General features: G+C 40.4%; 97 protein-coding genes, 4 pseudogenes, 1 riboswitch and 1 other annotated feature (2 of these 103 cut by a window edge). Of the genes and pseudogenes, 82 read left to right on the top strand and 19 right to left on the bottom strand.

What is annotated here, in order from left to right:
• Positions 1-1,096, top strand: partial view of an arabinose isomerase gene (locus NQ550_RS16300; RefSeq protein WP_025577588.1) — the 3' portion only. 323 nt of this gene lie to the left of the window's left edge; only the last 1,096 of its 1,419 coding nucleotides appear in the window; its start codon lies beyond the left edge, outside the window; the stop codon is at positions 1,094-1,096.
• A gap of 100 nt (positions 1,097-1,196) precedes the next feature.
• Here the strand turns inward: NQ550_RS16300 and NQ550_RS16295 are convergent, their stop codons facing one another.
• The gene (locus tag NQ550_RS16295; RefSeq protein ID WP_025577586.1) at positions 1,197-3,020 is read right to left on the bottom strand and encodes a sensor histidine kinase; all 1,824 of its coding nucleotides are present in this window, start codon (positions 3,018-3,020) and stop codon (positions 1,197-1,199) included.
• A gap of 17 nt (positions 3,021-3,037) precedes the next feature.
• Complete coding sequence (locus NQ550_RS16290; RefSeq protein ID WP_025577584.1) at positions 3,038-4,597, bottom strand: response regulator; 1,560 nt, start codon at positions 4,595-4,597, stop codon at positions 3,038-3,040.
• A gap of 236 nt (positions 4,598-4,833) precedes the next feature.
• Here NQ550_RS16290 and NQ550_RS16285 point away from each other — a divergent pair, with 236 nt between their 5' ends.
• From NQ550_RS16285 to NQ550_RS16210, 17 genes are all read left to right on the top strand, one after another.
• Positions 4,834-6,348, top strand: a complete 1,515-nt coding sequence (locus tag NQ550_RS16285; RefSeq protein ID WP_025577582.1) for a sugar ABC transporter ATP-binding protein — start codon at positions 4,834-4,836, stop codon at positions 6,346-6,348.
• A complete protein-coding gene (locus NQ550_RS16280; RefSeq protein WP_025577580.1) occupies positions 6,348-7,340 on the top strand; it encodes an ABC transporter permease in 993 nt (330 codons plus the stop codon). The genes NQ550_RS16285 and NQ550_RS16280 overlap by 1 nt, the downstream gene beginning before the upstream one ends.
• A gap of 3 nt (positions 7,341-7,343) precedes the next feature.
• Positions 7,344-8,342 carry an ABC transporter permease gene (locus NQ550_RS16275; RefSeq protein WP_025577579.1) on the top strand — a complete coding sequence of 333 codons (999 nt, stop codon included), beginning with the start codon at positions 7,344-7,346 and terminating at the stop codon, positions 8,340-8,342.
• A 136-nt stretch (positions 8,343-8,478) separates the two neighbouring features.
• Positions 8,479-9,507 carry a substrate-binding domain-containing protein gene (locus tag NQ550_RS16270; protein WP_025577577.1) on the top strand — a complete coding sequence of 343 codons (1,029 nt, stop codon included), beginning with the start codon at positions 8,479-8,481 and terminating at the stop codon, positions 9,505-9,507.
• A gap of 209 nt (positions 9,508-9,716) precedes the next feature.
• Entirely contained in the window at positions 9,717-10,700 is a 984-nt protein-coding gene (locus NQ550_RS16265) for an AraC family transcriptional regulator (protein WP_025577575.1), read from the top strand.
• 30 nt (positions 10,701-10,730) lie between these two features.
• Positions 10,731-11,954, top strand: a complete 1,224-nt coding sequence (locus tag NQ550_RS16260; protein ID WP_259838081.1) for a serine hydrolase domain-containing protein — start codon at positions 10,731-10,733, stop codon at positions 11,952-11,954.
• Between the two features lie 83 nt (positions 11,955-12,037).
• A complete protein-coding gene (locus NQ550_RS16255) occupies positions 12,038-12,682 on the top strand; it encodes a DUF624 domain-containing protein (RefSeq protein ID WP_025577570.1) in 645 nt (214 codons plus the stop codon).
• Between the two features lie 178 nt (positions 12,683-12,860).
• Positions 12,861-13,886: a LacI family DNA-binding transcriptional regulator gene (locus NQ550_RS16250; RefSeq protein WP_081703186.1), complete on the top strand. Its 1,026-nt coding sequence runs from the start codon at positions 12,861-12,863 to the stop codon at positions 13,884-13,886.
• Positions 13,887-14,062: 176 nt separating this feature from the next.
• On the top strand, positions 14,063-15,346 hold the full coding sequence (locus NQ550_RS16245) for an ABC transporter substrate-binding protein (protein WP_025577567.1): 1,284 nt from the start codon (positions 14,063-14,065) through the stop codon (positions 15,344-15,346).
• A 91-nt stretch (positions 15,347-15,437) separates the two neighbouring features.
• Positions 15,438-16,337, top strand: a complete 900-nt coding sequence (locus tag NQ550_RS16240) for a carbohydrate ABC transporter permease (protein ID WP_025577566.1) — start codon at positions 15,438-15,440, stop codon at positions 16,335-16,337.
• 12 nt (positions 16,338-16,349) lie between these two features.
• The gene (locus tag NQ550_RS16235; RefSeq protein ID WP_025577564.1) at positions 16,350-17,189 is read left to right on the top strand and encodes a carbohydrate ABC transporter permease; all 840 of its coding nucleotides are present in this window, start codon (positions 16,350-16,352) and stop codon (positions 17,187-17,189) included.
• A gap of 35 nt (positions 17,190-17,224) precedes the next feature.
• Positions 17,225-18,121: an aldo/keto reductase gene (locus tag NQ550_RS16230; RefSeq protein WP_025577562.1), complete on the top strand. Its 897-nt coding sequence runs from the start codon at positions 17,225-17,227 to the stop codon at positions 18,119-18,121.
• Between the two features lie 36 nt (positions 18,122-18,157).
• Complete coding sequence (locus NQ550_RS16225) at positions 18,158-19,249, top strand: Gfo/Idh/MocA family protein (RefSeq protein WP_025577560.1); 1,092 nt, start codon at positions 18,158-18,160, stop codon at positions 19,247-19,249.
• Positions 19,250-19,370: 121 nt separating this feature from the next.
• Entirely contained in the window at positions 19,371-20,333 is a 963-nt protein-coding gene (locus tag NQ550_RS16220) for a zeta toxin family protein (protein ID WP_242833531.1), read from the top strand.
• On the top strand, positions 20,320-22,020 hold the full coding sequence (locus NQ550_RS16215; RefSeq protein WP_025577556.1) for an alpha-amylase family glycosyl hydrolase: 1,701 nt from the start codon (positions 20,320-20,322) through the stop codon (positions 22,018-22,020). Before NQ550_RS16220 ends, NQ550_RS16215 begins: the two co-directional genes overlap by 14 nt.
• A 126-nt stretch (positions 22,021-22,146) precedes the next feature.
• Positions 22,147-22,215 carry a hypothetical protein gene (locus NQ550_RS22950; protein ID WP_326929118.1) on the top strand — a complete coding sequence of 23 codons (69 nt, stop codon included), beginning with the start codon at positions 22,147-22,149 and terminating at the stop codon, positions 22,213-22,215.
• A 145-nt stretch (positions 22,216-22,360) separates the two neighbouring features.
• On the top strand, positions 22,361-23,617 hold the full coding sequence (locus tag NQ550_RS16210) for a DNA polymerase Y family protein (protein WP_025577554.1): 1,257 nt from the start codon (positions 22,361-22,363) through the stop codon (positions 23,615-23,617).
• A gap of 68 nt (positions 23,618-23,685) precedes the next feature.
• On the opposite strand, the gene ilvN is transcribed toward NQ550_RS16210, so the two are convergent.
• Entirely contained in the window at positions 23,686-24,195 is a 510-nt protein-coding gene (gene ilvN, locus NQ550_RS16205) for an acetolactate synthase small subunit (protein ID WP_025577552.1), read from the bottom strand.
• A 17-nt stretch (positions 24,196-24,212) separates the two neighbouring features.
• Positions 24,213-25,931: a biosynthetic-type acetolactate synthase large subunit gene (gene ilvB / locus NQ550_RS16200; RefSeq protein WP_025577550.1), complete on the bottom strand. Its 1,719-nt coding sequence runs from the start codon at positions 25,929-25,931 to the stop codon at positions 24,213-24,215.
• A 343-nt stretch (positions 25,932-26,274) separates the two neighbouring features.
• Positions 26,275-26,544: a binding site (T-box leader), on the bottom strand.
• A 223-nt stretch (positions 26,545-26,767) separates the two neighbouring features.
• Here ilvB and NQ550_RS16195 point away from each other — a divergent pair.
• The 5 genes and pseudogenes from NQ550_RS16195 to NQ550_RS16175 all read left to right on the top strand — a co-directional run.
• Positions 26,768-27,646 (top strand): annotated as a pseudogene (locus NQ550_RS16195) (aspartate aminotransferase family protein); the annotation flags it as partial.
• Positions 27,647-27,878: 232 nt separating this feature from the next.
• Positions 27,879-28,499, top strand: coding sequence for a cytidylate kinase-like family protein (locus tag NQ550_RS16190; RefSeq protein ID WP_022380087.1), 621 nt, complete (start codon positions 27,879-27,881; stop codon positions 28,497-28,499).
• 3 nt (positions 28,500-28,502) lie between these two features.
• Positions 28,503-30,023 (top strand): APC family permease, encoded by a 1,521-nt coding sequence (locus tag NQ550_RS16185; protein ID WP_025577548.1) that lies wholly within the window; start codon positions 28,503-28,505, stop codon positions 30,021-30,023.
• A 111-nt stretch (positions 30,024-30,134) separates the two neighbouring features.
• A complete protein-coding gene (locus NQ550_RS16180; RefSeq protein WP_025577546.1) occupies positions 30,135-31,319 on the top strand; it encodes an iron-containing alcohol dehydrogenase in 1,185 nt (394 codons plus the stop codon).
• Between the two features lie 269 nt (positions 31,320-31,588).
• Positions 31,589-32,245 (top strand): ribonuclease H1 domain-containing protein, encoded by a 657-nt coding sequence (locus tag NQ550_RS16175; protein WP_022380084.1) that lies wholly within the window; start codon positions 31,589-31,591, stop codon positions 32,243-32,245.
• A 189-nt stretch (positions 32,246-32,434) separates the two neighbouring features.
• Here NQ550_RS16175 and NQ550_RS16170 read toward each other — a convergent pair whose 3' ends face one another.
• Complete coding sequence (locus NQ550_RS16170) at positions 32,435-33,526, bottom strand: PTS sugar transporter subunit IIC (protein WP_025577544.1); 1,092 nt, start codon at positions 33,524-33,526, stop codon at positions 32,435-32,437.
• 311 nt (positions 33,527-33,837) lie between these two features.
• Here NQ550_RS16170 and NQ550_RS16165 point away from each other — a divergent pair, with 311 nt between their 5' ends.
• Positions 33,838-34,509, top strand: coding sequence for a YczE/YyaS/YitT family protein (locus NQ550_RS16165; protein WP_259838066.1), 672 nt, complete (start codon positions 33,838-33,840; stop codon positions 34,507-34,509).
• Positions 34,510-34,588: 79 nt separating this feature from the next.
• Here the strand turns inward: NQ550_RS16165 and sdaAA are convergent, their stop codons facing one another.
• Entirely contained in the window at positions 34,589-35,458 is an 870-nt protein-coding gene (gene sdaAA / locus NQ550_RS16160) for an L-serine ammonia-lyase, iron-sulfur-dependent, subunit alpha (protein ID WP_022380082.1), read from the bottom strand.
• Between the two features lie 19 nt (positions 35,459-35,477).
• Positions 35,478-36,146, bottom strand: a complete 669-nt coding sequence (gene sdaAB, locus NQ550_RS16155; RefSeq protein WP_025577539.1) for an L-serine ammonia-lyase, iron-sulfur-dependent subunit beta — start codon at positions 36,144-36,146, stop codon at positions 35,478-35,480.
• A gap of 758 nt (positions 36,147-36,904) precedes the next feature.
• Between sdaAB and mgtE the strand changes: the two genes are divergently transcribed.
• The 11 genes from mgtE to NQ550_RS16100 all read left to right on the top strand — a co-directional run bounded on the left by mgtE (position 36,905) and on the right by NQ550_RS16100 (position 49,878).
• A complete protein-coding gene (gene mgtE / locus NQ550_RS16150; RefSeq protein ID WP_025577537.1) occupies positions 36,905-38,299 on the top strand; it encodes a magnesium transporter in 1,395 nt (464 codons plus the stop codon).
• Between the two features lie 485 nt (positions 38,300-38,784).
• A riboswitch (cyclic di-GMP riboswitch) is annotated at positions 38,785-38,860 on the top strand.
• A 92-nt stretch (positions 38,861-38,952) separates the two neighbouring features.
• On the top strand, positions 38,953-40,683 hold the full coding sequence (locus NQ550_RS16145) for a sensor domain-containing diguanylate cyclase (RefSeq protein ID WP_025577535.1): 1,731 nt from the start codon (positions 38,953-38,955) through the stop codon (positions 40,681-40,683).
• Positions 40,684-40,718: 35 nt separating this feature from the next.
• Positions 40,719-41,627, top strand: a complete 909-nt coding sequence (locus NQ550_RS16140; RefSeq protein WP_025577533.1) for a LysR family transcriptional regulator — start codon at positions 40,719-40,721, stop codon at positions 41,625-41,627.
• A gap of 499 nt (positions 41,628-42,126) precedes the next feature.
• A complete protein-coding gene (nikB, locus tag NQ550_RS16135; protein ID WP_008706768.1) occupies positions 42,127-43,071 on the top strand; it encodes a nickel ABC transporter permease in 945 nt (314 codons plus the stop codon).
• Positions 43,068-43,934 carry a nickel transporter permease gene (gene nikC / locus NQ550_RS16130; protein ID WP_025577531.1) on the top strand — a complete coding sequence of 289 codons (867 nt, stop codon included), beginning with the start codon at positions 43,068-43,070 and terminating at the stop codon, positions 43,932-43,934. The genes nikB and nikC overlap by 4 nt, the downstream gene beginning before the upstream one ends.
• Positions 43,935-43,968: 34 nt before the next feature.
• Positions 43,969-45,507: an ABC transporter substrate-binding protein gene (locus NQ550_RS16125; RefSeq protein ID WP_008706766.1), complete on the top strand. Its 1,539-nt coding sequence runs from the start codon at positions 43,969-43,971 to the stop codon at positions 45,505-45,507.
• Between the two features lie 100 nt (positions 45,508-45,607).
• Positions 45,608-46,402, top strand: coding sequence for an ABC transporter ATP-binding protein (locus NQ550_RS16120; protein ID WP_025577529.1), 795 nt, complete (start codon positions 45,608-45,610; stop codon positions 46,400-46,402).
• The gene (locus NQ550_RS16115; RefSeq protein ID WP_025577527.1) at positions 46,399-47,160 is read left to right on the top strand and encodes an ABC transporter ATP-binding protein; all 762 of its coding nucleotides are present in this window, start codon (positions 46,399-46,401) and stop codon (positions 47,158-47,160) included. Before NQ550_RS16120 ends, NQ550_RS16115 begins: the two co-directional genes overlap by 4 nt.
• A gap of 181 nt (positions 47,161-47,341) precedes the next feature.
• The gene (gene cbiM, locus NQ550_RS16110) at positions 47,342-48,346 is read left to right on the top strand and encodes a cobalt transporter CbiM (RefSeq protein ID WP_025577526.1); all 1,005 of its coding nucleotides are present in this window, start codon (positions 47,342-47,344) and stop codon (positions 48,344-48,346) included.
• Positions 48,347-48,349: 3 nt separating this feature from the next.
• The gene (locus tag NQ550_RS16105; RefSeq protein ID WP_025577524.1) at positions 48,350-49,174 is read left to right on the top strand and encodes an energy-coupling factor transporter transmembrane component T family protein; all 825 of its coding nucleotides are present in this window, start codon (positions 48,350-48,352) and stop codon (positions 49,172-49,174) included.
• A 32-nt stretch (positions 49,175-49,206) separates the two neighbouring features.
• The gene (locus tag NQ550_RS16100; RefSeq protein ID WP_025577521.1) at positions 49,207-49,878 is read left to right on the top strand and encodes an energy-coupling factor ABC transporter ATP-binding protein; all 672 of its coding nucleotides are present in this window, start codon (positions 49,207-49,209) and stop codon (positions 49,876-49,878) included.
• Positions 49,879-50,203: 325 nt separating this feature from the next.
• Here NQ550_RS16100 and NQ550_RS16095 read toward each other — a convergent pair whose 3' ends face one another.
• Positions 50,204-50,746, bottom strand: a complete 543-nt coding sequence (locus tag NQ550_RS16095; protein ID WP_025577519.1) for an LOG family protein — start codon at positions 50,744-50,746, stop codon at positions 50,204-50,206.
• A gap of 54 nt (positions 50,747-50,800) precedes the next feature.
• The gene (locus NQ550_RS16090) at positions 50,801-51,733 is read right to left on the bottom strand and encodes an AEC family transporter (protein ID WP_025577517.1); all 933 of its coding nucleotides are present in this window, start codon (positions 51,731-51,733) and stop codon (positions 50,801-50,803) included.
• A gap of 441 nt (positions 51,734-52,174) precedes the next feature.
• Here NQ550_RS16090 and NQ550_RS16085 point away from each other — a divergent pair, with 441 nt between their 5' ends.
• The 9 genes from NQ550_RS16085 to NQ550_RS16045 all read left to right on the top strand — a co-directional run bounded on the left by NQ550_RS16085 (position 52,175) and on the right by NQ550_RS16045 (position 63,996).
• Positions 52,175-53,452 (top strand): L-cysteine desulfidase family protein, encoded by a 1,278-nt coding sequence (locus NQ550_RS16085; RefSeq protein ID WP_025577516.1) that lies wholly within the window; start codon positions 52,175-52,177, stop codon positions 53,450-53,452.
• 435 nt (positions 53,453-53,887) lie between these two features.
• The gene (locus tag NQ550_RS16080; RefSeq protein ID WP_025577514.1) at positions 53,888-54,514 is read left to right on the top strand and encodes an alpha/beta hydrolase; all 627 of its coding nucleotides are present in this window, start codon (positions 53,888-53,890) and stop codon (positions 54,512-54,514) included.
• A gap of 1 nt (position 54,515) precedes the next feature.
• Positions 54,516-55,373, top strand: coding sequence for an EamA family transporter (locus tag NQ550_RS16075; RefSeq protein WP_025577512.1), 858 nt, complete (start codon positions 54,516-54,518; stop codon positions 55,371-55,373).
• Between the two features lie 78 nt (positions 55,374-55,451).
• Complete coding sequence (locus tag NQ550_RS16070) at positions 55,452-55,646, top strand: hypothetical protein (protein ID WP_025577511.1); 195 nt, start codon at positions 55,452-55,454, stop codon at positions 55,644-55,646.
• A gap of 262 nt (positions 55,647-55,908) precedes the next feature.
• Entirely contained in the window at positions 55,909-59,289 is a 3,381-nt protein-coding gene (locus tag NQ550_RS16065) for a bifunctional diguanylate cyclase/phosphodiesterase (protein WP_025577509.1), read from the top strand.
• 125 nt (positions 59,290-59,414) lie between these two features.
• Positions 59,415-60,401: an alpha/beta hydrolase gene (locus NQ550_RS16060; protein ID WP_025577507.1), complete on the top strand. Its 987-nt coding sequence runs from the start codon at positions 59,415-59,417 to the stop codon at positions 60,399-60,401.
• Positions 60,402-60,702: 301 nt separating this feature from the next.
• Positions 60,703-62,091, top strand: coding sequence for a condensation domain-containing protein (locus NQ550_RS16055; protein WP_008706732.1), 1,389 nt, complete (start codon positions 60,703-60,705; stop codon positions 62,089-62,091).
• A 26-nt stretch (positions 62,092-62,117) separates the two neighbouring features.
• Positions 62,118-62,348 (top strand): acyl carrier protein, encoded by a 231-nt coding sequence (locus NQ550_RS16050; protein ID WP_008706731.1) that lies wholly within the window; start codon positions 62,118-62,120, stop codon positions 62,346-62,348.
• A gap of 103 nt (positions 62,349-62,451) precedes the next feature.
• Positions 62,452-63,996, top strand: a complete 1,545-nt coding sequence (locus NQ550_RS16045) for an AMP-binding protein (protein ID WP_022381332.1) — start codon at positions 62,452-62,454, stop codon at positions 63,994-63,996.
• Positions 63,997-64,005: 9 nt separating this feature from the next.
• Here NQ550_RS16045 and NQ550_RS16040 read toward each other — a convergent pair whose 3' ends face one another.
• Positions 64,006-64,584: a TetR/AcrR family transcriptional regulator gene (locus NQ550_RS16040; RefSeq protein WP_022381333.1), complete on the bottom strand. Its 579-nt coding sequence runs from the start codon at positions 64,582-64,584 to the stop codon at positions 64,006-64,008.
• Between the two features lie 361 nt (positions 64,585-64,945).
• Here NQ550_RS16040 and NQ550_RS16035 point away from each other — a divergent pair, with 361 nt between their 5' ends.
• From NQ550_RS16035 to NQ550_RS16025, 3 genes are read left to right on the top strand one after another with little or no spacing between them, the layout of a single operon-like run.
• Positions 64,946-65,224, top strand: coding sequence for a helix-turn-helix domain-containing protein (locus NQ550_RS16035; RefSeq protein ID WP_008706728.1), 279 nt, complete (start codon positions 64,946-64,948; stop codon positions 65,222-65,224).
• Entirely contained in the window at positions 65,211-66,341 is a 1,131-nt protein-coding gene (locus tag NQ550_RS16030; RefSeq protein ID WP_022381334.1) for a type II toxin-antitoxin system HipA family toxin, read from the top strand. The genes NQ550_RS16035 and NQ550_RS16030 overlap by 14 nt, the downstream gene beginning before the upstream one ends.
• A gap of 43 nt (positions 66,342-66,384) precedes the next feature.
• The gene (locus tag NQ550_RS16025; protein ID WP_022381335.1) at positions 66,385-66,861 is read left to right on the top strand and encodes a GNAT family N-acetyltransferase; all 477 of its coding nucleotides are present in this window, start codon (positions 66,385-66,387) and stop codon (positions 66,859-66,861) included.
• A 160-nt stretch (positions 66,862-67,021) separates the two neighbouring features.
• Here NQ550_RS16025 and NQ550_RS16020 read toward each other — a convergent pair whose 3' ends face one another.
• Positions 67,022-67,606, bottom strand: a complete 585-nt coding sequence (locus NQ550_RS16020; RefSeq protein WP_022381336.1) for a cytidylate kinase-like family protein — start codon at positions 67,604-67,606, stop codon at positions 67,022-67,024.
• Positions 67,607-67,826: 220 nt separating this feature from the next.
• Here NQ550_RS16020 and NQ550_RS16015 point away from each other — a divergent pair.
• From NQ550_RS16015 to NQ550_RS16005, 3 genes and pseudogenes are all read left to right on the top strand, one after another.
• Positions 67,827-68,376 (top strand): annotated as a pseudogene (locus tag NQ550_RS16015) (4Fe-4S binding protein); the annotation flags it as partial.
• A gap of 333 nt (positions 68,377-68,709) precedes the next feature.
• Positions 68,710-69,219 (top strand): EAL domain-containing protein, encoded by a 510-nt coding sequence (locus NQ550_RS16010; RefSeq protein ID WP_326929117.1) that lies wholly within the window; start codon positions 68,710-68,712, stop codon positions 69,217-69,219.
• A 276-nt stretch (positions 69,220-69,495) separates the two neighbouring features.
• Positions 69,496-71,751, top strand: coding sequence for a glycoside hydrolase family 95 protein (locus NQ550_RS16005; protein WP_025580038.1), 2,256 nt, complete (start codon positions 69,496-69,498; stop codon positions 71,749-71,751).
• A gap of 78 nt (positions 71,752-71,829) precedes the next feature.
• Here NQ550_RS16005 and NQ550_RS16000 read toward each other — a convergent pair whose 3' ends face one another.
• The gene (locus tag NQ550_RS16000) at positions 71,830-73,008 is read right to left on the bottom strand and encodes a response regulator transcription factor (protein ID WP_025580036.1); all 1,179 of its coding nucleotides are present in this window, start codon (positions 73,006-73,008) and stop codon (positions 71,830-71,832) included.
• A 36-nt stretch (positions 73,009-73,044) separates the two neighbouring features.
• Entirely contained in the window at positions 73,045-74,829 is a 1,785-nt protein-coding gene (locus NQ550_RS15995; protein ID WP_025580034.1) for a cache domain-containing sensor histidine kinase, read from the bottom strand.
• Positions 74,830-75,141: 312 nt separating this feature from the next.
• On the opposite strand from NQ550_RS15995, the gene NQ550_RS15990 reads away from it, so the two are divergent.
• The 7 genes and pseudogenes from NQ550_RS15990 to NQ550_RS22940 all read left to right on the top strand — a co-directional run bounded on the left by NQ550_RS15990 (position 75,142) and on the right by NQ550_RS22940 (position 80,919).
• A complete protein-coding gene (locus tag NQ550_RS15990; RefSeq protein WP_025580033.1) occupies positions 75,142-76,488 on the top strand; it encodes a carbohydrate ABC transporter substrate-binding protein in 1,347 nt (448 codons plus the stop codon).
• A gap of 158 nt (positions 76,489-76,646) precedes the next feature.
• Entirely contained in the window at positions 76,647-77,528 is an 882-nt protein-coding gene (locus NQ550_RS15985) for a carbohydrate ABC transporter permease (protein WP_022380662.1), read from the top strand.
• 11 nt (positions 77,529-77,539) lie between these two features.
• Positions 77,540-78,367 (top strand): carbohydrate ABC transporter permease, encoded by an 828-nt coding sequence (locus NQ550_RS15980; protein ID WP_022380663.1) that lies wholly within the window; start codon positions 77,540-77,542, stop codon positions 78,365-78,367.
• 18 nt (positions 78,368-78,385) lie between these two features.
• The gene (locus NQ550_RS15975; protein ID WP_025580031.1) at positions 78,386-79,810 is read left to right on the top strand and encodes an alpha-L-fucosidase; all 1,425 of its coding nucleotides are present in this window, start codon (positions 78,386-78,388) and stop codon (positions 79,808-79,810) included.
• Between the two features lie 37 nt (positions 79,811-79,847).
• A pseudogene (locus tag NQ550_RS22630) lies at positions 79,848-79,946 on the top strand (LysR family transcriptional regulator); the annotation flags it as partial.
• Between the two features lie 558 nt (positions 79,947-80,504).
• The gene (locus NQ550_RS22945) at positions 80,505-80,612 is read left to right on the top strand and encodes a maltose acetyltransferase domain-containing protein (RefSeq protein WP_197724780.1); all 108 of its coding nucleotides are present in this window, start codon (positions 80,505-80,507) and stop codon (positions 80,610-80,612) included.
• A gap of 142 nt (positions 80,613-80,754) precedes the next feature.
• Positions 80,755-80,919: an LbetaH domain-containing protein gene (locus NQ550_RS22940; protein WP_330671059.1), complete on the top strand. Its 165-nt coding sequence runs from the start codon at positions 80,755-80,757 to the stop codon at positions 80,917-80,919.
• A gap of 183 nt (positions 80,920-81,102) precedes the next feature.
• Here the strand turns inward: NQ550_RS22940 and NQ550_RS15965 are convergent, their stop codons facing one another.
• On the bottom strand, positions 81,103-82,128 hold the full coding sequence (locus tag NQ550_RS15965; RefSeq protein ID WP_025580028.1) for a LacI family DNA-binding transcriptional regulator: 1,026 nt from the start codon (positions 82,126-82,128) through the stop codon (positions 81,103-81,105).
• Positions 82,129-82,346: 218 nt separating this feature from the next.
• On the opposite strand from NQ550_RS15965, the gene NQ550_RS15960 reads away from it, so the two are divergent.
• The 5 genes and pseudogenes from NQ550_RS15960 to NQ550_RS15940 all read left to right on the top strand — a co-directional run.
• On the top strand, positions 82,347-83,285 hold the full coding sequence (locus tag NQ550_RS15960; protein ID WP_008706704.1) for an ABC transporter permease: 939 nt from the start codon (positions 82,347-82,349) through the stop codon (positions 83,283-83,285).
• A gap of 12 nt (positions 83,286-83,297) precedes the next feature.
• A complete protein-coding gene (locus tag NQ550_RS15955) occupies positions 83,298-84,191 on the top strand; it encodes a carbohydrate ABC transporter permease (RefSeq protein WP_022380668.1) in 894 nt (297 codons plus the stop codon).
• A 19-nt stretch (positions 84,192-84,210) separates the two neighbouring features.
• Entirely contained in the window at positions 84,211-85,890 is a 1,680-nt protein-coding gene (locus NQ550_RS15950; RefSeq protein ID WP_008706701.1) for a type 2 periplasmic-binding domain-containing protein, read from the top strand.
• A gap of 31 nt (positions 85,891-85,921) precedes the next feature.
• A complete protein-coding gene (locus NQ550_RS15945; RefSeq protein ID WP_025580025.1) occupies positions 85,922-87,406 on the top strand; it encodes a glycoside hydrolase family 32 protein in 1,485 nt (494 codons plus the stop codon).
• An 11-nt stretch (positions 87,407-87,417) separates the two neighbouring features.
• Positions 87,418-87,681: pseudogene (locus tag NQ550_RS15940) on the top strand (PfkB family carbohydrate kinase); the annotation flags it as partial.
• 200 nt (positions 87,682-87,881) lie between these two features.
• Here NQ550_RS15940 and NQ550_RS15935 read toward each other — a convergent pair.
• Positions 87,882-90,224: a winged helix-turn-helix domain-containing protein gene (locus NQ550_RS15935; RefSeq protein ID WP_242833636.1), complete on the bottom strand. Its 2,343-nt coding sequence runs from the start codon at positions 90,222-90,224 to the stop codon at positions 87,882-87,884.
• Between the two features lie 36 nt (positions 90,225-90,260).
• Positions 90,261-90,398 carry a hypothetical protein gene (locus NQ550_RS15930; protein ID WP_242833635.1) on the bottom strand — a complete coding sequence of 46 codons (138 nt, stop codon included), beginning with the start codon at positions 90,396-90,398 and terminating at the stop codon, positions 90,261-90,263.
• Positions 90,399-90,686: 288 nt separating this feature from the next.
• Between NQ550_RS15930 and NQ550_RS15925 the strand changes: the two genes are divergently transcribed.
• From NQ550_RS15925 to NQ550_RS15910, 4 genes are all read left to right on the top strand, one after another.
• The gene (locus NQ550_RS15925; RefSeq protein ID WP_025580022.1) at positions 90,687-91,646 is read left to right on the top strand and encodes a hypothetical protein; all 960 of its coding nucleotides are present in this window, start codon (positions 90,687-90,689) and stop codon (positions 91,644-91,646) included.
• Positions 91,631-92,377 (top strand): hypothetical protein, encoded by a 747-nt coding sequence (locus NQ550_RS15920; RefSeq protein WP_008706691.1) that lies wholly within the window; start codon positions 91,631-91,633, stop codon positions 92,375-92,377. Before NQ550_RS15925 ends, NQ550_RS15920 begins: the two co-directional genes overlap by 16 nt.
• Before the next feature lie 203 nt (positions 92,378-92,580).
• Positions 92,581-93,675 carry an Ig-like domain-containing protein gene (locus tag NQ550_RS15915; RefSeq protein WP_049947374.1) on the top strand — a complete coding sequence of 365 codons (1,095 nt, stop codon included), beginning with the start codon at positions 92,581-92,583 and terminating at the stop codon, positions 93,673-93,675.
• A 165-nt stretch (positions 93,676-93,840) separates the two neighbouring features.
• Complete coding sequence (locus NQ550_RS15910) at positions 93,841-94,842, top strand: helix-turn-helix transcriptional regulator (protein WP_025580020.1); 1,002 nt, start codon at positions 93,841-93,843, stop codon at positions 94,840-94,842.
• A 275-nt stretch (positions 94,843-95,117) separates the two neighbouring features.
• On the opposite strand, the gene NQ550_RS15905 is transcribed toward NQ550_RS15910, so the two are convergent.
• The gene (locus NQ550_RS15905; protein WP_019160295.1) at positions 95,118-96,329 is read right to left on the bottom strand and encodes an IS110 family RNA-guided transposase; all 1,212 of its coding nucleotides are present in this window, start codon (positions 96,327-96,329) and stop codon (positions 95,118-95,120) included.
• 416 nt (positions 96,330-96,745) lie between these two features.
• Between NQ550_RS15905 and NQ550_RS15900 the strand changes: the two genes are divergently transcribed.
• The 16 genes from NQ550_RS15900 to NQ550_RS15825 all read left to right on the top strand — a co-directional run bounded on the left by NQ550_RS15900 (position 96,746) and on the right by NQ550_RS15825 (position 114,059).
• A complete protein-coding gene (locus NQ550_RS15900; protein WP_259838045.1) occupies positions 96,746-98,074 on the top strand; it encodes an IS200/IS605 family accessory protein TnpB-related protein in 1,329 nt (442 codons plus the stop codon).
• A 273-nt stretch (positions 98,075-98,347) separates the two neighbouring features.
• Positions 98,348-98,569 carry a hypothetical protein gene (locus tag NQ550_RS15895; RefSeq protein ID WP_025579122.1) on the top strand — a complete coding sequence of 74 codons (222 nt, stop codon included), beginning with the start codon at positions 98,348-98,350 and terminating at the stop codon, positions 98,567-98,569.
• Positions 98,570-98,597: 28 nt separating this feature from the next.
• Positions 98,598-99,113: a CarD family transcriptional regulator gene (locus NQ550_RS15890; protein ID WP_025579124.1), complete on the top strand. Its 516-nt coding sequence runs from the start codon at positions 98,598-98,600 to the stop codon at positions 99,111-99,113.
• Between the two features lie 238 nt (positions 99,114-99,351).
• A complete protein-coding gene (locus tag NQ550_RS15885) occupies positions 99,352-100,719 on the top strand; it encodes an MATE family efflux transporter (RefSeq protein WP_008706686.1) in 1,368 nt (455 codons plus the stop codon).
• A gap of 12 nt (positions 100,720-100,731) precedes the next feature.
• Positions 100,732-101,319 carry a cytidylate kinase-like family protein gene (locus NQ550_RS15880; RefSeq protein ID WP_025579125.1) on the top strand — a complete coding sequence of 196 codons (588 nt, stop codon included), beginning with the start codon at positions 100,732-100,734 and terminating at the stop codon, positions 101,317-101,319.
• A gap of 309 nt (positions 101,320-101,628) precedes the next feature.
• Positions 101,629-103,341 carry a glycogen synthase gene (locus tag NQ550_RS15875; protein ID WP_025579127.1) on the top strand — a complete coding sequence of 571 codons (1,713 nt, stop codon included), beginning with the start codon at positions 101,629-101,631 and terminating at the stop codon, positions 103,339-103,341.
• Between the two features lie 299 nt (positions 103,342-103,640).
• On the top strand, positions 103,641-104,282 hold the full coding sequence (locus NQ550_RS15870; protein WP_025579130.1) for a class I SAM-dependent methyltransferase: 642 nt from the start codon (positions 103,641-103,643) through the stop codon (positions 104,280-104,282).
• A 12-nt stretch (positions 104,283-104,294) separates the two neighbouring features.
• A complete protein-coding gene (locus NQ550_RS15865) occupies positions 104,295-105,077 on the top strand; it encodes an alpha/beta fold hydrolase (protein WP_025579132.1) in 783 nt (260 codons plus the stop codon).
• Positions 105,074-105,874 carry a class I SAM-dependent methyltransferase gene (locus NQ550_RS15860; RefSeq protein WP_025579133.1) on the top strand — a complete coding sequence of 267 codons (801 nt, stop codon included), beginning with the start codon at positions 105,074-105,076 and terminating at the stop codon, positions 105,872-105,874. Before NQ550_RS15865 ends, NQ550_RS15860 begins: the two co-directional genes overlap by 4 nt.
• A gap of 23 nt (positions 105,875-105,897) precedes the next feature.
• Positions 105,898-106,833 carry an acyl-CoA thioester hydrolase/BAAT C-terminal domain-containing protein gene (locus tag NQ550_RS15855; protein WP_025579134.1) on the top strand — a complete coding sequence of 312 codons (936 nt, stop codon included), beginning with the start codon at positions 105,898-105,900 and terminating at the stop codon, positions 106,831-106,833.
• A gap of 22 nt (positions 106,834-106,855) precedes the next feature.
• Positions 106,856-107,641, top strand: coding sequence for a hypothetical protein (locus NQ550_RS15850; protein ID WP_044996489.1), 786 nt, complete (start codon positions 106,856-106,858; stop codon positions 107,639-107,641).
• A 2-nt stretch (positions 107,642-107,643) separates the two neighbouring features.
• Positions 107,644-108,690, top strand: a complete 1,047-nt coding sequence (locus NQ550_RS15845) for a helix-turn-helix domain-containing protein (protein ID WP_025579137.1) — start codon at positions 107,644-107,646, stop codon at positions 108,688-108,690.
• Positions 108,691-108,796: 106 nt separating this feature from the next.
• Positions 108,797-109,558, top strand: a complete 762-nt coding sequence (locus NQ550_RS15840; protein ID WP_025579139.1) for a hypothetical protein — start codon at positions 108,797-108,799, stop codon at positions 109,556-109,558.
• Positions 109,559-109,728: 170 nt separating this feature from the next.
• Positions 109,729-110,358 (top strand): TetR/AcrR family transcriptional regulator, encoded by a 630-nt coding sequence (locus NQ550_RS15835; RefSeq protein WP_025579141.1) that lies wholly within the window; start codon positions 109,729-109,731, stop codon positions 110,356-110,358.
• Positions 110,359-110,563: 205 nt separating this feature from the next.
• Positions 110,564-112,318: an ABC transporter ATP-binding protein gene (locus NQ550_RS15830; protein ID WP_025579143.1), complete on the top strand. Its 1,755-nt coding sequence runs from the start codon at positions 110,564-110,566 to the stop codon at positions 112,316-112,318.
• A gap of 1 nt (position 112,319) precedes the next feature.
• Positions 112,320-114,059, top strand: coding sequence for an ABC transporter ATP-binding protein (locus tag NQ550_RS15825; RefSeq protein ID WP_025579144.1), 1,740 nt, complete (start codon positions 112,320-112,322; stop codon positions 114,057-114,059).
• Between the two features lie 62 nt (positions 114,060-114,121).
• On the opposite strand, the gene NQ550_RS15820 is transcribed toward NQ550_RS15825, so the two are convergent.
• Both NQ550_RS15820 and NQ550_RS15815 read right to left on the bottom strand, forming a co-directional pair.
• Positions 114,122-114,451, bottom strand: a complete 330-nt coding sequence (locus tag NQ550_RS15820; RefSeq protein ID WP_172680013.1) for a diguanylate cyclase domain-containing protein — start codon at positions 114,449-114,451, stop codon at positions 114,122-114,124.
• Positions 114,370-115,343 carry the 3' portion of a diguanylate cyclase domain-containing protein gene (locus NQ550_RS15815; protein ID WP_025579148.1) on the bottom strand. Its footprint extends 220 nt past the window's final position, so only the last 974 of its 1,194 coding nucleotides appear in the window; its start codon lies off the right edge, out of view — the gene reads right to left on this strand; the stop codon is at positions 114,370-114,372. Before NQ550_RS15815 ends, NQ550_RS15820 begins: the two co-directional genes overlap by 82 nt.

Genomic DNA, 115,343 nt, shown 5'->3' with positions numbered 1-115,343 from the left:
CTTGGATTATGACCACACTGATATTGCCTCCTGGTTAGGAGAGGGGTATGCATGCGGTGCAGTAGGCGAAGCTGTGGCAGACCTGGAGAGAGCAGGCAAGAGACACGCGGTGATCACAGGTGTTGTAGAAGGTGGAGATCCTGGAGTTCAGGCAGAGATCGAAGATTGGTGTAAGGCTGCTCAGGTAAGAAGAAGATTCCGTGATACTAATATCGCACAGATTGGAAGACCGTATCCGGGCATGATGGATCTCTATATTGATGAGACAAATCTGTACAACAGAATGTTCCTGTATACAAAACAGTTTGACTGGGAGAAAATGTGGGCTATTGCTGATGATATTACAGATGAAGATGCTATCCGTGCAAAAGCTCAGGAAATTCTGGATACCTTTGAGATCGAAGGCGGCGGAACAATTGAGAAAGTATGGGATATGGCGAAATATGTGGTAGCATTTGAAAAATGGGTAAAAGATGAGCATCTTGGAATGATCGCTTCCCATTATGATGGATTTGCACAGGGTAAAGCAGGAGTTCTGGACAGTATGCTGATCCCGGCATTTTCCATGCTGATCAAACAGGGTACAGCCTGCGCTGTAGAAGGGGATATGAAGGTTGCCATGGCAATGAGTATCTTAAAGACCATTTCAGGAACAGGACAGCTTTCTGAGATGTACTCCATTGACTTCAATGATGATATCTGTATTATCGGTCATTCCGGAAGTGGTGATGCTGATATCTCTGCTAAGAAGCCAACCATGAAGATCGTAAAAGTATTCCACGGTAAGACAGGTGGCGGATATCTGACACAGTTCTATCCATATACAGGTCCTGTTACTTATCTGGCAATCACACAGGATGCAGACGGACACTTCAGGTTTGTTGTCGCTGAAGGCGTAAATGAAGAAGGTAAAATCCTTTCTTTTGGTGACACAAATATGAGAACACGTTTCACCTGCGGTGCAAGAGAATTTGTAAACCGCTGGAGTGAAGCAGGCCCAACACATCATATGGCAGCTGCTACAGGAAGACATATTGAGACGATCCTTAAAGTTGCCAAGATATTCAACATACCGGTTGAAATTGTAACAAGATAAGAATGTAACAATATAAAAGGTAGAAATATAGGAAATCGAAATACTCCATAATTGACTTCTAAAATTACATATTCAAATCCAAAAAGGAATCCTGGATTTTTCAGGATTCCTTTTTGGCAGGTATTCGGATCTGTACTTCGGTTCCCTGACCAGAAATACTGGTATAGGACAGCCCATATTTCTGACCATACAGGATCTGAAGTCTGCGATGGGTATTGTAAATGGCAATATTTGTACCTCCCGAGGAACTCTGTCCTGTACCGGAAAGGATCGTCTGCAGCTTCTCAGGGGAGATACCCACACCATCATCTGAGATCAGAATGACAATGTCTGATTCTTCCAGCCATCCTGTCAGCACAATGGTGCCGGATTTAGATTCTTTTTCCAGTATTCCATGGAGAATCGCATTTTCTACAACAGGCTGCAGAGTCAGTTTTGGAATCTGGTACTCCATAAGTTCATCTGGGATGTCGGATATGAAATCAATGCTGTCATGATAACGCATATTCTGGAGAGTGATATAAATAGAAACATGTTCTTCCTCACACTCAATGGTGGATATACCCTTTTTACGGCTTAATGTCAGTTTATAAAATCTGGAGAGATTCTGTACTGCAGTGCTTACTTCATTAGTATGTCCCTGTAATGCCTGCCAGTTGATCATATCCATGGTGTTATACAGAAAATGTGGATTGATCTGTGCCTGCAGAGAATTAAATTCCGCGATTCTGAGATCCTCAGAGGCCTTTAGCTGTTTCTGGATCAGTTCGTTCATCTTGCGGGTCATATAATTATAGGTATCGATCAGATCACCAACCTCATCATGTTCCATGGGACTTTCCATTGGTACAGGTGGCCCCTGACGGACTTTCTTCATCTGCATGATTACAGAGGAAAGGCGGTTTGTGATGGAACGGGCTATAACGTTGGCGAGTATAATGGCAAAGATCAGGATTGCCAGGTAAATTGCCAGCAGCTGCATGATCAGCTGGTTACTTTGTGTGATGAGAGGCCTGGATGGAAGGATTGTTACCATATACCATTTAGGCTGCGTAATACTGTAAAAGCCTGCATAAACAGTTTCACCCAGTATATTCTGTTCAACAAAGTTATTGGAAGACATGAAAGAGTCTTCAATCGTATCATAATCAAGCCAGTAAATTCCTGAAAGTGAATCATCAGAAGAGGCTACGGCGCTGTTTCTGTCATTGATGATATAAGAAACACTGCCGGATAAAGCCAGATTATCCAGAAGTATTTTCTCAAAAGAAGAGCTGGAATAATAGAGTACAATGTAAGCATCATACACATTATTGTAATAATTAATGGAAAGCTTCCGGATATAGGCAAGATTACCATAATTTTTTCTTTCTTTTGTTCCAAGATAAAAAGACGGACAAAAAAGCTCAGCTACATGACTTCCCTGAAAGATACCATACCAGTAGGTTCCTTTTACCTGTGATACAGGAAAGAAAATATCCTGTGTATTCTCACTGGTAAACAGAATGTTTCCGGGGGCCGGAGACTGAAGATAGATACGTATGTCATTGACAGGGGAGTGGTCTGTAATAGCTGTGGCATTCTGAATAAAGTCTTTGGCGTCCTGTGTATATGTCAGTTCTTTCATAGAAGTGCTGACAGGATTATGAAAAATTGTTTTAAAAAAGGGAAGAGATGCAAGTTCATTATATGCATTTGTCACCTGGCTTACAGTTTCCTCAATAAGAGGAGCTGTTTTTGCTGAAATCTCCTGCTCTTTTCGTATTGTATTGGAAACTACCATATCATAGAGTTGATTGTAAAAGAATATAGCCACCAGTATGGCAGGAATCACAACAATAAGAGTCAGGGCGAGAGTAAATTTGGACTGAAGCTTCAGGTCACCGTACCATTCCCTGAGACCATGTTTTTTTACAGATGTCATAAATGGTTTCTCCTTTATCAGTTCAGTTTCTCTCTGTATTCAGAAGGAGAAAGTCCTGTATATTTTTTGAAACTTTTTCCGAAATAATTACCATCGCTGTATCCGACTCTGGAGGAAATATCGGCAATCTTATATCTGGGATCAGCCAGGAGATTCTTGGCTTTTTCCATTCTGTATTCAGTCAGATATTGATTCAGAGTCTGTCCGGTTTCATTCTTAAAGAAAGTACATACATAAGAAGCTGACAGGAAAACATGTGAACTGATATCCTTTACAGAGAGGGTTTCTCTGTTATAATTCTTACTTATATAGTCCTTTATCAGAAAAATAGTGGAATGCTCTGGTACAGAAGTCTGAAGCTCCTCAAAATAGAGATCTGTCTGCTTTATAAGTGTATTATGAAGTTCCTGATAGGTAAAACATTTTTCGAGAAAGGAAACCATACTGCTGGAAGTATAAGACAGTGCAGAAAGCTGTTGCTGTTTTCTTGCATTTTCCAGAGCAATAAAAAGCTTATAATAAAGATCCTTAGTCTGATCAGGAAGTACATTTGTGTTCTGGTCATAATGCTCCTGGAGCTTTGTTAGAAGTTCCTGGCATGTGCTATTATTCTGGGAGGTCAGTGCTTCAGAGAAAAGTCCATCTATAGCTGTGGGCATTGTTTCTGAAACTTTAAGTGGCAGAGCAGTTATCATTTCGGGAGTCAGATAGGAGTTCACAGGAAAGAAAAAACTGCTTTCCAACAGGATCACTGCAGAGGTATAAGCCTGATAAGCGTGGGAAATACCTGTAAAGCTCTCTCCTAAGGCAATGAAATGATCATCGTAGTTCTGAAACTGTTCGCATAAAAATTCTTTCATAGCATTAGAAAGTGTGGAAGAGACAGGACCGGTGGTAAAAATAAAATATACCAGATACTGCAGTTTCTTGGCTACAAATACACAGTCTGCGTGATAATGAGATAAAAGCAGATGGAATTTCTGATAAATCTTCTCAGGAGATGGTTCGATAAATTCCGGGACTGTATGGAGATGGATCACTGCACAGGTAATGTGGATACCAGGACCGCTGGGAAGGAGAAGTTCAGTGATTAAGTGCTGGATTTCAGTGGATGAGGTATCATTGCAGGGAGTGGTCAGAAGCTGTGCCAGATGTGAGGCAGTTTTCATGGACTGCAGGGCTTCACCGCGATGGGAACGGACTTTCTTTAAATAGCGTTCTCTTGCTTCAAGAACAGCCTCCCGGATCTCTGACGGGTTTAATGGTTTCTCAATATAACTGACAGCTTTTAATTTGATCGCTGCTTTCAGATAGTCCTTGTCTGAGTATCCGCTCATAAAGATAGGAATGGAGTCAGGAAGAATATTCTCAAGTTTTTCCAACATTGCGATACCTGTCATCCGTGGCATTCTTACATCACAGAGAATGATCTCAGGACGATATTTACGGGCAATTTCCAGTCCGTTTATTCCGTCATCAGCCTGAAGGACTTCTTCTATTCCAAGTGCTTTCCAGTCGATAGAGGAGATCACGCCGGTGCGGGTAAGCTCTTCATCATCTACAATAAGTAATTTCATGATTGTTCTCCGTTTTGATATTGTATTTTGGTATATATGTAACTGTTCTGTTGATGTTTACTGACATTCTATCATAAAACTGACGGGAATACGAGGGTATAATCAAAACTCTTTTGTGCATTATGAATGAGAAAAACAGGAAAATATTTTACCCTGATTCCAAATATTTTCCCATTACCAAATAAAAGTACCGATGGTATGATAAAGCTACATTAAGAAAGGGAGGAATCACAACCGTGTCTGAATATGTTCTTGAATTAAAAGGCATCACTAAGATTTTCCCGGGCGTGAAGGCATTAAACAATGTTCAGTTTCAGTTAAAACCCGGTGAAGTTCATGCACTGATGGGCGAAAATGGTGCAGGTAAATCTACCTTTATTAAGGTTATTACCGGTGTACATAAAGCAGAAGAGGGTGAGATGTATCTTTTTGGTGAGAAGGTAGACTTTAAGGGACCAAAGGATGCACAGGCAGCAGGGATTGCAGCCGTTTATCAGCATCCCACATCTTATCCACATCTGTCTGTAGCAGAAAATATTTTCATGGGTCATGAGATCATCAAACATAAGATGATACAGTGGAAAGCCATGAATGAGGAAGCTAACAAACTGCTGAAACAGTTAAATGCAGATTTTGATGCTACAGCTGAAATGGGAACCTTAAGTGTGGCACAGCAGCAGATGGTAGAGATTGCCAAGGCTCTTTCTACACATGCAAAGATCGTTATACTGGATGAGCCCACTGCATCACTGACAAGAAGAGAGTCCGAGGAGCTTTACAGGATCGTAGATCAGCTGAGAGAAGAGGGCGTTTCCATTATCTTTATTTCTCACAGATTTGAAGATATGTATCGTCTGGCTTCCAGAGTTACGGTATTCCGTGATTCTCAGTACATCGGAACGTATGATGTAGACGGAATTACAAATGCAGATCTGATCAAAGCTATGGTTGGACGTGAGATTAAGGATCTTTTCCCTAAACCTGAGGTAGAGATCGGAGAGGAAATGCTTCGTATAGAGGGACTTTCCAGAACCGGTTATTATAAAAATGTATCCTTTAATGTTCATGCAGGAGAGATCGTGGGACTTACCGGTCTGGTAGGTGCAGGACGTACAGAAGTAGTTGAGAGTGTCTGTGGAATCACAAGACCGGATGAAGGCAAGGTATATCTGGAAGGTCAGGAAATCCACATTAAACAGCCGTCAGATGCAATGGAAAAAGGAATTATCCTTCTGCCGGAGGACCGGCAGAAAGAGGGTCTGATCATGAGCTGGGGGCTTGGAAGAAATGTTACTCTTCCAACAATCAGTAAATATGCAAAGAACGGCTTAAATGATGAAAAGACAGAGAGAGATCTGGCAAAAAAGCTTCTGGAAGAAGTGGATACCAAGGCTGTGGATATTTTCCAGCCTGCAAGCTCACTTTCCGGTGGTAATCAGCAGAAGGTAGTTGTTGCCAAGGCTCTGAGTCAGGAGATGAAGGTCGTGATCATGGATGAGCCTACCAAGGGTGTTGATGTTGGTGCAAAAGCTGAGATTTATGCGATCATGGGAGATCTGGCAAAGAAAGGTTATGCGATTATTCTGATTTCTTCAGAAATGCCTGAGATCCTTGGAATGTCAGACAGGATCATTGTTATGTGCAATGGCCGCAAGACAGGAGAACTGGATAAAGAAGAGGCAACACAGGAAAGAATCCTTGAACTGGCTATGGAGAAAAGCCAGAATGCAGGAGAGGGGGCAGCTAAATAATGGAAAAGAAATCCATCATGAAGAAAATAACAGGTTCTCGTGAAGCGTTGCTGGCAGTGATACTGATTCTTCTGTGTCTGGTAGTCACAGCGATCAGTCCATCCTTCCTGACACCGAAGTCAATCATGGAGCTTCTGAAAAATAACGCAGTTACACTTGTTATGTCACTTGGTATGTTATGTGTTATGCTGGTTGGTGGTATTGATATTTCTATCATGTCAACTTTGGCACTGTCGGGAATGTCCGTTGGTATGTTATTGAAATACGGACATATTTCAAATACTTTCCTGGCATTTGTGATCGCCATTGCAATTGGTGCAGCCTGCGGAGCAGTTGTTGGTCTGGTGATCTCCAGAGCATCCGTACCTCCCATTATTGCAACTATGGGCTTTATGTATGTATTCCGTGCTATGGGATATCTGGTATCCCACGGTGGAGAATGGGCAGGTGCAGCAGCACTTGGAAACTTTAAAAATTTTGCAACATCCAAATTTCTGGGACTGAACTGTGTTATCTGGATCATTATTTTCTGTTATGTATTCTTCTTCTGGTTTATGAAATGGACAAGAACCGGACGTAAGATATATGCAGTAGGAAGTAATTCAAGCGCAGCTGAGGTTTCCGGTATCAATGCTAAAAATATTAACTTACTGGTTTACACGATCATGGGTATCCTTGCAGGTCTGGGCGGAGCTCTTCAGGTTTCTATCTATGCATCAGCCATGCCGGATATGCAGTACGGCGGTGAGATGGATGTTATCGCAGCCTGCGTGATCGGTGGTGTAAGCATGAGCGGTGGCCGCGGTACAGTAATGGGTGCTCTCTTAGGTTCCCTGATTCTGGCAACTATTGCCAAGGCACTTCCTCTGGTAGGAATCGGTGCACTGTGGCAGAATACGATCAAGGGTGTGCTGATCCTGGTGGTAGTTGTAGTGAATGTGGTATTACAGCGGATCGCTGACAGAAATGCATTAAAAGGAAGGGAGATGTAATTCATGGCTGGAAAATCTGGAAGAAGTATTAACAACGTGCCGGAAAGTCCGATCAAACATATGATATTCAGCTGGGAAGGCATCCTGGTAATCCTGTTTATCATGGTCAACATTTTCTGTAAAGGCTTTTCAGAATATTATAATTTAGAAAATCTGCTTCGTCAGATGCCGGTATATCTTGCTGAGGTATTTTTGATGATCCCTATGGCATATATCCTGGTACTGGGAGAGATTGATATTTCCGTAGGTGCAACCGTGTGTCTGTCTGCTACATTAAGCTGTATAATGTGTAATACAGGAGCACCATTTATTGTAGTAATTCTTACAGCACTGATCGTGGGAACTGTCTGCGGTGCAGTCAATGGTTTTATCCTTACACAGTTTGAGGAGCTGCCTCCAATGATCGTAACACTGGCAACACAGATTATTTTCCGTGGTATTGCCGAGATCGTACTGGGAAGTGGTGGAAGTATCTCAGCATCCAATACAGATGGCTTCCGTCTTATTGGTGGAAAAGTAGGAAAGGTGCCTTACATTCTGTTTCTGGTTCTGATTCTTGCAGTAATCTTTGCAGTGATCCTTGGAAAGTCCACTTTCGGACGCAGGGTATATGCAATTGGTACAAACCGCCTCACAGCATATTACTCAGGAATCCATGTAAAGAAGATTCGCTTTATTATCTACACAGTTATGGGAACCTTCTGTGGACTGTGCGCCCTGTTTCTGGTAGCATCATCCTATGGAGCTAACACTACCACAGGTAATGGATTTGAAATGGATGCTATTGCAATGGCAGTATTCGGAGGAATTTCTTCCACAGGTGGAAAAGGTAATCTGGCAGGCGGTCTGATTTCTGCATTTATCATCGTATGTCTGCGAGTTGGTCTTGGACAGAGAAACGTACATGCACAGGTAATCCTGCTTATCATCGGAGTACTTCTGATCTGTGCAGTAGCACTTCCAAATATCATTGAAAATATTAAGAGAGCAGTAAAAAAATAAAACAGTCAGGATCTGCAGAACGGATTCGGACAGAACTACTCAGTCAGTAGCTGCCCTTTGGGGTATGGAAAATAAGGGCAGTTGCAAATAAAAGCTATATAAGTTTAATCTAATTCATCCAAGGGAGGAAAAAAACATGAACAAAAAATTAGTAAGCGCAATTCTTTGTGGAGCAATGGTTCTCGCAGCAGCTACACCTGTAATGGCAGACGGTGGAGTAGCAGACGGCAAAAAAATCGCACTGGTTGGTAAATCAGCAGGTAATGCATTCTTTGAGATCGCAGCAAATTCTTTCAAAGAAACTGTAGAAGCAGAAGGCGGTTCTGTAGATGTTGTTTATCCGGAAGCTGCAACAGCTGATGCTCAGATCAAAGTTCTGGATAACCTGATCTCTCAGAAACCTGATGCAATTTGTATCTCTGCAAATGATGTTAATGCTCTTCAGGCTAAACTGGAAGAAGCTATGGACGCTGGAATTAAAGTATCCTCTTTTGACTCTGCACCAAATAAAGACAGCCGTCAGGTATTTGTAAACCAGGCTGGTACAAAACAGGTTGGACAGGCTCTTCTGGATGCAGTTCTTGATATCTCCGGCGGAGAAGGACAGTGGGCAGTTCTTTCTGCTACTTCCCAGGCTGCTAACCAGAATGCATGGATTGATGCAATGAAATCCATTATGGAAGGCGATGACAAATACAGCAAACTGGAACTTGTAGAGGTTGCTTATGGTGATGACGAACCTCAGAAATCCACAGATCAGACAGCAGCTCTTCTTGAGAAATATCCGGATCTGAAAGTTATCTGTGCACCTACAACAGTTGGTATTGCAGCAGCAGCTAAATATCTTCAGGATAATGGTTCCGCCTGCAAACTGACAGGACTTGGACTTCCTTCTGAAATGCAGGAGTACACAGGTGATGACGATGCTCATTCCTGCCCATACTTCTATCTGTGGGATATGCAGGGCCTTGGTAAACTCAGCGCATATGCAACAGCAGCTCTGATCAACGGCGACATCACAGGTGCACTGGATGAGACATTCACAGCTGGTGACCTTGGTGATTATACAATCACAGAAGCTGATGACGGTGGCACAGAGATCGTTCTTGGCGAGCCATTACAGTTCAACACAGAAAACATCGAAGAGATGGCTAAACTGTACTAATCAGATAACCTGATAAATTCCATAAAAATACAAAAGGGAACGGGGCATTAGCTCCGTTTCTTTTTGTGGTTGTATGAAAAAAATGAATCGTATATAATGAGGTTAGAGTGTGTTTGAAAAAAACTATGTTGTTCCTGACCTGATATCTGTGAATTGCAGTGAGGAACAGAATTTACAGATTATTGTGAAAGATACAGAAGGTGAAATTCATGCAGCAGGAATTATTAGATCATTTAAAGAAAATCACAGAGGAAGAGCAGAAAATCCTGGATGGAAGAGCAGAGGTGGATAAGGAGCTATACACCTCAGGCAGGGATTTCATTGTAGACAGCAGAAAGATGCTGAATGAGGGTAAGCTGATCACTGTGCGTACCCATACCCGGTTTGTTTATTTCCCTGCTCACAGACACAATTTTATTGAGGTGCTTTATGTATGCGAGGGCTCTGTCACCAATATTATAGACGGCAAGAAAGTAGTGGTTGGAAAGGGTGAGCTGCTGTTTCTTAATCAGTATACAAAACATGAGCTTCTGCCTGCGGGAGAGAGTGACATTGCTATTAATTTTATGATCCTTCCGGAATTTTTTGATGTGACTTATTCCATGGCAGGGCGAAATAATGTGCTGGCAGATTTTCTGGTAAATATTCTTCGCCAGGATGAGGAGAAGGGAGAGTATCTTTATTTCAGAGTGGCAGAGGTTCTGCAGATCCAGAATCTGTTGGAGAATATGATCTATTCTCTGGTGACAGGTAAGGGTGAGAATAACCGGATCAATCAGACAACTATGGGGCTGATTTTCCTGTATCTGGTGGATTCCGTACAGTATGTGGAAATGCGTGTGCCAAATCAGTACGAGAATATGATCTCTATGACAACCCTGGACTATATAGAACAGAAATACAAAACTGCAACTCTCACTGAGCTGTGTGAAACGCTTCATCTGCCCATGCATGTGCTAAGCAAGATGATCAAGAAAACCACAGGCTTTAATTTCAAGGAGTTGCTTCAGAGGAAACGTCTGAATAAATCCGTAGAGTTGATGTGTGACACAGATCTGGCCATCAGTGACATTATTGCAGCTGTGGGATACGAGAATAACAGTTATTTTCACCGGGTATTTAAGGAAAGATACCATATGACTCCCAGGGCATTCAGGGAGGAAAACAGGCAGCAGGCACAGGTAAGACTGTAGCGGAAGAAAAAATATTTGAATACAGGAAAAGTGAACGATAAAAAATCAGAAACGAGGTATTGTGACATGGATATAAAAGAGAAGATCAGTAAGGTAATGAAACAGGCAGTGGACCATTGTGAAGTGATGGGAGTGAATCTTCTGGTAGAAAAAGGAGGAGAAGAGCTCCTCTATTGTGAGGAGGGAATGGCTGACAGGGAAAATCGCAGATTAATTTCCAGAGATACCATATTCCGTCTCTATTCTCAGACAAAGCCGGTGACAGCAGCATGTGCTATGATTCTGATGGAAAGAGGACTTTTGGATCCGGGCGAGTTTGTATCCGAGTATCTGCCTTCCTATTCGGAATTAAAAACAGCAGATGTTCATGGAACCAGCCCTGCAAAGCAGCCTCTCAGGATCATTGACCTGCTGAATATGACATCAGGGCTGGTTTATCCGGATGATTGTACGGAGCCGGGAAAAGCAGCGGATAAGGTATTTGCAGAAGCCTGTGACCGTCTGGATACAGACAGACCTATGACTACCCGGGAACTGGCAGACAGACTGGCTCGGTGTCCACTGGCCTTTGAACCGGGAACCGGATGGAGATATGGAACCTCCGCAGATGTTCTGGGAGCTGTGATCGAAGTGATCTCAGGGAAAAAACTGTCGGAATTTATGCAGGATGAGCTCTTTGCTCCTCTGGAAATGAAGGACACTGCATTCTGGGTGCCGGCTGAAAAACAGGGACGTCTGGCAAAGGCTTATGAGACAGTCACAGCTGAGGATGGAAGTAAAAGCATGCAGCTTTATACAGGTAACAATCTGGCTGTGAGAAATGATATGGCAAAACCACCGGCATACGAGGCCGGCGGTGCAGGACTGGCGTCCACATTGGATGATTATATGAAATTTGTCAGAATGCTGAGAAATGGGGGAAGAGCAGGCAAGCGTGAGATCCTTAAGCCTGAAACTGTGCGCTATATGTGTAGTGGACAGCTCTTGCCTGTGAGACAGCAGGACTTTGACCAGTGGATCGGACTGGATGGTTTCAGCTATGGTAACCTGATGCGTGTCTGTAAAAATCCGTCACAGGCTGTTATGTTTGCCAGGGAAGGTGAATACGGCTGGGATGGATGGCTTGGCATGTATTTTGCAAATTTCCCAAAGGAAGACATGACCATTCTCATGGGTACGCAAAAAAAAGATGCAGGAACCTTTCCTCTGACCAGAAAACTGCGAAATGTAGTTATCAGTGAATATCTGGGGTGAATTTGCCTGTTTTGCAGGCATTACAGCTTGTCTAGTTATTTTAATATATGTTATACTATGAAAAAAGAGGAAAGGAGGAAAACATGAAACGATTTTTTGGGACAGATTCACCATCGTTTAGGTTTATGACAATATTGTTGGAACTTGCAGAAATCAATTTACTTTTTTTACTATGTTCTATTCCGATAGTAACTATTGGAGCTGCTTATTCAGCAATGCTGCATAGTCTATATGGAATGCATAAATATGGAGAAGGGTGTTTTTCTGTAAAGATGTTTTTTAGAGTATTTAGAAGAAGTTTGAAGCCCCTTATTCCGGCATGGTGTGTAATTGTAATATGCTATATATTATTGGGATGTAATATAAATTATATCATCAATAATACTCAAGGAATGATACGTTTTATTGGTTGTGGAGTTTATATAGTGCTGTTGCTGTTCGTATCAGGTATTATGCAGTATCTTTCAATTTTTGTGGCTCTTTCAGAAAAATGGAATCGGGATTTTCTTAAAAACAGCTTTTTGTTGACATTGGCAAAATTTCCTGTGGTTATTTTGACCTCATTATTGAGTATGTCTGTATTTATTGTAGCATTGTTTCCTGTATCTATGATGCTTAGATTACTTCCGCTGGTTATTTTATTTTGGATTGTGTGTCCTGCTTATGTTTGTGTGGGAATACATATGCGTGTATTGAAACCGCTGTTTCCGGAATTATTTGACTTTTGAGGTAACCGTTTACTTCAAAAATCAAAAGCAGCAGAAATATAAACAAAAATAAAATTATAAAAATGTATAATATGACGAAATAGTTATATTAATTGAGAAAAAAATAGAAAAATATTGACAATAAAAGGAAAGTGTGATAGCTTATTGATTAAGGAAAGGGCTTTCCTAAAGCGGAGGAATGAAAATGTCAGTAACGATTGAAGACATTGCAAATGAAGCAAAAGTTTCTATAGCTACAGTATCCAGAGTAATGAATGGTACAAAAACGGTAAGTCCCGAATTAAAAAAGCGAGTTCTTGATGCAATAGAGAGAAATCGCTTTAAACCAAATACCTTTGCGAAAGGGCTTGCTACTGATAAGTCCAATATTATTGGGGTAATAGTCAGTGACGTGTCTAATGCAGTAATTTCATCAACAATTAAGGGGATTAACAGTATTTGTCAGAAAAAAGGTTACACAGTTATGATCTGTGAATCGGATGGTGACAGTAAAAAGGAAAAAATGTTACTTGAAAGAATGCAGGAGCATAGGGCATCAGGGGTTTTACTGGCAGGGGTAAATATTGATAGCAGCCAGGTACAATGGATGTTGGAATTAGATTATCCCATTGTATTGTTTACACAAGAAGCAGCTGACAATAAGACTTTGATCAATACTGTAACTCATGATAATAAGAAAATAATTGCAGATGCAGTAGAATTTCTTATGGCAAATGGACATAAAAGAATTGCATATATCAGCGGACCACAAAACGATTATTCTTCAGGAGCACAAAGATTAAAGGCCTTTTATGAAATTACAAAGAACTTTAATCTGGACATACCAGACTCTTATGTTGTAGAGGGCGATTTTTCATATGAAAGTGGTATGAATGCGATGCAGCGTATTTATGAAGAGAGCTTGGTTCTTCCAACGGCTGTGCTTGCCTGTTGTGATATGACAGCAATTGGAGCTATTGCATGTATCAGAAAATTTGGTATGAAAGTTCCTGAAAGTCTTTCGGTAATGGGGATAGATGATACTGAGTTGGCTCAGTATGTAACTCCTTCGTTATCTACAATAAGGATTCCTTATTATGAAGAGGGAAGAAAAGCTGCAAGAGAACTGTTAATGCTGATTGAAGAAGAAAAACAGTCTACAGAGTCTCTGATTTATGTTCCGCATAAAATAATCAGAAGGTTTAGTGTTAAAAATATAGGATAAGACGATGAGCAAAGCAATATAAGCTGCTGCTTGAGAAAAAAACAGATCCTGTTTTATAACTAATTGGTTATGAAACAGGATATTTAAGAAACTATCGGGTAAGCGCTTTCCCAACATAAAACTAACCTTTTAAAAGGGGGAAGTATATAAAAACTATATATTAAGGAGGAAACAAAATGAAAAAAGCAACATTACACAAAGTTACTGCAATAGGAATGATTGCAGCACTGACAGCATCACAGTCAGCAGTTGTTTTTGCAGAAGAGGGAGATTCTTCTGACAAAATAACACTTACCTTTGCGTTTGACGAAGGTGTAGGTACTCCGACAGAAGAGGCTATCAAAGCATTCAATGAGAGTCAGGATGAAATTGAAGTCCAGTCATATCATCTTCCACAGGATGCTAATAATCTTCATGATGATTTTGTAAATAAGATGGTTGCCGGAGATACAAGTGTTGATCTTATGGCGCTTGATGTTGTGTATATTGCAGAATTTGCATCTGCCGGATGGATTGAAGCGTTAGATGATTTATATACAGAAGACGAACTTTCAGCATATTTGGATGGTACTGTGGAAGGTGCAAAATATGATGGAAAACTGTATGCAGCACCATGGTTTACGAATGCTTCTGCATTATTCTATCGTACAGATGTATTAGAGGATCTGGGAATTACAGAGGTTCCAACTACATACCAGGGTTGGATTGATGTATATGAGAAACTTGCAAAGGATTCTGGAATTGATTATGCATTCTGTTATCAGGGTGCACAGAGCGAAGCTATGGTTTGCAACTGGGTTGAATTTCTTGCATCTTTTGGAGCAAGCGTTTTAGATGAGGATGGAAAACCGGTTTGCGATTCAAAGGAAGCTGTTGAAGCAACACAGCTTATGGCAGATTATATTGGAAAGTATGCACCGGAAGGAACAACTACTTATACTGAAACAGAATCTCAGCAGGTTTTCCAGGAAGGTAAAGCTCTTACCTGCCGTACATGGTCTGGAACATGGAACACATTTAATGATCCTGAACAGTCTGATGTTGCAGGAAATGTTGGTATGACAATGCTGCCTGTATATAAAGAAGGTGATACTTCTCATAGCTGTCTTGGTGGACTTGATTTAGCTATTAACTCAAACATTGATGACAAACAGAAAGAGGCCGCAAAAACATTTATTAAATGGATGACATCTGAAGAGGAAGAAAAAGCTTTCTGCCTGAGCTCTTCTCAGCCACCTACAGTAAAAGATGTTTATACAGATGCAGATGTGCTTGAACAGATTCCGTTCTACAAAGACTTTTATTCAATTATTGAGAATGGAAAAGGACGTCCTTCCTCACCGGATTATTCATTATTATCTGATGCGATCCAGAGAAATGTTCATTCTGCATTAACAAAAGAAGAGTCTGCAGAAGATGCATTAAAGGCTCTTCAGAAAGAAGCTGAGCAACTTCAGTAATAAAAAGTTGAATTATAATTAGCTGGAAATTTACCGGATTCTGCAGTATAAAACTGCAGAATCCGATAAACAGAGATAGAGGAGAAAAATCTTGAGAACGAAAAAAATGAAATCGCAGATAAAAGAAGCAAAAACTGCCTGGGCGATGCTGACACCGGCACTTGTTGTTTTGGCACTTATCCAGGGATATCCTATACTGCGGACTTTTTGGCTGAGTTTTCATGAGATAAATCTGAAAAGGCCTCAGTCAGGATTTCCGTGGATAGGTATAAGTAATTATGCCAAAATTTTCACAGATAGCCGTGCTGGAGAAGATATTTTATTTACATTAGAATTTACTGTAGCTACAGTAGTTTTGGAATTAATAATTGGATTCGCGGCAGCGTTGGTTATGAACCGTGTATTTAAAGGCAGAGGGCTGGTTCGTGCAGCAATTCTGGTTCCGTGGGCAATACCGACTTCTGTATCTGCCATGATGTGGAAATTTATTTATAATGACCAATATGGAATGTTCAATGACATTTTATATAGACTGGGAATTATTGATGGCTATAAAGCGTGGTTGAGCACAACAAGTGGAAGCTTTATGGCTATGGTGATTACAGATGTCTGGAAAACAGCTCCATATATGGCACTTCTTTTACTTGCAGGACTTCAGGTTATTGATGAAGGATTGTATGAGGCAGCAAAAATCGATGGTGCAAATGTATTTCAGCGCTTTTTCAAGATTACACTTCCTATCGTAAAACCTTCCCTGCTGGTAGCATTGCTGTTCAGAACTCTGGATGCTTTTAGAGTATTTGACCTTGTAAGCGTATTGACCGGAGGTGCAAACGGTACTGAAAGTATTGCGATGTATGCATATAAACAGATTATGACATTCCTTGATTTTGGATATGGATCAGCACTTGCAATTTTAATTTTCTTAATTGTTTTTGGCATTAGTATGATTTATATGTGCTTCTTGAAAAAAGATTTAACAGCAGAATAGGGGATGAAAGTTATGAAGAAAAAAACACAGCGTACAGTAGGTTGGATCGCATTCTATTTATTTGTAATTATTTTTGTTATTTTGCTTCTGCTTCCATTTATCTGGCAATTTTTGACCTCAGTAAAACCTTTAAATGAAATTGCTGAAATGCCGGCAAAATGGATACCGAGTCATATTCATGGAGATTTTTATGTAAATGTATTTACAAAGCATCCGTTTGCAAGATATATGCTTAACAGCTTGATAGTGGCCACAACTGCAACACTCTTAAGCCTTCTGGTAGGAGCATCCGCTGCATATGCATTATCCAGACTTCATTTTAAGGGAAGAACAGTATTGTTAATGGTGATTCTTGGAGTATCTATGTTTCCTACTATTGCAACACTGTCTCCGTTATATTTGATTTTGAAAAATATGAATTTGTTAAATACATACAGAGGACTGATTCTGACTTATATTGGTTTTTCATTACCTATGGCTATTTGGCTGATGACTAATTTCTTCTCACAGATTGAGAGAGGATTTGAGGAAGCAGCAGCAATTGATGGTTGCAGCTATTTCCAGACATTTACTAAAATTATGCTGCCGTTAATCAAACCAGCTACATTTTCTGTTGGTTTGCTTGTGTTTATTAACTGCTGGAATGAGTATTTATATTCTCTGACATTTATGAGCAAGGATAATATGAGAACAGTCCCGGTAGGAATTGCTTTGTTCCCAAGTAATTATCAGCTTCCATGGGGAGACATGGCAGCAGCTTCTATTGTCTGCACATTACCGTTAATTGCTTTGGTGCTTATTTTCCAGAAAAATATTGTTGCCGGTTTAACAACTGGTGGTATGAAAGGTTAAATATATATATTATTGAAAAAGAGTGAGGGATAACTATGAAATATACAAGTTTAAATGAAAATTTGAAATTTAGTCGTATTATTGCAGGATGTATGCGTACTCTGGATGCAGGAATGGATGGTAATAAACTCAGAAATTTTGTGCATAATTGTATGGATATGGGAATTGATACTTTTGATCATGCACCTGTATATGGTGCAGGCGGATGTGAAAAGATTTTTGGTGATGAGGTTCTTAGAAAAGAGCCAGAACTTCGTTCTAAGATAAAAATTGTTACAAAAGCAGGAATCATTCTTCCGGGGCAGAAGGGAAATAAACATATTTTTTATGATTCTACGAAATCAAATCTTCTTGCAGAGATGGATGCTTCCCTTAATAGACTTGGAACAGATCATGTAGATTTATTACTGATTCATCGTCCGGATGTGCTTAGTAATCCGGAGGAAACTGCGGAAGCCCTTACTGAAATCGTAAAAGCAGGTAAGGCACTTAATGTTGGTGTTTCAAATTATGAACCTGCACAGTTTGAAGCTCTTCAGAAATATCTTCCATATAAGCTAGTTGCAAATCAGATGGAGTTTTCTGTTAAAGCTACCTACAATTTCTTTAATGGTGTAGTAGATAATGCGCAGATGAATAAAACAGCTCTTATGGCATGGTCACCGCTAGGTGGTGGTAGTGTGTTTAAAGGTGAAGATGAACAATCAGTACGTCTTCGTACAGTGCTTGAAACAATTGCGAAAGAACATCAGACTGATATTGATGTGGTAATGTATGCATTTGTATTAAAGCATCCGGCAGAAATTATGCCTATTACAGGAACAATGAATGTTGGCCGTGTAAAAAATGCTGTAGATGCGTTGGAATTAGATCTTACTTATGATGAATGGTATGCAATTTTGGCAGTATCCAGAGGATTTGATGTACCGTGATATGAACACTTAGAAGTTAGACAGAGGTGATTAGAAATGGGAAAAATCAGATATGGAGTGATTGGCTCAGGATGGCGTGCGGAGTTTTATATCCGTATTGCTAAAGCTGTACCGGATAAATTTGAGTTTACTGCTGTTTTAATAAGAGATAAAGAAAAAGGCAGAGCATTTAGCGAAAAATTCGGAGTTGCAGTTGTTAATTCACTGGATGAGCTTATGAAAGAGAATCCGGAGTTTGTGGTGTTGGCAATCAAACGTGGTTATGTAACAGATTATCTTCTGCAGTTATTTGAGAAAAACATACCGGTTCTTGCGGAAACTCCACCTGGAGAAAGTCAGGAAGATCTTCAGAAATTATGGAAGGCCTACGAAAAATATCAGCCAAGGATTCAGGTGGCTGAACAGTATTTTCTGCAGCCGTTATATGCATCCTGGCATAATGCGATTGAAAGAGGGCTGATTGGAAAAGTGGAGAATATTAATATTTCTTCGCTTCATGGATATCATGGGATTAGTATGATTAGATGGATGCTTGGAACAAAGGGTATTCCTTGTACTATATACGGGAAAAGATATGAGTTTTCAGTGACAGAAACATATGGCAGAGAAGGAATGGCTTTTGATGGAGATACTTTTATCTGTTCACGGGATCGTGTCACTTTGGAATTTGATAATGGACAGATAGCATTCTTTGATTTTTCTGATCCGGCCCAGTATCATTCCTTTATTCGTACAAGACAGCTGAACATTCAGGGAGAGAGAGGGGAGATTGATGATCTTACCATTCGATATCTTACTGAAGAAAATATTCCGGTAACGCAAGAGATTAATAGAATTGATCTTGGTGTTTACGGTAATCAGGAATGGTCTCATTTTGCAATTATGCTAGGAGAAGAATTTCTTTATAAGACACCTTTTGTAAATGCAAGACTGAATGATGATGAAATTGCAGTGGGAAGTCTTTTAATGGGAATGCATGAATATTTAAAAAATGGAAAAGAAATTTATTCTCTGGCAGATGCGCTGCAGGATATGTACCTTTGCCTGAAAATGGAAGAAGCAATGGCTGACGAATATAAACCGGTATATACGGAAAAACAGCCATGGAATTCTTTTCTGACAATGTAGATATGGGGGGAGACTATGACTACTGACAGTTGTAGTTTCCCCTTAATCAGTAATTTGTTTTTTACAGGAAGAGTTGGTTATAAGTAAAGTAATAGTATTTGAATGATAGGGAGAATGTGTAATGCATAATAAACTGTTAGAATTGAGTATGAATAATTTGGCAGATGAAGATGGGGATATTTTACATATTCCACATGGGGATATGCCAGGAGATAAAATAAATATTGAAAAATCTCACATAGAAAAGGCAAAAGTGATTTTTCCTGAATTAATAAAAAAAGTAAAAGAATGTGCAACAACAAATTCAAAAGTGGTAATAACAGTTTGTGGCGGTTCTGGTGTTGGAAAATCTGAGATCGCTTCATTACTTGCACATTATTTTGAGAATATGGGAGTTGGATGTTATACATTATCTGGGGACAATTATCCGCACAGAATTCCTGTATATAATGATGCAGAACGTTTGAGAATATTCAGGGAAAGTGCCATCAGAGGGATGATCACAGATGGTGAATATTCTTTTGAAAGATTTAATATTATCCATCAGTATCAGTTGGAAAATAAAGATTCTGAGCCAAAGAATATAGTTAAATATCCATGGTATGAAAGTTATATCAGAAATGGAGCTATGGGATTACAGGGATATTTGGGAACAGAAAAAGAAATTAATTTTTTTGAAATTCAGAATATCGTAAAAGAATTTAAAAGTGGAGCAGAAAAAATATGGCTGAAGCGTATGGGAAGAGAAGATACAGAACTTTGGTATGAAGAAGTGGATTTTTCAGAAAAGGATATCCTGATTATTGAATGGACACATGGAAACAGTAAAAATTATACAGGAGTGGATATACCTGTATTGTTGAATAGTACGCCGAAAGAAACGTTAGCTCACAGAAGAAGCAGAAACAGAGATGGAGCAGTAGATAGTCCGTTTACTACATTAGTGCTTGCGCTGGAACAGAAACTGTTGAGAAGGGATGCACATAAAGCTCAGATTATCCTTTCGAAAAATGGAGAAATACTGACATATGAAGAATATACAAAACTGATGGATGAGGAGGAAAGTTGTGATGAAAATCAGTAAAATGGATATGAGTCCAATGCTGAATGCTTATCCGGACAGTGTGGAAAATAATATAGAAGGAATGCTTGGATTTTTGCAGAAAGAAGAAGCACAGGATATTTTTGGAAGCTTTTATATTTTGCCAAGTATATTTAATACAGATTTAGACAGAGGATTCTCAATTATTGATTATAATCTTAATGAGATATACGCAACAGAGAACGACTTGGATAAGCTGAAAGAGTTAGGAATCAATTTGAAATTTGATTTTGTGTTGAATCATGCATCTGTTTTATCAAAGCAATTTCAGGACATTATCAAAAAGGGACAGGAGTCTGAATATAAGGACTTTTTTATTAACTGGAATAAATTCTGGGAAGGGAAGGGTGAAATGACAGAAGAGGGATATATTCAGCCATATCCGGAATTAATCCAGAAAATGTTTTTCAGAAAACCGGGATTGCCGATCCTGATGGTAAGAATGCCGAATGGGGAGAATGTTCCGTATTGGAATACTTTTTATCAGGAAGTAAGATATGATAAGGTTCAGGAACAGGATTTAATGCAGGCTCTTCAGCTTCAGTATCTTACAGCTCTGGAAATTGCAAAAATGGTAAATGATCAGCTCGAAAAGGGAGTTATTCCTGCTAATGTTGAATTAGGAAGATTTGAAAAGTATAAAAAACAGGTTGTGGAATATGTAGAATCACACAGAAAATATCTTGGACAAATGGATTTAAACATTAAATCTCCACTTGTGTGGGAATACTATGATGATACTTTGCGCACGTTGGCAGAATATGGAGCGAAAATAGTCCGTTTGGATGCGTTTGCATATGCACCGAAGGAACCTGGTGAAAAGAATTTCCTGAATGAGCCGGGAACATGGAATCTGCTGGAACGGATTCAGCAATTAGCTGATAAATATGAATTAACATTGCTTCCGGAAATCCATTCCAGTTATGAAGAAAAAACGTATGAAATTTTATCTCAAAAGGGGTATATGGCATATGATTTCTTCCTTCCTGGATTGATAATAGATGCATTTGAAGAACAGAGTGGAGAAATGCTTGAAAAGTGGGCACAGGAAATTCTGGACAAACAGATTAACGTTGTGAATATGCTTGGATGTCATGATGGAATACCTTTATTAGATCTGAAGGGCTTAATAAAAGATGAGCAGATACAAGGGCTGATTGATACTGTTGTTGGACGAGGCGGGTTTGTTAAAAACCTTCATGGACAGAAAAATGTGTACTATCAGGTAAATGCTACTTATTATAGTGCTCTGGGAGAAGATGACAGGAAAATGCTGATTGCAAGGGCGGTTCAGTTGTTTATGCCAGGAAAACCTCAGGTATGGTATCTTGATCTTTTTGCAGGAAAAAATGATTATGAAGCTGTCAGAAGAGCTGGGGCAGGTGGACATAAAGAAATTAACAGAACGAATCTTTCTATGGAAGATATAGAAGAAGCGTTAAAAAAAGATGTAGTAATGACACAATTGAAATTGCTCCGGTTCCGCAAAAATTTTCCGGCATTTGAAAAAATGAATAATATTAAGATTCAGGCTGTTGGAAGTACTATTTGCTTTACTTGGGAAAATGAAGGTTACATTGCAAGATTGAATGCGGATTTCCGTACATATAAATTTAAGGTAGAGGGAATTGAGCCACAGGGAGATACAGTTTTTAATTTGGAGAACTAATGACCAGAATGTGAAGACAAATGATTGTCTCTTTTGAGAGATACAGGCTCTGATTTTTGATCGTACACTTGCTTCCGGGATTACTTTTTCCCGGAAGCAGGTGTTTTTACTGGCTGTACAGTGGGAATGTATGTACATTCTGAACAGGAACAGAGTACAGGCTGTGCGCAGTTTTGCAGATTTACGGTAAAGTAACAGCGTTACATAAAATCATTCGGATGGTTTCGGCAATTAGTTGTTCTGCCCTTGCGTTTATGTTAAGATAAAAGCAAGTAGCGAAGCGGATTGCGAACATCTGCTTGACTTATAATTAAGCGGCAGGAGCTGAGGGGGCAGAACAGTGAAAAGTACGGAACGATTAATTTTTCATATTGATGTAAACAGTGCATTTCTTTCCTGGGAATCAGCCAGAAGGGTGAGCCAGGGGTTGCCGGATCTCAGAGAAATTCCTTCCTGTGTAGGAGGAGATCCAAAGAAACGGACAGGTATCGTGGTTGCCAAATCTATCCCTGCAAAAAAATACGGGATCCAGACCGGCGAGCCAGTAGCCATGGCTCTTCGGAAATGTCCCAATCTGGTGATCGTTCCCAGTGATTTTGAATTATACGATAAATGTTCCAGGGCATTTAAAGCAATCTGTGCTTCCTTTGCACCTGTGATGGAATCTTTTTCCATTGATGAGGTATTTCTGGATATGACAGGTACTTCTCTGATCTATCCTGACCCTGTAGCTGCTGCTCATGAGCTGAAAGGCAAGATTCACAGAGAGCTGGGATTTACGGTAAATGTAGGAATTTCTACCAATAAGCTTTTGGCAAAGATGGCATCAGATTTTCAAAAGCCGGACAGAGTACACACTCTGTTCCCGGATGAAATTCCAGAGAAAATGTGGCCTCTTCCTATCCGTAATCTGCTGTTTCTGGGAAAAGCTTCCGAGCAGAAGCTTCTGAATCAGGGGATCCGTACCATCGGTGATCTGGCAAGAGAAAGAGCATCCAATGTGCAGTACTGGCTTGGGGAAAAAACGGGACATCAGCTATGGCAATATGCCAGAGGTATTGATGATTCCCCTGTAAAAGCAGTGCCTGATGAGGCAAAAGGTTTCAGTGTGGAAACTACTTTTAACGATGATATTACTTCCATAGAGCAGGTGTTTCCCATACTTTTGGAGCAGTGTGATGTTCTGGCAACCAGAATGCGCAGAAAAGATAAGAAATGCAACTGTATTTCCGTGACTTTCCGTACTTTGGATTTCAGAAACCGTTCACACCAGACAAAGCTGGAAAATGCTACAGATCTTACAGATGAAATTTATATAAATGCTACAAGACTTTTTAAAGAATTCTGGAAAGGACAGCCGCTACGTCTGATTGGTATGGCACTGACAGGCCTTACAGACGGCACTTATGAACAGATGTCTCTGTTTGAAGATACAGAAAATAAAGAACGCCGCAGAAAGCTGGATGCAGCTATGGATGAGATTCGGATGAAATTTGGAAATGATAAGATCACCCGCGCCAGTATTATGAACAGCAATGCAAGGATTGGGCGAAAAGCGAAAGCACAGATGAAAAACGAAAAGACAGAAGAACAGTAAGTAAAGGGAGGACTGAGCATTAAGAATAATGCGACAATCCTCCCTTTATAAAAATTTCAGAAAAAGTTTCATCGTTCCATCATGCTGATGGATTCAATTCCTACACTTCCACCACGTACTACTTCGATTCTGTGGAATTCTTCCTTGATCAGTTTGACAACTGCATCATTCTTGGTGGCTGTCTGGACAAATTCCAGGAGTAGGCTGTCTTTGCCATAGTCAATGACTTTTGCCTTGAAGGTTTCTGCAATTTGAAACAGCTCTGCTTTATCTTCCCTGGAGCAGTTGAAAACCTTGATGTAGAGAATTTCTTTCATTCTGACAAATACATCTGTGAAGTCGATTACCTTGATAACCTCGATCATGCGGTTTAACTGTTTTTTGATCTGTTCAAAAGTTTCATCATCACTGACTGTTGCGATAGTCATTCGGGATACTGTAGGGTCTTCTGTTGTTCCTACTGTAAGACTGTCCAGGTTATAACATTTTCCGGAGAAAAGTCCGGAGATTTTGGACAGAACACCTACCTGGTTCTCAACATAGAGAGAAATCCATCTTTTTTTCATTCCTTTATCCATAATAATTTTCCTCCTGATCAACAGTCCATAATCATATCTTCCAGAGTTCCGCCTGGTTTGATCATAGGATAAACCATTTCCTCAGGGTCAATGATGAATTCAATTACTGTAGGTGCCTTTGTGTTCTTTTTTGCTTCCTCGAAGGCTGCTGCAATTTCCTCTTTCTTTGTGACACGGATTCCTTTTGCCCTGTAGCTCTCTGCAAGTCTGATGAAATCCGGTGTGTACTGTGGATATTCCATGCCTTCAGTGCGGCGGGAAAGTGCTCCTGCGCGCAGATTGGTCATAGCATAGCGTTTGCCGTAGAAAAGCTTCTGCCACTGGCGTACCATTCCAAGGTATTCATTGTTAAAGATGCACAGGATAACAGGAAGTTCTTCCAGAACTGCAGTTGCAAGCTCCTGAATGTTCATCTGCACACCGCCGTCACCGGAGATAACGATGACAGGTCTGGCGGGATTTCCGATTTTGGCTCCGATGCCGCCTGGAAGACCATAGCCCATTGTTCCCAGACCACCGGACATGATCATCTGTTTGCCCTCTGTGATTTCCGCATACTGGGAGACAAGCATCTGATGCTGTCCTACATCTGTTACGATAATACTGTTCTCAAACTGTTCGTTGATCTCTTTCAGGATATCCATCGGACTTAAAAGATCATTTGGACGCATTTTAAGCGGATGCTCTTCTTTCCAGTTTTTGATCAGGTTAAGCCACTTGTCCGTTGAACATTCCTGGACGTATTCGTTCATTTTGGTGATAGCCTCTTTTGCATCAGCAACAATGGGGATATCCACCTGAATGTTTCGGGAAATGGATGCTGTATCAATATCAATGTGGATAATCTGGGCATGTGGTGCAAATTCATGAAGTTTTCCGGTGATTCTGTCATTGAATCTGGTTCCGATGGAGAACAGCACATCGCAGTTGCTGACAGCCATATTTGCTGCATAGGCACCATGCATGCCGAGGTTTCCGATATAAAGCGGATGGTCAGTAGGAATGGAACCTTTGCCCATTACGGTTGTGACAACCGGAACTTTTGTCTTTTCCACTACTTCCCGGAAAATTTCATGGGCGCGGGAGATTACTACACCGCCGCCTGCCAGGAATAAGGGACGTTTTGCTTTATTTAAAAGTTTGATGGCACGTTTGAGCTGGCCGATGTGGACATCTGTGTTGGGCTTGTATCCGCGGATATTTACATTTTTAGGATATTCAGCGCTGCCGAGTTCTGCCATTACGTCCTTTGGAAGGTCGATAAGGACAGGTCCCGGACGGCCGGTGCGGGCAATGTAGAAGGCTTCTTTGATGATACGTCCCAGGTCTTCACGTCTGCGGACAGTAACGCCGTATTTGGTGATGCTTCTGGTGATTCCTACGATGTCTACTTCCTGAAATGCATCGTTGCCGATGAGGTGGCGGGCTACCTGGCCGGTGAAGCATACAAGAGGTACGCTGTCATAGTTGGCGGTTGCAAGTCCTGTTACAAGGTTGGTTGCTCCGGGACCGCTGGTTACCAGACATACGCCGACTTTGCCGGTGGTTCTGGCGTAGGCGTCGGCTTCGTGGACAAGGGCCTGTTCGTGACGGGGGAGGATGATTTTGACATCGTCCTGTTTGTAGAGTTCATCACTGATGTCGATGGTACAGGCTCCGGGGTAGCCGAAGAGGTATTCTACGCCTTCTTCTTTTAAGGCTTTGACTAAGAGTTTGTTGCCGGATATTTGTTTCATATTTTGGTAAACCTCCTTTGTGTATGTGTATAGGACGCTCAGAAATTTATTTGTTTGGTGTGCGGTTTCGGAGCCTAGTAGATCTAAGTGTCTGAAAATCTGCTAAAAGCGTTCAGAAAAATCTCAAACTCGCTGCGCTCAGACAGTGAGATTTTTCTGAACAACGCAGATTTCCAGGCACTAAGATCTACACGACTCCTGCAAATGCACACCAAACAAATAAATTTCTGAGCTGTGTATTGGCTGATACAGGGGCAGAATGGCGCTGCGCTGATTCTGCTGAGAACGCTGTAAAGCAGCTCCCACAATTCTGAATATAGTAAAAAACGCCCTGGGCTTGTTTGCCCAGGGCGAAAATGTTTCCGCGGTACCACCTGTATTCAGAGTCTGGCTCTGCACTTTGTCAGTACTGATATACTGTGTTCCTGTAACGTGGAACTGACGTTGAAGCCTACTTGGCATGTCTGTCTGGATCTATGGATCATCAGACTGGATATGCGGTTTGGTTCACTGCTCGGGGGCTACTTCCACAATTCGTTCACGAAAGCTCGCACCGACTGCTTTCTCTCTGTGCTTCCCGGGGTTGTGTACTCCTCCCTGTCATGGCATTTGGCTGATATAGGGATATTCATTGTCCGAATAGGGTGGACAAATGTTTTCTTGGGTTACATTATACATTTATAGAGAGGAAATTGTCAACCGGGTTTTGGATAATTGCTGTAAAATTTATGTTCCTGAATGAATTTTGGCTACGTTACTGAGAACGGAGTGAACAGTAATGTAATTGACAGATTTCTATATTGCTGATATAAAAAATAAATAATACAGATGTTTGGAAGGCTAACGAGGCAATGATCAAAATGGCCCGTAAATATGGTATTGAAAAGTATGGTCCAAACCGTTATCATATCGTAACTGCAAAGATGGGATTCCATGGAAGAACCTTTGGTGCCATGTCTGCAACAGGTCAGCCGGGTAATGGATGCCAGGTTGGATTCGGACCTATGACTTATGGTTTCTCCTATGCACCGTACAATGACCTTCAGGCTTTCAAGGATGCATGCACAGAGAACACAATTGCCATTATGGTTGAGCCTGTACAGGGCGAGGGTGGCGTACATCCTGCAACAATGGAATTCATGCAGGGACTTCGTAAATTCTGTGATGAGAACGATATGCTTCTTCTGATTGATGAAGTACAGACAGGATGGTGCAGAACAGGTGCTGTTATGTCCTATATGAATTATGGTATCAAACCGGATATCGTATCTATGGCAAAGGCTCTGGGCGGTGGAATGCCGATCGGTGCCATCTGTGCAACAGCAGAGGTTGCAAAAGCTTTCACAGCAGGTTCCCATGGAACTACATTCGGCGGACATCCGGTAAGCTGTGCAGCTGCACTGGCTGAGGTGAATGAGCTTCTGGACAGAGATTTGGCTGGAAATGCAAAGAAGGTTGGCGATTACTTTGCAGCTAAGCTTGAGAAGCTTCCTCATGTAAAAGAAGTAAGACATCAGGGACTTCTGGTAGGTGTGGAATTTGATGATACTATCGGCGGAGTGGATGTAAAACATGGTTGTCTTGACAGACATCTTCTGATCACAGCTATCGGAGCGCATATCATCCGTATGATTCCACCGCTTATTGTTACAGAAGAAGAGTGCGACAAAGCTGTAGCAATCATCGAAGATACAATTAAATCTCTGGAAAAATAAAAATCCGGCAACGGAGTGATACAGTAAGGACAAGGGCGTCACGAATTATATTCGTGCGCCCTTTTATGATATGATATCAGGGTCAAAAAATCAAAAAGTCGTTCGTGCCTTCACGATAAGACTTTTGAACTTGGGACCTGCCAAATATGAGAAAGTAGCGATTTACATAGCAAATCAGTGGATTTCGAATGTTTGAGAATCTGATAAAAATTTGAGTGTGAGAGGGAAGAGCATGAAACATCTGGTAATTACGATTGGCTGCGAATATGGAGCCAAGGGCAATGCCATCGGTAAGAAGATTGCACAGGATCTGGGGATTAAGTTTTATGATCGTGATCTTGTGGATGAGATTATCAAAGAGGTAGGCATCCCTACAGACATTATGGACAGAGTAGAGGAAGGCGGAACCATCGCAGGTAAAGGTGCACAGGGAGATGTGAGAGGTTCCTTTTCCAAATATGCGGATCTGACAGACCGCGCCATTCATGTACAGAAGCAGATTATCCGGAAGCTGGCTCAGAAAGAAGCCTGCGTGATCATAGGACGGTCTGCAGATTATATTCTGAAAGATACAGAAGGAATCCAGCTGGTGAGAGCATTTATTTATGCACCTAATGATGTTCGCGTCCACAACATTATGGAAAGCCATAATCTTTCGGAAAAGGATGCAAAGCTTCTGCTGGATGAGAAGGATAAACGTTATCATAAGAGACATCTGGCACTGACAGGAAGTAACCGCGGTGACAGACATAACAGGGATATTCTTATTAACAGTGATTTTCTGGGAATTCAGGGAACAGCAGAATATCTGGAAGATCTGATCGCAAAAAAATACGGAAAAAAGGAGGCCTGACCTATGGAACAAAAAACATCAGAATTTGACAAAGTACTTGGTGCATGGGACATACTTGTAATTGCATTTGGCGCCATGATCGGCTGGGGCTGGGTAGTTTCTTCCGGTAACTGGATTGAATCCGGTGGTGTGCTTGGTGCATCTATTGCATTTGCAATCGGTGGAATCATGATCTTCTTTGTAGGTCTGACTTACGCAGAGCTTACAGCAGCCATGCCTCAGTGTGGTGGTGAGCACGTATTCAGCTACAGGGCAATGGGTTCTACAGGTTCTTTTATCTGTACCTGGGCGATCATTCTTGGATATGTAAGTGTTGCCTGCTTTGAGGCATGTGCATTTCCCACAATCATCACTTATCTGTGGCCAGGGTTCCTGAAAGGATATCTCTATACAGTTGCAGGTTTTGATGTTTATGCATCCTGGCTGATCGTGGCAATTGTGATTGCTTTTCTTATTATGATAATCAACATTAATGGAGCAAAAACTGCAGCAGTTTTGCAGACTGTTCTTACCTGTATTATCGGCGGTGCCGGAATTATTCTGATCGTGGCTTCTGTGGTTACAGGAAGTGTGGATAACCTTCAGGGACAGATGTTTGTTGGAAACGGTACCGGTGAAGCAATGAAAAGTATTATTAAGGTTGCAGTTATCACTCCGTTTTTCTTTATTGGTTTTGATGTTATCCCACAGGCAGCAGAGGAGATTAATGTTCCGCTGAAAAAAATCGGTAAAATGATGATCCTCTCTGTTGTGCTGGCTGTTGTATTTTACGCACTGGTTATTCTTGCAGTAGGTTATATCCTGAATCCGGCAGAGATTATTGAGTCTCAGCAGGGAACAGGACTTGTAACAGCAGATGCCATGGCCAAGGCTTTCGGGACAAAGATTATGGCCAAGGTTATCATTGTAGGTGGAATGTGTGGTATTATTACATCATGGAACTCCTTCCTCCTTGGCGGTTCCCGTGCCATGTACTCTATGGCAGAATCCTACATGATTCCTCCGTTTTTTGCAAAGCTTCATCCGAAGCACAAAACTCCGGTTAATTCTCTGTATCTGATCGGTGCCCTGACTATGCTGGCTCCTTTTGCAGGAAGAACAATGATGGTCTGGATCTGTGATGCAGGTAACTTCGGATGCTGCCTTGCATACTGTATGGTCTCTGTCTCTTTCCTAATCCTTCGTAAAAAGGAACCGGATATGGCAAGACCTTACAAAGTAGGCCACTACAAATTTGTAGGTTTTATGGCAGTAGTCATGTCAGGGCTGATGCTTCTGGTTTACTGTATTCCGGGTTCCGGTGGAAGTCTGGTATTTCAGGAATGGCTTATGGTAGGTAGCTGGAGTTTACTTGGAGTTGTATTTTATGCGATCTGTAAACGTAAATATAAAGAAGACTTTGGTAAACTTATTGAACTGATCTCTGATGAGGATGCAGCAAGTCTTATGCCGGAGGCTGATGATGAAGAGCTTGATGTGGTAATCGATGCGGCTATTGACAGGGTGCTTTCCTCTATGGCATAACGCTATAAATGACATGACAATTATTTTGGGTAACAGAGTTTTGAATTTGTGCAGGGTAGGTGCCCTGCACATTGCAATATTGAAAAAATACAGGAAAAGAGGCAGAAATTAATGAATCCATTTGAATTTTTTATTCCTCAGAATATTACAGTCGGTGCAGGTACTCTGGCGAAGCTTCCGGAATGTGCCAAAAAGCTTGGAGGTTCTCATGCAATGCTGATCTCAGGACCAACTCTCCGGAAAATGGGAGTTGTGGATAAGGCGGCGGATTATCTGAAAGACGCCGGAATGGCAGTGGATATTTTTACAGATGTAGAAGCCAATCCGTCTGTCACCACAGTGGAAAAAGCGACAGAAGCGTATAAGGATTCCGGCGCAGATTTTATCGTTGCGCTGGGCGGTGGTTCTCCTATGGATGTGGCAAAAGCAGTGGGAGTTACGGCTAAATATGGCGGCAGTATTACAGAATATGAGGGGGCACATAAGGTTCCCGGAAAAATTGTTCCGCTGATCGCAATCCCGACTACTGCGGGAACCGGCTCAGAGGTTACGGCATTTTCTGTTATCACTGACCACAGCAGAGATTATAAGCTGACAGTATTCAGTTATGAACTTCTTCCTGCATATGCAATCCTGGATCCTGAGCTTCTCACTTCTGCTCCGGCATCTGTGGCAGCAGCCTGCGGAATCGATGCATTTATTCATGCGGAGGAGGCTTATGTTTCCACAGCAGCATCTCCTTTTTCTGACGCAATGGCAGAGAAAGCAATGGAGCTGATCGGTGGAAATATCCGCCGTTTTGTGGCAAGACGTACAGATCTGGAGGCAGCAGAAGCAATGCTTACAGGTTCTCTTTTTGCAGGAATCGCCTTTTCCTTTGCAAGACTTGGAAATGTCCATGCCATGAGTCATCCGGTAAGTGCTTTCTTTAATGTGGCACATGGAGTGGCAAATGCAGTTCTTCTCCCTGTGATTGCAGAATATAATGCGCTGGCAGATCATGGCAGATATCTGAAGATTTATAATTATATCAGTCCAATCCCTGCATATGAGGATGAATTCGAACCACTGATGCTGGTGGATGCCATCAGGGAATTAAACGAAGATATCGGAATCCCGGAAGACCTGATCACAGCCATCCGCCAGGCAAAGAAGGGAGAAGAGATTTCTGATGAGGAGATTGAAAGCAAGATTGATGCCATGGCAGATGATGCTATGAAGAGCGGGAATATTGCAGTAAATCCAAGATCCTCCAGAAAGCAGGATATTGTGAAACTGTATTATAAAGCTTTATAAGATAAAGAATAATGCAGTATTTTATGTGATTGCTACAGGTAGGATATTGATTAAAAATATCTGTTCTTATAAAAAACGTGCAGAAACATCGAAGTCGACAGATAACTTCAGGCTTGAAGGTTTATCTCGATTTCAAAATGTATCTGCACGTTATTTTTTTGAGAAATTTCCATTGTATAACTTGCCTGATAGAAAGAAAGATTATATAGTATTAACCAAAATATAGTAAAGTAATGTGAGTCAAAATATTGATTGTTCAGGAGGATTTTATGGCAAAGAAGAAAATATATGCAGTACGCAAGGGACATAAAACAGGACTTTTTGCTACATGGGCGGAGTGCCAGAAGGCAGTAAGCGGATATTCAGGAGCTGAGTTTCGGGGATTTACAGAGAAAGAGGAAGCATTGGCTTTTCTGAACATGGAGACAACAGGAAATGTATCCGGTGATAAAGCAAAAGAGGCGGCAGGAATCGTGGAAGTACCTGAAAATATGGTCATTGCTTATGTAGATGGAAGTTTCGAGAAAAGTATTGGCAGATATGCCTTTGGTTGTGTGATCCTTACACCGGACGGACAGGAAATCCGTAAATCCGGCAGCGGTAGTGATTCTGCAGGAGTCGCGATCCGAAATGTGGCAGGAGAGATGCTTGGTTCCATGACTGCAGTAAACTGGGCCATAGAAAACAAATATCCAGCTGTGGAAATCCGCTATGATTACGAAGGGGTAGAGAAATGGGTAACAGGTGTATGGAGAGCCAAAACACCTCTGACCAGCAAATATGCTGCTCATATGCAGGAAGCAGGAAAGAAAGTAAAGATTTCTTTTTGTAAAATAGCAGCTCATACGGGCAATCACTACAATGAAGAGGCAGATCAGCTGGCTAAGAGTGCATTGCTTAAAATGGATGAAGAAGTACGAATATAAAAATCTTATCACTGAAAGGCGATTTCCAAAGGGATGAAAAATTTATGTGGATGACAATTTGAGTGATCCTCAGGGAAATCAATATACGGAAGTGGAAAAATAAAAAGCAGCTGTGTTACCATTGAAACTGTTAGCTGAAATTTTTATCAAGTAACAGTTTCAATTGACAGGTAACGCAGCTGTTTTTGCTTATGAAAGTGTCATATCCCCGTCTTTCACCCATCCAAGCTTACGGATAAACATGTTGATGAGCGGACACAGGATTGCAGGCAGGATAAAGGAAATCAGCAAAAGTCCGGCCCAGTCCCAGCCTGTGACAGCTGTTTTTGTTCCTGCGGCAATATCATTCATCCATCCGGTGTAGACACCAATCTGTCCTACGAAACCGCAGGTACCCATACCGGAAGAAACCGGAGTACCGTTCATCTGAAGTTTGAACAGACAGGTTGCAAGAGGTCCGGTGATGGCAGAAGTAAGGATCGGTGCAATCCAGATGCGTGGATTTTTTACGATATTTCCCATCTGGAGCATGGATGTTCCGATTCCCTGAGAAACAAGTCCGCCCCATTTGTTCTCACGGAAGGACATTACTGCGAAACCTACCATCTGTGCGCAGCATCCTGCAACAGCAGCTCCTCCGGCAAGTCCGGTAAGGCCAAGCGCAGCACAGATGGCGGCAGATGAGATAGGAAGTGTCAGTGCAATACCCACGAATACAGAAACAAGGATTCCCATCAGGAACGGTTGCAGGTTGGTTGCCCACATAATAATATTTCCCACTTTCATTGCTGCACTTCCAAGTGCCGGAGCCCACCATGCGGACAGGGCAACACCTACACCGATCGTGACAAGTGGAGTGACCAGAATATCAATTTTGGTTTCCTTAGATACTGCTTTTCCGATTTCGGAAGCGAAGATGGCAACAAATAATACAGCCAGTGGTCCGCCTGCACCGCCTAATGCGTTAGATGCAAAGCCAACAGTGATCAGTGAGAACAACACCAACGGCGGACAATGCAGCGCATAGCCGATGGCGACAGCCATGGCAGGACCGCTCATGGCAGATGCCAGAGAGCCTACGGTATACTGTGTGTCGTTTACAGTTGCCACAGCAGTGGTCAGAAATGAAATATGAAACTGTGTTCCAAGTGTGTTGATGATCGTGCCAATCAGCAGGGAGCAGAAAAGACCCTGCGCCATGGCACCAAGGGCATCGATTCCATAACGTTTTATGGAGATTTCGATGTCTTTACGTCTGAGAAATGCTTTTAACTTTTCCATAGATTATATTTTCTCCTGTTTTTATTATGTATAGAAGGGTGTATATACACCTATATACGTTTTTCTCATTATAGTCACATTCACGGAGTAAATCAAGTAGTTTTGTAACTGTTCACATACCACTATCCCGCGAGGTGTTTTGGCATGAATATGCCAAAATCACAAGACATACAAGCCAAAATTCCATTGCCGCAGGCAATCTGGAATGAATTTTGGGTACATTACTGTGAACGGAGTGAACAGTAACGTAGTTTTAAAATAGTGGAAAACAATTTACAGAAAGAATATTGTAAAGTATTTTACTGTCTGATATGATAGAAAGAGTTAATTTTACGGAGGAAAAAAAGATGAGTGAATGGATCAGAAAAATAAACTGGAAGTATGTGGTCGTAATGTTGATTGGAAATGTGATCCTTGGTTTGGGAATTGCGATATTTAAACTTTCCGGACTTGGAAATGACCCTTTCAGCGGAATGGTAATGGCACTGGCAGAATGTGTGGGAATTGAATATGCCCGTTTTTTAATTCTTCTGAATCTGGGATTTTTTGTAATAGAAATTATCTGGGGAAGAAAGCTTATCGGATTGGGAACGATCATAAATGCGTTATTCCTTGGATATTTTGTTACATTTTTCTATAACCTGATCACATCTGTGATCGATGCACCGGATCAGATGGCAATGCAGGTGGTTACCGTATTTATTGGAGTTATCATAACAAGCCTTGGAATTTCCATGTACCAGCTTCCGAAACAGGGAGTTGCACCATATGACAGTATTTCTCTGATCATGACAGAGAAATGGCCGAAAATTCCGTATTTCTGGTGCAGAGTATCTAATGATGCGATCAGTGCACTGGTGTGTTGGCTTGCAGGGGGAATCGTCGGACTGGGAACACTGGTCAGTGCATTTGGATTCGGACCTTTTGTTCAGTTTTTCGATACACATTTTACATCAAAAGTGCTGGCAAAGCTGGAAAAATAATAAAAAACTGTCCTGTATATGCACATTATACGTAGAAAATAGGTGCATTACAGAGACAGTTTTTTTATTTGTCAGCCTGTTAACTGCATATATGGCATGCTTTACATGCAGATGGCGTAGTAGCGCATCCTCCCATAGCAGTTTCACGCAGTTCTGCAGGAAGCTTTTTGCCCACGGTAAACATCGTCTGGATCATTTCGTCCAGAGGAATCAACTGCGGGATTCCTGCGAGAGCCATTTCTGCGGCAATTATAGCGTTTGCCACACCTGCAGCATTTCTGTTCTGACATGGATATTCTACCAGACCGCCGACCGGATCGCATACCAGACCAAGCATGTTCATAAGAACAGTAGATGCAGCAAAAGTACATTCTTTCGGTGAACCTCCCATCAGCTCTACAGCAGCAGATGCAGCCATTGCAGATGCAACCCCTACCTCGGCCTGGCATCCGCCTACCGCACCTGCAACAGTTGCATTTCGCATTGCCAGATAACCAATGGCACTTGCGTTAAATAATGCCCGTATAATCTCTTCATCAGAGAATTGATAATGTTCCTGCATTGCCAGCATCAGCCCCGGTACGATTCCGGCAGAACCGGCAGTAGGAGAGGCCACGATCAGCCCCATGGAGGCATTCGTTTCCAGTGTAGCCATAGCATAAGTAATTGCCTTCTGAAGCAGATTTCCGCAGAGACCTTTTTTCTCCTGCGCGTGGAGACTCAGCTTTCTGGCTTCGCCGCCGATCAGACCGCCCATAGATTTTACCGGCTGTCTGATTGGTGAGAAAGCAGCATCTTTCATAATTCCCAGTACTCGTGTCATTTTTTTATTTACAATCTCAGAGGCTGTTTCGCCAAGCTCAATCTCACGGATACGCATAATCTCTGAGATAGGAAGATTTTTTTCTTCACAGAGTGCTAAGAGTTCATTTGCATTTTTAAAATCCATGATAAAAATCCTCCTTTCTTTACATCTGTACGATCATAACTTCATGAATATTCGGGTTCTCGCGAATCGCAGGAACGATATTCTCAGGAAGTTTGCCGTCAGATTCTACGATTGTATAAGCAATCTCTCCCTTGCTTTCACGGAACAGACGCATAAATGCAATATTGATATTGCGGTCACTCAGGCATTTGGTAATATAGGCCACAACGCCGGGAGTGTCCTGATGAATCACGATCACTGCACTGTACTCGCCTGTAAAGTCTACCTGTACGTGATTGATATCTACAATACGGACCTTGCCTCCTCCAAGGGATTCGCCGCGTACGGTCATTTTCTGGCCTTTTTCATTTTCCATGCAGATATCTACGGTGTTCGGATGAATATCTGTTTCCTGCTCATTTGGAGTGAAAGAGAATTTCAGACCTTTTTCATGAGCAATATCAAAAGAATTTCGGATGCGCATATCATCGGTAGAGAATCCCATAATACCGCCCAGCAGAGCTCGGTCAGTACCGTGACCATGGTAAGTTTTGGCAAAAGAGCCGTACAGGATGAAGTCGGCTCTCTTTAACGGGCCTTCGATCATTTTCTGGGCAAGATAGGAAATACGCGCCGCACCTGCGGTATGTGAACTTGAAGGACCGATCATGTTCGGCCCCATAACATCAAATACGCTGATAAATGACATATTTTTTCTCCTGTGAATATCAATTATAGTCTTGCATGTTTATGGCAATAATCTTATTATTTGCAAATTTCTAATTATATTCTATCATTTAGGAATAAAAGAAGCAAACTTATCGTTAACATTAACAAAAATTAATGTAAAAAATGAGAAAACAGGGTTGCTTTTTCTCTACTGGGCGGTTACAATAACTGTGCAAATTGAAAATAATTTTAAAAATGCTGTTTCAAAATAGGGAACAGCATAAAATTTGCTGTTAGAAATCAGATTCCCGAAAACAGGGTCTGATATCCGAAATCGTAAATTTTAAAGAAAAGGCAGGTGGAACAGAATGGATAATTGCGATTCTCATGGGCGAAGTAGTAGCACAGGATCTGAATTAAAAAGAGTATATGAGTATAGCAGCCGTTTTTGTTCTGCTGTAGTCATATATTTTCAGGATTTTCCATGTATGCATATAAAATAGAAGTTTTTTACTGTCTGTGATCTGACAGTTTCTGTATGTGGAAGATCGGATGTCTTTTTCATTTCTTATCCTGTATTTATGAAATTCCCCCGAATCATGCAATTACATATTGAGCAGTAATGATCCGGCGAAGATGCCGGACAGTTACGGACAGTGGATGAATAGCAGGTTATGGTTTGATACCCTGCGGTTTATTGTGCTGGAAAAAGTATGGAAGAAATAGCAGTAAAATGTAATAAATAACAGACTGCTTTCTTTTGGTGTGCTTTTATGCAAAAAAACGGAGGATGAAAGAATGGAGAAAAGAGTACAGGATTATTCCAAAGAAATTCTGAAGATCATCCGCAGCAACACCTCTCCAGCCGTTATGGGAGGAAGGCTGCAGGATTATCATGAGAATGATCTGGCAGATGTAATGCCGAAACTGACTGTACAGGAGCGGTGCAAGCTGTACCGTATCCTGGATACAGATATGCTCTCTGATATTTTTGAATATACAGATGAGGAGAATGCAGCAGAGTATCTGAATGAAATGGATGTGAGAAAAGCAGCAGCCATTTTATCCAGAATGGAAACAGATGCTCTTGCAGATGTATTAAACAAAGTTGAAAAAACAAAGAAAAAAATACTGATCGATCTGCTTGAACCTGAGGTTCGACGTGATGTGGAGATGATCGCATCCTTTGATGAGGATGAGATCGGAAGCCGCATGACAACAAATTATATTGTGATCACAGATAAACTGACAGTTAAGCAGGCAATGAGCAGTCTGATCGAACAGGCTGCAAAAAATGACAATATCTCCACTATTTTTGTAGTGACAGAGCAGCAGAAATTTTATGGGGCCATTAATCTGAAAGAACTGATCATTGCCAGACGGGATGATCTGCTTGAGAATCTGGTGGTGACTTCCTATCCATATGTATATGCGGAAGAGAATATTGATGACTGTATCGAAGAACTGAAAGATTATTCTGAGGATTCTATTCCGGTTCTTGACAACGATAATCAGCTTCTGGGTGTTATCACATCTGCCAGTATCATTGACCTGGTTGATGATGAGATGGGTGATGACTATGCGAAGCTGGCCGGTCTGACTGCAGAAGAGGATTTGAAAGAGCCATTGAAGGAGAGCATGAAGAAACGTATGCCATGGCTGATCATTCTTCTGGGACTTGGTATGGTTGTTTCCTCTGTAGTAGGAATTTTTGAAAAAGTAGTAACTGCACTTCCGATTATTATGTGCTTCCAGTCTTTGATCCTTGATATGGCAGGTAATGTGGGTACCCAGTCTCTGGCTGTGACGATTCGTGTGCTGATGGATGAATCTCTGACAGGTAAGCAGAAACTGGAACTTGTGTGGAAGGAAATGAGAATTGGTCTGTGTAATGGCGGACTTCTTGGAATTCTGTCTTTTGCGCTGATTGGATTGTATATTTATCTGTTTAAAGGAAAAACACTTTTGTTTTCCTATGCAGTATCCGGATGTATCGGTGTGGCACTGTTGCTGGCTATGTTGATCTCCAGTGCAGTAGGCACCTGTATTCCATTGTTCTTTAAGAAGATTAATATTGACCCGGCAGTAGCATCAGGTCCGCTGATCACAACAGTGAATGACCTTGTTGCAGTAATTACCTATTATGGCCTGAGCTGGCTGTTCTTATTAAAAATGCTGAATCTTGCAGGCTGAATTTCAGATAATAAAAACAGGTCCTGTATCTTTGATTATAAGATATTGGATCTGTTTTTGTATGGAGTTATTATAGTTGGTCGTTATCCCGTAAAATACGGACCTGTCTTAATATTTCAGAGGATTAATTATGACAAATGTAATGTATGTCGTTTGCAATCTGGAATAAATTTTGTGAAATAAGGAAAATAGCAGTTGACATTATTCAGGGGATATGCAAATAATATATTGCAATTAGTGTTTAACTGACCTGACAATTGAAAGAGGCAAGTTGTTATTTGGATTTACAAAGCATATAAATGTTACTGAGAACGGAATAAACAGTAACAAATAAACATCGGTGCAGGAAATATTAATGGTAAACAGTAATAAGAGATTGAAAATATAATATATATAATGTATCTGTGAATCAACCAGTGTGCCGACAAGTTGATTCTTCGAGAAATCAACTTGTTGGCACACCAGGTAACTGTATAATTCCACAGATACAGTATCGGCAAAACAGTCGAAAGGCTGCGGCGCAAAGCTAAAGGGCCTGTAAAATGGCAGCCAGTTGCATTTATACAGAGAGTAATGTCTTGTTGTATTGTAGCGGGCATTATTCTCTTTTATTTTAAAGAAAGGTTGAGAATATCATGTCAGAGCATAGGTGTATGCTTAACAAAATGAATAAGATTGAAATATATGTCGCAAATGAAGATACGGATATTAATCCTTCAGTTCAGGAAGCTATTAAATATGTACTGAAACAGAATGATCCTGTGGGAACAATCGCCGGTTATTATGATGAGAAGCTGACAATCTGGAGTGTAAGTAACTATTTTCTGCAACTTTTGGGGTGGGATGACCTTGATGAATTTATGAAAGCATCAGACGGATCTATGCTCAGTGTGGTCTGTAATGAGCAAAAGCATATATTTTCACCGGCAGGACTTCATGATTTACAGGGTTCTCACACCTTGTATCTGACAGACAGTAAAGGTTTATCAATACCGGTAAGGATTGTGAAGGCAGATGCCAGGGATAATAAAGGACGGCCAATCTGGGTATTATCTGTCAGATCTGATCACTTTGCCCGGAATCAGGAAGCAAGGGAAGCTGTTTTTCACCGGGCTTTTACAGATATGAATCTGTGTGAATATTATGTGGATCTTCAGGAAAATACATTTGAATCTATGAAAGTAAAGGGCTCGCTTCAGGAAATTTCCAACAAAAGCCGGACATGGGATGAACTGATACAGATGTTTCTTGATAATTATGTCTGTCCTGAGAGTAAAGAGGCGGTTGCGCAGATTTACAACCGGGAATATATTATGAAGGAACTCAGAAAAATTACCGGGGAACTCAGTCAGGAATACAAAGCAGTGCTTGACGGAGAGCTGCGTATTATCCGGAATGTAGTGATGGAGGGAGATACAGATGAGAACGGAGAGGTCAGACACGCCATGATTTTTCTTCGTGATGTGACGGATTCGAAAAATGCGGAAAAAGAACGCAGAGCGATGTTAAAGCAGAACATCGCCATGGACCAGCTTATTCAGGGAGTAACCAGGATTGTAGAGCGTTTTGCAGTTTGTGATCTGGACAGCGGGATATACGAATATTATGAGATGAACAATGAGTCTTATTATAATCCTACAGGTGATTACAGGGAGCTTCTTCAGCGTATGTCCGGAGAGTATGTGGTACTTACGGAAAAGATAAATATACAGATGGATGATCTGCTTTCACCGGAACATCTGAGAAAAGTTATTATGTCTGAGGATGATCTGTATACCTTTGAATATTCTACTCTTGACAGATCTTCTTATAAAGTAATGTCAGTGATACCTGTGGAATGGAAAGGCAGTATACTGTCCAAAGTAATGCTGATCGCTCAGGATATCGGGCAGAAGCATGAACTTGAGAAGCTGGCAAATACGGATGCACTGACAGGACTTTATAATGAGCGTTATCTTTCCGAAAGATTAAAAAGAAATGGAAAGTTACGCAAAAAATTTGCCATGTTCTATCTGGATCTGGACAGGTTTAAGCCTGTTAATGACACTTATGGACATGACATGGGGGACAGATTGCTGAAGGCGGTTTCCCGGAGATTGTGCAAATGTATCAGGAAGACAGACTATGCTTTCCGTATCGGTGGAGATGAATTTTCCCTGATCATTGAGGAGGGCAATATTAATGATGAATTCTGTGAGATGATGGTCAGAAGAATAAAAAGAGTCATTGACCGGCCTTTTAACATAGAGGGTCGTCTGCTGAGCGTGGATACAAGCTGTGGCTATGCCATTTATCCGGAACACAGCCAGAAGATCGATGAAATCCGCATTATGGCAGATCACAGAATGTATGAAGATAAAACTCAAAATAGAAAAAAGGGTTAATGGCGGATAAAAACAGAAAGAGGGATAAAATCTTTATGGATTTAAAACAATTACAGTATTTCGTAGTATGTGCGCAGACTGGTTCATTCAGTGATGCTGCGAAAAATCTGTATTCTACACAGCCCAGTGTCAGCAAGGTAATCAAGGGACTGGAAGATACGCTGGGAATGCAGCTTTTTGAACGACTGCCAAGAGGAATCAGACTGACAGTACAGGGGCATAAGATGTATGAATATGCGTCGAAAATTATAAATGAAGTAAATGTTCTGGAAAATATGGCTTCCAGCGGAATGACAAAATGGATCCGGATATCTTTAAATCCCAGCTCCTGGTTTGCCAATCAATTTGTAGACTTTTATAATGAAACCTATGAAAAAAAATATCATTTCCAGGTAACAACAGCAGGTGTACAAAGCGTAATGGAAAGAGTCCGGGATTATATGGATGATATTGGTTTTGTATATATCCTCAGTCAGCAGAAGGAAAATTTCCTGTATGAATTGTCAAAAAACAAAATGCATTTCGAACCTATCTATGAAACAGATGTAATGCTGTATCCGGGAAGGCTGACAGAGCTTTACAATTCCGGCAAAGAGAGGGCAGAACTGGAAGACCTGGAGGGAATCCGTTTTATACAGAATTATCAGGATGAATTTTTTGACATCGGTGCTGTAAAAGAAGATGCATTCCAATGGAAGGATATTGACATTTCCGTGCTGACCAACAGTGATTATATTATGGAAAAAATGCTGAAGAACAGTAAGGTGGCAAATATAAGCGGAAGTTACCTGTCAGAAAACAAAGAAGGAACTACACCGGGAATCCCTCTGGATCTTGGAGACAGTAAAGTGATTTTTGGTTTTATACTCCACAAAGGAGAAGAAATGGATGAGAGTGTGGCAGAGCTTGTGGAGTTTTTAAAGAGCAGACTGCCGAAGCATTAATAAAAATTGCAGTTGACTTTTTAACTTATTTTGCATATACTAATAGTAGCTAAGAAATGAAGTGAAATTTCCATGAAGCGAAACGAAAGCCCTCAGAGTTGCCGCTCTGAGGGCTTTCTTGCTCGTTACGGGGAGCTGTTCCGTTTAGACTGTTGCTGTCTAATGTCCGCTGTCCAGCCATTTGCATATGTAGTAGCTAACTACGCCTGCTATGACAGAGACAAGAAATGAAGTAAAAATTGCTTCCATGAAACTCACCTCCTTCCTGCTGGAGGTTCGACAGCTCTTGTAGTATAACATAGTTTAGAACAAAATGGGATGGTTGTTTTAAATTATTGCTGATATTAAAAAAACCTATTCCAAAAATGACGATAGATATTCAAATTAAGAATAGCTTATAACCCCCAGGGTGGGTTGTGGGCTATTTTTGCTTTTGTTAAACTGAATGGTGGCTAATTAGGAGTACAATTTTGAAAAATTATAAAATGGAGATAATCAAATGAGAAAATATGCATTCAGACGACTGCTCCAGCTGATTCCCATTTTGTTTGCGATTACTTTTCTCTCCTATGGCATGATGCGGATTGCGGGAAGTGATGTAGTGACACAAAAAATGGAAAATACAGGACAGATTCTGTCAGAAGATAAGTTAAATGCAGCCAGAGAACAGCTGGGACTGGACAAACCATTTCTGACCCAGTATTTTGTGTGGCTTGGGAAACTGCTTCATGGAGATATGGGAAACAGCTATGTATCCAGTCTTCCGGTTTTTGATACGTTCATATCGAAGCTTCCGGCAACGCTGCTTCTTACAGTGACATCTATTTTGCTGACCATCATCATATCAATCCCTCTGGGGATTCTGTCAGCAGTGAAACAGAATACGATTACGGATTATCTGATCCGTTTATGCAGCTTTATAGGAAACAGTCTTCCTAATTTTTTTGTATCATTGCTGTTGATGTATTTTCTTGCGATCAGGTTGCGGATTTTTCCGGTTATATCCAAAGATGTAAGTTTAAAGAGTGTGGCAATGCCGGCAATCACTCTGGCAATTGCCATGTCGGCCAAGTATCTTCGCCAGGTCCGTGCAACTGTGCTGGATGAACTGAGTAAAGATTATGTGGCAGGAGCGAAAGCAAGAGGAGTAAAGTTTTCTGTCACTCTTTGGAAAAGTATTATGAAGGCTTCGCTGGTAACCATCATTACCTTGCTGATGCTGTCAGTGGGAAATCTGCTGGGAGGAACTGCAATCGTAGAATCAATCTTTATGTGGGATGGAGTTGGAAAGATGGCAGTAGATGCTATCTCCATGCGTGATTATCCTATTATTCAGGCATATGTTATGTGGATGGCGATCATCTATGTTGTAGTAAATCTGCTTACAGATCTGTCATACCGGTTCCTGGATCCGAGAATCCGTCTGGGAGGTGTGAAACAATGAGTGAAAAGCAGAATAAAAATGTGACAGTGCGTGTACAGAAGATTAAGAAAAACCATATAAAACAAAAGCTGGTCTTTTTTCTTATTCTGGCAATAGGGCTTGTGATACTTGCAGTTTTTTCAGAGCATCTCTGTCCATATGACCCTTATGCACAGGATCTGGCAAGTGCACTTCAGCCCCCCAGTCTTCAGCATCCTATGGGAACAGATACATATGGGAGAGATATGCTGTCCAGAGTTATAAGTGGTGCAAGAGCCAGTATTTTTTCGACCTTTATCCTGGTTGCTGTGATTTTTGTGTTAGGAACAGCTGTGGGTGTATGCTGCGGATATTTTGGCGGAGCTGCAGATACTGTTATGATGAGAATCTCAGATATATGTCTTGCTTTCCCTGGGCTTGTATTTGCCATGGCGATTGCAGCTATTCTTGGGGGAGGCATTCAGAATGCTGTTATAGCACTGGCAGTAGTAAGCTGGCCGAAATATTCACGTATTGCCAGAGGGCAGACTCTGGCATTAAAAGAGGAACCCTATATTCATGCTGCCATACTGGCAGGTGACAGCTCAGGTCAGATTATGCTCAGACATATTCTTCCAAATATGCTGGGCCCTGTTCTGGTAACAGCCATGCTTGATATCGGTACCATGATGATGGAACTTGCAGGTCTGTCATTTCTTGGACTGGGAGCACAGATTCCCATGGCTGAATGGGGAAGTATGATGAGCAGCGGACGAAGTATGATCCAAACATATCCATGGGTAGTATTATCACCTGGAATTGCAATTTTTATATCTGTGGCAATTTTCAATCTGTTAGGTGATACAGTTCGTGACTATCTGGATCCTAAGAACAGCCGTTCATGATAAGTAATATGAAAACAAACGAGGAGGAAAGAAAATGAGAACAAAGAAATTTCTGGCAATGGCAATTGCCCTGGGGCTGGCAGTAGGAATGACAGCTATGCCAACACTGGCAGCAGAAAAAAAGACATTGGTATTTGGCGATACCACCTTTAATGCGGAAAATGAGGAGGCAGATATTAATCCTCAGAATACCTATGCAGGATGGGCTTGCATCCGTTATGGAGTAGGGGAAACTCTTTTCCGTTATTCTGATACAATGGAAATAGAGCCATGGATCGCAAAAGAGTATGAAAATATTGACGAGCTGACCTGGAAGATCACACTGAACGACGGAGTTGTGTTTTCCAATGGACGTGCCTGTGACGGAGAAGCAGTAAAGGAAAGCCTGGAGGCTTTGGTTGCCAATCATGAGCGTGCAGCAGGAGATCTTTGCATTGATACTATCGAGGCAGATGGAAATACTGTTACCATAAAGACTACAGAACCGAAGCCTGCACTGATCAATTATCTCAGTGATCCTTATGGATGTATTATTGATATGCAGGCAGGTATCAGTGATGATGGTATAGTGATCGGTACAGGTCCTTATGTGGCAACTGAACTGGTGACAGATGATCATGTTAATCTTGTAAAGAATGAAAACTACTGGAACGGAGATGTGAATGTGGATGAGATCACTGTCCGTACAATCTCTGACGGTGATACACTGGCAATGGCTCTTCAGGCAGGGGAGATTAATGCTGCCTATGGTATGGCATATGCAAGCTATCCTTTATTTGAAAATGATGACTTTACATTTACCAGTACAGCTACAAGCCGTGCATTCTATGCGTGGATGAACTTTGAAAGTCCTGTAACATCTGACCCGGCAGTGCGTAAAGCAATTGCCATGGGTATTGATAAGGACAGCTTTGTGTCTGTGCTTCTGAATGGATATGGATATCCTGCAGTCGGTGTTTTCCCGGATACCTTCTCTTTTGGAGGGCAGAATCTGACAACAGAGAGCTATGATCCTGATGGGGCAAAGAAGGTTCTGGAGGAAGCAGGATGGGTGGATTCCGATGGTGACGGTATCCGTGAAAAAGACGGACAGAAACTGGAGATCCGCTGGCTTACTTATCCCAGCCGTCAGGAGCTTCCGCTTCTTGCAGAGTCTGCACAGGCAACCTTAAAAGAAATCGGTATGGATGTTCAGATAAATTGTACCTCTGATAATAATACTATCCGTAAAGACCCTGCATTATGGGATGTATATGCAAGTGCCATGGTAACTGCACCTACAGGAGATCCGGAGTATTTCTTCACTTCCTGCACACTGGATGAATCTGCAAGCAATAACGGACATTATCACAGTGATAAACTGGAAGATCTGGAAAAACAGATGAAGCAAGAATTCGACGCAGATAAGCGTTCAGATCTGGCGATTCAGATGCAGCAGACAATCCTGGATGACAATGCCTATGTATTCTGCTCTTACCTGAGAATGAGTATGATCATGCAGTCTAATGTAACAGGACTGACTGCACATCCATGTGATTATTATGAACTGACAGCGGATTTGGATATCAACTAAACTGTAACAATAAATGAAGAATATGTGAACGATGATATTTCAGGGGCAAAAGATATTTTGCCCCTGATTTGGTAAGTATTAACAAGGATGGTTTACAGAAATGGATAGAAAAATACTGACCTACGATTCCGTAGAGATATCATTTGGCGGGAAAGCGGTGGTTCATGATGTGAGCTTCTCTCTTGAACATGGAGAGATACTTGGCCTTGTGGGAGAATCCGGCAGTGGGAAAAGCACCCTGATCAAAGCCGCAATGGGACTTCTGGGACCGGATGGTCTTGTGACAAGAGGAGATATCCGATATATGAATCAGAATATTCTGGATATACCGGAGAAAGAAAAAAGAAAGATCAGAGGTGCAGGAATTGGCATGATCTTTCAGGATGCAGGTGCTTCCCTGTGCCCGATCCGCACCATTGGAGAACAGATTTATGAAAGTATGCGTGTACATACGAAGATAACAAGAAGTGAGGCCAAAAGCAGGGCAATGGATCTGTTTGATAAACTGAACTTTAAGGACAGTCAGCGTGTGTGGGACAGTTATCCATTTGAACTGTCAGGCGGAATGAATCAGAGAGCAGGTATTGCAATTGCCATGCTTATGAATCCGCCCATCCTATTTGCGGATGAACCGACCAGTGCTCTGGATGTGTCTGTACAGCGTCAGGTTGTAAGGGAAATGCTTAAGTTAAGAGAGTTGTTTGGAACTGCAATTGTGATCGTGACACATGATATCGGGGTAGTCCGGGCAATGGCAGATACTGTGTTGGTTTTGAAAAATGGAAAAACAGTAGAATATGGCACAGCAGACCGTGTACTGGATCATCCCCGGGATCCGTATACCAGGAAATTGCTGGAGGCTGTACCAAAGCTGCAAAGGAAGGTCAGAGTATGAGCATACTTTTAGAGGCAGAACATTTAACAAAAATATTTACCCAGAGAGGAAAAAATCCTTTTAAAGCAGTAAATGATGTAAGCTTTACACTAAAAAAAGGAGAAACGCTGGGAATCGTAGGAGAATCCGGCAGTGGGAAAAGTACAATAGCAAAGCTGCTCACCCGGCTGACTGATATCACAGAGGGTACATTGAAATTTGAAGGAAAAGATATTACAAGACTGAAACAAAGTCAGCTGAAAGAGGTATATGGAGATATACAGATGGTTTTTCAGAATCCGGTGGGTTCTTTTGATCCCAGAAGGACACTGGGTGACGGAATTGGTGAGAGTCTTAGAAACCGTGGAATGAAAAAGGCTGATGTGGAGAAAAGAGTAGCAGAATTGCTTGAGCAGTGCGGCCTTGAGAAGGAATATGCAAAAAGATATCCTCATGAGGTAAGTGGCGGACAGTGTCAGCGGGCTGCGATAGCAAGAGCTCTGGCAGTAAAACCAAAAGTTCTGATCTGTGATGAGGCAACCAGTGCTCTGGATGTAACCATACAGAAACAGATCATGGAGCTTCTGGAAGACCTGAAAGAGAAGAATGGGCTGTCTTTTATTTTTATTTGTCATAATCTGGCCCTTGTCCAGATGTTCTGTGACAGGGTTCTGGTACTGTATGAGGGAAAAGTAGTGGAAAGCGGAATTCCCGATGATATCATCAATGAACCCAAGGAAGAGTATACGCAGAGACTGGTGGATGCGGTACTTTCGTGAATGTGATTTTTTTGGAAGTGCGATAGTGGTATGAAAAATACAGGCAAAACTATGCCGGATAAGAATATATAGATATCCCCTTGGGTGGGTTGTTGACGCTTTAATGTGGTGCTACAATACAGTTGTTTGTAAGGTGCGCGCCAGATAAAAATAATATTTTCACAGGAAAGGAAGTATATTTATGCATATACCTGAAAATTATTTAAGCCCGTCAACATGTGCTGTAATGACAGCAGCCATGCTTCCGGTGTGGGGATATTCTATTCATAAAATAAAAACAGAGATACCGAAATCAAAGATGCCGCTTCTTGGTATTGGGGCAGCCTTTTCATTCCTGGGAATGATGTTTAATGTTCCGCTTCCGGGCGGTACAACAGGACATGCAGTAGGGGGAACTCTTATTGCCATACTGACAGGAAGTCCTGCAGCCGGGTGCATAGCGGTTTCTATTGCTCTGCTGATACAGGCCCTTCTTTTTGGAGATGGCGGAATCCTTGCATTTGGGGCAAACTGTTTTAATATGGCATTTATATTGCCATATCTGGGCTTTTTCCTGTATAAACTTCTTTTGAAGAAAACAGGTATGCGCAAACTTAGCGCGGCAATTAGTTCATATATAGGTATTAATGCTGCGGCCTTTTGTGCAGCTGTTGAATTTGGTATTCAGCCACTGCTGTTCAAAAATGCAGAAGGCCAGGCTCTTTATTGTCCGTATCCGCTAAGTGTATCAATACCTGCAATGATGATCGGACATATTACATTATTTGGTCTGGCAGAGATTATTCTGACAGTAGTGGTACTTACCTTTGTTGAAAAAGTTACACCAAAAGCATTGGATGCTGTTCCGGATAAGACAGCATTTAAACCACTGTATATACTGATGGCTGTTCTCATCGTACTGACTCCTCTGGGACTTCTGGCAACCGGTACTGCCTGGGGTGAATGGGGTGCTGATGAAATCGCTGGTCTGGTAAGTGGCGGAAGCCAGCTTGGATACACTCCGTCAGGAATGACCAATGGATTTGAACTGTCAACTTTGTTTCCTGATTATTCTATGTCCGGGTTACCTGAGTGGACAGGATATATTCTTTCGGCTATTGTAGGCGTGGCACTTCTGGTGATCATTTTTAAGATTATTTCTTCAATGATGAAAGAGAAAGTTGATTTTAAAAAGAAGGCTGCATAACAGATGAATGATCATAAAAAAGAAGAAACTATGCTTCCAGACTGGATGTGTTCCGGAGAAACTTATGTTCCATCTAAAGATAAAGAAGCATTTTTAACAAAAAGTACGAAATCAGTTTTATCTGTGCTTGCAAAAATGCGGTTTTATGAAGGGAAGGATGGCAAATTTTCTGCCACTCCTTCTCTGAAACTGTTTTATACACTTCTATATATTGTTCTTACTGCATGTTCGGGAAATTATCTGTTTACTCTGATTATGTGTGCAGCAGTGACAGCCAGACTGGCGTTTTTTTCGGCAAAAGCTATCCGTCAGATCCTGAGAGGAACAGCAGGTGCGGTTCTGTTTTCTATATTGATCCTTCTCCCATCTGTATTTATGGGAACTCCTCAGACTTTAATGAATATTACTTCAAGAGTATATGTATCTGTAACTCTGGTTGGTATTTTATCATCAGGGACATCCTGGAATAAACTGACAGGGAGTATGAGAACTTTTCGGCTGCCATCCATATTTATTTTTACGCTGGATATTACTTTGAAATATATTTCGATGCTTGGAGAGATATGTGCAGCTATTCTTACGTCTGTCCGGTTAAGGTCAGTGGGAAAGAATCCTCAGAAAGCAAAAGCTTTGTCAGGTGTGCTGGGAATCTCATTTCTGAAATCTGGTGAAATGGCAGAAGAAATGCATGCAGCAATGTGTTGTCGTGGATTTACAGGAGAGTATAAGAAAAAACAGAAATACACGTTATGTGCAGCGGATATTTTCAGCACTTTTATTATGGCTGGATGTATTGTATTGTTCTGGTATCTGAACAGAAAGATATGATAATTGACAGGAAAAGACAGAAGAGGGCAGTTATGATCAGACTTGAGAATGTATGTTTTGCGTACGAAAAAGAAATTGCACTGAGATATGTGGATCTTTGCATAAACAGAGGGGATTCTATAGTTATTCAGGGACCTAACGGATGTGGAAAATCAACACTGATTAAACTATTGAATGGAATTATTTTTCCATCGGAAGGAAAATATTTTTATCAGGGACATGAAATTAATGAAAAGACATTAAAAAACAGCCAGTTTGCAAAATGGTTTCATCAGCAGATGGGATATGTGTTTCAGAATGCAGATACCCAGCTTTTCTGTGGAAGTGTGGAAGAGGAAATTGCATTTGGCCCGGTCCAGATGGGGCTTTCGGAAGCGGAGATTAAAAAAAGAACAGAAGACTGCCTGCACTTATTTGGATTGGAAAAACTAAGAGATAGACCACCCTATCATCTGAGTGGAGGGGAGAAAAGAAAGGTTTCACTGGCATGTATTCTTTCGTTGAATCCTGAGGTCCTGATTTTGGATGAACCTCTTGCAGGACTTGATGAAAAAACACAGGATATGCTGGTGGATTTTCTGCAGAGTTTTCATAAAGCAGGAAAAACGTTGATTACGATTACACATAACAGACAACTGGCTGAAACTATCGGTACCAGATTTGCCTGTATGAATGAAGAACATGAACTGAAGATACTATCATAATATTGATAATTATCTTTTCGTTAAAAAAAGTACTTCCTGCGGACGAAGTACTTTTTTTAATGAGTTTTTAGATGCGCATTGCGCGGAGGTCTGTGCACCTTTATTTGTTGTTTGACACAAATCTTTGTGCGGATACATGGATCATTAAGTATCTCGCTGACTGATATTTAATGATCTCTGCATTGATTATATTTTAACAAAATTATGGGAAAGAACAAGCCTCCCAGAGGGATTTCAAACCATGAAAAAAGTAGTATGAACTATGCAATATATGAATAGGTAAATATCCCCCAGGGGTGTTTGACAATTGTTTACGATCTGAATTTTACTTAGTTACTGTAGCCAGAAGTGCTTTAATATCTTCCATATCATCAGCAAAATAAATTCCCTGCTGACGATTTTCTGAGGACAGCCCCATCTTGATCATATGGTCAAGAAGCTGTTTCAGGCTGTCATAATATCCATTCAGATTATACAGAATACAGGGGGCATTAAGGTGTTTTAAGGAAACCATGGACATAACTTCTGCGATTTCCTCCAGAGTACCTGTGCCTCCCGGAAATGCAATAAATGCATCACCTAGTTCAATCATTTTTGCTTTTCTTTCAGCCATATCTTTTGTGACGATCAGTTCTGTGATCTCATCATACTGCAGTTCAGAATCTATAAAAAACTGTGGTTCCACGCCTGTTACTTTTCCTCCGGCATTCAGCACACTTTCTGCTATCTGTCCCATAAGACCGGACTTCGATCCGCCATATATCAGAGAATTTCTACTTTTTCCAATCCATGTTCCTAATTCCCGGACAGCATCTCCAAGTGCCGGATCATTCCCCTCCAAAGCTCCAAGATAAACGGTAATATTCATTGTAATTTCCTTTCTTTTGTCATGTACAGGTAATATCTGTACATGGCAATTGTTTTATATAACTGCCTCAAATAGCATTACCATCAGCGGCATTGTAATAATTGAGAACAGTGTAGTCATGACATTGATGGCACTGGCATAACGTGAATCATTTCCGTATACCTGGCACATCTGGGTTATTGTGGAAGCAGACGGTGTGATGATCGCCAGAAAGACAATAAGCATGATTTTATTTCCGTCTGCAGAGAACATAGCCAGATGGCTGATCTTAATCATTACAAGTGCAAGCAAAGGCACTGCAATCAGACGAAGAAATGATACAAAATATACTCTTTTGTCAGCAAAAATCTGTTTCAGATTCATTCCTGCAAACAGCATACCGGTTACGATCATACTGGCCGGTCCTATCATGCTGCCCACTGAGCCAAGAGTATTATTGATGATCTCCGGCAAATGGATTCTTGCGAAAAAAAGTACAACACCGATAAAAATAGAAATCATGTTAATATTTAACACAATCTTTTTCCAGTCGTAGGAAGATTCCCGGCTGATAATCTTTTTGCAGTGTGTCCACAGAAAGATAAGCTGCACACTCATAAAAACACATCCATATAAAACCCAGTCCTGTCCAAGAATAAAGGTCACAATGGGTACGATCAAATTTCCTGAATTAGAATAATAAACAGAAGCAATTTCCACTTCATTCAGATGCAAAAGCTTTCCGGCTATGGAGATAATGATCAGGAGAAGAACCTGGGTCATGACAGATGCAGCCAGAGCAAGCAGCAATCCCTTTACAGTATCCATCGTGTAATCTACCTGAAAAGCATTGATGATTACACAGGGAATGATTAGATAGAGAATGATTTTGGATAAAACCTTGCTGTCTTCATCTTTTACAAGCCCAACTTTCACGATCAAATATCCCATGAAGATCATAAGAAACAATTGAATGATCTGTTCCATGAGCAGTATGCTGATATTCATAAACTTATCCACCTCGTATTCTTAAAAATGTCCGTCATCGGAAATATTGTATTTACCCGATTTCTGATGTCGGAACTCATTATAGAACTTTCCCGGTTGCGGTTCAATAGTAATGTGCGAACAGAAACAGTTGCTGACAATATTTTACAGGAAGCAAACCACAGATTTGAGAAAGTGTTTCAGATTATATTATCAGACAGTTTTTCAGCGGAAATCTTATAGAACAGCATTCATAGTATATGTCAGGCTTATTGTTTATCAATAACGGCATCCGGAGAATTAAAGGATTACGAAGCAGATCTTAGCTGATTCTTTCTGGACATTCTGATAGTATTATGTCATACTTAAATATGCAGAGGATTGCGGGAGCTGCTTTGCAGCGGAGCAATTCGTGGATAACATCATATGTATTAATTAAAATGAACAGGAGACATCAGTACAATGTTAGATGAAAGGATATATGAGAGTTATATAGGAATCCTGAAGGAAGAAATGGTTCCTGCAATGGGGTGTACAGAACCGATCGCACTGGCATATGGAGCAGCCAGAGCACGAGAAGTTTTGGGAAAAGAACCGGAACATATCACCGCAAAATGCAGTGGAAACATTATAAAAAATGTCCGTTGTGTTATCATTCCAAACTCCGGCGGATTGACTGGAATTGAAGCAGGTGTAGTTCTCGGTGCAGTAGCCGGAAACGCATCCCTGAACATGGAAGTTCTTTCGAATGTAAATGAATTTGAAAGAAAGAGATGTCGTGAACTTTTGGATAAAAAGATATGCAAAGTAGAACTTCTGGACTCCCCGGTAGTCCTGCACTTTATCATAGAAATGCAGGCAGGGGATGACACAGTAAGTCTGGAGATCAAATACGATCATATAAATGTAACAAAGATCGTAAAGAACCAGGAAGTCCTGCTGGATTCAGATCATAAATCCGGTGAAACTCCGGCTGCAGCAGACAGAACTCTACTCAATCTGGAAGACATTAAAACATTTGCAGATACTGTAGAAATTGATGATGTCAAAGAAATTATAGAAAATCAGATCCGCAGCAATATGGCAATCGCTCATGAAGGAATGACTGGTAAATACGGTCTTGGAATCGGCCGGATAATACGCGAAACCTATTCCAATGATATGCTTACCAAAATGCGCAGCCTCACAGCCGCAGCTTCCGAAGCCAGAATGGGCGGATGCGATATGCCGGTAGTCATCAACTCAGGCAGTGGAAACCAGGGGATTGCCTGTTCCGTACCACTGATCGTGTATGCCAGAGAAATGGAACTTCCGGACTATGTACTTTACCGCGCACTGGTATTTTCTAATCTCTTAACTGTATACCAGAAACAGTATATCGGTAAACTTTCCGCATTTTGCGGTGCGGTATCCGCATCCTGTGCAGCCGGTGCGGGGATTACCTACATGGGAGGTGGCGAACTTTCAGTGATCAAGAAGACCATAGAGAATACTCTTGCCAATATTCCGGGAATCATCTGTGATGGAGCGAAAATATCCTGTGCAGCGAAAATCGCCGCCAGCCTTGATGCTGCATTCCTGGCACATCACCTTGCTATGAACGGTCAGTCCTATGCGCCATATACCGGAATACTCAAGGAAGAAGCCGGCGAAACCATCAGCTGTGTAGGACAGATCGGCAAAGAAGGAATGAAAGAAACAGACAAAGAAATTCTGCGGATTATGTTAGAGCGTGTTTGATTTTATGACAAAGTAAAAAAGAACGGTATATTCTCCTGCTGAAAAAAAGACATAATTGCACTGGTTTTGTGATAAGACAAGAAAAAATAATGACTATAAATTTCAATTCGTCTATTATGTTCATCTGAAAATAGGAATATAAATGACCTGAAACGAAAAAAGTATAATTACGGTCATCTTAAGAAACCGATGAAAATGACCTGAAACGAAAAAAGTACAATTACAGTCATGTATAGAAGAGAATATGAATGACTTAAAACAAGAAAAGCAGAATTACGGTCATCTTAAAATGAAATTATGAATGACTTGGAATAAAGAAAGTGAAGAATAGAGTCAATATAAAGAGATTTTTTGTTTGACTGAATTTGCTGAAAATAAAATTTAAGTCAAGGAACTTGAGAAAGTAAAAAATTTTTACGAGGTAAGCAGATAGATATGACTATATATGAGTATGGAAATCCAGATGCGGATACTGTTTTGATTCAGTTGACTGGTGATCATGAATTATCTGTTCTTAAGAATGAGGTTGAAGAAATCCGAAAACGGACTTCAACAGATTTCAGACTCATTGCTGCAAAAGTTGATGACTGGAATTATGAGTTGTCTCCATGGAAAGCACCAGCGGTGTTCGGAAATGAAGACTTTGGTGATGGTGCTGTCAGGACACTGGAGCAGATTCTGACATTATGCACAGACAAAAGCAGGACATATTATATCGGGGGATATTCTCTTGCGGGGCTGTTCTCGTTATGGGCAGCATATCAGACAGATGTATTTTCCGGCATTGCAGCTGCTTCACCGTCTGTCTGGTTTCCGGGATTTATTGAGTATATGAAGGAACATGAAATTAAAAGTGAGACAGTTTATCTAAGTCTTGGTGACAGAGAAGAAAAAACGAGAAATTCGGTGATGTCACAGGTTGGAAACTGTATCCGGATGGGATATGAGTGGCTTATAGAGCATGAGATAAATTGTAATCTGGAATGGAATCAGGGTAATCATTTTAGAGAACCGGATATAAGAATTGCGAAAGCATTTGCCTGGGTAATGGAGGGGAAATAATATGTGGATATTATTTGCATTTGGTTCTGCTCTGTTTGCAGGCTTGACAGCCATACTGGCAAAATGCGGAATCAGAAATACAGATTCTAATGTTGCGACGGCATTAAGAACCGGTGTAGTGTTAGTCTTTTCATGGCTTATGTTATTCATGGTCGGGGCACAAAGTGAAATCAGAGATATTTCGGCAAAAGTCCTGATTTTTTTGATTTTGTCAGGACTGTCAACGGGGATATCCTGGCTATGCTATTTCAAAGCACTGCAGATTGGAGATATCAATAAAGTAACACCAATTGATAAATCGAGTACAGTGATAACGATGCTGCTGGCTTTTATTTTTCTCAGGGAAGAAATAACGTGGCTGAAATTTGTTTCAATGATTCTTATCGGTATCGGTACTTATCTGATGATACAGAAAAAGGAAACAAAGGAAAAGGCAGAAGATAAGAAGTGGCTGCTTTATGCAGTCGGTTCCGCTGTTTTTGCCAGTCTTACCTCTATTTTGGGAAAGATTGGAATTCAGGATGTCAATTCAAATCTTGGAACTGCGATCAGGACTGCTGTTGTATTGGTGATGGCGTGGATTGTAGTATTTGTGACCGGAAAGCAGAATACGGTTAATAACATTGACAGAAAAAGCTGGCTGTTCCTTATTCTTTCCGGATTTGCAACAGGCGGTTCCTGGCTATGTTATTACAGAGCACTTCAGACAGGTCCGGCCAGTGTGGTAGTTCCGATTGATAAACTGAGTATCCTTGTGACCATTGCATTCTCATATATTGTATTCCATGAAAAACTGTCATTGAAATCAGGGACAGGACTGCTTCTTATTGTTGTTGGAACGTTAGCTTTGCTGATATAACTATTATAAAAAAGAAAGACTATCTGGAAAAGTATAATTGCGGAAACTGGCTTTTTCAGGTAGCAGAGGGATATTCAGATGGTATTTCAGATGCCAATGGAATCCTTTGACCCACGTTGTACGCTCGGGGACGGAATCGGAGAAAGCCTGAGAAATATGGGGATAAGCCGTACCGAAACCCGTAGAAAAGTGGAAGAACTTCTGGAAAGATGCGGCCTGGAAAAAGAATACGCAGACCGTTATCCCCAAATTGTATATTTATCCTGTGTCTGAAGTATATCAGACAGGACAGCAGATAGAGCAGAAATGTCTGAAGCGATTTTATTCGTGAAAGACATTTCTGCTTTTTGATTTCTTACTCAAAATGCCGTAAAATTTTGTGTTTCTAAAAATAAAGAAAGTGTCAAAAAGCACTAACAATTATTCAGAAATCTGTGATACAATGGAAAGTACGAAATATAGAAAATATCTGATATTATCCGTTTGACTGTTGGATATATCTCAGAATACAGATATATTGGATAAGGGAGAGACTATGAAAATAGAAAAAAAACTATGGATTATTCTGTTTGCATTTGGGATATTCGCCATTTGTTTTTCAGGTTGGATTTTCAGACAGAGTACGGCCAGAGAAAAATTGTTCTGGGATAATACGATCCGGTGCGAAACAAAAGAACTGAAAGAGGGAGAAATCAAAGCAGAGAATATTGCCCTGCCCAAAGACTTCGATGTTCCCAAATCTATCTTATTTAAAACCACCCACACCATTGCAGAAGTTTGGCTGGATGGAGAAAAAATATATGAATATGGAAATGAAGCGGATGCTCCGGGTTTTATGAAGACACCAGGAAGCTGCTGGCATATTGTGGATATTCCCGGAGACAGTTCAGGTAAAAACCTGGAGGTCAGAATTATTCCGGTATATGAGGGCTATTATGGAAATGAAGTCAGCCTTGTATGCGGAACACGAGGCGATTGTATTCTGAAAATCTTAACGGACAGTCTTGGAATTCCGGTGATCAGCTGTGGAATCCTGTTTGCCGCTGTTATCTGCATACTTCTCTATTGTGGCGCAGCGCGAAGAAAAAGAAGCGACAAGACAGAAGCGAAAATTGAGATTTTTTTAAATCTTGGATTTTTTTCATTGCTGGTCGCAGTATGGACACTGGTACAATGTGGTTTTCTGCAGTTTTTGATCCCGGATGGAAGAACCTTATATTTTGTGGAGTATTTTTCACTCTTTCTTTTTCCGGTGCCATTTAATTTCCTGTTATATGATATCTGCAAAAGCAGGTACCACAAAGGTGCATTGATTTTTTCCATCCTCTATCTTACAAATATGGCAGTCGATGTTTTGCTTCAGTGTACAGGAATTATTGATATGTCCCGGTTACTTTCTGTAATTCATGTTATTATGGTTGCAAATGTGGTTTACACAGTTGTGATCATTCTTTACGAAGCCGGAAAAAAAGAAAATGATGTAGCCCAAAAATTCCGGTATCCTATGTGCGTGGTCATGGGATTTGGAATGGCGGAAATGATTTTTTATTATTTAAGAAGATTTGAACAGATATCCATTTTGCTTTCCATGGGAACTATGCTGTTTATTATTATGCTGATCTGGATACAGGTTTCTCAATATTACGATCAATATATCCAGAAGCAAAAGGTGATTTATCTGCAGAAAATAGCCAATATGGATATGCTCACAGAGGCCATGAACCGAAATGCTTACGAGGATATGGTGAAATATCTGGATGAAGGTGAAATTAAACTGAGTACCACAGGTGTGGTGGTTTTTGATCTGGATGATCTGAAAGTGATAAATGATAATTTTGGACATGAAAAGGGAGATGAGGCGCTGAAGCTGTGTTATCAGTGTATCAGTCAGGCATTTCAGAATGTGAAGAACTGTTTCAGAATCGGTGGTGATGAGTTTGCGTATGTATATCACAGTGACGAGAAAGATATGATTCCGGAACGGCTGAAGACCCTGGAGCTGCTTCTGAAAAAAACAGCGAAAACACACAAGCTGGATTATCCGCTTAGTATATCAGCAGGATACGCTTATTATCAGCCTGATATAGATTTTGATTTTAAAGATATTGTAAGGCGAAGCGATACCATGCTGTACCGTCAGAAGCGCAGGAAGAAGATTGCGCGGTCAACTGATCCGGGTCACTTGCTTTCCCGTATGGAAAAGCATTCCACAGAGGAAATTACAGATGAAGTGATCCTGCAGGAGAAGAAATATCAGAGCATGCCCTTGGATGAGCTTTGCAGCGTGATCGATCTTCTGAGTCCGACCACAGATAATTACCCGTATGTGGTTGATTTCCGGACAGATTTTTATTACATAGCAAACCAGGCTCTTGACCGTTTCTGTATTCCGAAAAATAGTTTTCATAATGTGATTTCAAACCATAAAGAATTTGTATATGAACCTGATTATGAAAAAATGAAGGAGGAATTTGATAATCTTCTTAAAACAGACCGCTGTACACATAGCATGGAATATCGATGGCTGGATCTGAAAAAAGTGCCGGTCTGGATTCATTGCAAAGGATATCTGGTGCGGGATGATAATATGAAACCTCTTTATATGATTGGTTGTATCAATGAGATTGGAGAAAGACAGAAGGCAGATAATGTAAGCGGGTTATTAGGAGAGACAGGATTCCGGGAGTATATGGACCAACAGGACACTCCTCTGGAAACAGGATATCTGCTTCGGATTGGAATTGATCATTTTAAGGAAATAAATGATAACTTCGGACAGGAGTACGGTGACTTTGTGCTTAGGAAAACGGCTGATTGTATTTCCGGATGCCTGTCAGAAGGACAGAAAGTGTACAAGCTTGTGGCAGATGAATTTCTGATTCTGGATGTTTCTTCTGACCAGGTGAGGGATGCAGATAAACTTTATGATAAAGTGAGAGCTGCAACAGACAGATTTATTGAATCTAACGAGTTTAAGGTCATGTATACGGTTTCAGGAGGAATTGTGTCATTTGCGGCATTAGAGGGAAATCAGTATTCAGAAGCCCTGAAGCTGACGGATTTTGCTTTGAATGAGGCAAAGACGCTGGGAAGAAACCGCTGTTATATATTTGACGGAGAAACTTACAGGAAATTTCTTCGGAAGAGGGAGATTACCCAGGAACTGCGGGAGGCTGTGCTCAATGGCTGCCAGGGTTTTACGGCTTTTTATCAGCCTGTATTTGACGAAGATAAAAAAGTACCTTATGGAGCAGAAGCTTTAATGCGTTTTACTTCTGAAAAACTCGGGATGATTTCACCGGCAGAGTTTATTCCGATTCTGGAAGAAACCGGTCTTATTATTCCGGCTGGCCGCTGGATGATGAGAGAAGCTATGGGAAAATGCAGCGAGATCCGGAAAGTACTTCCAGGTTTTAGAGTGAGTATTAATATTTCCCAGGTTCAGGCATCCAAGTCCGATGTGATCCAGGATATCAGTGCAGAAACGAAAAGAGCAGGACTGCCGCTGGAAGCGTTGATCGTGGAATTGACAGAGAGTGACCTTCTGGAACAAAATATCAATGAGAAGCATTTTCTCACAGAACTGAGGCGGATGGGAATCAGTCTTGCATTGGATGACTTTGGAACCGGATATTCGAACTTCCATTATCTCAACGAGCTGAAACCGGAGATCATTAAGATTGACCGCTCTTTCACTGTGAAAGCAGTTGCAGATGAACAGGAATATTATCTGCTGAATCAGTTCTGCACCATGATCCATAATCTGGATATGAGGATTTGCATTGAAGGCGTGGAAAATGAGCAGGAATGGGCCATGATCCGAAAACTGTACCCGGAATTCACACAGGGATATTTCTGGGGGAAGCCTTGTGAGTATGAAGAATTTATGAGAAAATTTACAGAAAGCAGATTATGAGAAAGCTGGCGTGAATATTTCGGGCTACACTGAGGCTTTTTCATTTGTACAACAGGACTCGCAGACAAGCAAGTGGTGTAGTTATTTCAAACACATTCTGACAGGTAAGAAGAGGAGAAAATCAGATGAAGAAAAAATTTTTCAGGTTGTCAGCAGCAGGATTGCTTTTTTTTTCAGGGATTATGGAGATTGGCTGGCGTTTTTTTAACATGGTGGTCTGCTGCAAAAGAGGGGGAAGGAAAAAGGAAAGAAAGAAATGGTTTGAATTATCCCATATACGGGATAATCATCCCAGAAACGGATACGCAAAGGAATATGAGGAGAGCAGGGCATGGTGTGAGGCTCAGAAGATGCAGGACTGTTATATCCAAAGCGTGGATGGATTAAAACTCCACGGATTCTATCTGCCGGCAGAGCATGCAAAGCGGTTTGTTATCTTAAGCCATGGTTACAGGGGCAGCAGATTTGGTTCCCTGTCATTTATGGCAAAATATCTCCATGAGCATCAATGTAATCTTCTGTTTATGGAACAGCGATGTTGTGGAGAAAGTGAAGGAAAATATATTACCTTTGGAGCAAAGGAAAAATGGGATGTGCAGCGTTGGGCAATTTATGTGTCCGAGAGAAATGAGGAGAAGCTTCCAATCTATCTGTATGGACAGTCTATGGGAGCAGCCGCTGTACTGATGGCATCCGGATACAGGCTTCCGTCAGAGGTGAAAGGGCTGATCGCAGACTGTGGTTTTCAGTCTATGGAAAGACAGATGCGGGATATGGCTGACAACTGGTTTCATTTGCATTATATTCCTTTGCTTTTGAAGGAAATGAACTGTCTGTGCCATTTTGTGGCAGGATTTCGTATGAAAGATGCAGATACCACAGAAGCTATGAAAAGGAATACAAGACCTGTCCTTTTCTTTCATGGAGAGAAGGATACTTATGTGTACCCGAACAATTCATTCCAGAACTATATGCTGTGCAAAGCACCAAAGGAACTGGTCATTGTACAGGGAGCAAGGCATCTGTGCAGTGCCTATGCAGATCCGGAACTGTATCAGCGTACAGTGATGGAGTTTTTTGAGAAATATGATGGCAGTAATTCTGAAAAATAATGTGACTGTTTTCGACCGCCAAAGGCGATTACGAATGACAACAATCTCTGACCGGGACTTATCAGATGCGTTTTGTTAAATGCATGATAAGTCTCGGTCAATTTTATGTAAAGTGTTCATTAAGTGCGGAGGGTACTGGTATTTGGGAAAAATCTGTGCTATTTTTTGTCACGTAATTAAAAAAGTAATGTTGTAGCTGCCAGTACATTATTTTTAAAATAATTGTGGGCTACTGAACAAGTATGTAATGTTTTTGTACCCGGGAAAAGAGAAAAAACGGGTGATGGAGGTTAAATAAAGTATGACAAACTACTATCCTTTAACAGCAGCACAGAAAATGCACCATAACTGGATCATGGATTACGGTACACAGCAGGTATCCGGTGTCAGTGTTGTGGCGTCTGTACAGGCTGAACTGGATTTTGGATTATTAAAAAAATGTATTCAGATGGAGACAGAACGTTCCGGATGCACCAGAATCCGTTTTACGAAGCCTGATAAAGACGGAAATGTACAGCAATACCTTGTAAAACAGGATCCAAGAGATATCGGATTCAAGGATCTGTCAGGAATGGGAAGCCTTGCAAAAGCAGACGAGCTGATGCAGCAGTGGGCATACGAAACCTTTGACGGTGATGACATTCCCATGTGCGAGTTTACTATGCTGAAGCTGCCGGAAGGATATAATGGTTTCTTTGTACATATGGATCACAGACTGATCGATTCCTGTGGTCTGGTAGTAATGATCGGTGATCTGTTTCAGTTATATACCTATTATAAATATGGAACAGCCTATCCGCAGGAACTGGCAGACTTTGAGACAGTACTGAAAAAAGACCTTGCAAAAGCAGGCAACGAGAAACGTTTTGCAAAAGATAAGAAATTCTGGGATGATCAGCTGGATGCACTGGGCGAACCTCTGTACTCTGATATTCAGGGCCCGTCCGTACTGGAGGAAGCAAGAAAACGTCATGGAAATCCAAAACTTCGTTCTTCTGACATTGAGATGAAGGATCTGTTTGTGGCAGTTAAGGATTATTATCTGGAGCCGGGACCAACTAAAAATCTGATCGATTTCTGTATGAACCATCAGCTGTCTATGACAAACCTTCTTCTGCTTGGCATCCGTACCTATCTGTCAAAGGTAAATAACGGACAGGAAGATATCACTATCCAGAATTTTATATCCAGACGTTCTACTCATGATGAATGGACTTCAGGAGGAAGCAGAACTATCATGTTCCCATGCAGAACAGTGATCGCACCGGAGACAGATTTCCTTTCTGCTGCTTATGAGATTCAGAATATGCAGAATCGTATCTACATGCACAGCAATTACGATCCGGCATTTATTATGGATGAGATGAGAAAGAGATACAATACACCGGAGCATACAGGATATGAGAGCTGTTATCTGACTTACCAGCCAATGACTGTGAAGGTAGAGAATGAAATGCTTGGAACTATCCGTCAGCATGCAAAATGGTTTGCAAACGGTGCAGCTACCAAGAAGATGTATCTGACTGTATCCCATACAGAAGATGGAGGTATGAACTTCTCCTATCATTACCAGACTGCTCATCTGGAGGAACATGATATGGAACTGCTCTATTATTATATGATGCGTATTCTTTTCAAGGGAATCGCAGAGCCGGATATGAGCATCGGCGAAATTATGGAACTGGTTTAACTAAATCAATATCAGGAGGAAATGCAATGAATCAGGAAATGGAATTTAAAAATATTGTAGCACAGTATAGCAAGGTAGCACCGGAAGAAATGAATAATGAAATGAGATTCCGCGAGGATCTGGGTTTCAGTTCTCTGGATTTTATGTCCTTTTTAGGTGAGCTTGAGGATACCTTTGATCTTGAACTTGACGAGAGCGAAGTGCTGAAGATCACAACTCTTGGCGAAGCCTTAAATCTGCTGGAAGAACTTCAGTAATTTTTTTCGAAGCAAAACTTATAAAGATGTCAGGGTCAAGGATATTTTGTACCTGACAGGATATCCATAACTTGAACAGTTCAGAAAATAATGGGGGACAGATATGCTGATCAGAAATATATTAGAAGAAAGTGTACGTAAATTTGATGAAGTAAAAGCAGTAAAATGGCTCAAGAAAAAGGAAATTATGGAAAGAAGCTATGGCGAACTGATGGAAAATGTAGTTTCCACCAGAAAAGGTCTTCTTGCAGAAGGCTTTGAGGGCAAACACATTGCACTGATCGGAACCAGTTCTGTAGAGTGGATGGAAAGTTATCTGGGAATCATCACCGGATGTACCACTGCAGTACCGCTGGATGCCGCACTTCCCTGTGAGGATCTGATCGATCTGCTTAACCGTTCCGATTCCGTAGCTCTTTTCTTAAGTCCGAAGCTTAAACCATATCTGGATGCATTTCTTGAAAACTGCCCGAAACTTCAGAAGGTGTGGATGCTTCAGGAAGAGGTAGAAGATGCACCGGCAAAGGTATATGGTATTGGTGAACTTCGAAATGCAGGAAAGAGTGCATCATCAGATTCTGTCTGCCCGGATGCAGAGGATATTGCGACCATCATTTTCACTTCCGGAACAACAGGAAAGAGCAAGGGTGTTATGCTGACACAGAATAATCTGGCTTCCAATGTTGAGGCAGTAAAGATTACGGCAGAACCGGGAACTGCCGTGCTCAGTGTGCTTCCGATCCATCACGCATTCTGTCTGGTTATGGACTGGCTGAAGGGATTTTCACTGGGTGCAACTCTTTGTATCAATGATTCCCTGCTCCATATGGTAAGGAATATGAGTATTTTCAAACCGGAGATTATGCTTATGGTTCCAATGATGATCGAAACTATTTATAAGAGACTGGCTGCCGCTGATCCGTCAATTCCGAAGGCAGTTCTGGCAGAAAAGGTATTCGGTGGAAAATTGCGTATTATCTTTACAGGCGGTGCACATCTGGATCCATATTATATTGACCGTTTTGCAGAATATGGCGTCGAAGTACTGGAAGGCTATGGAATGTCAGAATGTTCCCCTGTTATCAGCAACAATACACCGGAAAATCATAAAAAGGGTTCTATTGGAAAACCACTTGAAAATGCAGAAATCAGATTCGAAAACGGTGAGATTCTGGTAAAGGGAAGCAGTGTTATGAAGGGATATTATCAGATGCCTGATGAGACAGCAGAGACTTTAAAGGATGGCTGGCTGCATACCGGTGACAAGGGATATATGGATGAAGACGGTTATCTGTTTATCAATGGACGTGTGAAGAACCTGATCATCCTGTCCAACGGTGAAAATGTATCTCCGGAGGAGATTGAGAATAAGCTGGCTCTGAATCCGCTGATAGGAGAAGTGATCGTCACAGGTGAGGACAATGGATTGACCGCCCGCATCTATCCGGAGCAGGCTGTTGTGGAAGCGAAAGCATTGGATGCAGAGGCAATTCAGGCACAGCTTCAGGCATTTCTGGATGAATATAACAGAAATCAGCCCACCTATCGCCGCATTACAGGATTGGTTGTCCGCAAAAATCCGTTTATCCGCAACACAACAAAAAAGATCAGGAGACAGGATGTCCTGATTGATGAGCCTCTGGAATAAGACAGAGGCTTAAGATAAAAGTGGAAGCATACCGGATAAAAAAACCTCAGACAGAATATCAGCGATCACTTCCGGTGCCAGATTAAAATTATCCCGGCTCCATTTGTGGAGAACGCCGATGGTACTGCCGATGGCGCAGGTGATCACATAGGAAACTTCTTCCTTTGTATGCCTGTCAGGCCTGGAATTAGATGTAGTTTCTGTAACATAATGATGGAGCATAGTCAGCATTTTTTCAAACAGATCATTGCCATGAGGCGTGCTCAAAAGACCGGACAGAAAAGGATTTTCCATGGTGTACCGGCACAGAGTCAGAAAATAGGAACTGCAGATATCCCGGTCATTTTTTGGCTGGAAATTTTCCATCATGGAAAAAACATCATGAATAGTTTTATCCTCAACTGCAGAGATCAGTGAAGGGATGTCCTGATAGTGATTATAAAAGGTACTTCTGGCAATACCAGCTGTTTTAGTGATGTCGGATACAGTAATCCTGTCAGGTTTCTTTTCTTTTAACAATTTGAAAAAAGCACCTAAAATGGCCTCGTCAGCCACAGAATATCTTTCATCGGGAATTACATTTTGCATAGTTGTTTCCCCCGGGAGTCTGTAAGTAATACATAAAGTATATCACAAATCTGACGATACAGCAGGTGCTTTTTCTTTTTTTTGAGAAATTTACGTTACTGTTCACTCCGTTCACAGTAACGTAGCCAAAATTCATTCCAGATTGCCTGCGGCAATGGAATTTTGGCTTGTATGTCTCGGGATAGTGGTGTGTGAACAGTAACAACAAATTTTCAATAATATATAAAGAATAGGTAAAGGCTTGATTTATGAAAGAGTAAATGATAGAATGATATTGGATAAAATATTGTCTAATTTTAATGAAATGGCGGAATTTTGGATAAAATAATATCCATAAAACAATAAAAAGCAAGGAGGGAAAATGGAGCAGTTTGTATGGGAAACAGCAGAGGAACTGGATCAGAAGCTTGCACAAAGGGTGCGTAATATCAGAAAACGACGCTCTATTTCTCAGGAAAAATTATCTTCCATGAGCGGAGTAAGCTATGGTTCAATTAAGAGATTCGAAACTACCGGACAGATATCATTGATATCACTGACAAAGATTGCCATGGCTTTGGATATTGCAGATGAGCTTAGAAATATTTTTACGCATGTTCCATATAAAGATATTCAGGAGGTCATAAATGAGGGAAGGTAATGCATTACAGGTATTTTATGATGAAAAACTTGTAGGAACACTGGCTATGACAGCTGACCATAAAGCTGCGTTTCAATATAGTGAAGAATGGATTGAAAATGGTTTTCCGATCAGTCCGTTTTCACTTCCCCTTAAAAAGCAGGTTTTTGTACCGACAAAAGATTATTTTGACGGATTATTTGGAGTATTTGCAGATAGTTTGCCGGATAATTGGGGGAGATTGTTGTTGGATCGTCTGCTACGTGCACATAAGCAGAATCCAGACAAATTAACAGTGCTGGATCGGCTGGCAATTGTTGGAAAGTCAGGTATGGGAGCACTTACCTATTATCCAGAGAAAAAAATAGATGAACAATATGGAGATGTGGATTTGGATGAACTTGCGGAGCAGTGCCGGAAAATACTAAATACGGAATACTCCGATAGATTGGATGAATTATATCGTCTCGGTGGTACAAGTGGTGGAGCCAGACCCAAAATTATGACTACAGTGAATGGAGAGGAATGGATTATTAAATTTCCTGCACATGTGGATGGAGAAAATGCAGGGAAGATGGAATATGATTATTCATGCTGCGCAAAAAAATGTGGTATTATAATGAGTGAAACCAGACTGTTTCCATCTGAGAACTGTGAGGGGTATTTTGGGATTAAGCGGTTTGATAGGATATCAGATAAAAATGGAACAAAGAGAATTCATATGCTGACAGCTGCTGCGTTGCTGGAGTTGAATTTTGAGCAGCCAAGCCTGGATTATCACAGTCTGATGAAACTGACAAAAATATTAACCAGAGATAATAAGAAAGATATGAGAGAGATGTTTCGCAGGATGTGTTTTAATGTTTTTGCACATAACAGAGATGATCATTCAAAGAATTTCACCTATTTATATAATGATGAAAAAGACAGATGGAGCCTGAGTCCGGCATATGATCTTACTTACAGTAACACATACTATGGAGAGCATACTACAACAGTTGACGGAAATGGACGTAATCCAGGCAGAAAAGAACTCCTGACTGTGGGAATTGCGGCAGGAATGAAAAAAGAGGTATGTATAGAAAGTATGGATATGGTAGAAAAGTGTGTGAAAAATATGCTGGGAAGATATCTTTAAAGAAATCGACATGTGGAATAATTTGTTACTTGGAGGACAAAAAATGACTATTAGAAAAGCAGAAGAAAAAGACATTCTAAGAATAATTGAACTGTTGGGACAGGTATTGCAGATCCATGCAGATATAAGACCTGATATTTTTATTCCCGGTACCACAAAATATACTGTAAGCGAATTGACAGAGCTATTAGGAAAAGAAGAAAAACCCATATATGTAGCAGTGAACGAGGAAGATGTTTGTGTAGGATATGCATTTTGCCAATTACAGGAACAGCCTTTTTCAACTAATATGGTACCGTTTAAGTCTCTTTTTATAGATGATCTATGTGTTGATCAGCAGGCACGAGGACAGCATATCGGCGAGAGTTTGTTTGAATATGTAAAAAATGAAGCAAAGCGAATGGGCTGTTATGAAGTGACACTGAATGTATGGGCAGGAAATACTTCAGCCGAAAAGTTCTATAAAAAAATGGGTATGAAAACAAAAGAAAGGCAGATGGAATATATCCTGGAACATTGATGCGTTGTATAGCATATTTGAGAAGTCTATCTGCGAAATTACAGAGATATCCGATGGATGAATCTGATCAGTCAAACAGTAAATATTAAAAGAAAATGCAAATCAGGCACAAGTTATATTTCGGAAACTTGTGCCTGATTTTTACAGTGTTATTTGGAAATTACAGGTGCTTTTGTCCGATATTTTTAGCATTGATATAATTTATGATCATGTCTGCTGCATCGGAAATATCAAGTTTGCCTGTATCAATAGACAGTTGATACTGGTTGGCGTCTTCCCATTCTTTGCCTGTGCAGAATTTGTGGAAAGATGCTCTTTTCTCATCCACTTCCTTTATCAGCTTTGCAGCTTTTTTCTCATTAATACCGTCCCGTTCCATTACACGTTTGATACGGCAGTCTTTATCTGCGTGAAGAAAAACAGTAGTTGCCTCAGGATCATTTGCATAGATCGCTCCTGAACAGCGTCCGATGATTACGGCAGATTTTTGCTGCGTAAGTTCACGTATAAGTTCAAAAGATTTTTCCATCGGATTGCTTTCTCCGTAGCTTACAGCAATGCTGTAGAGCAGGCTGTTTACTGCCTTTTCCTGGAAAAATTCTTTGTTTTCGTCAAGCTTTCCAAGTTTTTTGGCCTCTTCTTCCAGCTTCTTTCTGTCATAGAGTTCCAGTCCAAGTCTGGAAGCCAGTTCTTTTCCTATTTCATGTCCGCCGCTTCCGCACTGTCTTGCTATTGTAATAATCATATCCCATGCCTCCTGTGCAATGATGTTGCATTTATTTACTGTCAAAGTACTTTTTCGGAATTATTATACTCAAAAAAAATCGAAATGTATATGCCAAAATCTACTATAAATTGCCTTCGCAAATCCTGATATTCTGGTACTTATGGCAAATTGGTCTGACAAATATTTACTTAATAGAAACATTAGACAAATACTTTATATTGAGATATGATGAGAATTGTGGGAGCTGCTTTGCAGCGGAGTATTTGAAGCAGCTACGATCCATTATGCTGTTGCAAAAATATTCGGACCACTTTTGTTTGGAAGAGGATGGTGCGGATATGCCTGTTGGACAGCTATGGTGTTGGACTTTTTACCATATAAAAAGCCTCAGGCTGCAAGAAAAAAGATAGGTTTCATCCGGTATATTACATTTGCATTTTCGTTCTCTTTCGTGGTGCTACTTTTTCTGAATCACGTAGAGAATATGGAGAAAATCATGTTTATAGCTTTTATCGTGGGGAATATTCTGTATTATATTGTGGGGATTATTCTGGCATTCCTATTCAAAGATAACAGAGCGTCCTGTCACGATCTTTCTGAAACCTATGAGCTATTTCTCTGTAGTCAGGGTTAAGTGTGACAAAGAGAAGTGTATTTCATGTGGAAAATGTAAAAAAGTTTGTCCGATGAATGTTGATATAACCGATAACTCCAGAAAACGGAAAAACGGAACAGAATGCATTTTGTGTATGGAATGTGTCAAAACCTGTCCGAGGAAAGCACTTTGAGCCGAATTTCTTGCAGGATGTACTTTGGTGTCAGCTGTTACTGAGAACGAAACGAACAGTAGCGTAAGACCCATGTTAAATATAGTTAAACCTCAGTAAAGTCTATTGAACTTTTTTCTCAATGTTTCTATACTTTCCAATGTAATGAACACCCGATCTGTAATCGTGTGATGAAATATTCATTTCATTTGCAGGAATTCTGATTACATCACCATGTACTCTATTGGGAGTGAACTGATGCAAGGGATTTACGCAAGTATGGGAGTGATCATAAAAGGATGAAAGTAAACAAAGCAGATGAATTCTATAAGATATTAGAGAGAAAATCCATATATCCGGTGTTTCAGCCAATCGTCAATTTACAGACAGGCAGGGGTTCCTGCTTCTGATATTGTATTCGAAATAACAGAGAGATCAGACATAGAAAACTATCAGATATTGCAGCAGATCATGAAACATTATGCAGATCAGGGATATGAGATAGCATTGGATGATGTGGGAGCTGGACATTCAGGCCTAAATCGTGTAGTGAATACCACACCTGACTATCTGAAAGCGGATATAGAACTGGTAAGGGATATTCACAAGTATAAGAAAAAAGAGATCATGATGAAACTCCTGTTGGATTACTGTAATGCAACAGGAGCAATTCTGATCGCAGAAGGGATAGAAACAGTACAGGAGCTGGAATGTCTGCACAGCCTGGGAGTGCATTACGGCCAGGGATTTTTCCTCGGAAAACCAGAACGTGCATTTGGAAATATCAGTGCTGAATCGGAAGAAATATTAGAGCGATTAAATCGGAGAAAGAATATTTTATTTTTGGATATATCAGGCAAATAAGCCATTCATTTTTCTACATTTTTCAACAATAAATCCGAAATTACACCAGTTGATTAATCCCTGAGAGTTGTGTATAATTATAAAAATAAAGTTTTCTAGTACATCGTTTCGTAAATAACTATACCAATCGCGTAGGATGCGGATTCGAGTGTGCTGGTATAAAAACGCAGGCGTAGCGGGCTACGCTGAGGCTTTTAGACCTGTGCAATCGGATTCGCAGACAAGTGAGTGGTATAGTTATTTCGAAAACGATGTACTAGAATTGAGGAGTGGGTTATGGATCGCTTAGCACTTATTTTTGATAAACCAGCAGAAGCCTGGAATGAAGCGCTGCCCCTTGGAAATGGAACCATGGGAGCAATGTCCTATGGAAGATTTCAAAATGAAAGAATAGAATTGAATCTGGATTCGCTTTGGTCTGGAAATGGAAGAAACAAGGAAAATCCCAACAAAAATGTCGACTGGGATCTTTTTAGAAAACACATTTTTGCAGGGGATTACCAGGGAGCAGAGAATTATTGCAAAGAAAATGTGTTAGGAGACTGGACAGAAAGCTATCTGCCTGCAGGAACGCTTTCCATTAATGTGAAAGAACCCATTCAAAATGGAAACAGCTTTTATAGAAGAGAACTGTGCCTGACGAATGCAACTGAAAAAATAGAATTCTGCCAGGATGATTTGATTTATCAAAGAGAATTTTTTGTGAGTATGTCAGAACCAGTGATGGCAATTCATTATCATACTTCTCCAAATTGCAATCTTGAAATGTCAATAACACTGGAAAGTGAAATAAAGCACAAATCTGCTTTTTTTGCAGAAAATGGAATTATATTAGAAGGGCAGGCACCCATTTATGTTGCACCACCTTATTATTCCTGCGAAGTTCCTGTCGTTTATGAAGAGGGGCAGGGAATCCGTTTTGCAATTGGATTATATGTACAAACGAACGGTGGAAATGTATATCAGCAAGCGGATAAGCTTTTTATAAATACTCCAAATGATGTGTATATTTACGTGTCCGGAGTAACTGATTTTAAACAAAAAGAACTCTTTTTTTCAAAAAGAAACTGTATGATGGAAAACATCCAGCACATTCAATATGAAAAGCAAAAAAAGGCGCATATGGATGTATACGCAAATTATTTTGATAGGATGCATCTTGACATTAATTATACACCCGATAATGAACTTGCATTAAAAATGTTTCATTATGCCCGCTATCTGATGATCTGTTCATCTGTACCCGGTTCACAATGTACAAATCTTCAGGGAATCTGGAATCACCATATGCGTGCTCCCTGGAGCAGTAATTATACTGTAAATATTAATACGGAAATGAATTACTGGATAGCAGAAAAAGCAAATTTAAGTGACTGTCATATGCCTTTGCTTGAACTTATAGAACGTACCTCAAAAAAAGGTGAAAAAACAGCTCAGGATGTTTATCATCTGGCTGGCTGGGTAAGCCACCATAATCTGGATATTTGGGGACACTCAAGCCCGGTTGGACAATTTGGACAGGACGAAAATCCCTGTACATATTCCATGTGGCCGATGAGTTCTGGATGGTTATGCTGTCATTTATGGGAACATTACTGCTATACATTGGATGAAGCTTTTTTAAAAAAGAAGGCATTTCCGATTATACAAGGGGCCGTAGAATTTTACCTGGGCTATCTGGTACCTTATAAGGGATATTATGTAACTGCTCCCTCTACTTCACCTGAAAATACATTCCTTGCACCAGATATGACGACACATAGTGTTACGTTTGCGTCAACAATGGATATCAGCATATTGAGAGAACTGTTTGGATTATATTTAAAAGCATGTGAAATTCTGGGAGTAGAAGATTTTACAAATGCAGTCAAAAATGTGCTTCAGAAACTTCCTGCCTATAAAATTGGGAAAGAAGGGCAGCTTCAGGAATGGTTTTATGATTACCCGGAAGCAGATATCAATCACAGACATATTTCTCACCTGTTTGGATTATATCCTGGGAACCAGATTCATAAAGAGAATGAACCTCTTATAGAAGCCTGCAGAACTTCTTTGGAAAGGCGTGGGGATAAGGGAACCGGCTGGTGTATGGCGTGGAAAGCCTGCCTGTGGGCAAAACTTGGAGATGGAAATCATGCCCTGACTTTATTAAAAAATCAGCTTCGCTTAACAAGAGAAGAAGCATGCAGTCTGGTAGGTGGCGGGATATATCCGAATATGCTTTGTGCCCATCCTCCGTTTCAGATTGATGGTAATTTTGGATTTGCTGCTGCTGTGCTGGAAATGCTAGTTCAGTATGAAGAGCAGAAAATTGTTTTTCTTCCGGCATTACCAGATGAATGGAAAGATGGGATGGCAGAAGGCGTGAAAGCGCCTGGTAATATCACACTTAATTTCAAGTGGAAAGAAAAACGGGTTACGGAAATAAATCTGAAATCTCCAATTGATGCGAAACTGGTAATCTTATATAATGGTATGGAAGAAGAAATCGTCCTGAATGCTGGAAGCAGTTATCAGAAGACGCTGATATAAAGAATATATTATGATATATGAAAGGCAGGATATCTTGTGATTATAAGACATCCTGCTGTTTTATATCAGATTACCTGCTTATAGATGAAATCGTTTCCCATATTCAGAAGGTGAAATTCCCATACACTTTTTGAATAATCGACTAAAATAAAGTTGATCGTCAATTCCTACCATAACGGAGATCTCCTTCAGGGAAAAGGTATTCTCCTTTATCAGTGTAGCAGCTTTTCTTATCCGCAGATTGTTTAAGTAACTGGTAATACTTGTTCCTACTTCGGACTTGAAAACACGGCATAAATAGCTAGTGCTGAGATTGACATTTGCCGAAATGGAGGATAATGTGAGACGGTGCATGTAATTATTTTCTATGTATGTAAGGGTTTTGGCAACATCATTTTTATAATGCCCCTCACTATGAAGAAAGTCCTGATATGTGGTCCTGGCCTCTTCATAATTTTTCAGATTTTCTTTATATGGCATATCTGGTGCAAAGGCTTGGTACATGGTAAAACGGTTATACAGCTTTTTTATCAGCTGTTCCACTTTTACTTGACTGCACATTAATTCTTTTTGGGAAAATACTACGAGCGCATTATGGGCACTGAGAACAAGAATGTATGGCTGTAGCACTCCCTGAACAGCATCCAGTATCATATCTCGCAGCAGATTAGCTGATATAGAAAATGCATCATTTGATAAAAATTTTTCAAACGTTACATAGCATACAGCACAGGAATGTTTCATAAATCCAAATTTTTCTGCTCCATATCTTTCAATGAACGAATCGAGAGACTCTTCTCCCTGAAAAAAGGAGAGAAGATGATCGGTTATGGGTTCAGTGATGTCTGTTTTCAGAATGGAATCTTTTCGGTCAGCTGTATTTTGCATTTTTTTTGTGGTTTTGTTCAGACAGGCAAGGAGTGTATCTGGTTGAATTTTGATTTTTAACAGATAGTCCGCAGCACCTAAAAGCAATGCACTTCTTACTGAATCGAAGTCTTCGTAGTTGCTTAGTACCAGTATTTCTCCGGGATATTCTTTTTCCTTCAGAAAACGAATTAGTTCCAGTCCGTCCATTTCAGGCATTTTCAGGTCAGTGATAATGATATCCGGATGATGTTTTTCAATCAGTGGAACAGCCTCAAGACCATTTGATGCTGTTCCACAAATGAAAAAACCATGCTCTTCCCAGGGAAGAATGGAGCGAAGCGCAATTTTTACGATTGGTTCATCGTCAATAATTAATATACTGTACATAAAAGTCCTTTCTGTGGGCAAAAGTGGTTGTGATTTTTAGCTGTTATAATCTTTTGACAGTTCTTGTACATATAGTAAGGGAAGAGTCAGCGTACATGTGGTTCCTTCTCCAGGGTGACTATTGACCTTAAGTCCATATTCCTTTCCAAAATTCAGCTGTATTCGGTCATTTACATTGGTAATTCCAATCTTTTTCCGGTTTGTATGAGGTTCCAGCGCTGCAGGTGTCACTTCAAATCCTTTTCCATTGTCACAGAGTTCTATGATAAGATGATTGTTTTCTTCCCAACAGGTGATTAGAATTTCCATAACGGAGCCGTCATCAGAAGAACCATGCATAACAGAATTTTCTGCAAGGGGCTGCAGGATTAGTTTAGGAACAAGGCAGGAGAGCAGTTCTTCCTCTTCTACGTCAAAAGAGTACTCAAAGCTTCCGGCATACCGGATTCTTAAAATCGCGAAGTAGTTTTCCAGGTTCTCAAGCTCTTCCTGAATGGTTATATACTCGTTTTTATTAGTCAGTGTATTTTGCAAAAGACTGCTGAGGGCCTGGATTCCATCACTTACAATCTGGTCTTTATGCATGGCGGCTACAAAGCGCAGACTGTTTAAAGTGTTGAAAAGAAAATGAGGATTTAACTGATATTGAAGCATCTGTAGCTCCAATTCTCTTTTTTTCTTTTCCTGGCTTTTCTGTTGTTTCATCAGGCTCTCAATGGTATCTGCCATATGATTCATGCTTCCGGAAAGATCGGAAAGTTCGTCTTTGTGGTCATCCTGGATCCGTACGGAAAGATTTCCCTTTGATAATTCCCTGCAAAAATCCAGCATGCTTCTGATGGGGGAGGTAATTCCAGGATACACCATAGCTACAATTCCAATGCAGAGTAGAACAAGGAAGAATGCCACAGCCAGGATTTTCCAAAACATAGTGTTAACTTCAGAATTAATATAATGATATGGCATGGTATATACAAACAGCTGGTTCAGGTTTTTATTGAAAATATAAGTAACCAGCTGTTCTTCGCCATCTTTGTAAATGCTGAAAAAATCTGTTCTGTTTGGAAGTCTTGCTTGAATATTTTTCAGCAGCTTTTTTTCGGTTTTTTGCCCCAGTTGAATACTACGATCCCAGGAAGAAAGGATTGTTCCATCCATATTCAGATACATAATATTGGAAGAGTCAGCCAGACCTACTGGTTCCAGTACTGTTTTGGAAAAAATTTTTTCATCAATGGAAATCAGGGTATAACCAATTACACGACTCTGACTGTATTGTTCATAAATTCTTCTTCCAAGAATCAGGATGTCCCGGTTACGGTAAGTATGTGCGTATGCCCATACATCCTGATTTTCTTCTTCAAGACGACTCAGGATCCTGCTTACATCATCCGAATATAACCCATCATATCCCAAATCATAAAAAATATTCCCATCTGTATCATATACTGTAATGTTTTTTGCCTGTGCAGGATAGATGATTTTACTTCGAATCATATGTTGGATTTCATTGATGGCTTGATTCTTTTCCGTATCTGTCATACCCTTTTTCAGAAGACCGTCCTTGATTTCCTGACTGATGCAGATGGAGCCGCAGAGATACTGATACTTTTCAATCTCACTTACCATATTCAGATTGATCATGGATAAAGTCTGTGAGATGGAAGTGGAAAGTTTTTCCCGAAGCGCTTCTGAAAAAATATGAAACGAATAGAAGCTGATTCCTGTTAATGGTACAATAGAGATCAGGAAAAGCGCTATGACCAGCCTGGTTCTAATACTGAATTTTCGAAATCCCTGATATCGTTGTCTTTTTTCCATGCCGCTGTCCCTCATTTCTAAAAAATAATTCGTACATGGTCCGGTAAAGATGGAAAAAATCGTTCTGATTTTCATGACTGTATCGGATTGTGACAGATTTATTATACAGGAAAAAAACAAGATAATCCATTTAAAATACAAATAGAAAAAGATTGTACATATATGTCGCAAGAAAATCCATATTATATAAAAATAACAGAAAAATGTTCCATATAAAGAATTGTTTTGTGAATTTACCACAAGAAGATTTTCCATTATACTAATATCATCAGGCAAACATAATAAAAGCCAACAAGAAGGAGGAAACAACCTATGAAGAAAAGATTTGCAGCTTCTGCTATGATCCTTGCTATGAGCGCAGCAACAGTACTTTCCCCGCTTACTGCATTTGCAGAGGCAGAAGAACAGGAATTGAACATTGCCATTTTCCAGGGTGGATATGGGGATGCTTACTGGAATCAGATGGTGGAGCTTTTTGAAGAAAGCCATGAGGGCGTGAAAGTAAACATGACTATCAGCCCTACAATTGGAGATATCATCCGTCCACAGATTGTAGCTGGAAATGCACCTGATTTTATCTGTCTTAACGATGGTGGTGAGGATGGTGTAATCCTTTCCCTGATCAAAGATCATGCACTTCTCAACCTGGATGATGTTTTTGACGGAGAAAATTATGCTGGAACCGGTACCCTTCGCGATGATATTACAGATGGGATCCTTTCCAGTACAAAGTGTGCACCATACGGAGATGATGAGATCTATCTGGCACCATTCAACAGTGGTCCGCAGGGTCTGATTTACAACAAAACATTCTTTGATGAGAATAATCTGGAAGTGCCGAAGACCTGGGATGAGTTCTTTGCACTTGGTGATAAGGTAAAAGATATTGACGGACGTGCACTTTTCACATATCAGGGAATTTATCCGGGATACATGGAAGAAATGCTCTGGCCGGCAATTGCAAATGAGTGCGGCGAAGAAGCACTTACTAAGATTGCCAATTACGAAGAAGGTTCCTTTAATAATGAGGGTGTGTTAAAGGCTTTAAGTCATATTAAAGAGATTGCAGATAAAGGCTATCTGTTAGAGGGCACTGTTGGTATGAACCATACAGAGTCTCAGACAGAGATGATGCTTGGAAAAGCTGCATTTATCACAAACGGAACCTGGATGGAAAATGAGATGCAGGATGCGCCAAGAGAAGATGGATTTGAATTTGCAATGGCTCCGATCCCGACCGAGAACGCAGACGATGTGCACTATGTATTTGACAGCTGCGAGCAGTTTTCCATTCCGGCAGCTGCCAAGAATCCAGAACTTGCAAAAGAATTTCTTCGTTTCCTGTATAGTGATGAATCTGTATCTGCTTTTGCAGAAGCTTCCGGTGCCCTCTATGCTACCAAGAGTGCCCGTGAAGTAGCAAAAGATAAGCTGTCTACTGCAATCTACAACATGTACGGAATCTACGAAGAGGCAACTGCCTCCTCCCTGATTATGAGCTTCGCAGCAGTTCCGGCTGACTGCAAGGTTAACCCGAAAGATGAGATATTTAATCCGATTACATCTGTTATGAATGATGAAATGACAGTGGAAGAGTGGGCACAGAATGTGGAAGATGCTTTTGCACAGGTTCGTGCTGATATGGAAGCTGCCAACTAAACTTCATATACCAGCCGGATAAAAACGGTAAAGCATGGAAAGGCTGCTACACAGTGTATGCTATGCAGCAGCCTTTTGTAACCCTGAACAGATATATCGCCAATCGGTGATGTCATCCACATTTATTAAATACTTTAAATTTAAAGAGGTGAACAAGCGTGGTAAAGAAGCCCAGATTATTTATAGCCCTGTGTACGCTTCCTGCATTGATTTTAACCATTGTTTTTATGATTGTGCCTATGGTAAATGCCATTTATCTGTCTTTTACCAGTTCCACTGCACTTAGCGTAGGCTTTAACAGCAAATTTGTATTTTTGGATAATTACAAGTATATGTTCCAGGATAAGGATTTTCTTCAGGCACTGTTTAATACTCTTAAGCTGATGCTGGTAATCCCGGCTGTGACCATATTTCTAAGTCTTGTATTTGCATTTATCCTTACTCAGGGACAGCTCAAGGAAAAGTCATTTTACCGGACCGTATTCTTTTTCCCAAGTATTGTTTCCATGACTGTAGTTGGTATTGTGTGGTCTTTTGTGTTTAATCCCACAAGAGGAATTCTGAATCATATGCTGGATCTGTTCCATCTCTCCACTTGGAAACACGCATGGCTTGGAGAGGGAAAAACGGCTCTCTGGTGTATCGGTGCAGCCCTGGTGTGGCAGGCTATTGGTTATTATATGGTTATGCATGTGGCTTCCATTGACGGGATTTCCCAGGAGGTTTATGAAGCTGCTTCCATTGACGGTGCAACAGGAGTGCAGAAGTTCTTTAGGATTACCATTCCTCTGCTTCGCAGATCCATTGGAACGACCTATATACTTTCCCTGTCTGGTACTATCAATTTAAGTTTTACTCTGTCCAACGTTATGACAGGCGGTGGACCAAACGGTGCTTCCAGTGTGCTTTTACAGTATATGTATACGCAGGGTATGCGAAACGCTAATTTTGGATATGCCATGGCAATCGCCATGTTTACCCTGATTCTTGCAATTGTGCTTGCAATGATTTCTAAAAAAGTATCATCTGAAAAAGAATAGGAGGGAGACTGATGAAAACTGTAAGAACCTGGTGTATCAGAATCCTGATGATTCTGTTTACCGTTATCTTTTTGTACCCGCTTTTCTGGAACCTGATGTCTGCGTTTAAGACAAATGCAGAATATTTGACAGATCCCTATGCATTGCCCACAGCTTTGAATTTGGATAATTTTGTGGCAGCATGGCAGAAAGCAAATATCGCCGCTTATTTTGGAAATTCCATATTTGTGACTGTGTTTTCCACTGTATTGCTATTGCTTCTGGTTATTCCCATTTCTTATGTACTGGCAAGATACCGTTTTGCGGGCAGCAAACTGATCTCTGCCATTTATATGGCATGTATTTTTCTGCAGGCTACCTACATTATGATTCCTTTGTTTCTGGAATTACAGGCTGTGAATGGATTAAATAACCTGCCGGTACTATGCCTTGTTTATGCAGTTATGCAGTTTCCTTTTTGTATCTTTACTTTACAGGGCTTTATGTCTGCAGTACCCAGAGATTACGAGGAATCTGCAAGAATTGACGGTGCTACTAATATCCAACTGCTATCAAGAGTTATGGTGCCTCTTGCAAAACCCGGAATTGCGACCATTACGATGTTAAGTGCCATGGGCTTCTGGAATGAATATCCATTGGCACTTGTTCTTCTCACGGAAGATGCAAAGAAAACTCTTCCCATCGGAATGGCAAACTTGTTTGAAGTGCAGAAATATGCCACGGACTGGGGTGCACTGTTTGCAGGACTTGTAATTATTATGATTCCAACAATCATTATTTATCTGATTGGACAAAGATATCTGCTTCAGGGAATTGGTGCAGGCGGGTTAAAAGGGTAAAATGAAAGGGGAAATAAAATGCCAACTGATCAGGAATTAATCAAAATAGTTCCCTCCAGCCGCCAGCTTGCCTATCAGGCAACAGAGTTTTATGCGTTCTTTCATTTTGGAATGAATACATATACCAATCGTGAGTGGGGAGATGGAACAGAAACACCACAAATTTTTAATCCTACAGAGTTTGTTGCAGACCAGTGGGTGTCTGCAGCACAAAATGCAGGTATGAAAGGGGTAATTCTTACCTGTAAACATCATGATGGTTTCTGCCTGTGGCCGACCAGATATACCAGCCATAGCGTTGTCTCCAGTCCATGGAAAAATGGAAGGGGAGATGTGGTCTGGGAAGTGTCTGAAGCATGCCGTCGTTATGGGATGAAATTTGGAATTTATCTTTCACCATGGGATCGCAACAAGCCTTGTTACGGAAGCGGAAAAGAATATGATGATTACTATCTGGCACAGCTGACTGAGCTTCTCACCGGTTATGGAGATATTTTTAGTGTCTGGCTAGATGGTGCCTGCGGAGAAGGACCAAATGGAAAAAAACAGCTATATGACTGGAAACGCTATTATGAATGTGTCAGAAAATATCAGCCAGACGCATGTATCTGTGTGTGTGGGCCGGATATCAGGTGGTGCGGAAATGAAGCTGGCGATGTAAGAAAATCTGAGTGGAGTGTTGTTCCTGCACGTACAGCACTTGCAGAGAGTGTACAGGAAAGAAGCCAGCAGACCGATGATAAGGAATTTAGAATGCGCCGGATCACCAGCGACATGGAAGATCTTGGAAGCAGAAGAGCGCTTGAAGGTGAAACGAATCTGATCTGGTATCCGGCAGAAGTAAATACTTCTATAAGACCTGGATGGTTTTATCATCCAGAAGAAGATGATCAGGTGAAAAGTCTGGAGGAGCTGATCTATATCTATATTGGGGCTGTTGGAGGAAATGCAACCTTTTTGTTAAATATTCCACCTATGCCAAACGGGCTTCTTCATGAAAATGATGTTAAACGTCTGGAAGAATTTGGAAGTTGGAAAAAGAAATCTTTTACTCATAATTTAATGAGTACAGCACATATTTTTTCAGAAAATGAAGATCCGACGCATCCGGTTTCTGATTTGACAGATGATACTTCAGAAACCTGGTTTCAGCCTGAAAGCAGCGAACTGCCAGTAGAAATAACCATTTGTCTGGACGGTTCATACAACTTAGGGTATCTGGTATTAAAAGAGGCTGTCTGCTATAGTCAGAGAGTGGAAAAATTTGAGATATTTGTTAAAGAGGGGGAAATATGGAACAGTATTTACACAGGAACAGTAATTGGTTATAAGAAGATCATTTCTGTTAAGGGGCAAAAAGCCCAGAAAGTGAAAATTGTTTTACATGATTTCCGTGTACTTCCGCTGCTCTCATTTGTTGGAATTTATCCTGAAAGTCTTTAATAGGGAAAGCATTCTTTCTCATAATATCTTAAGGTAGAAACAAGAAGATATTATTAGAAAACCATTGAACCTGCTTGAAAGAGAGAACATTCAAAGCAAAATTGCCAATTGGTTTGGAATAGATTTTTCCAAACTGTAGATTATTTTTATAAGTAATCTTGGAACTAATGCAGGAGTCATGGTGCAAATGGACAATGTTCGCAGAAAGCACTTGTCTTTTAGAAAGGCTCGTATTAAAATGCTTGTCAGTGATCAGGTTGCAGAAACTTGCGATGCCTGCGACCGGACGGAGGACCTAAGGGTCCTCCGTTTTTCTATATACGCAGATTTTTATAGCGATAGAAAAAGCATTAAAACCGATAAAACTATTTTTGAACTATGAAGAATAGATTAGAAATCTCATTGCGCGAAAAGGGATGATTATTGTTGACCGTGAGTTCACTGCGTCTAAATTAAAAGATATCAGTTATTTTGCCCTGATAGATGGGTACAAAAATCTGTTTTACAATCCCATGAGTTAGAAACGATTTTTGACCATAACACAGTTAAAATTAATCAAAAAATCAATCGCAAATTTTTACGATTGCATTGACAGTGATTCTCCTTATCTATATATTATTGCAGTAGGAACAACTTATCAAGTACTCGGAAATAACTAACTTGGTAATAAAATTTTTACTGGAGGTTATCAGAAATGACAGAAAGAGAAAAAATGATAAGTGGAGAGTTATATGATCCAGCGGATAAAGAATTGGAACAATTTTTAATTTCACCTGCTTGGATGTATGTGAAGTACATATAGGAGACAATGTGATGATTGGTCCAAATGTCACATTGGCAACTCCCATGCACCCATTTTTACCTGAAGAACGTAATAGCAGAAAAAAAGAAGATGGAAGCTTTTATAATCTTGAATAGGCGAAACCAATTACTATAAAAGATAATTGCTGGCATCCAATGTGGTTGTTTGTGGTGGTGTTACCATAGGAGAGGGATGTGTAATAGGAGCAGGAAGTGTTGTGACAAGGGATATTCCTCCATATAGTCTGGCTGCTGGAAATCCATGCCGGGTTATTCGCAAAATAACTGAAAAAGATCATATGGAATAAGATAATTACAATCAATATTTAGTGTATTATGACAACAACCGTTATCAGTGGAAAAGGTGAGGGAATCGGTTATGAGCAAGTAGCGAAGCGGATTGCGAATATCCGCTTGAATGATAAGATTTAATATAAGGCTATTGCACTGAGTAATTAGTGCAATAGCCTTTTTGCCAAAATAAGTTAGTTTTAACTGGTTGTATTACGGCGAATCAATATCGGAGCAATCTGTTTATGGACAGGCTTTTCCAGTGGTTTAGGGGAACGTTTTTTTTGTTCTTCCATCTGTTGAACCAGAAGCTCCATGGCAGTCTGTGCAATAATATCAATCTGCTGACCAACGGTTGTGATTGGGAGAATTGCCTCACTGGCAATGGGAGAATTATCAAATCCTATGATTTCATAGAAAGAGGGTAATTCTCGGTATTTCTGGAAAATCAGGTTAAGAAACATGTTTGCATAGGTATCGTTGGAAAGGAAAATGCCTTTTTTTTGATTGGGATATTTCTCTTCTATTCTTGTAAAAATACGTCTTATTTCATTTAAAATTTCCTGATAAGAATTACCGCTTACACTTAGATCAATATCATAAGGAACCTGATATTCTTCACAGGTTTCCTTAAATGCGCGAATACGGTCGTAAGCAGGAACTGTTTTCTCAACATTGACATTGATATGGATCAGTATATCACATTTATCACGGATCAGCAGAGTGGTAGCCTGAAGCGCACCCATATAGTTGTCAGTGGTAACACTGCTGATATATTCCGCTTCACGTTCAATGGCAACGATGGGAATCTGATAGGAGGATAATTGTTTTGATGACAGCGTATGACTTAAAACAATGAGACCTTCAATCTGATAGGATAGGAGCTCTTCAATATATTGCTGTTCTTCTTCAGCCTCATGTTCACTGCTAAAGACGAGAAATTTGTAGTGATAATCACTGTAGCTGGACAGCAGCTGTGTCAGCATTTCAGAATAATAATGCAGATAAAGATTCGGAATAATGATTCCGATAAATTCACTTTTTCCATTCGCCAGAACTTTTGCAAGTTTATTTTTTTTATAGCCAAGGGTATCAAGGGCCTGAGAAATTTTTTCCTGATTTTCAAGTGTAAGGGAATCAGGATGATTGAAATATCTTGATATTGTAGTTTTTGAAAAATGGGTATATGCTGCAATATCTGCAAATGTCACCTGTTTTTTTGACATGAAACTTATTCTCCTTATAAATAAATGCAAATATTTTTTTTAGTATAGCAATTATTATACAAAAAGGCAATATTAAAATAACCGATTACGTAACCGGTTATTTTAATGAAGAAAAGTGTTGACAGAGAGTGTGTGATGTAGTAACATCAGATTATAAAGTAACCGGTTACTTAACCGGTTTCATGAACAATGTATGAAAGGAATGGAGGAAAAAGTGCATGAAAACAGTGCAGAACCAAGCAAAGCCCGTAAGCAAGCAGACGTGGAGAAATAAGGTTACGTATGTGAAGAAAAACTGGCAGTTATATCTTTTTTTCTTAATGCCGGGACTTTTACTGACAATCATTTTTAAGTATCTTCCGATGGGAGGGCTTTTGATTGCGTTTGAAGATTATAATGTAATCAAGGGAGTACTTGGAAGTCCATGGGTTGGACTTGAATATTTCAGACGTTTTTTATCATCACCGGATTTTATGAACTATCTGATGAATACATTAAAGCTGAGTATCTATGGATTATTATGGGGATTTCCGGTTCCGATTATTCTGGCATTACTTATGAATCGTATTCAAAAAACAGGGATCAAGAAAAAAGTACAGCTTCTGATCTATATGCCGAATTTTATATCTGTAATAGTACTTTGTGGTATGGTTCGTATGCTGTTATCACCGGTAGGACCTTTGAACAGGCTGCTTGGGATTAGCACAAACTGGATGACAATGCCATCTGCTTTCCGTACTATTTATATAGCAAGTGGAATTTGGCAGACTGCAGGCTGGGCATCTATTATGTATACTGCAGCATTATCTAATGCGAGCAAAGAGTTGGAAGAAGCGGCAGTTATGGATGGTGCAAACCTTTTGCAGCAGATCTGGTACGTGGAGCTTCCGGCGATTAAGAACATTATTGTAATTCAGTTTATCCTGCAGGCAGGAAATATTATGAGCATTGGATTTGAGAAGGCATATGCATTGCAGACAGATATGAACCTGCCGGCATCAGAAATTTTATCTACATATGTATATCGCATCGGTCTTTTGAACGGTGATTATGGTTATTCTACGGCAGTAGGTCTGTTTAATTCAGTTGTAAATGTAATTCTGTTGATTTTTGTAAACTGGGTTGTAAAGAAGCTGAATGATGGAGAGGGATTATAGGAGGAAGAGAAGATGGAGAAAAAGAAGAGAAAATATTCAAGGACAGATCGTCTGATCCTTGGAATTGGATTCACGATTCTTGGACTGTTTGTACTTTCTATTGCGATTCCAATTATATATGTAGTGCTTGCATCTTTTATGGATCCTACTGTTTTGAATAATCAGGGACTGAGCTCTGATATTAAGGACTGGACTTTGGATGCTTATAGAAGAGTACTGGAGAATGAGATGATCTGGCGCGGATTTTTGAATTCTTTTCTGTATTCATTTGTATTTACAGTGATCTCAGTTTTTGTAACATTACTGGCAGCCTTTCCTCTGTCTAAAAAAGAATTTGTGGGAAGAAAATTTTTTAATCTGATTTTTCTGATCACAATGTTTTTTGGGGGAGGAATGATTCCAACATTTATTTTGATCAATCAGCTGCATATGGTAAATACAGTATGGGCGGTTTTGATTCCGGGAGCATTTAACGTTTGGAATATGATTCTTGCAAGAACTTATTATCAGTCAATTCCGGCAGAATTAAGAGAAGCATCTGCAATTGACGGTGCTAATGAAATTCAGCATTTTTTCAAAATTATGATGCCGGTATGTAAACCGATCATTGCAGTACTGGCACTGTGGTCATTTGTCGGAATGTGGAATAGCTACTTTGATGCGATGATTTATTTGAACGATGCAAATCTTCAGCCATTGCAGCTGGTACTGCGTTCAATCCTGGTGCAGAATACTCCACAGCCGGGAATGATTGCAGATATCCAAAGCACAGCAGAGATGGCAAAGGTAGCAGAACAGTTGAAATATGCAACAATTGTAGTATCAAGTTTACCACTTTTAGTGATGTATCCATTTTTCCAGAAATATTTTGATAAAGGAATTATGGTTGGATCGGTAAAAGGCTAAAGAAAGGAATGATACAGATATGAAGAAAAACAGAGTAAGAAGTTTGCTTGCACTTGGACTTTCTTTAACAATGATGGTAAGTATAATGGGGTGTGGAAAACAGCAGAGGCTTGATGCTGAGATTAATCCGGATACACCGGTATCGGATGTACAGTTTCCATTGAAAGAAACAGAGGAGCTTTCTTTTATTACCAGTGCACCGGCCACTTCAACACAGGATCCAAATAAAAGAGTGATTTTCCAGAGAATGGAAGAACAGACAAATGTTCATATTGACTGGACCTGCTTTGTATCAGATCAGTTTTCAGATAAAAAGAATCTGGCGTTGGCTCAGTTTGGAAATCTGCCGGATGGACTGTTTAATGCAGGCATGAGTGATTATGATCTGTTGCGTTATGCAAAGCAGGGAATAATTATTCCGCTGGAAAATCTGATTGACAAATATATGCCAAACCTTCAGGCTGTGTTTGAAAAATACCCGGAATACAGAACCATGTGTACAGCACCGGATGGACATATTTACTCTTTTCCGTGGATTGAACAGCTTGGTTCCGGAAAAGAAGCAATTCAGGCCATTGGAGATATTCCTTATATTAATAAGAAATGGCTTGATTATCTTGGCCTTGAGATTCCAACCACAACAGATGAACTGGAGCAGGTACTGATTCAATTTCGAGATCATGCAGATGATCTGAAACAAGAGTTTTCCATTGAAGGTGATGTAATACCAATGTCATTTATTATCAATAACGGAGATCAGGATCCTTCAATCTTAATAAATGGATTCGGAGATGGTTATGGGGACACAGGAGATCATTTTGCTGTAACAGATGAAGGTAAGGTGATTTATACAACGGTTCAGGAAGGATACAAAGAAGGTATCAAATGGCTGCATAAACTTGTGACAGAGAATCTGATCGATCCGGAAGCATTTACACAGGAATGGTCTACTTATGTTGCAAAAGGAAAGAATCACCGTTATGGACTTTGCTTCACATGGGATATTGCTAATATAGACAACAATACGGATTATGTGATGCTTCCGGCACTGACCGGACCGGATGGAATGAGAAATATCACCAGACAGAACAACAGTGAGACCAGCGGTTTTGACAGAGGAAGATGTGTGCTTACTACCAGCTGCCGTAACACGGCACTTGCTGCCGCATGGATCGATCAGATGTATGCACCCCTTCAGTCTCCGCAAAATAACTGGGGAACCTATGGAGAGAAGGATTCCTTTAATATTTTTGAGCTGTCTGTAAACAAAGATGGCGAAAAAATGTTAAAGCATATGGACTTAGGAGATCAGTCGCCGGTGGAAGTACGTGAAGCGCAATCTGTAAATGGTCCTCTCGCTATATTAAATGAATATTATGGCGTATATGTAACACAGCCGGAAGATGCGAAATGGCGTCTGGATAATATGCATGAGACATATTTACAGGATATGAACAGCAAATATGTTTATCCTAATGTATTTATGAGTATTGATGATACAAACAAAGTGTCACAGTATGATACAGATATTAAGAAATATGCAGAACAGAAGAAAGCAGATTGGATCTTGAACGGAGGAATTGATGAAGAATGGGATTCTTATCTGAAAAAAATGGAGAAGTACGGGCTTTCCGATTACCTTTCAATCAAGCAAAAATATTTTGACCAGTATCAGGATTCATTAAGCAGTGAAAAATAAGAGAAGATATCATTTTGACAGGAGGAACTATATGAGCGAAATGTTGGAAAAGGCAAGAAAATATGAATTTATACAGGGACAGCAGATCAAAGAGGAAGAAAGACCAGCCTTTCATATAACTCCTTATGTTGGCTGGATGAATGACCCGAATGGATTTTCCTATTATAAAGGAGAGTATCATTTGTTCTACCAGTATAATCCGTATAGCACACATTGGGACAGTATGCACTGGGGACATGTAGTGAGTAAGGATTTATTGCATTGGAACTATGTTCCGACTGCATTGGCACCGGATGAAGATTATGATAAATTCGGCTGTTTTTCAGGAAGTGCCATAGAATTAGAGGATGGCAGACAGTTGCTTATGTATACTTCTGTAAATCAGGAGAAACTGGAAGACGGAACTGTAAGGGATATTCAGACACAGGCAGTGGCAGTTGGAGATGGTAAGGATTATGAAAAGTATGATAAGAATCCGGTTCTGACAGCCAAAGATCTTCCAAAGGGGGCTAGTAAAGTAGACTTTCGTGATCCCAAAATCTGGAAAGGGAACGATGGAAACTTTTATTGTGTTATAGGAAGTCGTCCGGCTGATGGAAGCGGACAGATCCTTCTTTACAGAAGTAAAAATGGCTTTGAATGGGAATTTGTAAGCATTCTGGCAAAGAATCAAAATCGTTATGGAAAAATGTGGGAATGCCCGGATTTCTTTGAATTGGACGGCAAATATGTGCTTCTGACAAGTCCACAGGATATGCTTCCGGAAGGATTAGAATTTCATAATGGAAATGGAACGTTATGTATTATTGGGGAGTTGGATCCTGAGACACATACTTTAAAGGAACAGTTTTGTCAAGGTGTTGATTACGGAATTGACTATTACGCAATGCAGACACTGCTTGCACCGGATGGACGAAGAATTATGATCGCCTGGATGCAGAACTGGGATACGCTTGCATATCGATGCAATGACTCTGGATGGTTCGCACAAATGAGTCTTCCAAGAGAACTGTCTGTTAAAAACGGAAGATTGTATCAGGTTCCGATCAGAGAACTTAATGCCATGCGTGCAAACAAAGTCGAGTATAACAATGTTGTGATAAAAGATACCAGGCTCACACTGGATCAGATTGAAGGACGAACGGTAGATCTGGAACTTGTGATACGACCGGCAGATAAAGACAATCTTTATAAAAAATTTGAACTCTGTTTTGCAGAGAATGAGAAATATCATTCTACATTATGCTTCCGTCCGGATGAATCTGTTTTAAAAATCGATAGAAAATTCTCAGGAAGCGAACGGGCGCTGGTTCATCAGAGCAGTTGTCTGGTAAACGGTGACAGCAATGAACTAAAACTGCGTGTGATTTTGGATAAGTTTAGTGTGGAAGTATTTATTAATGACGGCGAGCAGGTTATGTCTGCGGTTATTCTTACAAAGCAGGAAGCAAAGGGGATTTCTTTCTTTGCTGATGGTGCAGTTAAGCTTGATATAGTGAAATATGATTTATTATAATAAAGCGTTATAAATTGGGACATAATACAGCATTTATTGGTAAGGTTGGTGATGATTTTTTTGGAGATCAGTTGAGAGCAGCCATAAAAGAAGCAGGAATTGATGACATTGGATTATGTATAGATGAAAAAATTCATACTACGCTTGCTATGGTACATACATATCCGGATGGAGATAGGGATTTTTCCTTCTATCGTAATCCGGGAGCAGACATGATGCTGAATAAAACTGAGATTTCCGAGGATATTCTCAAGGAAACAGAAATGCTAAATTTTGTCAATGTAGCAGCTTCTATCATTACTACAAGAAAAGGTGCGCTGCGAGTAATGCCCGAACAAGAAGAAATCCAACAGTATTTAAATACTATCAGAAATGCAAATAAGTAAAAAACTTTAAATTTGTAATTCTTGCCAAATAGCAAGGAAATCGCAAGACTTTGGTCATGTGGATTTCCTTGCTTTTTTTTCTCAAAGTGTCAGGTAAGGCCCTTGTTTATGGAAGAAATCAGCTCTGCCAGTTGTTTCCTTTTGGTGCGTGTATCACCGTTGATCATCAACTTGGAATAAATCTGATTGATATATTGCTTCACAGTGCCTTCAGAGAGAAATAACCTTTCGGCAATTTCGCGGTTGCTTAGACGGTCGGTGATCAAAGCTGCGATTTCTGCTTCTCTGCTGTTCAGCATATTTAGGATCTCAGGTCTGGAATTACGGCTGGACAGGCGGAGGCAGTGTTGTTCATAAACAGAACCAAGGGAAAGGATCCGGTCTGTGAAAGGCTCTGGTGTTATGGAATTAATACTGCCCAGCACGTCCTTGATATAGTTATAATTTTCTACAAACGGAATCAGAAAGCCATCCGGCATGGCGTGTCCTAAGGCTTTTTGCAGAAGCTGTCGTGCATCATGATGTTTACCCAGCATTGTGTAAGCAGAAGCGGTCTGGATCTGAACGTGGAGAGACACAAGTTCATAGTGCATTTTCTCACAGAAGGGCAGAAGCGTTTCGCTTCTGCCTATAACTTTTGCGTACATTTTCTGTGAAAGAAAGACCTGATTCTCGATCATTTCCATCATAGGTCTGCAGGGAGAGAGAAAGCTGACAGTGGATAACATATGGTCTTTGAATAATGCAGGAATTTTTTCCGGCATTTTAATCAATGCATAGTAATAAGCATAAGTACTGTCAAAAATATTCAGCCACATCATATTGTGGAGAGACAGAAGCTCCTTACGCTTTACTTCAGGGTTCTTCACAAAGGTGACACTCTCCTGAAAAAGGGAAAGCCTTGCAGCAAGGAAATCACAGCAGAGCGAAATATTGTGCTGTCCGTTTGAGGCAATGGTGGAATAAGTCTGCTCCAGCAGAATCTGTGCATCTGAAAAATTCCCCTGCATAAATGCTGCCTCTGCATTCATGAGCAATTCCGCACCCTGTCCATGCCCCTGGGTGATCCTGTAATAATGGGGCATACACTCATTCATAGCTGCCAGTTCTGCATCCAGGGTTCCGGATCTGCGGTGAAACATCATCAGAACAGAAGGAGAACCGAAGGTCCAGCTTCCTGTATTGCGGATACTGACGGCAGGTCTGATCATTTTAGAACTGGCCTGACGGTGCAGAACGCTCATGCCGGTGATATCGTTATACATCAGAAAACTCATAATGAGATCACATTCTCCGGAGAGATTCTTTCGTTCATCTTCGGACAAAGTGTTGTCTTCAGCTATGGTATCTGTCAGAAGCTGCTTCAGTTCTAGCATTTTGGGAATCTGATGCCAGGTAAACATACGGCGCATTAATACGAGAAGGGCCAGAGGCCTGTTCTTCAGGATTTCTGTTGGACAGACATCAAGAAATGCGAGAACCTTTTCCGGCGAAAGAGAAGCCAGGAGGATTCCTGCATCCTTTTGGATAACAGCAAGTGCTGCATCATAGTTAAGAGCCTTGTTATAGGCAGCAAGTGCCTGCAGAAACTGTCCCCGGGATTCATACCATTGTCCGTAACGATTCCGGAAATCTGCCTGTTTTTCATGGGAAAGCATGGCAAAGGCACGCTGTGTACATTCCTTCATCATATGGTGAAAACGGAAGCTGATTCCATCGGACAAAGGAGTGATAAAAGCATTCTGTCTGGTCATAAGGGAAAGAATCTGTCCGGCTTCCGGATTCCCTGTAATAAAAAGTGCCATCTCAACGGTAAATTCATCAGCAAGTCCCATAACAGTGAGAAATTCCTGCTGCGCATCAGAAAGAGGTGCGATCATGGCAGAGGAAAACATATCATAGATATTAGAAGTATTGTCAGGAAAATGTCCGCTTTCAAAAAAGGTACAGAGATTCAGATAGACTGCAGAGAACCATCCCTCACTGGAATAGAGAAGCGTGTTCAGCTGATCTTCGTTCAGGCTGGCACCGCAGCGATGGGTATAGACAGAAAGCTCCCGGCGATTCAGACACAGATCCCTGGTATGGATCTGATATAACTTTTTGCCAAGACGGAGAATCTCTTTTCCGGACAGAAAAGCATTTCTGCCGGATACGATCAGGTGGATATTTTCAGGCAGTCTGTTGGCAAGCATACAAAAAAAATCTGCAACATGAGGTTCACCCAACAGATGAAAATCATCAATAAAAATGTAGTAAGAGGTCTGACCGCTCAGGGAATAACAAAGCTCGTCAGCAAGCATCCCGGCACTGGCAGCATCTGAGGGGCAACTATAATTATCCAGAAAATCAAGCCCTGCAAAGGCAAATGCCTTCTGAACGCTCTGCCAGAAAACAGACAGATTATCAGAATAAATACTAATCCGGATCACACAGGAATTTCCGTTTTTGCTCTGTTTGTCCAGATACTAGCTGATGGCAGTTGTTTTTCCATATCCCATGGGAGCGGTCACAGCAGTGAATGCAGATTGTGAAATCGGCTTCAGATTCTCCTGCAGACGCTCAGAGATGTAAATTGTATTCAGATTATATTTCTTTTTAGACATCTATAAAAACCCCTCACTTGATACGATATGTCTCATTTTAACATATAAAGTATCAAAATGAAACTTTTTCCCAGGTGGTTTTTCAGGCAATATCTGCCACTGCTTTTGCTATACGGGGACACTTTTTGGTTCCAGGTTCCTTCTGAAACGCTTCTCTATCAGATAATTCGTATGGAACCTTCAAAAGTCTATGATTATGTAATTACATTTTACTTGAAAAATTAAACAACATATGATAAATTGTAAATGCGACGTAAAAAAAGTCACATTTATAAAAAGGTGATTAGTATGAGAGAATTTTTGGAAAAAACATTACGGCAAAATGTAATAATGACAGAGAATAAAGAGGTATATAAAAAACTTCCATTAGCATATCGTGGAAGATATGACATTTTTACAGTAGAGACTAATGGTGTATTATGGATGGCTATTCATCCCAAAGATGATATCGGACTTGTTGTTTTGCGTAGAGACAGAGCTGGCGTGGAAAAAATAACAGGATTAAACTGTGCAGTTTTTCTTGATCGAACAACATTTTATATAAAAGAAAAGATGATAGAAGAAGGAATTCCTTTTGTAATAGATAGGAAGCAGGTATTTCTCCCGTTTATTGGATATTTGCTGAGTAAAGGAAATGAAAGAGAGCTGGCACCAGTTCATTTGATTTCATTTTTGACGCAAAAAATGCTTCTAATGGCCATTTATGAACGATGGAATGAAGTAAAAGTATCTGATGCGGCGAAACGATTGGAAGTGTCAACAAAATCTGCAAGCCGGTGTTTTGACGAACTGGAATATTTAAATATTGATGTGTTGGGTATGAAAGGTAAATCAAGAGTCATCGATATTCCGGATGAACGAGAACAATTATGGCAGCAGATTAAGATGGTATTAAGAAATCCGGTAATTCGAAGATTTATTTTGAGAGAAGATATAAAATTTGAAAAGAAAGCAGGTATTTCTGCTTTATGTGAGTATTCTCTTTTGTCCGATAATGTTTATCCTACTTATGCCGTGACGAAGAAAGAACTAAAAGATAGTGGAGTGAAAGCGGAAAAACAAGTGAGTGAATTGGAAGAAATTGGCTGTGTTGTCTTGGAACTGGGATATTTTATTGATTTTCTGGGAAAAGGATTTCAAGATCCTTTAAGCGTAGTACTGTCACTGACAGGAGATGAACAAGAAGAGGAACGAGTTGATATTTCTATTAATGAGATGTTAGAGGAATATGTATGGTCAAAGGATTAGATACATTTTGGAAGTACTTTGCAGATTATGAAGAACAGTATGTTTTAATAGGTGGCGCAGCCTGCGATATTCTTTTTGAGAGTAATGAAGTGAATTTCAGGGCTACAAGAGATCTGGATATGGTTTTGATTGTTGAAGCATTAACTCCGGAGTTTGGAGAGAAATTTTGGAAGTTTATCGTTGATGGGAAATATAGAAATAAAGCAACAAATGGTAGTAACCCTCAATTCTATAGGTTTGATAAACCAGAAGAAGATAAATTTCCGAAAATGATCGAATTGTTTTGCAGAAGCGATTTTGAACTTAAAAGCGCGGAAGGAATTACACCGATACATATTGATGATGAAGTATCCAGTTTATCAGCAATTCTTTTGAATGATGATTACTATAAGGCACTTCTTAATGGAAAAGTTATAAGAAATGGACTTTCTGTTCTAAGACCAGAATATATAATACTTTTCAAGGCAAAAGCGTATCTTGATTTGAAAAGTCGAAAAGATTTAGGTGAAAAAGTGGATTCCAGTGACATAAAGAAGCATAAAAAAGATATTTTGCGTATTGCATCGGAACTTATGCTTGAAAAAGTAGAAGGATTGCCGATTGCAGTAGGTAATGATATACATAGTTTTATTGACTTGCTGGAGCAGGAACCATTTGATCAAAATTCATTGAAAAGATATGGACTGAAAAATGAGGATATTATGGAATTGTTAAAGAAAGTATTCGGATAAAAGTGCTCTTTATCTGTCACGGCAGGACTATGGAATATCAGACAGAATGAACTGGAATGGGGATAATCGTTAAAAGGTATTAAAGGAAGAATAGAGATATTATTATGGCGTGTGAGGAGCGAGACTTGCACGCCTTTTGGGTATAAAAGTACGTGCTTTTTTACGTGAAAGAGTGATATACAGGATCAACTTAGATAATCAATATGAATATCAGGATTAAAATCCCGGATAAAATGATTAATAATCAACCTTATACCATCCGGGAGTACAAGATTTTCAGACTGCATAAGGACAGTGCAACGAATCAGGCAACTGTAGATGAAAACGGCAAGGTAACAGCAGTGGGAAACGGAACTGCCACCATTACCGCAACATCTGTAAGCGGCAGTTACACAGTGACAGTTTCCGTAACAGGGAAGATCCCTGTGGAAATCCAGAAGCTCACCATAGAAGCAGAGAAAGAAACCCTGACAAAGATTGGTGAATCCACAGAGTTGAAAGTAAAGATTGAGCCTGAAAATGCAGATTTACAGAAACTGATCTGGAAATCCGATAACGAAAAAGTTGCCATTACAGATGAAAACGGCAAGGTAACAGCAGTTGGAAATGGAACTGCAGAGATCACAGTTACAACAGAGGATGGAAAAATTACAGCTTCCATTATGATCACAGTGAAAGTCCCAGATGAACCCACAATCAATAAGACCACAGGCTTCAGAAGGTTAAGAGCCCGTTCTGTAAAACAGACAAAAACTTCTGTGACATTGCAGTGGAACATCATTAAGGATGCAGATGGATATTTCGTATACGGCAACCGCTGTAATACAGGTACAAAGTCTTACAAGTACAGGAAGCTTGCCACCATCACCGGTGGAGATATCAGCACATGGACCCAGAAGGATCTGAAAAAAGGTACTTACTACAAATATGTGGTAAAAGCCTGCAGAATGGTAAATGGCAAAAAGGTAGTGACAGACACGTCCATATCTGTACATGCAGTCACCGGAGGCGGTAAATACGGAAATGCAAAAGCTGTTTCCGTAACCCAGATTGGAAACAAAAAGAATGTTTCAAAGATCACCCTGAAAATGGGAAAAACCGCACAGATAAAAGCAAAAGAAGTAAAGAAAGATAAGAAGATTGCACGCCACAGAAAACTTTGTTACGAAAGCAGCAATACAAAAGTAGCCACCGTTACCCCGGATGGCCTTATCAGAGCAACAGGCAAAGGAACCTGCACAATATGGGTATATGCACAGAATGGCGTATACAAAGCTCTGAAAATCACTGTAAAATAATCCTGAGGGGGTTTTAACTGTGAAATGAAAACATACCGGATTGAGCCAAACAGGCCTGATCCGGTATTTTTTTCGTTCCGGGAATTTATAAGTATTATAGAAAAAACAAGAAAAAGGTGGTAATATAAAAAAATACAGAGAGAAAGGACATGGCAGAGTGGATATATGACGGAAAATACAGTATTACCACTGATAAATACAGCATTTGAGCCAGGAAATGCAAGAAAAGCAGCAGAGAGTTTTGCAGACAGGGATTTCCGGGAGATCGCTATTGCAGAATTTTATTATTTCACAGGGCAGGCGCAGAAATGCAGTGATCTGGTGGAGATTTATATTATGAGTTCCCGGCTGGAACTGAAGCTGTCTGCATGTATGCTCTATGTGTACTCTAATCTTACACTGGGAAATGCGAAGGCATCCGGACGTGGCCTTGAGATCATCCGGGAATGTCTGAGAAAAGAGATGGAAGCTCCCACTTCTGAGAGAAATACAGCATACTGTGTATTTGCAGGATATATGGGAACGGTTCTTTTACATCTCTCTACAGAGAAACTGCCTGATATGAAGAAATATATGAGCAGTCTGCCTCAGGGACTGAGAATTTTTGCTACCAATGTAATTTCCCATGACCTTTATCTGAAAGGTGAATACAGCAGAGCGCTGGGAATCTGTGATGCGGCACTGTTTTCCTGTAAAGAAATTTATCCTGTTGGGATGATATATCTTTACTGTGTGACTGCTATGTGTGAAATCAGTCTGAAGAATCAGGCAGAAGCAGAAAAAGCCATACTCACTGCATGGAAACTGGCAGTGAAGGATGAGCTTATCGAGCCGTTTATCGAACTCCACGGACTTCTCCAGGGACTTCTGGAGTCCTGCATCCGCAAAGAAAATCCGGAGATGTACAGAAAAATATCGGATGCAGTTATTACCTTCAGCCGTGGATGGATGGCGGTTCACAATCCTGCATCAGACAGACCGGTGACAGACGCTCTGACTACCATGGAATTTTCCATTGCCATGCTGGCCTGCCGGGATTGGAGCAACCGGGAGATCGCAGAACACATAGGGGTATCCTTAAACACAGTGAAGCATTATCTTACAGATATCTTTAATAAGCTTCATGTCAAAAAGAGGGATGAATTAAAGAATTTCGTATTAAAATAATCAGGAAATCCACGAAGATACGATATTTGCCCTGCGTAACCATCCGCTGATGCCGCAGGATATGAAAATACATAGTAATAATGCCTAAAAACAGAAGATACATTTTTAGTAAAAAACGCTTTTGAATAACTGCGCGTCGCATTCTCGTTACTTTAGCCTGCAAATAAAAAGTCAATACTAAAATTGAAGAAAGTTAAAAAACTTTACAGGTTAAAAATTAGGCATTAAAATAAGGCCACCACAACCAGTGCTGGTCTGAAAGTAAAAGTTTTGAATTAGCTTGGATCAGGAAGAACAGAAAGATATTCTTTCACTCGTCCATAGTATATTCTGAGAAATTTATTAGCACCTGCAGTCATATAAACATAGTAAGGCTTACCCTGGGTGCGTTTTCTGTCCATGAATTGATATACAGGATCATCCTGAGGCATGGTTTTGATAAGAACATCCATTACTTGAAAAAGAGTCTTTCTTAAATTTGAAGATCCACGTTTGGATGTTGGGACGCTTTTTTGTGCATAGGAACCAGATTCGTTTACCCCAGGATCAACTCCGGCGAATGCAGTAAGGGCTCCTTTATGCGTGAATCTGGTTACATCACCGATCTCAGCCATAAGCTGTGGACCGAGAGATGGACCGATCCCTTTAAACTGCATGACAATTGAGTATTCAGGAAGCTTTGAGGCAGTCTCGTTCATGAGAGTGCGTATTGTTTCGACAGTAACGGAAGTACTGTTGAGCTGATCGATAGCTTGTCTGATGATATGTTTGGTTATTTCATTCTTAGGAAATACTGGAACAAGTTCCTTTGTTTTGGTGTAAATTTCTTCCGCTTTTGATTTATTGAAGGCATATTTTTTGCGCTTGCACCAGTTCTGATAATGTTCAACAAAAGCGTTTAGAGACATTTTACGAATGCAATCTACATGCCAGTATGTAGAGACAAAATCAACCCATTTCTGGGAACCATCACTGCGGGTGGGACTATTGAAATAAGTATTTGCATTTGGATAGGTCTGGTCAATGAGGCCAATAAGATTATTTTTCATAGCCGTTTTTTGTTTCACATAGAAATGGAACTGACGATTCATGACCTTTAGCTGAGCGCGTAATTCATCTGTAATACTATACGGTTCAAGACTTTGCCATTTGTCAAGAGCGTAGCGGGCAATCTTGACAGAATCAGCTTTGTCGGACTTGATTTTGCGAAGAGAATCGTTATTAAAATCTTTGACCAACTTGGGATTAACAGCACTGACAAAGAGATCTGCTGCTGAAAGCTGGTGAGCAAGTGCTTCGTAGTAGCGGCCGGTATGTTCCATTACAACCCGGGATTCACCTTCGATAGAATGAATAAGTTTAATAAGTGAATGGATATCACTGGATGTGTGCTTAATCTCAAAAGGAGAGGATACAATCTCCCCAAATGGTCTCAGAATTGTAACCATACTTTTACCTTTTGAAACATCGATACCTACTGCGTTCATAAATTTATCACTCCTTAAAAAATATTACAATGGATAAATACCAGTTTTACTCATTACCTGTTCAAACTACTGTGTGTGACACGAATGCACCTAATGTGATCCAACCTGCATAAAACGAACACTGTGAATGAGGAGCCGGTTATCAGTCTAAAGTACGGACGCGAGGTCCAAGTGATGAAGTCGATATACCATTGCATCCTACATTCTAACAGTTTAAGTAATGAGATGGATAAATCCTTACTGGAAGTAAGGGGATTACCCATAAATATATTGTAGTAGTGATGAGTTAGACGCGCAAATTTTTTACCCAAAGGAAAACATATGTTTATTTTTAGCGCTATATGTGCTAAAATATAGCCATGGGTAGTAGAAAAAACAACAGAATCTGAGAAAAGAGTTATCAGGGAAAAATAAAAATGCAGATAATATCCAGTTATGGTGTAGAATTACGAAAACAGAATATCCCGATCCGCCAGACACTGGAGATCTATCGTTCTGCTGTCAGCTATCTGATTGGGATTTATGTGCAGGTATGGGAAGAATTAGCAGAAATCCCGGATGCAAAGAGGCGTTTTAATGCTGCAGAACATCTGGTACATACTACGAAGAAAAACAATGCCTGTTTTGATTTTGATATCCGGTTCCCAAAGATGCCTTCCTATCTGCGCAGATCTGCCATCCAGCATGCACTGGGGACAGTATCCTCTTATAAAACACGGCTGGATCTATGGGAAAAGACCGACGGAAAGAGCGGGAAACCAAAGCTTGTATATGAGAATCACGCCATGCCGGTCTTCTACCGTGATGTCATGTATCGTGAAGGCGCGGAAGGGAAAGACGAAGCATACCTGAAACTCTATGACGGTCATGACTGGAAATGGTCCTGTGTACGTCTGGATCATACGGATATGGAATATCTGAGAAAATGCTGGTCAGGGAAAAAGGCATCTGCCCCGACTCTGGAAAAGAGACACCAGAAGTATTTTTTGCGTTTTTCCTATAAAGAGGAAGTAACACTTACCAAAACACCTGTGAAAGAACAGATTATCTGTAGCGTGGACTTAGGGATCAATACCGATGCAGTCTGTACGATCATGCGGGCAGACGGAACTGTCCTGGGAAGAAGATTTATAGATCATCCCAGTGAAAAAGACCGGATGTACCGCACACTGGGACGGATCCGCAGATCCCAGAGGGAACATGGCTCTGCGCAGACACAGGGAAGATGGGCATATACGAAACGTCTGAACACAGAACTGGGTAAAAAGACTGCAGGTGCGATTGTAAGATATGCGGAAGAAAACCATGCAGATGTGATCGTGTTCGAGTATCTGGAGATGCAGGGGAAGATATCGGGAAAGAAAAAACAGAAACTGCACCTGTGGAGAAAAAGAGATATCCAGAAGTGTTGTGAACATCAGGCACACAGGAAAGGGATGCGGGTATCCAGGATCTGCGCATGGAATACCAGCAGACTGGCTTATGATGGTTCCGGGGCGGTAACACGTGACTGGGAAAATCACAGCCTCTGTACTTTCCAGACAGGAAAACGATATAATTGTGACCTGTCAGCATCCTATAATATAGGGGCGAGATATTTTATAAGGGAACTTTTAAAACCCCTTCCGGCAACGGAAAGGTCTTTACTGGAGGCAAAAGTCCCTCCTGTAAAGCGTAGAACCTCATGCGTTTATGCAGATCTGAGGAAACTCCATTCAGAAATGGAACGTTTAAAAGCAGCATAGATACAGGCAGATATACAGTGGACTACCTGTAATGTGGGAACCTGCCATATCTGGCATGGGAAATGCGCATAACTGCGTACCTAAGTTATAGGCGTATCCGCCGATATTCAGTCTGACGCCTAAAGCGTCTGGAAGCACGTGACTTCAGTCATGTGAGGTTCACATCAAAGTAAAATGGCTTTATAATAAAAATAAGGGCGAGTAGCATAATGAGTCGGAAAACAATAGTTATGCTGCTTGTTTTTATAAAATGAATTTCAGGAGGAACTGCATATGCATGAGTATGAAATTTTTATTGAGGATATAAATCCGTGTGGAGGAGAACAATACAGTAAAAAAACTTTGATCGAGGCAGAAGCAGCCAGCCCGGAAGCCTATGTAAAAGAAAATGGAAGATTTCCGATTCTGGAATCCACACGCAATGAGAGTGGAGATGTTGTAATAGTAACAGGAGACAATCAGGGTTCTTTTGTACGTTATACTTTTACGGAATAAGAATGCCAGTCAGCAAGGAGTGGATTTTGTGAAATATGAAATTGGAGACTTTGTCAGCAAATCAGTTACAGGTATCTGTAAAATAGAAAATATTTTATATTTGAATCCGCAGGATGAAAAAAACGATAAGTTATATTATCTGATGAAACCAGTAGAAGATGAAAAGGACAAAATATATGTTCCTGTTTCAAGCTCAGATTCAAGACTGAGATTATGTCTGACAAAAGAAGAAGCCTGGAATCTGATCAAACGAATTCCGGATATCCCGACAGCATGGACAAACAATGAAAAAATGAGGGAACAAAATTATAAAGAAGCAGTAAGAGCAAATAACCCTGAGGCATTAGTTGCTATTATAAAAATGATTTATCAGCGGAAGCAGAAAAGACTTGCACAGGGGAAAAAGTGTACTGCTACAGATGCAAGGTATTTCCAGATAGCAGAAAATCTGTTATATATGGAACTGGGAGTTGCACTTGAAAAGCCAAAGCAGGAAATTTGTAAAACGATTATTGATTACATCGATCAAAATAAAATAGATTGATGTGCATTGTAAAATGTAAATTGTAAAAAATATTTCGTTTGACTTTTTAGAAAACAGGAAATATAATGATAATGAACGAGTAGCAGATGAGCGTAAATCCAGTTTCATGCTACTCGTTTTTCTTTTGTTAAAATAGAATATTTGCCATGAAGAAAGTGTGTAGCCTGTCAGCGTAAGTCCAGCTTATGTGACAGGGTGCGCATTTTTTTTGTGCAGAAAAGAGAGGAGTAAAAGTAAAATGGCAGAAAGCAACAAAATGAAGGATATGCCGGTGAATAAGCTGATGATCCAGATGGGAATCCCTATGATCTTATCCATGGCATTGCAGGCGGTCTATAACATTGTAGACAGTGCGTTTGTAGGAAATATGAGAGTAGGCAGTGAAGCTGCATTAAATGCCCTCACTCTGGTATTTCCGGTTCAGATGCTTATGGTAGCGGCAGGAATCGGAACAGGTGTAGGAACCAATGCACTTCTTGCAAGGACACTTGGACAGGGAAACAGGGAAAAGGCTGCAAAGGTAGCAGGAAACAGTCTGTTCCTGGGTGTGATCATTTACGTGGTCTGCTTACTGTTTGGTATTTTTGGAGTGAAAGCATATATTTCATCACAGACAGTTGATGCAGAAGTACTTGAAATGGGAGTCAGTTATCTGCGGATATGCTGTGTGATTTCTTTTGGTATTATTTTCTTTTCTTTATTTGAAAAGCTATTACAGGCAACAGGTCGTTCTCTTTATTCTACAATCGGACAGGTGGTTGGTGCCGTTGTAAATATTATTCTCGATCCGATCATGATCTACGGTATTGGACCTTGCCCTGAAATGGGAGTGAAAGGTGCAGCTTACGCAACTGTAATTGGTCAGGTTGCTTCTGCTGTATTGCTGCTTATTTTTCATATGAAACTGAACAGGGAATTCGGGCATGGACCGAAATACATGAAACCGAATGCTGGTGTTATAAAAGAAATCTATGCAATCGGACTTCCGGCAATTATTGCGCAGGCTCTGATGTCTATTATGGTTTATGTGATGAATCTAATCCTGAAGTTCAATCCATCAGCACAGACAGCCTATGGATTGTTCTATAAAGTCCAGCAGTTTGTTCTCTTCCTTGCTTTTGGTCTGCGAGATGCGATCACTCCGATCATTGCATTTGCTTATGGAATGAGAAGCAAAAAGAGAATTCAGGATGGTATCAAATATGGAATTATTTATACCATTGCATTAATGATTCTGGGAATTGCAATTACGGAAATTTTCCCCGGAGCATTTGCAATGCTGTTTAATGCAGGACAGTCAAGAGAATATTTTATTGCCGCGATGAGAGTGATTTCAGTGAGTTTCTTGTTTGCCGGAATTAATGTTGCTTATCAGGGAATTTACCAGGCATTGGATGGCGGCCTGGAATCACTGGTGATTTCACTTTTGAGACAGCTGATTATTATCCTGCCACTGGCGGGAATCTTTTCTCTGTTTGTCAGAAATGGTCAGATGGGAGTTTCGTTGATCTGGTGGGCATTTCCAATTACTGAAATAATTTCATGTTTTGTGGGATATGTATTTTTAAAGAAAATCAGAAAAAATAGGGTTGATGTTTTAAACTAGGAGGAATCAGAGATGGCAAAAAGAATTATTACGATCAGCAGGGAATTTGGAAGCGGTGGACGTTTTATCGGAGAAGAAGTGGCAAAGAAACTCGGAATTGCCTATTATGATAAAAATATCATTGGTCAGATTGCAGAAAAGTCCGGCTTATCACCGGAATATATTCAGGAAAATGCGGAATTATCTCCGAAAAAAGGTTTGTTCGCATATGCATTTTCCGGTCGTGATATCACAGGAAAATCTGTGGAGGACATGGTGTATGAGGCACAGAGAAATATTATTTTAGAATTGGCTGAGAAGGAGCCTTGTGTGATCATTGGAAGAAATGCAGACTATATACTGAAAGACCGGGACGATGTGCTGAATGTATTTATTCATGGGGACATGCCGGAAAAAATAAAGCGTATCACTGGTTTATACAATGTAAAAGAGAAGGAAGCTGTGAAAATGATGGCAGACACAGATAAAAGGCGAAGAACAAATTATAACTTTTACACAGATCAGAACTGGGGAAAAGCCAGCAATTACACACTGTGCCTGAACAGCTCACAGCTTGGATATGACAGATGTGAGATGATAATTATGGAATGCGTGAAATAAAAACAGATTATGTTTTTATTCAAATTGACTGAGTGGAAGATCCCTTTTTCTATGTAGTGTATCTGTAAAATAAAAGAAGCAGATATAATGAAAAGGAATAAACCAGCTTGTATCATTCAGGTAAGAGTTAAGTGATGGAAGCATTTCAGATAATAATAGTTACTTTGCGCATTTTGTGTTATAATTGAAATTAACAGGAAATGATAAATATCTGCAAAATGAATGTTTATCAGGAACTTACCGGAGGACATTTTAGTTAAGGCATAATAAATTTCGGACTTTGTAAAATGCAAAAGGGAGATCAATGATATGAGAAAAAAAACAGTTCAAACAAGCAGTGCCAAAAGCAGTACCAAAAGCAGTACCAAAGGCAATGCAAAGAGTAATACAAAGAGCAATGCAAGAAACAGCGTAAAAAGCAGTGCAAAAAACAGTCCTCAAAAAGCTGTTAAGACTGTTGCTCCAACAGTAGAGAATGTTTCTGTTAAGCAAGCCGTAATTGTTCAGAAGCCATCTGTTGAACAGAATGAACAGAACATTCCAACGAGACAGCCTGATCTGGGACCGCGAAGAAGTGTAGCCTTCATTGGATCAGAATGTTATCCATTTGTTAAGACCGGCGGATTGGGAGATGTAATGTCTGCCCTGCCAAAGAGTCTGGCAAAATTAAACATTGATGTTAAGGTCATTATTCCAAGATACAAATGTATTCCTCAGAAATTTCAGGAAAAGATGGAATACAGGGGTTCCTTTGATATGAATCTCTGCTCTGATGGAAAGCAGTATTATGTGGGAATTATGGAATATCAGGAGGATGGGGTTGTCTATGATTTTATAGATAATGATGAGTTCTTCTCCTGGGGAAATCCATATACGAATCTCATAGATGACATTCCGAAATTCTGTTATTTTGCAAAAGCTGCCCTTGCTGCCCTTAATTATTTGAACTGGACTCCTGATGTAGTACATTGTCATGACTGGCAGGCAGCTTTAGTACCACTTTATCTGAGAACCTGTTTTCAGGATACAGATGTAGGACGTGCAATTTCAGTACTCACAATACATAATCTGAAGTTCCAGGGTATTTATGACAGAAAAAAGATTCAATACTGGTCAGGACTTCCTGATTATGTATTTAATAAGGACTGCATGATCCAGAACTGGCTGGATGCCAATATGTTAAAGGGTGGCATCGCTTACAGCAATAAAGTTACAACTGTAAGTAACACCTATGCCTGGGAGATTCAGACAGAGGAATATGGAGAGGGACTTGCAGAGCATTTAAGATATCACAACAATAAGATTCTGGGAATTGTGAATGGTATTGATACGGATATCTGGAATCCTGCAACTGATAAGCTGTTAGCTGCTGATTATGATGAGAAGTCAGCGATAAAGAATAAAAAGGTTAATAAAAAAGCTCTTCAGGAATCTCTGGGGCTGGATGTAGATGAGCATAAGATGGTAATCGGACTTATTTCACGTCTCACCAACCAGAAAGGTCTTGATCTTGTAAATGACGTAATCCCGGGAATTATGGATGAACATACGCAGGTGGTTGTTCTTGGTACTGGTGATTCTCAGTATGAAAATACATTCCGTTATTATGAAAACAAATATAAAGGCAATTTCTGTGCATATATTGCTTACAATGAAAATGTGGCTCACAATATTTATGCAGGATGTGATGCACTTCTGGTTCCATCAAGATTTGAACCATGTGGACTTACACAGCTTATAGCCATGAGATATGGTGCAGTTCCGATTGTAAGAGAGACCGGAGGACTTAAAGATACGGTTCAGCCTTATAATATGTTTGAGAATACAGGAAACGGTTTTACATTTGACAGATATGAAAGCGGGCTGCTTTACGATGCGATCAACAGAGCAAAGACGCTCTATTTCGAGAACAGAAAATCCTGGGATGATATGGTGATCCGTGATATGAATAAAGATGTTTCCTGGGAAAAGAGTGCAAAACAGTACAAAGATATGTATGTAGGATTAACACCAAGAGATTAGTGTGCCGACAATATGCTCTGGTGTATATTTCGAAAACGATGTACTGGTCTTTCCAAATGGCTACGCAGTGCGTAACAAATTGAGACAAAATCTGGTTGATAAACCAGATAAAAGTGATATACTGAATACAGAAGAAAAGAAACCGTGTGGAATTACAGTTTTGTTTTCACACGGTTTTTTAGAAAATCGAGGTTAGACAAGACTAACATGTATGATGTTAATTTACTAGACAATGTAAAAAAGGACGGATTTCTATGAAATATTGATTTATGGTGCAGATGTGATTGGAGGAAAACAACATGAAAAACGAAGAATACAAAAAACTGTCAATTGCTGAATTTACAAAAGTAGCAGGAAGATATGAAAGTAACCATGCTGGTATTTACGAAATGTGTAAGAAAGATTATCCGGATATTCTGGAAGAATTAGAGAAGGAGCCATTTAGAGATTTATTGGATGCCGGCTGCGGACCTGCTCCGATGATTTCTTTATTATCAAAAAAATATCCAGACCGACATTATACAGGTCTGGATTTGACTCCGGCCATGATTGAACAGGCAAAAAAGAAAAACATTTCAAATGCAACGTTTGTTGTAGGAGACTGTGAGAACTTTCCTTTTGAAAATGATTCATTTGATGCAATTATTTGTTCTATGAGTTTTCATCATTATCCGGATCCACAGGCATTTTTTGACAGTGTAAAAAGATGTCTTCGTCCAAATGGAAGATTGATCCTGCGGGATGTGACCAGTGACAATAAAGTATTGGTATGGCTGATGAATACATTGGAAATGCCTCTGGCAAATATATGCGGACATGGAGATGTTCGGGTTCCAACAAGAGATGTGGTCATGAAATGCTGCAGAAAAGTAGGATTAAAAGTAGAAAAATTTGAAATCCGCAAAGGTATGAGGATGCATTGTGTTGTCAGAAAAGCCTGAAGGAGACTAGCTATGAAATTTTATGAAAGTGGAGACAATCGTAAACCTGTGATATTTTTATTTCCCGGTACCTGTTGCCTGTATAGTAGCTTTGATCATGTACTGGATGGGTTACATTCTTATTTTTATACGGTAGCAGTTTCTTATGATGGATTTGATCCGAACGAGAAAACAGAATTTTATTCGATGGAAGATGAATGTGAAAAAATTGAGCAAGAAATCAGAACAAAGTATGGTGGGAGAATTAAAGCAGCGTATGGATGTTCCCTTGGAGGAAGTTTTGTATCCCTTCTGATTCAGCGGAAAAGAATCCATATAGATCATGGCATCATTGGGAGCAGTGATATGGATGAAGCAGGTTCGTTTATGGCAAAGCTCCAGTCATCTATCATTGTGCCAATTATGTATAAAATGGTACACACGGGTAAATTACCTAAGTTTATGCAAAAGAAAATAAATGAAGCAGATGAATCAAGAAAGAAACTGATTGATGGATTTGTAAATATGTTTGGTATTGACAAGGGAGGAAGTCCATGGATTACGAAACAGAGTGTTTATAATCAGTTCTATTCTGATCTGGTTACGAAAGTCCAGCATGGAATTGATGTACCGGGAACAACAATTCACGTGTTTTATGCAACAAAGATGGGTGAAAAATACGAAAAGAGATATTGTACTTATTTCAAAAATCCGGATATCCGAAGACATAACATGCAGCATGAAGAACTGTTTTGCTGCCATAGTGCAGAATGGGTGAAAGAAGTAAAAAAAGCAGTGGAAGGCGACAGACAATGAAAGAAAAAGTGAATGTGACAGGTGTGCCGGAAACGATGGTACAGACCTTGTATGCAAGAGCAAAAGAAACAAGAAAGAAAAATGCTAAAATAAATGACGAAATTGCAGTAGAACTTGTGAAAAAGCTTGATTATGACTTTTCCAAAGCAGATAAAGATAACGCTATGACTTATGGTGTGATTGCGAGAACAATTGTATTAGACCGGATGGTCAGAAAATATTTGGAGAAGCATGAAAATACAGTTGTCGTAAATATTGCATGCGGACTGGATACCAGATGCTACCGGATGAAGGGAAAATATCTGCGCTGGTATAATGTAGACCTTCCGGAAACAATGAAAATAAGGAGCCAGTTCCTTACCGAAACTGATCCGGTGTATCAGATTGCAAAGTCTGCAATGGATGATTCCTACATAGATGATATCGATTATCACGGTAAGAATATTCTGGTAATAATCGAAGGACTTACAATGTATTTGTATGAGAAAGATATCAGGAAGATGTTTTCTATTATTGATAAATCATTTCAGAAAGTTACAGTAATGGTCGAAACCATGTCACCCTTTGTTGTAAAGCATATGAAAGAGAAATCCATAGAGGGAAGCAATGCAAAATTCACATGGGGAGTTAAGAACAGAAAGGAGCTGCAAAGAATCATACCGGCATTTTCTGTTCGGCAGGAAGTCAGTCTTGTTGAAGGAATGAAAGAGCTTATGCCTGTTTATTATGTAATAGGTAAGATTCCGGCTGTTCGGAATATCTCAAATAAAATAATAGTTTTGGAGAAACATAGCTGATATTAAGGGAGGAGATGATACAGATGAAGAAAAGGCATTTTGATGTGGAATCAGATGGATTTTATGGTGCATACTGGAAATGTAAAACAGGCTCAGACTGTGCAATGATTGCGATGATCGGGGATGATCCGGAGGATTATCTGGCGCGTACATCCGTGAAATGGTTACATAAACTCGGTGTGAACGTGATGACGATGTCGCCGGCAAAAAAGGATTATGGACATCATAATTATCCGCTGGAACGTATAGAGAAAGCAATCAGTTGGTTAAAAATACATGGTAATCAGAAGATAGGAATTGTCGGGGCATCTACTACAGGAACACTTGCATTGACTGCCGCTTCTTATTTTAAGGATATCACATTGACGATAGGTCTGACACCGAGTGACTTTATCTGGCAGGGATTTATGCAGGGTAAAAGAGATGGTTGTAAGGAATGGCCAATGGAGGGAGAATCTCTTTTTTCGTATAAAGAAGAACCACTTCCATACATGCCGTTTTGTTACAAACATCCGGATTACTGGCATGTGATTGAGAAAGAAACAAAACGGACCGGTGATATGATCAATTCAAGAAAACTATTTGATGATTCTGAAAAGGCTCACCCAATCACAGAAGACGAGATGATCAAGATTGAAAAAATCCATGGAACAGTATTGTTAATTGGTGCTGAAGATGATGTGTTGTGGGATACTGCAAAATATATCCGCCGTATGAAGCAGCGTATGAAAGAACATTCACACACATGCAGATTGGATTATGTCATTTATGAGCATGGAACCCATTTCGTTTTTCCGGAGAGCATGCTAAAGACAATGCTCCCGGTTGGATCCGGACTCTTTGTGAAACTGGCATTTCAGGCAGCAAGAAAACATCCGAAAGAATGTCGCAGAGCACGTCTGGATATTGACTGGCGGGTAAGAAATGCTGTTGCAAAATGGAAGAGAGTAGATAGATAAAAAATAGACAGAAGGTGGAAGTGTGGTATTTAAAACAACAGGAAATAAATCAAATTCAGTCATTCTGTTTTTCCATGCAATGGGAGTAACTGGGGAAAGCAGTATGCCGGTTGCAGAGAAAATGGCAGAAAAATATTATTGCATTATGCCAACATCGACTGTGTATTGCTCCGGACAGAGGTATCAAAGCAAAAGAGATGAGATACAACAGATTGTACGATTTTTGGGGAACCATGGAATCAAAGAAATAGAACTTATAGTTGCATCTTCGATTGGAGCAGATCTCGCCATGGCATTCCTGACAGAGATAAAAATACCGGTAAAGCATGTTTTTTTTGATGGCGGGCAGTTTGCACAGATTGGAAAGGCAACACGCAGAATCATGGTTCCGTTCTTATATATAGCAATGAAAAGTTTATATTGGTCAAAAGGAAAAACACTAAAGAGAATCATGTGGTGTGACGATGATAAAATTAAACCTTACTTTATAGAGGCAGGAAAGAACTTGACGTATGGAAATCTGAGGAGACAGCTGACAGACAGTTTGGAAGATAAGCCATTTTCAGAACTGTCAGAAGAATTGCAGAAACATACATTCTGGGAATTTGGAAGTATAGAAGAACATTTTAAATACAGAAATGCAGTGATGCAGACTTATATATACGGTAACTTTCCGGTTTTTGAGGGATTCAACCATATGCAGTATCAAATTCAAAATCCGGAGGGATTTTCCAGAATGCTCGAAACAATTATTGAGACTGACCGATTACCGGAATTGGCATTTGCGATGTGGTATAGAGGAAAATAGTTATGAAAAATGCTTATGAGCTTGCTGAAAATATATTGAAGTCCAAACCTGATAAGAATATAGAATTAAAATCATCAGATTCTTTTGCCAGTATTGAGTTATATGGTACATCAGCTTGCAAAAAGGTACAGGATACGGAATTCTGTGAATGTTTTCATTTGGAAAATGAGAGCGGTACAGGAATGATTACATTGTATCATGTGTTTCCAGGAATTGATCTGGTTTATAATGATATGCATATGGAGTATTGCAACAAGGAGCAAAAGCCGGCTTCCAGTGTGATGGAAATAAACTATTGCATGGAAGGCCGTTGCGAATGCGTGTTTGAACAAAATGAATATGGTTATATAGCGGCAGGAGACTTGTCATTTTGTTCTTTGAAAAAAACTGGGCATGTGTCAGAGTTTCCAACATCGCGTTATCATGGAATTACCATTACGCTTGACTTTTCCATGATTACAGACGAAATGAAAAGGATACTGCAATTATTGTCTGTAAATCTGGAAAAGATTAGTAACATTTCAAAAACACATAGTTTTACTATTATACGGGCAAATAAGTCAATAGAACATATCTTTTTGGAATTGTATAAAGTTCCTGAAGAAATCAGATATGGTTATATTCGTGTGAAAATTCTGGAACTATTATTAGTATTAACTGGATTTGATTTAAAGAAAAATAATTCTGAGCATGTATATTTTTCGGATGTACAGATTGATGCAATAAAGCAGGTTCATGCGTTTCTAAAGGGACACTATAGGGGGCATTATACGATTGAAGAATTGTCAGTGCGTTTTAAAATGTCACCAACTGTTTTGAAAAAATGCTTTAAGGGTGTATACGGAAATTCTGTGTACGCTTATATGAAAAAGTACAGGCTGCAGATGGCGGAACGCCTTTTAAAAGAAAATAAACTTACGATCGGGGAGATAGCATTACAAATTGGCTATCAGAATCCGAACAAATTTACATCTGCATTTCGTACAGAATACGGTATGACACCAACGGAATACCGTAAGAAAAAGACACAGGAAAGTCTGAATGGATAGAAAAAGAGTCTGTTTAGTAATTGAGATTCTATATGGAAATCTATAAAATATGCGTTGTAGTTAGAAGAATCTAACTGCAACGATTTTTAATTTAAGGAGGCATCTCATGAAGCAGAAAAAACTTTTAACATTATTTTTAACAGTTGCAACGTCATTTTCAATGTTAGTTGCTTGTAGTAACGCTACATTTGCAGAAAGTACAGGTACGGCAACTGTTACAGAAAGTACAAATACGACGGACAAGAAACAGAAAGCAGATGAAAATCAGGATGCTGCAAAACAACTTTTGGTTGATTTGACGGGTTCATATCAGGAACTATGGCCGGTAATTCTTGATGAAAAATATCAGCAGATCTGGATTGATGATTGTACAGAGTTGGTTGGTGAGGAAAATGCGGAGGCAGCATATGATAAGTTAGCATCCATGGTTTCAGGAACAATTTATGGAGAAGAAGCAGTAGAAGCATACAAAGATGGCGATGGTGTTTATGACTGCTCTTTTAAAGAAGGTGTAAATAAGCTGGAATTTAATGGTTCTGATTCAGTGATCAAGGGATATGATTCAGAAGGAAAAGAAATCTTTTCCCATACATATCATTATGTTGGAATAGAAGAAGTACGTGGGTTATACGAATTTAAAAGTGACGATGCAGACTCAGGCGAATTTACTTATTTCTGCATAGCACCAGATACAAATGATACAACCTATCATATTGAATTGCGCTACGGCAGCGATTTGGAGGCACTTGGAAAATATGATGAAGGAGACTATGCATACTGGCTTGGCTCAGGTATTTCAACAGACTATGATCAGACAATGGTTGAGAACTGTATAGAACTTTTCTGCAAAGAAAATCTGTCTGAATAGAACAGACTTGTAAAACTGCAGAAAGCATCTGCGGAGTGGAAACTGAATACACGAGGAAAATAAAAAATTGAAACACTAAGACTTGACAAATTCTTGTAATGAGTTAAAATATAACAGTGCTATATAGCACTGTTATATTTTTGAGGAGAAGTTTAGAGGATACGAAAAAAATGTCGACGAAAGCAGAAGATACACAAAAAAATATATTAGATACAGCCAGAAAACATTTCCTGAAAGATGGTTTGACAGGAGCATCTTTAAGAAATATTGTAAAAGATGCAGGGCTTACTACTGGCGCATTTTACAAATATTATCCAACGAAAGAGGCACTTTTTGATGCACTGACGGATCCTTATATGGAACATATTTATCAGATTTATGACCAGATCGTTGAGGAGTTTGAAAAGCTTTCTGCCAGTGATCAGACAAGGAATATGTCGGATACATCCAGTGATGGGATGGAGCAGATGGTTGATTATATCTATGATCATTATGATAATTTCAGATTATTGTTGAAATGCGGAGACAGTGGAAAATTTGAATTATTCATACACAATATGGTGGAGCGGGAAATGAAGTCCAGCCTGAAATATATGGAAAAAATGAAGGAAGCCGGTGTAAAAATACCGGTTGTAGAGGAAAGCCTTATGCATATGATCTATACGGGATTTTTTTCATCAGTATTTCAGATCATTGAGCATGATATAGACAGGGAGACTGCAAAGAAAAATGTACATCAACTGAAAGAATTTAATACAGGTGGCTGGGAACGATTGTGGAATATTGAATTTCCAGTATAACTGATGCAGGAATTCTGAATAGGTTATGTGTGTTGCAGGTTCTGGATTTCTGAATAAAGTTCAGACAGGATAATAATATCAGGTGGTTGATGCCAGTAAACCACCTATTTTATTATATGTTGGTTAGCGCGAACTAACAGAAGGTAAAGCAATAAAACGAAACAATAAAACGAAACAATAAAACGAACGTAAGGAGTGAAGAGATGTGAAAGAAAAAAAGAAGTCGACAATCAGCTGGATCCTGACATGGGCGGGACAAAAAAGAATTGCTTATGTGTGGAGTGTGTTACTTGCAATAGGAAATGTGATTTTTAAGATTTTGCCGTATTTTATTATTGCAGATGTAGTAAAGCTGTTTTTAAATGGTGAAAAGGAGTTTGAAATATATCTTGCAAAAGCGGTTCTGATTGCATTATCGTTTATCATTGCAGAACTGCTTCATTCACTTTCGACAGCATTGTCACATAAAGCAACGTTTGCAGTACTTGCAAATATAAGAAAATCCTGCTGTGACAAGCTGGCGCGGGTACCTCTTGGCTATGTGAAAGACACACCTTCCGGTACATTTAAAAATATTATGGTGGAAAGAATCGACAGTATCGAGACAACACTGGCGCATATTGTCCCGGAATTCACGTCCAATCTGCTGGCACCGATTGTGATTTTGATTTATTTCTTCCTGACAGACTGGAGACTGGCACTCTGGTCATTGGTGCCGGTTATAGTGGGATTTCTTTCCTATTTTGGAATGATGCTGGATTATAAACCAAGCTTCGAGAGAACGGTTCAGACAACAAAAGATCTGAATGATGCGGCAGTGGAATATATTGACGGAATCGAAGTGATCAAGGCATTTGGAAAGACAGAAAGTTCTTATGCAAAATTTACAAAGGCGGCTATGGCTTATGCAGATTCCTTTATTTCCTGGATGAAACGGTGCTCGATCTTTCATGGACTGATGATGGTGGTCACACCTTATACGCTTCTTACGGTATTGCCGTTTGGGGCACATTATGTAGCCAATGGAACACTTGCGATTTCAGATTTTGTCATCTGCATTATTTTATCACTTGGAATCGTTGGACCGTTGATCACAGTGGGTTCCTATACAGATGATCTTGGCAAGATCGGAGTGATTGTTGGTGAAGTGGCAGGAATTCTGGAACAGCCGGAGCTTGAACGTCCAGAGAAAAGTAAAAGTGTTCCAAAAGATAACTCCGTTACTCTTGAAGATGTCAGATTTGGTTATCACGACAAAGAGATTCTGCATGGAGTAACTATGGAGCTGAAAGCAGGAACGGTAAATGCAATCGTAGGACCTTCCGGAAGCGGCAAGTCGACCATCGCAAAGCTGATTGCGTCCTTGTGGGATGTGGATTCCGGAAGCATTAAAATCGGTGGAGTTGATGTCAAAGAAATGTCGCTTGCAGATTTTAATCGGAAAATTGCATATGTTGCACAGGATAATTATCTGTTCAATGAAACGGTACGTGAAAATATCAGACAGGGAAATCCAGAGGCTACAGATGAACAGGTCATCGAGGTGACAAAGAAAAGCGGATGCTATGAATTTATCATGCAGTTGGAGAATGGATTTGATACGGTTGTAGGAGGTGCAGGAGGACATCTGTCAGGAGGCGAGAGACAGCGTATCTCCATTGCAAGAGCAATGCTAAAGGATGCTCCGATCGTGATTCTTGATGAGGCAACTGCCTACACAGATCCGGAAAATGAGGCAATTCTGCAGAATTCTATCGCAAAACTGGTAGCAGGGAAGACCCTGATCGTAATAGCACACAGACTTTCTACTGTTAAGGACAGTGACCAGATCTTTGTTGTAAATGATGGAAATGTAACAGCACATGGCACACATGAGGAACTTCTGGTGTCATGCCCGCTTTATAAGGAAATGTGGAATGCCCATATTTCTGTAAAAGATACAGTGAAGGAGGGAGAATGATATGTTTGGGATTCTGGCAAAATTCTTTCGTTTTTCAGGCAGGGAAAATGGCAATAAATTTAAACTGTCGATAGTGATCGGACTCATAGAGGCTCTTGCCTCAGCAATGAAGATTCCGGCTATTATGTACATACTGATTGGTCTGCTGAGTGGGAAACCGACAGGAAAATATATTGGAGGCTCCGTTGCGATTATGGTTCTTGCAATTGTAGTCGACGTAATCTGCAAGAGATACTCTACAGTGCTTCAGACAGAGGGAGGATATAATGCAAGTGCTTTTATGAGAATCAAGATTGCAGAACATCTGCGATATCTGCCGATGGGGTATTTCAATTCCAATAGTATCGGGGAAATTTCTTCCATTACAACCAATACAATGGAAATACTTGGCGATGTGGCTGCGAGAGTGGTTATGCTGACAATGCAGGGAATTCTGGAAACATCAATGATCATTCTTATGCTGTTTATTTTTGACTGGAGAATCGGACTGATAGCTGCAGCAGGAGTACTTATTTTCTTTGGGGTCAATTCTGTAATGCAGAATGCAGGGAAAAAAGATTCAGAGCAAAAAGTGTTATGCGATACAGAGCTTGTAAACCAGATCATGGAGTATCTGCAGGGAATATCAGAGGTGAAATCATACAACCTGCTCGGAAAACAGGCAAAAAGATTAAACGATGCAAATGAAGCATGCGAAAAGGTCAATACAAAGATGGAGATGTTGTTTGTTCCCTATCATTTTCTGCAAAGCGTGATAACAAAAATCACAGGTGCTGTGATCGTAGCAGGCAGCGCATATTTTTATATCAATGGAACCATGAGTGCGGTCTATGCGATTGGTATGACAATCTCAGCATTTATGCTTTATTCCAGTCTGGAATGCGCAGGAAATTATTCATCCCTCTTACATGTGGTAAGTGTATGTGTAGATAAAGCAAATGCAATACTGGAGCTGGACACCATGGATATCGACGGCAAAGAGATCCATCCGGAAAATTACGATATCAGACTTTCTAACGTTTCATTTTCCTATGACAAACGGAAGATCATTGACGATATATCGCTCTCTGTCCCACAGAAAACGACGACAGCAATTGTTGGACCGTCTGGTGGAGGAAAATCAACACTTTGCAATCTGATTGCCAGGTTCTGGGATGTGGATTCCGGGGAAGTGACACTTGGAGGTGTGAATGTAAAAGACTACAGCATGAACAGTCTGATGAGTAATTTCTCATTTGTGTTTCAGTCGGTGTATTTGTTTGCAGACACCATTGAGAATAATATTAAATTCGGACGCCAGGATGCAAGTCATGAGGAAGTGGTGGAAGCGGCGAAGAAAGCATGCTGTCATGATTTCATCAGCAAACTTCCTGATGGATATGATACAGTGATTGGAGAGGGAGGAGCTACACTTTCCGGTGGTGAGAAACAGCGTATTTCCATAGCCAGGGCAATTATGAAGAATGCACCAATCGTTATATTAGATGAAGCAACGGCCAATGTTGATCCGGAGAATGAAAAGGAGCTGATGGATGCAGTAGATGCACTTACAAAGGAAAAAACGATTATTATGATTGCCCACAGACTAAAAACAGTCAGACATGCAGATCAGATTGTGGTTGTTGACAAAGGAAAAATTGTGCAACAGGGAACACATGAGCAGCTAATGAAGCAGGAAGGTATCTATAAGAGATTTGTGGATGCAAGGCAGCAGGCGGTGAGCTGGAAACTGGTGTACTGAGAAATATATATAGGTGGCTAAGGAAAAAATGAAAAGGGAAAGGAAGAGGTATATATTTCTTTTTATGGACGCACCCCGTTCCCACTAGAGACGGGTGTGCCAGAGGACAGTTTCTTTGCCCGGTAATATTCCTGTTTCTGGGCATACATGGACAAATCTGCTGCCTTGGTAAGCTGCTCTACGGAAAAATCCGGATGGTCGTCGGCAAAGGCGCACCCGGAGGAAATACTCAGCGTCCCCACATTCGTCCCGGACCAGGCCGCCGCAATCCGTTGCAGCGCCGCCAGAATTTCCTGCGCCTGGGTTTGGGTCATTTGACCCAGCACCACGAACTCATCCCCACCGATGCGGAAGATTTTCCCCCGATCCCCCACCGCCTGGGTGATATACATTGGGCAGCGCCGCATATCAGCTCGTCCCCCGCCTCATGCCCCAGGGCATCGTTGACCCCCTTTAAGCCGTTGATATCCATGAGAAAGACGGTCAGATCTGTCGGAACGGAATCCGCGTACTGCTCCAGACACTCATGATACGCCAGCCGACTGAATACGCCGGTCAGAACATCTACGGAGCTTTTCATACGCTGCTCCATCAGCTTTTTGTTCATCCGAATCCGCTGCGCCGTATAATACTCGTAAATCCATTGGATCAGAACGCTGACAACACTAAAGAGCGCCAACAGAGCCACCAGCGTTTGCAGCAAAAAGGCGGTGATATTTTGGTGTAGGTTTTCGCTGACATCTATGCCTTGCAGGTACAGCTCCTTGAAGATGGCCTTTCGCAGAAACAGGATGCACAGAATGCCCACCACTACCGCAACGGTTTCCGAATAGATCAGCTGCTTCCGGTTTCCGGACTCTTGCATTGCCGGAGGACAGTCGCATAGCTGCGACAATCTGTTTTTCACCGACTTCCGAGTCAGAACCCAATGGATGCCGCAGCAGGCGATGATCGCCAGGACATAGGACAGCCAGTCCCGGAATATGGGATAGGAAAACAGATTTTCTAAAATCATTTGCCGCAGCATAGGGAAACTGCAATATAACGCGGCAAAAACGCACAGCCCATGAAGAAGGGTGCTGGCAGCCGCAATCCCCGCAATGCCCAGATAGACATACCTGCGAGGCTTCCGAAAATAAAGGTCAAAGAGCCAACCGGCTCCCGCCGCAAACAGCACGCGGGCAAATACCAGCATTATGGATCCAAGGGGCATTCCGCTGGCAAAGGGAGAAAATACCCGGTCGAGCTGGGACAGGCTGTAGGTGCCGATCCACATGGACGTGA

This window comes from Blautia wexlerae DSM 19850 (genome assembly GCF_025148125.1).
GTDB classification, from domain to species: Bacteria; Bacillota; Clostridia; order Lachnospirales; family Lachnospiraceae; genus Blautia_A; species Blautia_A wexlerae.
This window is presented reverse-complemented; position numbering and strand designations above follow the sequence as displayed.

Excerpts from the sequence above, each read along its gene's own strand:
- NQ550_RS16295 (WP_025577586.1), bottom strand. The coding sequence starts at position 3,020 with ATGACATCTGTAAAAAAACATGGTCTCAGGGAATGGTACGGTGACCTG.
- NQ550_RS16290 (WP_025577584.1), bottom strand. The coding sequence starts at position 4,597 with ATGAAATTACTTATTGTAGATGATGAAGAGCTTACCCGCACCGGCGTG.
- NQ550_RS16280 (WP_025577580.1), top strand. The coding sequence starts at position 6,348 with ATGGAAAAGAAATCCATCATGAAGAAAATAACAGGTTCTCGTGAAGCG.
- NQ550_RS16275 (WP_025577579.1), top strand. The coding sequence starts at position 7,344 with ATGGCTGGAAAATCTGGAAGAAGTATTAACAACGTGCCGGAAAGTCCG.
- NQ550_RS16270 (WP_025577577.1), top strand. The coding sequence starts at position 8,479 with ATGAACAAAAAATTAGTAAGCGCAATTCTTTGTGGAGCAATGGTTCTC.
- NQ550_RS16265 (WP_025577575.1), top strand. The coding sequence starts at position 9,717 with ATGCAGCAGGAATTATTAGATCATTTAAAGAAAATCACAGAGGAAGAG.
- NQ550_RS16255 (WP_025577570.1), top strand. The coding sequence starts at position 12,038 with ATGAAACGATTTTTTGGGACAGATTCACCATCGTTTAGGTTTATGACA.
- NQ550_RS16250 (WP_081703186.1), top strand. The coding sequence starts at position 12,861 with ATGAAAATGTCAGTAACGATTGAAGACATTGCAAATGAAGCAAAAGTT.
- NQ550_RS16245 (WP_025577567.1), top strand. The coding sequence starts at position 14,063 with ATGAAAAAAGCAACATTACACAAAGTTACTGCAATAGGAATGATTGCA.
- NQ550_RS16235 (WP_025577564.1), top strand. The coding sequence starts at position 16,350 with ATGAAGAAAAAAACACAGCGTACAGTAGGTTGGATCGCATTCTATTTA.
- NQ550_RS16230 (WP_025577562.1), top strand. The coding sequence starts at position 17,225 with ATGAAATATACAAGTTTAAATGAAAATTTGAAATTTAGTCGTATTATT.
- NQ550_RS16225 (WP_025577560.1), top strand. The coding sequence starts at position 18,158 with ATGGGAAAAATCAGATATGGAGTGATTGGCTCAGGATGGCGTGCGGAG.
- NQ550_RS16220 (WP_242833531.1), top strand. The coding sequence starts at position 19,371 with ATGCATAATAAACTGTTAGAATTGAGTATGAATAATTTGGCAGATGAA.
- NQ550_RS16215 (WP_025577556.1), top strand. The coding sequence starts at position 20,320 with ATGAAAATCAGTAAAATGGATATGAGTCCAATGCTGAATGCTTATCCG.
- ilvN (WP_025577552.1), bottom strand. The coding sequence starts at position 24,195 with ATGGATAAAGGAATGAAAAAAAGATGGATTTCTCTCTATGTTGAGAAC.
- ilvB (WP_025577550.1), bottom strand. The coding sequence starts at position 25,931 with ATGAAACAAATATCCGGCAACAAACTCTTAGTCAAAGCCTTAAAAGAA.
- NQ550_RS16190 (WP_022380087.1), top strand. The coding sequence starts at position 27,879 with ATGAAACATCTGGTAATTACGATTGGCTGCGAATATGGAGCCAAGGGC.
- NQ550_RS16185 (WP_025577548.1), top strand. The coding sequence starts at position 28,503 with ATGGAACAAAAAACATCAGAATTTGACAAAGTACTTGGTGCATGGGAC.
- NQ550_RS16180 (WP_025577546.1), top strand. The coding sequence starts at position 30,135 with ATGAATCCATTTGAATTTTTTATTCCTCAGAATATTACAGTCGGTGCA.
- NQ550_RS16175 (WP_022380084.1), top strand. The coding sequence starts at position 31,589 with ATGGCAAAGAAGAAAATATATGCAGTACGCAAGGGACATAAAACAGGA.
- NQ550_RS16170 (WP_025577544.1), bottom strand. The coding sequence starts at position 33,526 with ATGGAAAAGTTAAAAGCATTTCTCAGACGTAAAGACATCGAAATCTCC.
- NQ550_RS16165 (WP_259838066.1), top strand. The coding sequence starts at position 33,838 with ATGATAGAAAGAGTTAATTTTACGGAGGAAAAAAAGATGAGTGAATGG.
- sdaAA (WP_022380082.1), bottom strand. The coding sequence starts at position 35,458 with ATGGATTTTAAAAATGCAAATGAACTCTTAGCACTCTGTGAAGAAAAA.
- sdaAB (WP_025577539.1), bottom strand. The coding sequence starts at position 36,146 with ATGTCATTTATCAGCGTATTTGATGTTATGGGGCCGAACATGATCGGT.
- mgtE (WP_025577537.1), top strand. The coding sequence starts at position 36,905 with ATGGAGAAAAGAGTACAGGATTATTCCAAAGAAATTCTGAAGATCATC.
- NQ550_RS16145 (WP_025577535.1), top strand. The coding sequence starts at position 38,953 with ATGCTTAACAAAATGAATAAGATTGAAATATATGTCGCAAATGAAGAT.
- NQ550_RS16140 (WP_025577533.1), top strand. The coding sequence starts at position 40,719 with ATGGATTTAAAACAATTACAGTATTTCGTAGTATGTGCGCAGACTGGT.
- nikB (WP_008706768.1), top strand. The coding sequence starts at position 42,127 with ATGAGAAAATATGCATTCAGACGACTGCTCCAGCTGATTCCCATTTTG.
- nikC (WP_025577531.1), top strand. The coding sequence starts at position 43,068 with ATGAGTGAAAAGCAGAATAAAAATGTGACAGTGCGTGTACAGAAGATT.
- NQ550_RS16125 (WP_008706766.1), top strand. The coding sequence starts at position 43,969 with ATGAGAACAAAGAAATTTCTGGCAATGGCAATTGCCCTGGGGCTGGCA.
- NQ550_RS16120 (WP_025577529.1), top strand. The coding sequence starts at position 45,608 with ATGGATAGAAAAATACTGACCTACGATTCCGTAGAGATATCATTTGGC.
- NQ550_RS16115 (WP_025577527.1), top strand. The coding sequence starts at position 46,399 with ATGAGCATACTTTTAGAGGCAGAACATTTAACAAAAATATTTACCCAG.
- cbiM (WP_025577526.1), top strand. The coding sequence starts at position 47,342 with ATGCATATACCTGAAAATTATTTAAGCCCGTCAACATGTGCTGTAATG.
- NQ550_RS16105 (WP_025577524.1), top strand. The coding sequence starts at position 48,350 with ATGAATGATCATAAAAAAGAAGAAACTATGCTTCCAGACTGGATGTGT.
- NQ550_RS16100 (WP_025577521.1), top strand. The coding sequence starts at position 49,207 with ATGATCAGACTTGAGAATGTATGTTTTGCGTACGAAAAAGAAATTGCA.
- NQ550_RS16095 (WP_025577519.1), bottom strand. The coding sequence starts at position 50,746 with ATGAATATTACCGTTTATCTTGGAGCTTTGGAGGGGAATGATCCGGCA.
- NQ550_RS16090 (WP_025577517.1), bottom strand. The coding sequence starts at position 51,733 with ATGAATATCAGCATACTGCTCATGGAACAGATCATTCAATTGTTTCTT.
- NQ550_RS16085 (WP_025577516.1), top strand. The coding sequence starts at position 52,175 with ATGTTAGATGAAAGGATATATGAGAGTTATATAGGAATCCTGAAGGAA.
- NQ550_RS16080 (WP_025577514.1), top strand. The coding sequence starts at position 53,888 with ATGACTATATATGAGTATGGAAATCCAGATGCGGATACTGTTTTGATT.
- NQ550_RS16075 (WP_025577512.1), top strand. The coding sequence starts at position 54,516 with ATGTGGATATTATTTGCATTTGGTTCTGCTCTGTTTGCAGGCTTGACA.
- NQ550_RS16070 (WP_025577511.1), top strand. The coding sequence starts at position 55,452 with ATGGTATTTCAGATGCCAATGGAATCCTTTGACCCACGTTGTACGCTC.
- NQ550_RS16065 (WP_025577509.1), top strand. The coding sequence starts at position 55,909 with ATGAAAATAGAAAAAAAACTATGGATTATTCTGTTTGCATTTGGGATA.
- NQ550_RS16060 (WP_025577507.1), top strand. The coding sequence starts at position 59,415 with ATGAAGAAAAAATTTTTCAGGTTGTCAGCAGCAGGATTGCTTTTTTTT.
- NQ550_RS16055 (WP_008706732.1), top strand. The coding sequence starts at position 60,703 with ATGACAAACTACTATCCTTTAACAGCAGCACAGAAAATGCACCATAAC.
- NQ550_RS16050 (WP_008706731.1), top strand. The coding sequence starts at position 62,118 with ATGAATCAGGAAATGGAATTTAAAAATATTGTAGCACAGTATAGCAAG.
- NQ550_RS16045 (WP_022381332.1), top strand. The coding sequence starts at position 62,452 with ATGCTGATCAGAAATATATTAGAAGAAAGTGTACGTAAATTTGATGAA.
- NQ550_RS16040 (WP_022381333.1), bottom strand. The coding sequence starts at position 64,584 with ATGCAAAATGTAATTCCCGATGAAAGATATTCTGTGGCTGACGAGGCC.
- NQ550_RS16035 (WP_008706728.1), top strand. The coding sequence starts at position 64,946 with ATGGAGCAGTTTGTATGGGAAACAGCAGAGGAACTGGATCAGAAGCTT.
- NQ550_RS16030 (WP_022381334.1), top strand. The coding sequence starts at position 65,211 with ATGAGGGAAGGTAATGCATTACAGGTATTTTATGATGAAAAACTTGTA.
- NQ550_RS16025 (WP_022381335.1), top strand. The coding sequence starts at position 66,385 with ATGACTATTAGAAAAGCAGAAGAAAAAGACATTCTAAGAATAATTGAA.
- NQ550_RS16020 (WP_022381336.1), bottom strand. The coding sequence starts at position 67,606 with ATGATTATTACAATAGCAAGACAGTGCGGAAGCGGCGGACATGAAATA.
- NQ550_RS16005 (WP_025580038.1), top strand. The coding sequence starts at position 69,496 with ATGGATCGCTTAGCACTTATTTTTGATAAACCAGCAGAAGCCTGGAAT.
- NQ550_RS16000 (WP_025580036.1), bottom strand. The coding sequence starts at position 73,008 with ATGTACAGTATATTAATTATTGACGATGAACCAATCGTAAAAATTGCG.
- NQ550_RS15995 (WP_025580034.1), bottom strand. The coding sequence starts at position 74,829 with ATGGAAAAAAGACAACGATATCAGGGATTTCGAAAATTCAGTATTAGA.
- NQ550_RS15990 (WP_025580033.1), top strand. The coding sequence starts at position 75,142 with ATGAAGAAAAGATTTGCAGCTTCTGCTATGATCCTTGCTATGAGCGCA.
- NQ550_RS15980 (WP_022380663.1), top strand. The coding sequence starts at position 77,540 with ATGAAAACTGTAAGAACCTGGTGTATCAGAATCCTGATGATTCTGTTT.
- NQ550_RS15975 (WP_025580031.1), top strand. The coding sequence starts at position 78,386 with ATGCCAACTGATCAGGAATTAATCAAAATAGTTCCCTCCAGCCGCCAG.
- NQ550_RS22945 (WP_197724780.1), top strand. The coding sequence starts at position 80,505 with ATGACAGAAAGAGAAAAAATGATAAGTGGAGAGTTATATGATCCAGCG.
- NQ550_RS15965 (WP_025580028.1), bottom strand. The coding sequence starts at position 82,128 with ATGTCAAAAAAACAGGTGACATTTGCAGATATTGCAGCATATACCCAT.
- NQ550_RS15960 (WP_008706704.1), top strand. The coding sequence starts at position 82,347 with ATGAAAACAGTGCAGAACCAAGCAAAGCCCGTAAGCAAGCAGACGTGG.
- NQ550_RS15955 (WP_022380668.1), top strand. The coding sequence starts at position 83,298 with ATGGAGAAAAAGAAGAGAAAATATTCAAGGACAGATCGTCTGATCCTT.
- NQ550_RS15950 (WP_008706701.1), top strand. The coding sequence starts at position 84,211 with ATGAAGAAAAACAGAGTAAGAAGTTTGCTTGCACTTGGACTTTCTTTA.
- NQ550_RS15945 (WP_025580025.1), top strand. The coding sequence starts at position 85,922 with ATGAGCGAAATGTTGGAAAAGGCAAGAAAATATGAATTTATACAGGGA.
- NQ550_RS15930 (WP_242833635.1), bottom strand. The coding sequence starts at position 90,398 with ATGTCTAAAAAGAAATATAATCTGAATACAATTTACATCTCTGAGCGT.
- NQ550_RS15925 (WP_025580022.1), top strand. The coding sequence starts at position 90,687 with ATGAGAGAATTTTTGGAAAAAACATTACGGCAAAATGTAATAATGACA.
- NQ550_RS15920 (WP_008706691.1), top strand. The coding sequence starts at position 91,631 with ATGGTCAAAGGATTAGATACATTTTGGAAGTACTTTGCAGATTATGAA.
- NQ550_RS15915 (WP_049947374.1), top strand. The coding sequence starts at position 92,581 with ATGAATATCAGGATTAAAATCCCGGATAAAATGATTAATAATCAACCT.
- NQ550_RS15910 (WP_025580020.1), top strand. The coding sequence starts at position 93,841 with ATGACGGAAAATACAGTATTACCACTGATAAATACAGCATTTGAGCCA.
- NQ550_RS15905 (WP_019160295.1), bottom strand. The coding sequence starts at position 96,329 with ATGAACGCAGTAGGTATCGATGTTTCAAAAGGTAAAAGTATGGTTACA.
- NQ550_RS15900 (WP_259838045.1), top strand. The coding sequence starts at position 96,746 with ATGCAGATAATATCCAGTTATGGTGTAGAATTACGAAAACAGAATATC.
- NQ550_RS15895 (WP_025579122.1), top strand. The coding sequence starts at position 98,348 with ATGCATGAGTATGAAATTTTTATTGAGGATATAAATCCGTGTGGAGGA.
- NQ550_RS15885 (WP_008706686.1), top strand. The coding sequence starts at position 99,352 with ATGGCAGAAAGCAACAAAATGAAGGATATGCCGGTGAATAAGCTGATG.
- NQ550_RS15880 (WP_025579125.1), top strand. The coding sequence starts at position 100,732 with ATGGCAAAAAGAATTATTACGATCAGCAGGGAATTTGGAAGCGGTGGA.
- NQ550_RS15875 (WP_025579127.1), top strand. The coding sequence starts at position 101,629 with ATGAGAAAAAAAACAGTTCAAACAAGCAGTGCCAAAAGCAGTACCAAA.
- NQ550_RS15870 (WP_025579130.1), top strand. The coding sequence starts at position 103,641 with ATGAAAAACGAAGAATACAAAAAACTGTCAATTGCTGAATTTACAAAA.
- NQ550_RS15865 (WP_025579132.1), top strand. The coding sequence starts at position 104,295 with ATGAAATTTTATGAAAGTGGAGACAATCGTAAACCTGTGATATTTTTA.
- NQ550_RS15860 (WP_025579133.1), top strand. The coding sequence starts at position 105,074 with ATGAAAGAAAAAGTGAATGTGACAGGTGTGCCGGAAACGATGGTACAG.
- NQ550_RS15855 (WP_025579134.1), top strand. The coding sequence starts at position 105,898 with ATGAAGAAAAGGCATTTTGATGTGGAATCAGATGGATTTTATGGTGCA.
- NQ550_RS15845 (WP_025579137.1), top strand. The coding sequence starts at position 107,644 with ATGAAAAATGCTTATGAGCTTGCTGAAAATATATTGAAGTCCAAACCT.
- NQ550_RS15840 (WP_025579139.1), top strand. The coding sequence starts at position 108,797 with ATGAAGCAGAAAAAACTTTTAACATTATTTTTAACAGTTGCAACGTCA.
- NQ550_RS15835 (WP_025579141.1), top strand. The coding sequence starts at position 109,729 with ATGTCGACGAAAGCAGAAGATACACAAAAAAATATATTAGATACAGCC.
- NQ550_RS15825 (WP_025579144.1), top strand. The coding sequence starts at position 112,320 with ATGTTTGGGATTCTGGCAAAATTCTTTCGTTTTTCAGGCAGGGAAAAT.
- NQ550_RS15820 (WP_172680013.1), bottom strand. The coding sequence starts at position 114,451 with ATGTATATCACCCAGGCGGTGGGGGATCGGGGGAAAATCTTCCGCATC.